The 115,343-nt window shown below is 71.7% G+C and carries 104 protein-coding genes and 1 pseudogene (2 of these 105 running past the window's edge); 47 read left to right on the top strand and 58 right to left on the bottom strand.

Translation table 11 applies throughout. From position 1 onward, the window contains the following. From ACQPZZ_RS06730 to purN, 4 genes are all read right to left on the bottom strand, one after another. Positions 1-11, bottom strand: the 5' portion of a protein-coding gene (locus ACQPZZ_RS06730) for a bifunctional methylenetetrahydrofolate dehydrogenase/methenyltetrahydrofolate cyclohydrolase (RefSeq protein ID WP_432929906.1). The gene continues 835 nt to the left of window position 1, outside the view; the window shows 11 of its 846 coding nt (coding positions 1-11); its start codon is at positions 9-11; the stop codon falls past the left edge of the window. 24 nt (positions 12-35) lie between these two features. After that, positions 36-203 (bottom strand): hypothetical protein, encoded by a 168-nt coding sequence (locus ACQPZZ_RS06725; protein ID WP_432929904.1) that lies wholly within the window; start codon positions 201-203, stop codon positions 36-38. 126 nt (positions 204-329) lie between these two features. After that, positions 330-1,871 (bottom strand): bifunctional phosphoribosylaminoimidazolecarboxamide formyltransferase/IMP cyclohydrolase, encoded by a 1,542-nt coding sequence (gene purH, locus ACQPZZ_RS06720; RefSeq protein WP_432929902.1) that lies wholly within the window; start codon positions 1,869-1,871, stop codon positions 330-332. Then, positions 1,868-2,524, bottom strand: a complete 657-nt coding sequence (gene purN / locus ACQPZZ_RS06715; protein WP_432934300.1) for a phosphoribosylglycinamide formyltransferase — start codon at positions 2,522-2,524, stop codon at positions 1,868-1,870. The genes purH and purN overlap by 4 nt, the downstream gene beginning before the upstream one ends. 233 nt (positions 2,525-2,757) lie before the next feature. On the opposite strand from purN, the gene ACQPZZ_RS06710 reads away from it, so the two are divergent. The 3 genes from ACQPZZ_RS06710 to ACQPZZ_RS06700 all read left to right on the top strand — a co-directional run bounded on the left by ACQPZZ_RS06710 (position 2,758) and on the right by ACQPZZ_RS06700 (position 4,709). Further along, positions 2,758-3,096: a hypothetical protein gene (locus ACQPZZ_RS06710; protein WP_432929900.1), complete on the top strand. Its 339-nt coding sequence runs from the start codon at positions 2,758-2,760 to the stop codon at positions 3,094-3,096. A 167-nt stretch (positions 3,097-3,263) separates the two neighbouring features. Then, complete coding sequence (locus ACQPZZ_RS06705) at positions 3,264-4,295, top strand: MDR family NADP-dependent oxidoreductase (RefSeq protein WP_432929898.1); 1,032 nt, start codon at positions 3,264-3,266, stop codon at positions 4,293-4,295. A gap of 18 nt (positions 4,296-4,313) precedes the next feature. Continuing rightward, complete coding sequence (locus tag ACQPZZ_RS06700; protein WP_432929896.1) at positions 4,314-4,709, top strand: MerR family transcriptional regulator; 396 nt, start codon at positions 4,314-4,316, stop codon at positions 4,707-4,709. On the opposite strand, the gene ACQPZZ_RS06695 is transcribed toward ACQPZZ_RS06700, so the two are convergent. The 4 genes from ACQPZZ_RS06695 to ACQPZZ_RS06680 form a co-directional block, all read right to left on the bottom strand. After that, on the bottom strand, positions 4,688-6,349 hold the full coding sequence (locus ACQPZZ_RS06695; protein ID WP_432929894.1) for a cell division protein PerM: 1,662 nt from the start codon (positions 6,347-6,349) through the stop codon (positions 4,688-4,690). The two genes, ACQPZZ_RS06700 and ACQPZZ_RS06695, sit on opposite strands and share 22 nt — an antisense overlap. Positions 6,350-6,648: 299 nt before the next feature. Then, a complete protein-coding gene (gene sucD, locus ACQPZZ_RS06690; RefSeq protein ID WP_169985337.1) occupies positions 6,649-7,521 on the bottom strand; it encodes a succinate--CoA ligase subunit alpha in 873 nt (290 codons plus the stop codon). Beyond that, the gene (gene sucC / locus ACQPZZ_RS06685) at positions 7,521-8,702 is read right to left on the bottom strand and encodes an ADP-forming succinate--CoA ligase subunit beta (RefSeq protein WP_432929892.1); all 1,182 of its coding nucleotides are present in this window, start codon (positions 8,700-8,702) and stop codon (positions 7,521-7,523) included. Before sucC ends, sucD begins: the two co-directional genes overlap by 1 nt. Positions 8,703-8,859: 157 nt before the next feature. Then, positions 8,860-9,261, bottom strand: a complete 402-nt coding sequence (locus ACQPZZ_RS06680; RefSeq protein WP_432929890.1) for a cobalamin B12-binding domain-containing protein — start codon at positions 9,259-9,261, stop codon at positions 8,860-8,862. 356 nt (positions 9,262-9,617) lie between these two features. Between ACQPZZ_RS06680 and ACQPZZ_RS06675 the strand changes: the two genes are divergently transcribed. Beyond that, complete coding sequence (locus tag ACQPZZ_RS06675; RefSeq protein ID WP_432929888.1) at positions 9,618-10,505, top strand: hypothetical protein; 888 nt, start codon at positions 9,618-9,620, stop codon at positions 10,503-10,505. 208 nt (positions 10,506-10,713) lie between these two features. Further along, entirely contained in the window at positions 10,714-11,613 is a 900-nt protein-coding gene (locus tag ACQPZZ_RS06670; protein WP_432929886.1) for a hypothetical protein, read from the top strand. 160 nt (positions 11,614-11,773) lie between these two features. Here the strand turns inward: ACQPZZ_RS06670 and ACQPZZ_RS06665 are convergent, their stop codons facing one another. Then, a complete protein-coding gene (locus ACQPZZ_RS06665; RefSeq protein ID WP_432929885.1) occupies positions 11,774-12,001 on the bottom strand; it encodes a hypothetical protein in 228 nt (75 codons plus the stop codon). 58 nt (positions 12,002-12,059) lie between these two features. Beyond that, entirely contained in the window at positions 12,060-14,333 is a 2,274-nt protein-coding gene (gene pcrA / locus ACQPZZ_RS06660) for a DNA helicase PcrA (protein ID WP_363639387.1), read from the bottom strand. Between the two features lie 64 nt (positions 14,334-14,397). On the opposite strand from pcrA, the gene ACQPZZ_RS06655 reads away from it, so the two are divergent. The 4 genes from ACQPZZ_RS06655 (at position 14,398) to ACQPZZ_RS06640 (ending at position 17,915) form a co-directional block, all read left to right on the top strand. Then, complete coding sequence (locus tag ACQPZZ_RS06655; protein ID WP_432929882.1) at positions 14,398-15,117, top strand: PIG-L deacetylase family protein; 720 nt, start codon at positions 14,398-14,400, stop codon at positions 15,115-15,117. A gap of 270 nt (positions 15,118-15,387) precedes the next feature. Next, entirely contained in the window at positions 15,388-15,882 is a 495-nt protein-coding gene (locus tag ACQPZZ_RS06650) for a hypothetical protein (protein ID WP_432929880.1), read from the top strand. A 9-nt stretch (positions 15,883-15,891) separates the two neighbouring features. After that, positions 15,892-17,058, top strand: coding sequence for a sensor histidine kinase (locus ACQPZZ_RS06645; protein WP_432929878.1), 1,167 nt, complete (start codon positions 15,892-15,894; stop codon positions 17,056-17,058). Then, positions 17,055-17,915 (top strand): response regulator, encoded by an 861-nt coding sequence (locus tag ACQPZZ_RS06640; protein ID WP_432929876.1) that lies wholly within the window; start codon positions 17,055-17,057, stop codon positions 17,913-17,915. Before ACQPZZ_RS06645 ends, ACQPZZ_RS06640 begins: the two co-directional genes overlap by 4 nt. Here ACQPZZ_RS06640 and ACQPZZ_RS06635 read toward each other — a convergent pair. Genes ACQPZZ_RS06635 through ACQPZZ_RS06620 form a run of 4 tightly spaced genes read right to left on the bottom strand, consistent with a single transcriptional unit; the run spans position 17,879 to position 21,643 of the window. Next, positions 17,879-18,700: a CPBP family glutamic-type intramembrane protease gene (locus tag ACQPZZ_RS06635; RefSeq protein ID WP_432929874.1), complete on the bottom strand. Its 822-nt coding sequence runs from the start codon at positions 18,698-18,700 to the stop codon at positions 17,879-17,881. The two genes, ACQPZZ_RS06640 and ACQPZZ_RS06635, sit on opposite strands and share 37 nt — an antisense overlap. Positions 18,701-18,754: 54 nt before the next feature. Further along, positions 18,755-19,441, bottom strand: coding sequence for a neutral zinc metallopeptidase (locus ACQPZZ_RS06630; RefSeq protein ID WP_432929872.1), 687 nt, complete (start codon positions 19,439-19,441; stop codon positions 18,755-18,757). A 59-nt stretch (positions 19,442-19,500) separates the two neighbouring features. Continuing rightward, positions 19,501-20,961, bottom strand: a complete 1,461-nt coding sequence (locus tag ACQPZZ_RS06625) for a glutamate--cysteine ligase (RefSeq protein ID WP_432929870.1) — start codon at positions 20,959-20,961, stop codon at positions 19,501-19,503. Positions 20,962-21,004: 43 nt separating this feature from the next. Further along, on the bottom strand, positions 21,005-21,643 hold the full coding sequence (locus ACQPZZ_RS06620) for a response regulator (RefSeq protein WP_432929868.1): 639 nt from the start codon (positions 21,641-21,643) through the stop codon (positions 21,005-21,007). Between the two features lie 143 nt (positions 21,644-21,786). Here ACQPZZ_RS06620 and ACQPZZ_RS06615 point away from each other — a divergent pair. After that, a pseudogene (locus ACQPZZ_RS06615) lies at positions 21,787-22,761 on the top strand (RNA-guided endonuclease TnpB family protein). Here ACQPZZ_RS06615 and ACQPZZ_RS06610 read toward each other — a convergent pair. After that, the gene (locus tag ACQPZZ_RS06610; RefSeq protein WP_432934298.1) at positions 22,733-23,908 is read right to left on the bottom strand and encodes an ATP-binding protein; all 1,176 of its coding nucleotides are present in this window, start codon (positions 23,906-23,908) and stop codon (positions 22,733-22,735) included. The pseudogene ACQPZZ_RS06615 and the gene ACQPZZ_RS06610 overlap by 29 nt on opposite strands. A gap of 184 nt (positions 23,909-24,092) precedes the next feature. Here ACQPZZ_RS06610 and ACQPZZ_RS06605 point away from each other — a divergent pair, with 184 nt between their 5' ends. The 9 genes from ACQPZZ_RS06605 to ACQPZZ_RS06565 all read left to right on the top strand — a co-directional run bounded on the left by ACQPZZ_RS06605 (position 24,093) and on the right by ACQPZZ_RS06565 (position 34,385). Further along, on the top strand, positions 24,093-25,343 hold the full coding sequence (locus tag ACQPZZ_RS06605; RefSeq protein WP_432929866.1) for a DUF262 domain-containing protein: 1,251 nt from the start codon (positions 24,093-24,095) through the stop codon (positions 25,341-25,343). Then, entirely contained in the window at positions 25,336-26,451 is a 1,116-nt protein-coding gene (locus ACQPZZ_RS06600) for a DUF3696 domain-containing protein (protein ID WP_432929864.1), read from the top strand. The genes ACQPZZ_RS06605 and ACQPZZ_RS06600 overlap by 8 nt, the downstream gene beginning before the upstream one ends. A 22-nt stretch (positions 26,452-26,473) precedes the next feature. After that, positions 26,474-27,397 (top strand): hypothetical protein, encoded by a 924-nt coding sequence (locus tag ACQPZZ_RS06595; protein ID WP_432929862.1) that lies wholly within the window; start codon positions 26,474-26,476, stop codon positions 27,395-27,397. A gap of 88 nt (positions 27,398-27,485) precedes the next feature. Next, complete coding sequence (locus tag ACQPZZ_RS06590; RefSeq protein ID WP_432929860.1) at positions 27,486-29,450, top strand: PspC domain-containing protein; 1,965 nt, start codon at positions 27,486-27,488, stop codon at positions 29,448-29,450. Continuing rightward, on the top strand, positions 29,440-29,646 hold the full coding sequence (locus tag ACQPZZ_RS06585; RefSeq protein ID WP_432929858.1) for a hypothetical protein: 207 nt from the start codon (positions 29,440-29,442) through the stop codon (positions 29,644-29,646). Before ACQPZZ_RS06590 ends, ACQPZZ_RS06585 begins: the two co-directional genes overlap by 11 nt. A gap of 23 nt (positions 29,647-29,669) precedes the next feature. Beyond that, entirely contained in the window at positions 29,670-30,164 is a 495-nt protein-coding gene (locus ACQPZZ_RS06580) for a DUF998 domain-containing protein (protein WP_432929856.1), read from the top strand. Between the two features lie 248 nt (positions 30,165-30,412). Beyond that, positions 30,413-30,940, top strand: a complete 528-nt coding sequence (locus ACQPZZ_RS06575; RefSeq protein ID WP_432929854.1) for a PadR family transcriptional regulator — start codon at positions 30,413-30,415, stop codon at positions 30,938-30,940. A 47-nt stretch (positions 30,941-30,987) separates the two neighbouring features. Beyond that, positions 30,988-31,761 (top strand): ABC transporter ATP-binding protein, encoded by a 774-nt coding sequence (locus ACQPZZ_RS06570; RefSeq protein WP_432934296.1) that lies wholly within the window; start codon positions 30,988-30,990, stop codon positions 31,759-31,761. Further along, positions 31,758-34,385: an FtsX-like permease family protein gene (locus ACQPZZ_RS06565; protein ID WP_432929852.1), complete on the top strand. Its 2,628-nt coding sequence runs from the start codon at positions 31,758-31,760 to the stop codon at positions 34,383-34,385. Before ACQPZZ_RS06570 ends, ACQPZZ_RS06565 begins: the two co-directional genes overlap by 4 nt. A gap of 120 nt (positions 34,386-34,505) precedes the next feature. On the opposite strand, the gene ACQPZZ_RS06560 is transcribed toward ACQPZZ_RS06565, so the two are convergent. From ACQPZZ_RS06560 to ACQPZZ_RS06545, 4 genes are read right to left on the bottom strand one after another with little or no spacing between them, the layout of a single operon-like run. Then, positions 34,506-35,342, bottom strand: a complete 837-nt coding sequence (locus ACQPZZ_RS06560) for a sugar phosphate isomerase/epimerase family protein (RefSeq protein WP_432929850.1) — start codon at positions 35,340-35,342, stop codon at positions 34,506-34,508. Positions 35,343-35,400: 58 nt separating this feature from the next. Continuing rightward, positions 35,401-36,234 carry a carbohydrate ABC transporter permease gene (locus ACQPZZ_RS06555; protein WP_432929848.1) on the bottom strand — a complete coding sequence of 278 codons (834 nt, stop codon included), beginning with the start codon at positions 36,232-36,234 and terminating at the stop codon, positions 35,401-35,403. Then, positions 36,231-37,109 (bottom strand): carbohydrate ABC transporter permease, encoded by an 879-nt coding sequence (locus tag ACQPZZ_RS06550; protein WP_363639351.1) that lies wholly within the window; start codon positions 37,107-37,109, stop codon positions 36,231-36,233. The genes ACQPZZ_RS06555 and ACQPZZ_RS06550 overlap by 4 nt, the downstream gene beginning before the upstream one ends. Positions 37,110-37,135: 26 nt before the next feature. Next, positions 37,136-38,461, bottom strand: coding sequence for an ABC transporter substrate-binding protein (locus tag ACQPZZ_RS06545; protein ID WP_432929845.1), 1,326 nt, complete (start codon positions 38,459-38,461; stop codon positions 37,136-37,138). 334 nt (positions 38,462-38,795) lie between these two features. Between ACQPZZ_RS06545 and ACQPZZ_RS06540 the strand changes: the two genes are divergently transcribed. The 3 genes from ACQPZZ_RS06540 (at position 38,796) to ACQPZZ_RS06530 (ending at position 41,920) form a co-directional block, all read left to right on the top strand. After that, a complete protein-coding gene (locus tag ACQPZZ_RS06540) occupies positions 38,796-39,797 on the top strand; it encodes an SIS domain-containing protein (RefSeq protein WP_432929843.1) in 1,002 nt (333 codons plus the stop codon). A gap of 104 nt (positions 39,798-39,901) precedes the next feature. Continuing rightward, the gene (locus ACQPZZ_RS06535; protein ID WP_432929841.1) at positions 39,902-40,801 is read left to right on the top strand and encodes a PfkB family carbohydrate kinase; all 900 of its coding nucleotides are present in this window, start codon (positions 39,902-39,904) and stop codon (positions 40,799-40,801) included. 12 nt (positions 40,802-40,813) lie between these two features. Beyond that, the gene (locus tag ACQPZZ_RS06530) at positions 40,814-41,920 is read left to right on the top strand and encodes a LacI family DNA-binding transcriptional regulator (protein ID WP_363639343.1); all 1,107 of its coding nucleotides are present in this window, start codon (positions 40,814-40,816) and stop codon (positions 41,918-41,920) included. Between the two features lie 100 nt (positions 41,921-42,020). Here the strand turns inward: ACQPZZ_RS06530 and ACQPZZ_RS06525 are convergent, their stop codons facing one another. Together ACQPZZ_RS06525 and ACQPZZ_RS06520 are read right to left on the bottom strand one after the other, a co-directional pair. Next, a complete protein-coding gene (locus ACQPZZ_RS06525) occupies positions 42,021-43,061 on the bottom strand; it encodes a sulfotransferase family protein (RefSeq protein ID WP_432929839.1) in 1,041 nt (346 codons plus the stop codon). Between the two features lie 124 nt (positions 43,062-43,185). Beyond that, a complete protein-coding gene (locus tag ACQPZZ_RS06520; protein ID WP_432929837.1) occupies positions 43,186-44,076 on the bottom strand; it encodes a CDP-alcohol phosphatidyltransferase family protein in 891 nt (296 codons plus the stop codon). A gap of 155 nt (positions 44,077-44,231) precedes the next feature. On the opposite strand from ACQPZZ_RS06520, the gene ACQPZZ_RS06515 reads away from it, so the two are divergent. Further along, on the top strand, positions 44,232-45,812 hold the full coding sequence (locus ACQPZZ_RS06515) for a stealth family protein (RefSeq protein ID WP_432929835.1): 1,581 nt from the start codon (positions 44,232-44,234) through the stop codon (positions 45,810-45,812). On the opposite strand, the gene ACQPZZ_RS06510 is transcribed toward ACQPZZ_RS06515, so the two are convergent. Then, positions 45,779-47,377, bottom strand: coding sequence for a glycosyltransferase family 39 protein (locus ACQPZZ_RS06510; protein ID WP_432929833.1), 1,599 nt, complete (start codon positions 47,375-47,377; stop codon positions 45,779-45,781). The two genes, ACQPZZ_RS06515 and ACQPZZ_RS06510, sit on opposite strands and share 34 nt — an antisense overlap. 47 nt (positions 47,378-47,424) lie before the next feature. After that, the gene (locus tag ACQPZZ_RS06505; protein WP_432929831.1) at positions 47,425-50,373 is read right to left on the bottom strand and encodes a CDP-glycerol glycerophosphotransferase family protein; all 2,949 of its coding nucleotides are present in this window, start codon (positions 50,371-50,373) and stop codon (positions 47,425-47,427) included. A gap of 188 nt (positions 50,374-50,561) precedes the next feature. Between ACQPZZ_RS06505 and ACQPZZ_RS06500 the strand changes: the two genes are divergently transcribed. Further along, positions 50,562-51,104, top strand: a complete 543-nt coding sequence (locus ACQPZZ_RS06500) for an RICIN domain-containing protein (RefSeq protein ID WP_432929829.1) — start codon at positions 50,562-50,564, stop codon at positions 51,102-51,104. Between the two features lie 179 nt (positions 51,105-51,283). On the opposite strand, the gene ACQPZZ_RS06495 is transcribed toward ACQPZZ_RS06500, so the two are convergent. Genes ACQPZZ_RS06495 through ACQPZZ_RS06485 form a run of 3 tightly spaced genes read right to left on the bottom strand, consistent with a single transcriptional unit; the run spans position 51,284 to position 58,417 of the window. After that, entirely contained in the window at positions 51,284-54,823 is a 3,540-nt protein-coding gene (locus tag ACQPZZ_RS06495) for a glycosyltransferase (RefSeq protein ID WP_432929827.1), read from the bottom strand. A 10-nt stretch (positions 54,824-54,833) separates the two neighbouring features. After that, entirely contained in the window at positions 54,834-56,426 is a 1,593-nt protein-coding gene (locus tag ACQPZZ_RS06490; RefSeq protein ID WP_432929825.1) for a glycosyltransferase, read from the bottom strand. After that, entirely contained in the window at positions 56,423-58,417 is a 1,995-nt protein-coding gene (locus ACQPZZ_RS06485) for a glycosyltransferase (protein WP_432929823.1), read from the bottom strand. Before ACQPZZ_RS06485 ends, ACQPZZ_RS06490 begins: the two co-directional genes overlap by 4 nt. Positions 58,418-58,636: 219 nt before the next feature. Between ACQPZZ_RS06485 and ACQPZZ_RS06480 the strand changes: the two genes are divergently transcribed. Next, the gene (locus ACQPZZ_RS06480; RefSeq protein WP_432929820.1) at positions 58,637-59,377 is read left to right on the top strand and encodes a polysaccharide deacetylase family protein; all 741 of its coding nucleotides are present in this window, start codon (positions 58,637-58,639) and stop codon (positions 59,375-59,377) included. On the opposite strand, the gene ACQPZZ_RS06475 is transcribed toward ACQPZZ_RS06480, so the two are convergent. The 4 genes from ACQPZZ_RS06475 to ACQPZZ_RS06460 form a co-directional block, all read right to left on the bottom strand. Continuing rightward, positions 59,313-60,533 carry an acyltransferase family protein gene (locus ACQPZZ_RS06475; RefSeq protein WP_432929818.1) on the bottom strand — a complete coding sequence of 407 codons (1,221 nt, stop codon included), beginning with the start codon at positions 60,531-60,533 and terminating at the stop codon, positions 59,313-59,315. The two genes, ACQPZZ_RS06480 and ACQPZZ_RS06475, sit on opposite strands and share 65 nt — an antisense overlap. A 48-nt stretch (positions 60,534-60,581) precedes the next feature. Continuing rightward, entirely contained in the window at positions 60,582-62,153 is a 1,572-nt protein-coding gene (gene guaA / locus ACQPZZ_RS06470; protein WP_432934294.1) for a glutamine-hydrolyzing GMP synthase, read from the bottom strand. 144 nt (positions 62,154-62,297) lie between these two features. Then, positions 62,298-63,167, bottom strand: coding sequence for a class I SAM-dependent methyltransferase (locus tag ACQPZZ_RS06465; RefSeq protein WP_432929816.1), 870 nt, complete (start codon positions 63,165-63,167; stop codon positions 62,298-62,300). 39 nt (positions 63,168-63,206) lie between these two features. Beyond that, entirely contained in the window at positions 63,207-63,872 is a 666-nt protein-coding gene (locus tag ACQPZZ_RS06460) for a TetR/AcrR family transcriptional regulator (RefSeq protein ID WP_432929814.1), read from the bottom strand. 101 nt (positions 63,873-63,973) lie between these two features. On the opposite strand from ACQPZZ_RS06460, the gene ACQPZZ_RS06455 reads away from it, so the two are divergent. Further along, the gene (locus ACQPZZ_RS06455) at positions 63,974-65,983 is read left to right on the top strand and encodes a HelD family protein (protein WP_432929812.1); all 2,010 of its coding nucleotides are present in this window, start codon (positions 63,974-63,976) and stop codon (positions 65,981-65,983) included. On the opposite strand, the gene ACQPZZ_RS06450 is transcribed toward ACQPZZ_RS06455, so the two are convergent. The 5 genes from ACQPZZ_RS06450 to ACQPZZ_RS06430 all read right to left on the bottom strand — a co-directional run bounded on the left by ACQPZZ_RS06450 (position 65,919) and on the right by ACQPZZ_RS06430 (position 71,725). After that, the gene (locus ACQPZZ_RS06450; protein WP_432929810.1) at positions 65,919-67,646 is read right to left on the bottom strand and encodes an FAD-dependent oxidoreductase; all 1,728 of its coding nucleotides are present in this window, start codon (positions 67,644-67,646) and stop codon (positions 65,919-65,921) included. The genes ACQPZZ_RS06455 and ACQPZZ_RS06450 overlap by 65 nt on opposite strands. A 14-nt stretch (positions 67,647-67,660) precedes the next feature. Then, complete coding sequence (locus tag ACQPZZ_RS06445; protein WP_432929808.1) at positions 67,661-69,217, bottom strand: succinic semialdehyde dehydrogenase; 1,557 nt, start codon at positions 69,215-69,217, stop codon at positions 67,661-67,663. A 72-nt stretch (positions 69,218-69,289) separates the two neighbouring features. After that, positions 69,290-70,126 (bottom strand): alpha/beta fold hydrolase, encoded by an 837-nt coding sequence (locus tag ACQPZZ_RS06440; protein ID WP_432929806.1) that lies wholly within the window; start codon positions 70,124-70,126, stop codon positions 69,290-69,292. Further along, a complete protein-coding gene (locus tag ACQPZZ_RS06435) occupies positions 70,123-70,716 on the bottom strand; it encodes a TetR/AcrR family transcriptional regulator (protein ID WP_432929804.1) in 594 nt (197 codons plus the stop codon). The genes ACQPZZ_RS06440 and ACQPZZ_RS06435 overlap by 4 nt, the downstream gene beginning before the upstream one ends. Before the next feature lie 67 nt (positions 70,717-70,783). Beyond that, entirely contained in the window at positions 70,784-71,725 is a 942-nt protein-coding gene (locus ACQPZZ_RS06430; RefSeq protein WP_432929802.1) for a DMT family transporter, read from the bottom strand. 300 nt (positions 71,726-72,025) lie between these two features. Between ACQPZZ_RS06430 and ACQPZZ_RS06425 the strand changes: the two genes are divergently transcribed. The 4 genes from ACQPZZ_RS06425 (at position 72,026) to ACQPZZ_RS06410 (ending at position 76,815) form a co-directional block, all read left to right on the top strand. After that, complete coding sequence (locus ACQPZZ_RS06425) at positions 72,026-72,409, top strand: YbaK/EbsC family protein (protein ID WP_432929800.1); 384 nt, start codon at positions 72,026-72,028, stop codon at positions 72,407-72,409. Positions 72,410-72,978: 569 nt separating this feature from the next. Next, positions 72,979-73,548 (top strand): helix-turn-helix domain-containing protein, encoded by a 570-nt coding sequence (locus ACQPZZ_RS06420; RefSeq protein WP_432929798.1) that lies wholly within the window; start codon positions 72,979-72,981, stop codon positions 73,546-73,548. A 265-nt stretch (positions 73,549-73,813) separates the two neighbouring features. Next, complete coding sequence (locus ACQPZZ_RS06415; protein WP_432929796.1) at positions 73,814-75,754, top strand: beta-propeller domain-containing protein; 1,941 nt, start codon at positions 73,814-73,816, stop codon at positions 75,752-75,754. 62 nt (positions 75,755-75,816) lie between these two features. Continuing rightward, entirely contained in the window at positions 75,817-76,815 is a 999-nt protein-coding gene (locus ACQPZZ_RS06410; protein ID WP_432929794.1) for an AAA family ATPase, read from the top strand. A 19-nt stretch (positions 76,816-76,834) separates the two neighbouring features. Here ACQPZZ_RS06410 and ACQPZZ_RS06405 read toward each other — a convergent pair whose 3' ends face one another. Further along, positions 76,835-78,583, bottom strand: a complete 1,749-nt coding sequence (locus ACQPZZ_RS06405) for a glycerol-3-phosphate dehydrogenase/oxidase (protein ID WP_432929792.1) — start codon at positions 78,581-78,583, stop codon at positions 76,835-76,837. Between the two features lie 211 nt (positions 78,584-78,794). After that, positions 78,795-79,148 carry a DUF6223 family protein gene (locus ACQPZZ_RS06400; protein WP_432929790.1) on the bottom strand — a complete coding sequence of 118 codons (354 nt, stop codon included), beginning with the start codon at positions 79,146-79,148 and terminating at the stop codon, positions 78,795-78,797. A gap of 223 nt (positions 79,149-79,371) precedes the next feature. On the opposite strand from ACQPZZ_RS06400, the gene ACQPZZ_RS06395 reads away from it, so the two are divergent. From ACQPZZ_RS06395 to nagA, 3 genes are all read left to right on the top strand, one after another. After that, complete coding sequence (locus ACQPZZ_RS06395) at positions 79,372-80,487, top strand: sensor histidine kinase (protein ID WP_432929788.1); 1,116 nt, start codon at positions 79,372-79,374, stop codon at positions 80,485-80,487. Then, positions 80,484-81,146 carry a response regulator gene (locus ACQPZZ_RS06390; RefSeq protein WP_432929786.1) on the top strand — a complete coding sequence of 221 codons (663 nt, stop codon included), beginning with the start codon at positions 80,484-80,486 and terminating at the stop codon, positions 81,144-81,146. Before ACQPZZ_RS06395 ends, ACQPZZ_RS06390 begins: the two co-directional genes overlap by 4 nt. Positions 81,147-81,219: 73 nt before the next feature. Further along, positions 81,220-82,365 carry an N-acetylglucosamine-6-phosphate deacetylase gene (nagA, locus tag ACQPZZ_RS06385; protein ID WP_432929784.1) on the top strand — a complete coding sequence of 382 codons (1,146 nt, stop codon included), beginning with the start codon at positions 81,220-81,222 and terminating at the stop codon, positions 82,363-82,365. 52 nt (positions 82,366-82,417) lie between these two features. Here the strand turns inward: nagA and ACQPZZ_RS06380 are convergent, their stop codons facing one another. Then, the gene (locus ACQPZZ_RS06380; RefSeq protein WP_179155270.1) at positions 82,418-83,536 is read right to left on the bottom strand and encodes a GuaB3 family IMP dehydrogenase-related protein; all 1,119 of its coding nucleotides are present in this window, start codon (positions 83,534-83,536) and stop codon (positions 82,418-82,420) included. 32 nt (positions 83,537-83,568) lie between these two features. Further along, a complete protein-coding gene (gene guaB, locus ACQPZZ_RS06375) occupies positions 83,569-85,050 on the bottom strand; it encodes an IMP dehydrogenase (protein ID WP_363639286.1) in 1,482 nt (493 codons plus the stop codon). 654 nt (positions 85,051-85,704) lie between these two features. Between guaB and ACQPZZ_RS06370 the strand changes: the two genes are divergently transcribed. Continuing rightward, positions 85,705-86,709, top strand: a complete 1,005-nt coding sequence (locus ACQPZZ_RS06370) for a helix-turn-helix transcriptional regulator (protein WP_432929781.1) — start codon at positions 85,705-85,707, stop codon at positions 86,707-86,709. An 83-nt stretch (positions 86,710-86,792) separates the two neighbouring features. Further along, positions 86,793-87,170: a DUF5319 family protein gene (locus ACQPZZ_RS06365; protein WP_363639282.1), complete on the top strand. Its 378-nt coding sequence runs from the start codon at positions 86,793-86,795 to the stop codon at positions 87,168-87,170. Here the strand turns inward: ACQPZZ_RS06365 and ACQPZZ_RS06360 are convergent. From ACQPZZ_RS06360 to ACQPZZ_RS06340, 5 genes are all read right to left on the bottom strand, one after another. Next, positions 87,131-87,346 (bottom strand): anti-sigma-D factor RsdA, encoded by a 216-nt coding sequence (locus tag ACQPZZ_RS06360; protein ID WP_346225596.1) that lies wholly within the window; start codon positions 87,344-87,346, stop codon positions 87,131-87,133. The two genes, ACQPZZ_RS06365 and ACQPZZ_RS06360, sit on opposite strands and share 40 nt — an antisense overlap. Next, positions 87,343-87,969, bottom strand: coding sequence for a sigma-70 family RNA polymerase sigma factor (locus tag ACQPZZ_RS06355; protein ID WP_363639280.1), 627 nt, complete (start codon positions 87,967-87,969; stop codon positions 87,343-87,345). The genes ACQPZZ_RS06360 and ACQPZZ_RS06355 overlap by 4 nt, the downstream gene beginning before the upstream one ends. A gap of 321 nt (positions 87,970-88,290) precedes the next feature. Beyond that, positions 88,291-89,916, bottom strand: coding sequence for a chaperonin GroEL (gene groL / locus ACQPZZ_RS06350; protein WP_432929778.1), 1,626 nt, complete (start codon positions 89,914-89,916; stop codon positions 88,291-88,293). A gap of 66 nt (positions 89,917-89,982) precedes the next feature. After that, positions 89,983-90,294: a co-chaperone GroES gene (gene groES, locus ACQPZZ_RS06345; RefSeq protein WP_030508383.1), complete on the bottom strand. Its 312-nt coding sequence runs from the start codon at positions 90,292-90,294 to the stop codon at positions 89,983-89,985. A gap of 170 nt (positions 90,295-90,464) precedes the next feature. After that, positions 90,465-91,307: an NAD-dependent epimerase/dehydratase family protein gene (locus tag ACQPZZ_RS06340; protein WP_432929776.1), complete on the bottom strand. Its 843-nt coding sequence runs from the start codon at positions 91,305-91,307 to the stop codon at positions 90,465-90,467. Positions 91,308-91,445: 138 nt separating this feature from the next. Between ACQPZZ_RS06340 and ACQPZZ_RS06335 the strand changes: the two genes are divergently transcribed. The 3 genes from ACQPZZ_RS06335 (at position 91,446) to ACQPZZ_RS06325 (ending at position 94,596) form a co-directional block, all read left to right on the top strand. After that, positions 91,446-92,051, top strand: coding sequence for a MarR family winged helix-turn-helix transcriptional regulator (locus tag ACQPZZ_RS06335; RefSeq protein ID WP_432929774.1), 606 nt, complete (start codon positions 91,446-91,448; stop codon positions 92,049-92,051). Positions 92,052-92,157: 106 nt separating this feature from the next. Further along, positions 92,158-93,417, top strand: coding sequence for a class I SAM-dependent methyltransferase (locus ACQPZZ_RS06330; RefSeq protein ID WP_432929772.1), 1,260 nt, complete (start codon positions 92,158-92,160; stop codon positions 93,415-93,417). Between the two features lie 156 nt (positions 93,418-93,573). Beyond that, on the top strand, positions 93,574-94,596 hold the full coding sequence (locus tag ACQPZZ_RS06325; protein ID WP_432929770.1) for a hypothetical protein: 1,023 nt from the start codon (positions 93,574-93,576) through the stop codon (positions 94,594-94,596). A gap of 36 nt (positions 94,597-94,632) precedes the next feature. Here the strand turns inward: ACQPZZ_RS06325 and tsaD are convergent, their stop codons facing one another. The 10 genes from tsaD to ACQPZZ_RS06275 all read right to left on the bottom strand — a co-directional run bounded on the left by tsaD (position 94,633) and on the right by ACQPZZ_RS06275 (position 103,181). Continuing rightward, positions 94,633-95,661, bottom strand: coding sequence for a tRNA (adenosine(37)-N6)-threonylcarbamoyltransferase complex transferase subunit TsaD (tsaD, locus tag ACQPZZ_RS06320; protein ID WP_363639268.1), 1,029 nt, complete (start codon positions 95,659-95,661; stop codon positions 94,633-94,635). Next, entirely contained in the window at positions 95,658-96,146 is a 489-nt protein-coding gene (rimI, locus tag ACQPZZ_RS06315; protein ID WP_432929767.1) for a ribosomal protein S18-alanine N-acetyltransferase, read from the bottom strand. Before rimI ends, tsaD begins: the two co-directional genes overlap by 4 nt. Before the next feature lie 19 nt (positions 96,147-96,165). After that, a complete protein-coding gene (gene tsaB, locus ACQPZZ_RS06310) occupies positions 96,166-96,888 on the bottom strand; it encodes a tRNA (adenosine(37)-N6)-threonylcarbamoyltransferase complex dimerization subunit type 1 TsaB (RefSeq protein ID WP_432929765.1) in 723 nt (240 codons plus the stop codon). Between the two features lie 209 nt (positions 96,889-97,097). Then, on the bottom strand, positions 97,098-97,652 hold the full coding sequence (locus ACQPZZ_RS06305) for a class F sortase (RefSeq protein WP_363639262.1): 555 nt from the start codon (positions 97,650-97,652) through the stop codon (positions 97,098-97,100). A 2-nt stretch (positions 97,653-97,654) separates the two neighbouring features. Continuing rightward, a complete protein-coding gene (locus ACQPZZ_RS06300; RefSeq protein ID WP_432929763.1) occupies positions 97,655-98,293 on the bottom strand; it encodes a hypothetical protein in 639 nt (212 codons plus the stop codon). 214 nt (positions 98,294-98,507) lie between these two features. Further along, positions 98,508-98,969: a tRNA (adenosine(37)-N6)-threonylcarbamoyltransferase complex ATPase subunit type 1 TsaE gene (gene tsaE, locus ACQPZZ_RS06295; RefSeq protein WP_363639258.1), complete on the bottom strand. Its 462-nt coding sequence runs from the start codon at positions 98,967-98,969 to the stop codon at positions 98,508-98,510. Next, entirely contained in the window at positions 98,966-100,018 is a 1,053-nt protein-coding gene (locus tag ACQPZZ_RS06290; protein WP_363639256.1) for an alpha/beta fold hydrolase, read from the bottom strand. The genes tsaE and ACQPZZ_RS06290 overlap by 4 nt, the downstream gene beginning before the upstream one ends. Before the next feature lie 24 nt (positions 100,019-100,042). Continuing rightward, on the bottom strand, positions 100,043-101,188 hold the full coding sequence (alr, locus tag ACQPZZ_RS06285) for an alanine racemase (protein WP_432929760.1): 1,146 nt from the start codon (positions 101,186-101,188) through the stop codon (positions 100,043-100,045). A 54-nt stretch (positions 101,189-101,242) separates the two neighbouring features. Next, positions 101,243-102,748 carry an NAD(P)H-hydrate dehydratase gene (locus ACQPZZ_RS06280; protein ID WP_432929758.1) on the bottom strand — a complete coding sequence of 502 codons (1,506 nt, stop codon included), beginning with the start codon at positions 102,746-102,748 and terminating at the stop codon, positions 101,243-101,245. Positions 102,749-102,830: 82 nt separating this feature from the next. After that, complete coding sequence (locus tag ACQPZZ_RS06275; RefSeq protein WP_432929756.1) at positions 102,831-103,181, bottom strand: holo-ACP synthase; 351 nt, start codon at positions 103,179-103,181, stop codon at positions 102,831-102,833. Positions 103,182-103,314: 133 nt separating this feature from the next. On the opposite strand from ACQPZZ_RS06275, the gene coaA reads away from it, so the two are divergent. The 8 genes from coaA to ACQPZZ_RS06235 all read left to right on the top strand — a co-directional run bounded on the left by coaA (position 103,315) and on the right by ACQPZZ_RS06235 (position 109,490). Next, a complete protein-coding gene (gene coaA, locus ACQPZZ_RS06270; protein WP_432929754.1) occupies positions 103,315-104,256 on the top strand; it encodes a type I pantothenate kinase in 942 nt (313 codons plus the stop codon). Between the two features lie 105 nt (positions 104,257-104,361). Then, a complete protein-coding gene (locus ACQPZZ_RS06265) occupies positions 104,362-105,297 on the top strand; it encodes a DUF389 domain-containing protein (protein ID WP_432929752.1) in 936 nt (311 codons plus the stop codon). Between the two features lie 77 nt (positions 105,298-105,374). Further along, entirely contained in the window at positions 105,375-106,301 is a 927-nt protein-coding gene (locus ACQPZZ_RS06260) for an ABC transporter ATP-binding protein (RefSeq protein WP_432929750.1), read from the top strand. Continuing rightward, positions 106,298-107,161 carry an ABC transporter permease gene (locus tag ACQPZZ_RS06255; RefSeq protein WP_432929748.1) on the top strand — a complete coding sequence of 288 codons (864 nt, stop codon included), beginning with the start codon at positions 106,298-106,300 and terminating at the stop codon, positions 107,159-107,161. Before ACQPZZ_RS06260 ends, ACQPZZ_RS06255 begins: the two co-directional genes overlap by 4 nt. Beyond that, positions 107,158-108,111 carry an ABC transporter ATP-binding protein gene (locus ACQPZZ_RS06250; protein ID WP_363639240.1) on the top strand — a complete coding sequence of 318 codons (954 nt, stop codon included), beginning with the start codon at positions 107,158-107,160 and terminating at the stop codon, positions 108,109-108,111. Before ACQPZZ_RS06255 ends, ACQPZZ_RS06250 begins: the two co-directional genes overlap by 4 nt. Next, positions 108,108-108,824, top strand: a complete 717-nt coding sequence (locus ACQPZZ_RS06245; RefSeq protein WP_363639238.1) for an ABC transporter permease — start codon at positions 108,108-108,110, stop codon at positions 108,822-108,824. The genes ACQPZZ_RS06250 and ACQPZZ_RS06245 overlap by 4 nt, the downstream gene beginning before the upstream one ends. A 46-nt stretch (positions 108,825-108,870) precedes the next feature. Beyond that, a complete protein-coding gene (locus ACQPZZ_RS06240; RefSeq protein WP_432929745.1) occupies positions 108,871-109,101 on the top strand; it encodes a FitA-like ribbon-helix-helix domain-containing protein in 231 nt (76 codons plus the stop codon). Positions 109,102-109,103: 2 nt separating this feature from the next. Beyond that, entirely contained in the window at positions 109,104-109,490 is a 387-nt protein-coding gene (locus ACQPZZ_RS06235) for a type II toxin-antitoxin system VapC family toxin (RefSeq protein ID WP_432934292.1), read from the top strand. A 98-nt stretch (positions 109,491-109,588) separates the two neighbouring features. Here ACQPZZ_RS06235 and ACQPZZ_RS06230 read toward each other — a convergent pair whose 3' ends face one another. From ACQPZZ_RS06230 to rplM, 4 genes are all read right to left on the bottom strand, one after another. Then, entirely contained in the window at positions 109,589-112,411 is a 2,823-nt protein-coding gene (locus tag ACQPZZ_RS06230; protein WP_432929743.1) for a LuxR C-terminal-related transcriptional regulator, read from the bottom strand. Between the two features lie 122 nt (positions 112,412-112,533). Continuing rightward, a complete protein-coding gene (gene glmM, locus ACQPZZ_RS06225) occupies positions 112,534-113,919 on the bottom strand; it encodes a phosphoglucosamine mutase (protein WP_432929741.1) in 1,386 nt (461 codons plus the stop codon). Beyond that, a complete protein-coding gene (gene rpsI / locus ACQPZZ_RS06220) occupies positions 113,919-114,440 on the bottom strand; it encodes a 30S ribosomal protein S9 (protein ID WP_432929739.1) in 522 nt (173 codons plus the stop codon). The genes glmM and rpsI overlap by 1 nt, the downstream gene beginning before the upstream one ends. A gap of 30 nt (positions 114,441-114,470) precedes the next feature. After that, complete coding sequence (rplM, locus tag ACQPZZ_RS06215; RefSeq protein WP_363639227.1) at positions 114,471-114,914, bottom strand: 50S ribosomal protein L13; 444 nt, start codon at positions 114,912-114,914, stop codon at positions 114,471-114,473. Between the two features lie 337 nt (positions 114,915-115,251). Between rplM and ACQPZZ_RS06210 the strand changes: the two genes are divergently transcribed. Continuing rightward, positions 115,252-115,343 carry the 5' portion of a CAP domain-containing protein gene (locus ACQPZZ_RS06210; protein ID WP_363639225.1) on the top strand. It continues 634 nt past the right edge of the window, so the window shows 92 of its 726 coding nt (coding positions 1-92); it begins with the start codon at positions 115,252-115,254; the stop codon falls past the right edge of the window.

Raw genomic sequence — 115,343 nt, 5'->3', positions numbered from 1 at the left:
TGCGCGGTCATGGCACTTCCCGTCCTTCCGAGTGCTTACTGTCCCCCCTCGCGGCGCTCGATGATCCGGCGGGTGAAGGGGATGAACTCCACGATCCGCCAGCCGAAGTAGGCGGCCAGTGCGGCGATGGGCAGCAACGCGATGGGGCTTTCCCACACGCCGTTCATCGTCGCGAAGGAGCTCATGATCGTATCAAGGGGCATGGAGGGGCTCCGTGGGGAGGATGGGGTGGGCGTTTCAGGCTAACCGCCCCTTCTGGGTGATCGTGCCGTTTTCGCCCCATCCATCTCAGCAGCCGCCCCTCCTGGCGGTACGTCCGGCCTTCCTGATCAGTGGAAGAAGTGCCGCGTCCCGGTGAAGTAGAGCGTGATGCCCGCCTCCTTGGCGGCCTCGATGACCAGCTCGTCGCGGATCGACCCGCCCGGCTCGACGATCGCCTTCACCCCGGCCTCCGTCAGCACCTGCAGGCCGTCGGGGAACGGGAAGTACGCGTCGGAGGCGCCGACCGACCCGGTCGCGCGCTCGCCGGCCCGGGAGACCGCCAGCCGGGCCGAGTCGACCCGGTTGACCTGGCCCATGCCGACGCCGACGGTGGCGCCGTCGGAGGCGAGCAGGATCGCGTTGGACTTCACCGAACGACAGGCCCGCCAGGCGAAGGCCAGGTCGGCCAGCACCTCGGGCGAGGCCGCCTCGCCGGCCTTGAGCTCCCAGGTGGAGGGGTCGTCGCCGGGCGCGTCCGCCCGGTCGACCGTCTGCACGAGCAGGCCGCCGTCGATGCGGCGGAACTCCGCGGCGTTCGACGGCCCCTCCGGGCAGGCGAGCAGGCGGATGTTCTTCTTCTCCCGCAGCACCTCCAGCGCGTCCGCCGCGAACGACGGCGCGACCACGACCTCCGTGAAGATCGGTGCGATCTGCTCGGCCAGCTCACGGGTCACCTCGCGGTTGACCGCGATCACCCCGCCGTACGCGGAGACCGGGTCGCACTCGTGCGCCTTGCGGTGTGCCTCGACCACGTCGGCGCCCACGGCGATCCCGCAGGGGTTGGCGTGCTTGATGATGGCCACGCACGGCTCGGCGAAGTCCCAGGCGGCCCGCCAGGCGGCGTCGGCGTCCACGTAGTTGTTGTAGGACATCTCCTTGCCGTGGAGCTGCTCGGCGTTGGCCAGGCCGCCCTTCTCGCCGGTGTAGAGAGTCGCCCCCTGGTGCGGGTTCTCGCCGTACCGCAGGGCCGCCTTGCGCTTCCAGGCCGCGCCCATGAAGGACGGCCAGTCGCCCTCGGGGGCGTACACGTTGGCGAACCAGGACGCGACGGCGACGTCGTACGCGGCGGTGTGCGCGTAGGCGGTGGCGGCGAGCCTCCTGCGCTCGGTCAGTGTGAAGCCGCCCTCGGCGGCCGCGGCCAGGACCTCGCCGTACGCCGCGGGGTCGACGACCACGGCCACCGTGCCGTGGTTCTTGGCGGCGGCGCGGATCATCGCGGGGCCGCCGATGTCGATCTGCTCCACGCACTCGGCGTCGGATGCGCCGGAGGCGACCGTGGCGGCGAACGGGTAGAGGTTCACCACCGCGAGCTGGAACTGCTCGATCTCCAGCTCCTCCAGCTGCTTGACGTGGGAGGGGTTGGCGCCGTCGGCGAGCAGTCCGGCGTGGACCCGCGGGTGGAGGGTCTTGACCCGTCCGTCCAGGCACTCGGGGAATCCGGTGAGCGACTCCACCTTGGTGACCGGCACGCCGTAGGAGGCGATCGCGGCGGCGGTGCCGCCGGTCGACACGATCTCCACGCCCGCGGCCTCGAGCCCCCGCGCCAGGTCTTCGAGACCTGTCTTGTCGTAAACGGTGATCAGCGCACGGCGGATGGCGATGCGGGTCACTTCGTGGTCCTTCCTGATGTTGGGCCTTGAGCGGTATGTCCTGCGACGTGCCCCGACCCGAGGCGGACCGCCCGCCCGGTCAGGGTCCAGCCCTCGCGGGCCATGCGTCCGACCGTCTCGACGAGCAGCCCGCGCTCGACGGTCTTGATGCGCTCGTGCAGCGACTCCTCGTCGTCCCCCTCCCGCACGGACACCGCCTCCTGGGCGATCACCGGGCCCGTGTCCACGCCCGCGTCGACGAGATGGACCGTGCAGCCGGTGACGCGGACGCCGTACGCGAGGGCGTCGCGGACCGCGTGCGCGCCGGGGAAGGCGGGCAGCAGCGCCGGGTGGGTGTTGACGACCGGAAACGCGCCCAGCACGCGAGGGCCGAGGATTTTCATGAACCCGGCGGAGACCACCAGGTCGGGCTTGTGGTCGGCGATGCGCTCGGTCAGCCTCTCGTCCCACTCCTCACGGGTGGGGTGGTCGCCCACCCGCACCACGAACGTGGGAACGCCGGCGCGCTCGGCCCGGGCCAGGCCCTCGATGCCGGTACGGTCGGCACCGACGGCCACGACGGTCGCGCCGAAGGCGTCGTCTGCCGCCGCGTCCAGCAGCGCTTGCAGGTTGGTCCCCGATCCCGAGACGAGGACGACGAGCCGGAAGGACAGAGCGGAACTCCTTCGTGAGCTGCCTTCGTTTTGCAGGTGATTACCGGGAGATGGTTCCTTAGAGAATGGTCGAGCGTGGAGGGACGTCCCTCGACGCAGCTAAAGCGTATCGGGCGCCGGCCATCACGACTTACGACGGGCTATGCGGAACGCGAGGCGAGGAGACCGTGACAACACCCCTACAGACGCCGGCCCCTACCACCGGGGGGCGCAGGGCTCTCATGCTCGCCATCATGGCGCTGGTCTTCACGCTGATGCTGCCGGCCGCCGGGCTGGCGTTGTCGATTTTCGCGATCGTCATCGCGATCCGCGACCTGCGCCTGCTCAACCGCGAACGGCGCGGGATCGGGATGGCGACCGGGGCCGTCGTGCTCTCGTCGCTCGCGTTCGTCCTGGGCATCGTCACCGCGGGATTCCAGCTCTACTTCTCCGACGAGCTCAACGCGTACAACGAGTGCCGCAAGGGCGCGGGCACGGTGTCGGCCCAGCAGGAATGCTCCGACCAGCTCATGCGCGCGTTCGAGCGGAAGATGGGCGTGGCCTGGCCCACCGGCGTCCCGGCTCCCGCCTGACCACACGATCGCACGGGAGCTGACCACACGACCGCACGGGAGCCGGCCGCGCCAGTCGCGGACGGCTCCCGGGTCTTGCCTTTGACGCGCGGGTCAGGGGTTAGCGTCGCGGGGCCGTGCGGGTGTGCCGCACGAGCGGTTCCCCTCCGACACTGTGGGAGTCCCCCATGCCCCTGACCCTGCCCCGCGCCGCACGGGAGATCCGGCTCGCCGAGGTTCCGTCCGGCCTTCCCGGCCCGGAGCACCTGACCGTGGCCGAGGTTCCGCTGCCCGTACCGGAAGCCGGTGAGGTCCTGGTGCGCAACCGCTGGTTCCAGGTCTTCCCCTCGCTGCGCACGCTGATCGCCGGAGGCGTGCCGGGCACGCCCTTCCCTCCGCTTCGTCCCGGGGACACGCTGTTCGGCCCGGCCGTCGGCGAGGTCGTCGCGGTCCCCTTCGCCGAAGGCACGGAGGACGGCGGGCTGCGGCCGGGCGACCTGGTCGCGCACTTCCGGGGGTGGCGTGAGTACGCCGCGGTCCCCGTGGCCGCGCCGCTGGGCGACGCCCTGCCCGACCCGGCCGCGCACCTGGCGCCCGGCGCCACCGCGTACGCCGCCCTGACCCGGGTCGCCCGCCTGCGCGCGGGCGAGACGGTGCTCGTCACCGGGGGCGCCGGAGGCGTCGGGTCGCTCGCCGGTCAGATCGCCCGGCTGCTGGGCGCGGCCCGGGTGATCGGCACCACCGGCTCACCGGCGAAGGCCGAGCGCATGATCGCCGAGCTCGGCTACGACGCGGTGGTGCTCCGCGACGGAAGCGCGATCGACGGGCGGCTGGCCGAGGCGGCGCCCGACGGCGTGGACGTGGTCGTGGACACCGTCGGCGGCGAGCAGCTCCAGGCCGCGGTCGCCGCGGCGCGGCCCGGTGCCCGCCTCGTCGTGGTCGGCACCCTGGCCACGCAGCTGTCGGCCGCGTCCGGCGGCACGACGGCCCCGGTGGAGCTGGACGCCTTCCAGCTCATCGCCAGGAACATCACCCTGCGCGGTCTCACCGGAATCGACGACGAGACCCACGTGGAGTGGACGGAGCGCTTCGGCGCCTGGCTCCGCTCGGGTGCCGTCGCCTTCCCGCACACGCGGATCGCGGGCATCGAAAGCGCGCCGCGGGCGTTGCGTGAGTTGTTCGAGGGACGGCACATGGGAACGGTCGTCATAGAAGTCTGACCACAGCCAGGAGACCTCATGCGGATCGGCGACGCCGCGGCGGCGGCCGGGACCACCCCACGCGCGTTACGCCTGTACGAGCAGCGCGGACTGCTCCTGCCGCCCCCGCGCACGTCGTCGGGCCAGCGGGAGTACGGCCCGCGGGACGTCGCCCGCATCCGCCTGGTGCGCCGGTTGCTCGCCCTCGGCCTGACCATCGAGGACGTCGCCCGCTGCGCCGACCGCCTGCACCTGCTGGAGGACGACACGCTGCCGCCGTACGGCAGCCCCGGCTGCTCCGGCGGCAGCGGTGTCGTGCAACGGCGGATCGCCACCCTGGACGCCGAGATCGCCCGTCTGACGGACCTGCGGGACCGCCTCGCCTCGGCCGTCGCCGAGCGGCCCGGGACGGATCAGTCGCGGTCCCAGGCGTAGGGATCGACGTAGATGACATGACCCCCGCGGTCGTCGGTCTCGTCGACGATGTCCTTGCGCGGCTTCGGCGGGGGGCTCGGGGCACGACGCTTCACGGCCGGTTTGCGCGGGATTTCGGAGATCCGCGGGGTGGCCCCGGGCCGTCGTGCGCTCATGTCGTCGAAGGTCTCCGCGGCCGCGGCGGCATGCTCGTCGGTCCAGTCGTCCCTGATGACCGGGATCGGCTGGGTGTCCGCCTCGGTGGCGTCGAGCCAGTGGCCCGGCAGGTGGGCGCCGCGGGCGGGCCGCACCTTTCCGGCCGCCTTGGCGATCACGGCGCCGGCCTTCCGCACCGGCTCGGGCGCGGTGGCCGGCCGCCGGGAGATCAGCCACCAGTTGGCGATGCCCGCCGAGATGCCGGCGGCCACGCCGACCTCCAAGGTGACCGACAGCGCCACCTCCCAGGGCGACGGCCCCACCGCGGCCAGGCCCGCCCCGCCGAGAGGGCCGCCCGACAGCGCGGCGAGCGTACCGGCGACGAGTCCGCAGGTGATCCCGCAGACGAACCCCCACAGCGGCGCGGCCTCGATCGAGGGGGTCGGCGCGACCCTGGCCGTCACCACGCCGGCGACCGCCCCGGCCGCGAACGGCACCGCGATCACGCCCATGACCCAGGTGGGCGCCGCGCCGGACGACGGCAGGGCGCCCAGGAGCGGCAGCATGGGCACCGCGCTCAGCTTGATCCCGGTGGGCGCGACCAGCGTCCCGGCGCCCACCGCGAAACCCGGTCCCGAGATGTACGCCATGCCCCAGATCACGGCGTTGAAGAAGTAGAGCACCTCCAGGAGCAGGAGCAGCACGCCGCCCACCACTCCGGGACTGAGGACCTCCGACATCTGCTGGATCCGGGGGAAGTTGACCACCACGGCCCCGAGGACCAGCACGGCCCCGGCCACGAGCATCAGCGCGACCGCGACGGCCGTACCGGCCACGAGCGACCGCGGCCGCTCGGGCAGCAGGCGCAGCATCGACCGCCACGGCCCGATCGTGCGTGCGGTGGCCACCGACCCGGTGACGAAGGCCAGCAGCAGGTGGCTGGCCAGCGCCTCCCCCAGGGACGGCTGCATGATCTCGTTGCCGGAGACGAGGGCGATCACGCCCGCGAGCAGCGCGTACGGCGCGGCCAGCGAGATGCCGGCCTGGGCGATGAGCGCGAGCTGGGCGCGACGCCGGGCGTTCTCGACGTCGCGCGGCGTGCCCTTGGGCAGCCGTGCGGGCATCCGCACCCGCAGGTCGGCATCGCGCGCCATCCACAGGCCCGCCCGGTAGAGCAGTGCCGCCGGCAGGAGCATCAGCCCGATGGGCAGCAGGCCCACCCGGCCGCCGGGGATCGCGAAACCGGCGTGGTGTGCGGCGAGCCAGAGCTGACAGGCCGTACGGAAGACGCCGGGAAGGCCCTCTCCGAACGGCCCGCGGGGTGCGGCCATCCAGCCGATGAGGGTGAGCGTGGTGAGCACGGCGAGACCGACGCCGAGTGTCGACACCGCGGCCAGCATGCCGGAGACGGGGAGCGGACGGCGGGTCTCCTCGTCGTCGCCGGCGCCCATACGGCCGAGCACGGCACGGGGAGCGGTCCTGAATTGATCGAGAAGGCCCGTCACGCTACCGCATCATCCCAGCCCCACGGTCTTTCTCCACGTCGCCACGCCGCCCACCCACCCAGATTCGCCGCGATCTTGCGGTTTGCCGCACATCCGCCGCCCCAGCCGGGCATGCGTCTTTCGTGATCGTGCAGAGCGACTGCGAACCGGCCTCATACGCATCGTGACCTTGCACTTCATCGGGAAGTGCAAGGTCACGGATGACGGAACCGCCGGCAGGAGCGCCGATCGCGCGGCGACATCGAGATCACCGACGGTGGTGGCGCAGGCCAGGGACCCTCCTGCGACGAACTACATGATCACGACGACATGATCTCGCGCATCAGGCGAGCGGTCTCGCTGGGCGTGCGGCCGACGCGGACGCCGACCTTCTCCAGGGCCTCCTTCTTCGCCTGGGCGGTGCCGGCGGAGCCGGACACGATCGCGCCGGCGTGGCCCATGGTCTTGCCCTCGGGCGCGGTGAACCCGGCCACGTAGGCGACGACCGGCTTGGTCACGTGCTCGTCGATGTAGGCCGCGGCGCGCTCCTCGGCGTCGCCGCCGATCTCACCGATCATCACGATCGCGTCGGTCTCCGGGTCCTCCTGGAACGCCTGGAGGGCGTCGATGTGCGTCGTGCCGATGACCGGGTCGCCGCCGATGCCGACGCAGGTGGAGAAGCCGATGTCACGCAGCTCGTACATGAGCTGGTAGGTCAGCGTGCCGGACTTCGACACCAGGCCGACGCGGCCCTTGGTGGTGATGTCGGCCGGGATGATGCCCGCGTTGGAGGCGCCGGGCGAGGCGATGCCGGGGCAGTTCGGGCCGATGATGCGGGTCTTGTTGCCCTTGGAGACGGCGTACGCCCAGAACTCGGTGGTGTCGTGGACCGGCACGCCCTCGGTGATGACCACGCACAACGGGATCTCGGCGTCGATGGCCTCGCGGACGGCGGCCTTGGTGGCGGCCGGGGGCACGAAGACGACGGACACGTCGGCGCCCGTCTGCTCCATGGCCTCCTTGACCGTGCCGAAGACCGGCAGGCCCTCGTGCGTGATGCCGGCCTTGCGGGCGTTCACGCCGCCCACGACCTTGACGCCGGCGGCGAGCATGCGGCGGGTGTGCTTGGTGCCCTCACCACCGGTCATGCCCTGAACGATGATCTTGCTGTTCTCGGTGAGCCAGATAGCCATTACGCACCTACCGCGGCGAGCTCGGCGGCGCGCTTGGCCGCTTCGTCCATGGTGTCGACCAGCTCGACCCGCGGCAGCGCGGCGTCGGCCAGGATCTGCCGCCCGAGGGCGGCGTTGTTGCCGTCCAAGCGGACGACCAGCGGGTGGGTCACTTCCTCGCCCCGGCTCTGCAGGAGCTGGAAGGCCGAGACGATGCCGTTGGCGACCGCGTCGCAGGCGGTGATGCCGCCGAAGACGTTCACGAAGACCGACTTCACCGACGGGTCGGACAGGATGATCTCCAGGCCGTTCGCCATGACCTCGGCCGAGGCGCCGCCGCCGATGTCGAGGAAGTTGGCCGGCTTGGGCTGGCCGGGGAACTCCTCGCCCGCGTACGCCACGACGTCGAGCGTGGACATGACCAGGCCCGCGCCGTTGCCGATGATGCCGACGTTGCCGTCGAGCTTCACGTAGTTGAGGTGCTTCTCCTTGGCCCGGGCCTCCAGCGGGTCCTCCGCGGCCTTGTCGACGTACGCGGAGTGCTCCGGCTGGCGGAAGCTCGCGTTCTCGTCGAGGGTGACCTTGCCGTCGAGCGCCTTCACCTGGCCGTCGGCCGACAGGATCATCGGGTTGACCTCGACGAGCGAGGCGTCCTCGTCGACGAAGACGGCCCAGAGCTTCTCGATGAGCTCGGCGGCGCCGTCCAGCGCCTGCTGCGGCAGGCCGCCGGCCACCGCGATCTCGCGGGCCTTGGCGCGGTCGACGCCCGTCAGCGGGCTGACCGGCACCTTCGCCACCTTCTCCGGCGCGGTGTGCGCGACCTCCTCGATGTCCATGCCGCCCGAGGCCGAGCAGATGGCGAGGAAGGTGCGGTTGGCGCGGTCGAGGAGGAAGGAGAAGTAATACTCCTCCGCGATCTGGCTGGCCTCCTCGATCAGGACCTTGTGGACCGTGTGGCCCTTGATGTCCATGCCGAGGATCTGCGTCGCCTTCGCGTGCGCGTCGGCGGCGTCGTCGGCCACCTTCACGCCGCCGGCCTTGCCGCGCCCACCGGTCTTGACCTGGGCCTTGACGACAACGCGTCCGGCGAGCTGCTCGGCAGCCGCCCGCGCCTCCTCCACGGTGTGCGCGACGATTCCGCGCGGCACCGGGATGCCGTACTCCGCGAAGAGCTCCTTCGCCTGATGTTCGAACAGGTCCACGAGGGTCCGTCCCTTTTGATGTCCGAGGCCGGGCGCCGTCGTCCCGCCCGGCGTTTCCGCGCATGAAGCCTAGTCCCCGTACGAGCGTGACCGCGTCGTCGGGTCCCACCGGAGCCTTGCCAACAACCCTCAAGTACGGCAAGGTTGGGCAAAATGCCTAAACGGTGGATGGAACCGCCGAACGGACCCATTCCACGATCTCCTGCGTTGTGGATCCGGGGGTGAAAATCCGCGCGACGCCCATTTTGGCCAGTTCGGGGATGTCGGCGTCCGGGATGATGCCGCCGCCGAACACGACGATGTCCTCGGCGCCCTCCTCGCGCAGGACCTCGAAGAGCCGGGCGAACAGCGTCATGTGGGCGCCGGACAGGATCGACAGGCCGATCGCCGCGGCGTCCTCCTGGACGGCTGTACGGACGATCTGCTCCGGCGTCTGGTGCAATCCCGTGTAGATGACCTCCATGCCCGCGTCGCGCAGCGCCCGCGCCACCACCTTGACTCCGCGGTCGTGCCCGTCGAGCCCCGGCTTCGCGACGACGACCCGAATCCTGCCTGCCATGAAGACCTCCCGCAGATGGTGCTCGCTGCCCGAAGCGTAACCGCCGCCCGGAGCCCGGCACCGGAACGGCCCCTCGTCAGCCGCCCATCGGGCGTTCCCGCACGCCGTCGAGGAATCCCCGCCTCTCCCGCGTGACCATCGTGCGCATGGCCACCGTGAGCGGATCGTCGCGCCCGAAATCGCCGCATCCTTCCATATTTGCGCTTTCACGGCGAAATATAATCAATCCGCGTATCGCGCCACTAGCTCGAGACTTACCCATAAATCCGGATTATCGTAACTTTTCCGTGATCATGATCCGCAAGAATTCCCGGGCTGCCCTCCTGATCTTGAGGGCACCTACGGGAGGAATCACTTTGAAGCGAGCATTCATGGCGCTGGCGTGCGCCGCGACGGCCGCGCTCGTGGCGCCCGCCGTCGCCGCCCCCGCGCAGGCTCACACCACGGGCAGCCAGGCCCGGCCCCTCGACCCCGTGGCCGCTCTCAGGAAGCAGTTCGTCCCCGGGCACGGCGTCCGTTTCACGTCCTCGGCAACGATCGACTTCGGCGGCATGACGACGGTCAGGTCCACCGCGAAGGGCGCCCTCGCGTTCGGCCGCTCCGGCATCGCGGCGTCCGACGTCAGCCAGAAGATCGACTACGGCGCGCTGCTCGAAGACAAGGACCTGAAGGGCGCCGACAAGCCCACCCGGACCATCACCATCGGCCGCACGGCCTACACCAACGGCGGCGTCTTCTCCAGCCTGTTCCCCGAAGGCAAGAAGTGGCTGCGCTCAAGCGGTGACGCCCGGGTCGGCGCGCTGCGGGGCACCGGCGAGTTCGTCGACCCCCTCGACTGGCGCACCCTGAAGACGGTGCTCGCGACCACCAAGGCCAAGAGCGCGGGCGGCGTCGTCAACGGCGCGAAGACCACGCTCTACCGGGGCACGATCACGCTGAAGCGGCTCGCCGAGATCGAGCCGAGACTGAAGGACGGATTCAGCGCCTCCGAAGCCAAGAGCGTGGTCGGCTGGAAGATGTGGATCGGCGCCGACCAGCTCGTGCGCAAGGTGCAGACGTCCTTGACGATGAAGCTCCGGTTCAAGAAGACGACCATCGAGGTCGACGCGACTAACGTCACCTCGCTCGTCGGCTGGGGTTCGAGGGTCACGGTCAAGGCGCCGCCGAAGAGCCAGGTGGCACGCCTGTCCGACCTCCTCGGCGACGTGCCCGACATGCCGGACACCATCAATCTGGGCGACTGAGCCGCGCCCGGACACGGATGACACCGCGCGGCCGAGCCCTCCGCGCGGTCCGTGACAGCGGCGACCGGCCCCCGGGTGCCCGCCACCCGGGGGCCGGTCGCCCCCCACTAGAAAATGTGAATTTTCGTGACTTGCGTGAGATCACGAGCCACGGAAATTCCTGGGCTGCCCTTCTCAACCGTGAGGGCAGGTACTGGAGGAATCACTCGTGAAGCGAGCACTGATGGCGCTGGCGTGCGCCGCGACGGCCGCCCTCGTGGCGCCCGCAGTCGCCGCCCCCGCCCATGCTCAGATTTCCACTCGGACCCAGGCCCCGGCCGACCCGGTGGCCGCGCTGCGCGCGCAGTACGCCACCGGCCACGGCGTGCGATACGTCGCCTCGGGCACGATGAGCGTCGCCGGCATCGCGGCCATCACGTTCACCGGGAACGGCGGACTCGCCTTCGGCCGGTCCGGCCTCGTCGCCTCCGACAGCAGGCAGACGATCAAGTACAGCAAGCTGCTGAAGGAGGAGAACGACAACCTGAAGGACGCGGAGAAGCCCCTCCGCGCGATCGTCATCGGCAAGACGGGCTATCTCTCGGGCGGGGTCTACGCGAGCCTGCTGCCCGCGGGCAAGACCTGGGTGCGTTTCCCCGGCCAGCGGCCGGGCTCCTCGACGAGCCTGGGCGAGTACGTGAACCCCGCCGACCTGCGCAACCTCAAGGCGGTCCTCGCGACCACCAAGGCCAAGGGTCCGGGCGGCAGCGTCAACGGCGCGAAGACCACGCTCTACCGCGGCACCATCACGCTGGCGCAGCTCATGAGGGTCAGTCCGGGCATCAAGGACAGCTTCGGCAATGTGGGATCCAACCCCGCCAAGACCGTGGTGTCCTGGAAGCTGTGGATCGGCGCCGACCAGCTCGTACGCCGCGCCTCGGCCACCGCCGACCTGAGGATGAAGGTCGAGGGCGACTCTTTCACCGTCACCTTGAGCGACGTCACCACGTACGCCGGCTGGGGCAGGAAGGTCACGGTCACGGCGCCGCCGAAGAGCAAGGTGGCCAACCTGGCCGACCTCGACGGCGACGTGCCGGACACGCAGGGCACCGTCGTCCTGCCCAACTGAACAACCGGACGACCCGTCAGGCAGGGCCGGACACCGCGCGGCCGAGCCCCCCGCGCGGCGTGAAACAGAGGCCGGTCCCCGGGTGGTCACCACCGGGGGGCCGGCCTCTCCGTTCGTTCCGGCCGGGCGCGCGACTCCGTACGCCCGGCCGTCGCCGCGACTAACTGCGGACGGGCGTGGGCGATCCGGCCCCTCGTGACAGCGGGAGGACGGGGATGCGGAGCGTGATCGTGCCCGCGGTGGGGAAGCGGAACGTGACGTCGACGGGAGTGGCACCGAGCGGGCGGTGGATGTCGACGAGCTCCAGGTGCGGGCGGTCGTGGCCTTGCTGGAGGGAGACGGTCCCATGAGCGGGGATCGTCACGTTGACGTTTCCCGCCACCTCCACCCCCCGGAGCATGGCACCGGGGGGCGGGACTCAGAGCCCGTCGATCAGAGCCTGTCGATCAAAGCTTGTCGATGGGGGCGTAGGCGAGCAGCAGGGTCTTCTCGCCCTCGCTGCCGAAGTCGATCTTCACACGGGTCTTCTCGGCCTGGCCGTCCACCGACACCACCGTGCCGAGCCCGAACGTGTCGTGGGTGACCCGGTCGCCCGGCGACAGGTTCGGGATCTGCCGGCCGCCGGTCTTCTGCGCGGGAGCCGTACGGGGGGCCGGGCGCGAGGTGGCGGCGGACCAGGCGGTCTTGCCGGGGTCGCCGCGCCAGTCGACCAGGTCGCCCGGCACCTCCGACAGGAAGCGCGAGGCGGGGTTGAACGACGGCGCACCCCAGGCCGAGCGAACCGCCGACCTGGACAGGTAGAGCCGTTGCTTGGCCCGGGTGATGCCGACGTACGCCAGCCTGCGCTCCTCCTCCAGCTCCTTCGGGTCGCTCAGCGAGCGCATGTGCGGGAAGACGCCGTCCTCCATGCCCGTGAGGAACACCACGGGAAACTCCAGGCCCTTGGCGGTGTGCAGGGTCATCAGCGTGACGACACCGCCGTGGTCGTCCCCCTCCGGGATCTGGTCGGCGTCGGCGACCAGCGAGACCTGCTCCAGGAAGTCGACGAGCGTGCCCTCCGGATTGGCCTCCTCGAACTCGGCGGCCACCGAGATCAGCTCGTTGAGGTTCTCCAGCCGGCTCTCGTCCTGCGGGTCGCCCGAGGTCTCCAGCTCCGTCCGATAGCCGGTGGCGCTCAGCACCTCCTCCGCCAGGTCGGACAGCGGTAGCTCCTTGCCGCGCAGCTCGTCCAGCATCGTGACGAAGTCGCGGATCGCGTTGAGCGAGCGGGTGGCCACGCCCGGCGCCTCGTCGGCCCGGCGCAGCGCCTCCCAGAAGGCGATCCGCTCCCGGTTGGCGAACGCCTCGATCATCGCCTCGGCGCGGTCGCCGATGCCGCGCTTGGGCACGTTGAGGATGCGCCGCAGCGACACCGTGTCGTTCGGGTTGGCCAGGACCCGCAGGTAGGCGAGCAGGTCCTTGATCTCCTTGCGCTCGTAGAACCGCACCCCGCCCACGACCTTGTACGGCAGGCCGGTGCGGATGAAGATCTCCTCGAACACCCGGGAGGCGGCGTTGGTGCGGTAGAAGACCGCCACGTCGCCGGGGGTGACGCCGTGGTCGTCGCTCAGCCGGTCGACCTCCTGCGCGACGAACATGGCCTCGTCGTGCTCGTTGTCGGCGACGTACCCGATGATCTTCGATCCCGCGCCCTGGTCGGACCACAGGTTCTTCGGCTTGCGGCCCTCGTTGCGGGAGATGACGGAGTTGGCGGCGTTCAGGATCGTCTGCGTGGAGCGGTAGTTCTGCTCCAGCAGGATCGTCCGCGCGTCCGGGTAGTCGCGCTCGAACTCCAGGATGTTGCGGATCGTCGCGCCGCGGAAGGCGTAGATCGACTGGTCGGCGTCGCCGACGACCACCAGCTCGGAGGGCTCGACGCCCTCGCGCACCACGTCGCCGTCGGCGGTGCGCACCTCGGGCCGCCCGACCAGCTCGCGGATCAGTGTGTACTGCGCGTGGTTGGTGTCCTGGTATTCGTCGACCATCACGTGCCGGAACCGCCGCCGGTAGTGCTCGGCCACCTCGGGGAAGAGCTGGAACAGCGTGACCGTCAGCATGATCAGGTCGTCGAAGTCCATCGCACCGGCCTCGGTGAGCCGCCGCTGGTAGGTGCGGTACGCCTCGGCGAGCGTGCGCTCCAGGTGGGTCGAGGCCCGGTCGGCCGCCGTCTCGTAGTCGATCAGCTCGTTCTTGAAGTTGCTGACCTGGGCCGAGAATGACCGCGGCGGGTAGCGCTTGGGGTCGAGGTCGAGCTCGCGGCACACCATCGCCATGAGCCGCTGGGAGTCGGCCTGGTCGTAGATGGAGAAGCTGGAGGTGAAACCCAGCCGCTTCGCCTCGCGCCGCAGGATCCGTACGCAGGCGCTGTGGAACGTCATGACCCACATGGCCTTGGACCGCGGCCCGATGAGCTTGTCGACCCGCTCCTTCATCTCGCGGGCGGCCTTGTTGGTGAAGGTGATCGCGAGGATCTCCCCCGGCTGGACGTCGCGTTCGGCCAGCAGGTACGCGATGCGGTGCGTCAGCACCCTGGTCTTTCCGGAGCCGGCCCCGGCGACGATCAACAGCGGACTGCCCTGGTGGGTGACGGCGTCCCGCTGCTGCGGGTTGAGGCCGTCGAGCAATGGATGAGTGGCGGCTCGGGTGGACACCCTCCTTAGGTTATGACCGCACGCCGACATTCGGAGCCCACTCGCCTGGCAAGTCCCGTTTAAGGTGATGTGCCGGAACACGAGGAGGCTGCTGGTGCTGGACGAGGCGGAAATCAAAAAAGTGCTGGTGGTCGTCGCACACCCCGACGACATCGACTTCGGCGGCGCGGGAACGATCGCCAGACTGACGGACGCGGGCGCCGAGGTGACGTACTGCCTGGTCACGGATGGCGACGCGGGCGGATTCGACCGGGCGCTGGACAACGGCGGCATGGCCGCGCTGCGCCGGGCCGAGCAGACGGCCGCGGCCAAGTGCGTGGGCGTCGGCGACCTGCGCTTCCTGGGCTACCAGGACGGCATGGTGGAGCAGACGCTCGGCCTGCGACGGGACATCACGCGGGTGATCCGCCAGGTGCGGCCCGATCTCGTCATCACCTCGACCCCGGAGCGCAACTACGAGCGGCTCGGGCCCACCCACCCCGACCACCGGGCGGTCGGCGGCGCCACCCTCGACGCCGTCTACCCCGACGCGCGCAATCCGTACGCCTTCCCCGAACTGCTGGCCGACGAGGGCCTGGAGGCCTGGACCGTACGCGAGGTCTGGCTCACGGGCGGGATGACGGTCGACCACTACGTCGACGTCACCGCCACGGTGAACCGCAAGATCGCCGCTCTGCGGGCGCACGAGAGCCAGACCTCGCACGTCCCGGACCTGGACGGCATGATCAAGGGCTGGCTCTCCGGCCACGCCGCCGCCGCGGGCCTTCCCGAGGGCTCGTACGCCGAGGGGTTCCAGCGGGTGATCACCGCCTGACGACCAGCGGATCGCGTGATCACGCAGGACGTACGCGCGGGCAGGCGGCCTGCGGGAAAGAGTGCACGATCATGCGAGACGTGGGCGCGGGAAGCCGGGGTGCTGCGGGAAAAAAGCGCGCGCGGATAGGCGCAGGTCACGGGCCATTCCTGCGACAAACAGCGAGATCACGGAGGAAGAGGGGTGGCGCGTCCACCCGGGGGTGGAGATCGGCCGATTTCCACCCTCGCGCCGATCCGGGCAGAGGCCGATCTCCCTACGGTCATGGGCATGGACAAAGCACAGATCGTCGTCATCGCCCTGGCCGCCGTCGCCTTCGTGGTCTACCGGCAGATGACACCGCGGCCCGCCGCCAGGCCCGTCGGCCTGATCATCGCCGTGGCCATGGTCCTGGGCGGGCTCGCCTCCGACGGGGACAAGCTCGTCGACCCCCTCCACCCGGTGCTCGCCGTCACCCTGCTCGTGGCGGGCCTCCTCGTGGCCGCCGGTCTCGGCGCGCTGCGGGCGGCGACCACGCGGGTCTGGCGCGACCAGCACGGCGTGGCGTGGTCGCAGGGCACCCCCATGACCCTGCTCGCCTGGGCCGGCTCCATCGCCGTCCGGGTCGCGATGATCTTCTTGACCACCGTGCTCGGCATCACCTCACCCCAGGGCTCCATCCTCCTGTTCATCGGGGTGACCCTCGGCGTCCAGTTCCTGATGATCGCCCGCCGGGGGAACGCGCTGCCCCACGCCGCCGTACCCGCCGCTCGGACGGCCCGCTAACGTCGGGGCGTGCCCAGTCGTGACGGACATGTTCAGGCCGGCCCGGAATCCCGCCGCAGAAACGCGATCGCCGGCGCGTGCCTGTCGACGGCGGTCACCGCGATGGTGATAGGCGGGCAGGCGACGTCTCCACCGGGATTCGGCCTGGCGGGCGATCGGCTCGCCGTCACCGTGCTGACCGCCGTCATCGCCGTCGCCCTGGCCATGACGATCGCGCTCCGGCTGCTGCCGGTCGTTCTCCCGCGTCGCTGGGACGCGGGGCGCGCGCATGCCGTTCTCCTCGGCCTCGTCATCGTGCCGGCCCTCTCCCTCGACGCGCTCTCGAAGGGCGGCAGCCCGGCCATCGCCGTGGTCATGTTCGCCATGGGGACGGCGGCCGTGCGGCACCCCCTCAGCCGGTCGCTGCCGTTGCTGCTGCTCGCTCTGGCGGGCCTGGGGGTGGTCGCCACCGACGTGTTGTCACCCGTGGTTCCCGCCGGCGCGACCGACCGCGCCGTCAGCCTGGGCGTCTCGATCTGCGTGGTCTTCACGGTCGCCTACGCGATCAGGCAGCGCAGGGCCGCCACGGCCGCCCAGGCGGGAGAGGCCGTGCTGGCCGAACGGGCCAGGATCGCCAGGGAGATCCACGACATCCTCGCGCACTCCCTGTCGGCGCAGATCGTGCACCTGGAGGGCGCCCGGCTGCTGCTGCGCGCCGACCGCTCGCAGGAGGCCCTTGACCGGGTCGAACGCGCTCGTGAGCTGGCCAAGAAGGGTCTCGAGGAGGCGCGCAGGGCCGTGGCCGCGCTCCGCGACGACGCCCAGCCGCTGCCCGCCGCGCTGGACGCGCTCGCCGAGGAGTTCCGTGACGCGACCGGCGAGGAGTGCGCCGTCGTCGTCTCCGGGCACGAACGCCGCCTGTCCCCCGAGACCGAGCTGGCGATGGTCCGTACCGCCCAGGAGGCCATCACCAATGTGCGGCGGCACGCCCCAGGCTCCCCCGTCACCGTACGGCTGAGCTTCGGCGACCGGGAGTGCGAACTGGAGGTCGTCAACCCCCCGGGTGACGGGCGGGGGACACCGGGAGGAGGATACGGACTCGTGGGCATGCGCGAACGCGCCGAACTCCTGGGCGGCACCCTGGTGGCCGGCGATACCGAGGACGGCTTCCGGGTCCGGCTGCGGGTGCCGGCGTGACCGCCCGCGTGCTGGTGGTGGACGACCAGGCCGTCGTGCGCGACGGGCTCGTCCTGCTGCTCGGCCTGCTGCCGGACATCGAGGTGGTGGGGTCGGCGCCCGACGGCGAGGCCGCGCTCCGCCTGGTCGCGGACGAACGGCCCGACGTGGTGCTCATGGACCTGCGCATGCCCCGCATGGACGGGGTCGAGGCAACCCGGCGGATCCGCACCGGGTTTCCGGGCACGCAGGTCGTCGTGCTGACGACGTACACCGACGACGAGTCGGTCTTCGCCGCGCTGCGGGCCGGGGCGCGCGGCTTCCTCACCAAGAGCGCGGACGCCGAGGAGATCGCCCGCGCGGTGACCACGGTGATGAACGGCGACGCCCAGCTCGACCCCGGCGTGCAGCGCCGGCTCCTGAACACCGTCACCGGCGCGGGCGGTGACACCGGCACCTCGCCGCCCGGCGAAACGCCCGGCCCGGCCGCCGCACCGGATCACCGGTCCCGTTTCTCGCCGCGCCACGCCCGCGAGGCGCGGCGAGCGGGCCGCACGCCGGGAACCGGGACCTCGCCCGATGCCGGCACGTCGCCGAGCGCCGGAACATCGCCGAGCGCCGGAACATCGCCGAGCGCCGGGACACCGTCCGGTGCCGGGACGCCGCCGCCGGACGGGCTGACACCGCGCGAGGCGGAGGTGCTGCGGCTGATCGCCCACGGGCTGACCAACGCGGAGATCGCCGCTCACCTGTTCATCGGCGAGGCGACCGTGAAGACGCACATCAACAACCTCTTCGCCAAGATCCGGGTGCGCGACCGGGCGCAGGCGGTCGCGTACGCCTACCGGACCGGGCTGGCCGACCCCCGCGAGGGCTGATCCAGGCGGCGGGCCGCCCTGGCGGCGGCATAGCCGAGGGAGTTCGTCGCCAGGTGGAGCAGCGCGGGTGCGAGCAGCCCGGCGCGGTGGCGCAGCGCGTGGAACACGAGCCCGGCGAGCGCGGTGGACGCCACCGTCCCCGCCACCAGCCGTCCCGTCTCCACCAGCCGTCCCGTCTCCACCAGCCGTCTCGTCTCCACCAGCCGTCTCGTCTCCACTGGGCCGCCCCGCCCTGTGCCCTCGTTCGGGGTCTCCCCGGCGGCGAGACGGCCGAGTGCGGCGTTGGCACTGGCCATGTCCATCGCGGGCAGCACGTGCCACAGCCCGAACAACGCGGCCGAGGCGGCGACGGCCGCACGCGGCGCGAGCGAGCGGCCGAGCAGGGCGGGCAGCGCGCCGCGGAAACCCACCTCCTCCAGCAGCACGGTCCCGAAGGGCACCTGCACCAGAGCCTCCTCCAGCACCCGGCGGCGCGACAGCGCCAGCGCGCGCTCGTCGTGGAACAGCGCGCGGGTGCGCGGGTGGGCGAGGCCCGCCGCGTAGACGGCCGCGACTCCGGCGGCGAGCGCGCCCCCGGTCACGGCCCCTGTGCGGGCACCGTGGAAGCCGAGATCGTGCCAGGTCAGCCCTTCCCCGCGGGCGATCAGCACCAGTGTGCCGGTCGCGACCGCCGAGGTCAGCGGCGCCCACCGCCGGGCGACCCGGTTGTTGAGCAGGTTCGCCGCCATGAGCACGCCGAGAGCGCCGCCCAGCGCACCCGCCCGCCTCGCCCGGTTCGTCGTCACGTCGCCATGCTCCCATCGCCGCAGGGGCGTACGACGCTCCCGGCGACCGCCGCCTCAGCAGGTGCCCGCCCCCTCGGTATAGCCGTCGGCGAAGTACTGCTGGCGCTGCCGCGGGGTGCCGTGGGCGTCCGGCGCCCACCAGATGTCGGTGGGATCGCCCGCCGCGTGGAGGTTGGCGAGCAACTCCTCGTCGTCGCCCTGATCGGCGCTCAGCGCCCCCACGCGGATCAGCCCGCTCAGCGCGGCGCCCGCGTAGCAGTCGGCCTGAAGCTCCCGCTGCACGTTGAACCGGAAGTCCTCGACGAGCTGGGCCTGCACGGCGTGCCCCAGCTCGTGCGGGATGACGACGTAGACCGCACCGTCGCCCAACTGGTCGTACATCGCCTTCAGCCAGGCCTCGTCATAGGCGATGAAATGGCCGTACGGGCAGTAGAAGGCGTTTTCGGGCACGGCCGGCCGCCCGCCGCAGTCGGGGCCGTCGTCGCCCCGGTAGGCCACGAACCGGGAGATCGGGCGGTAGGTTCCCCCGCTCTGCCGGAAGCGCTGTGCCCAGAACCATTCGGTGAGGCACCGGGCGAGCTTGACGTCGCCGGGGAAGTCGTCCCCGGTTCCCTCACACGGCGTGCCCCGCGACGCCGCGTCCCCCGGCCGCGCCCGGTCCGGCGGCGAGCCGGTGAGCGTGCCACAGGACGCGACGAGGACCGCAAGGAGCAGGAGCACGGCCAGTGTTCGGCGGGTCATTTTCAGGTGAATACCCATTTAGGCGGCAAAAATTTGCGCCGTCGCCGAACGCGAGAGTTTTACATGCCCCAGGTGTGCACGGGCTCGTTGGTGTGCATGTGCTGCAGGTAGCGAAGCGTCATGCGGCGCAGCGCCTCGTGGTCTCCGCCGAACGCGCGGGCCGTCCTGACCTGCCAGTCCGCCCCCGTACGGCCGGTCACGCAGCGCCGCTCGATGATGCCGAGCAGCCGGTCGCGCTGGACCGGGTCGACCTCCCACAGGTCGAGCCCGTGATAGGCCATGGGCAGCAGCCTGCGCAGGATCAGCTCGGCGGCGGGCACCTCCCCCAGGCCCGGCCAGTAGAGGCGGGCGTCGAGGCCGTACCGCGCCGCGTTGCGGAGGTTGTCCTCGGCGGCGGCGAAGGACATGCGCGTCCACACGGGCCGCTCGGCCGATGGGAGCACGCGCATGAGCCCGTAGTAGAACGCGGCGTTGGCCGCGATGTCGGCCACCGTCGGCCCGGCGGGCAACACGCGGTTCTCCACCCGCAGGTGGGGCACGCCGTCCGAGACGTCGTAGACGGGCCGGTTCCAGCGGTAGACAGTGCCGTTGTGCAGCCGCAGCTCGTGCAGCTCGGGCACCCCGCCCTCGTCGATGACCCGCCTCGGGTCCTCCTCGTCACACAGGGGCAGCAGCGGGGGAAAGTAGCGGACGTTCTCCTCGAACAGGTCGAAGACCGACGTGATCCACCGCTCCCCGAACCACACGCGCGGCCGCACGCCCTGGGCCTTCAACTCCTCGGGCCGGGTGTCGGTGGCCTGCTCGAACAGGCTGATCCTGGTCTCGCGCCACAGCTCCTTGCCGAACAGGAACGGCGAGTTGGCCGCGACCGCGACCTGCGGGCCGGCGATGACCTGGGCCGCGTTCCAGTGGTCCGCGAACGTCTCGGGGCTGACCTGCAGGTGGAGCTGCACGCTCGTGCACGCCGCCTCGGGGGTGATGCTGTCGGCGTAGGTGTCGAGCCGGTCCACCCCGTCGATCACGAGGTGCAGGTCCTCGCCGCGGGCGGCGAAGATCTGCTCGTTCAGCAGCTTGTAGCGGGGATTGGCCGACAGCGTCCCCTCGCTGACGTCGGTCTCACGCAGCGTCGGCAGAATGCCGACCAGCATGAGCTGCCCGCCGACGCGCGCCGCCCGCTCCTGCGCCCGGTTGAGGCGCAGCCGTACGGACTCCTCCAGCAGGCGGCTGCCCTCACCGGACAGCACCTGCGGCGGAATGTTGATCTCGACGTTGAACTGGCCCAGCTCCGTCGCCCAGTCGGGCTCCGCGATGGCGGCCAGGACCTCCGCGTTCTTCATCGCCGGCTCGCCCCCGGAGTCGACCAGGTTCAGCTCGATCTCCAGGCCCATCTGAGGCCGGTCGAACCCGAACCGCGACTCCCGCAGCATCTCGGCCAGGATGTCCAGCGACAGCTTCACCTTGTCCCGGTAGCGGCGGCGGTCCTCCCTGCTGAAGGAGACGGAGGGTACGTCACGGCCCATTCAACGAGCGTCGCACGCCGAGGGCCGGTAGCACCAGACGGGGTCAGACCAGACGTCGTGCGGTGGCCCAGCGCGACAGCTCGTGGCGGTTGGACAGCTGCAGCTTGCGCAGCACGCTCGACACGTGCGTCTCGACGGTCTTCACCGAGATGAACAGCTCCTTGGCGATCTCCTTGTAGGCGTAGCCCCGGGCGATCAGCCGCAGCACCTCGCGCTCCCGCTGCGTGAGCGAGTCGAGCTCCGGGTCGATGGGCGGGGCCTCCGTCGAGGCGAACGCGTCGAGGACGAACCCGGCCAGCCGCGGCGAGAACACCGCGTCGCCCTCGGACACGCGGTTGATCGCGTCGGTCAGCTCCGTGCCGCTGATCGTCTTGGTCACATAGCCCCGGGCGCCGCCCCGGATGACCCCGATCACGTCCTCGGCCGCGTCCGACACCGACAGCGCGAGGAAGCGCACCTGGGAGCCCGAGCCGAGCACGCGCCGCAGCACCTCCTGGCCGCCGCCGCCCGGCATGTGCACGTCGAGCAGCACCACGTCGGGCTGCAGCTCGCCGATCGCCTTCACGGCCGACTCCACGTCCTCGGCCTCGCCGATCACCTGGATCGAGGGCCCCAGCTCGGCCCGTACGCCGGAACGGAACAGCCGGTGGTCGTCAACGATCAGCACGCGTACGGTCTTCATCAAAATCCTCCGAGGAAACCCCCGCCTCCAGGCGGGAGAGGAATCGGACTTGCTACGGAGCAGGGTAGAGGCAGGCGTTTCGCCGCCAGGGGAAACCGCCGTAGGAACACATGCGCGAGAACCGATCGTGCATGATGTGGGGCATGCGCCGGACCGTGAAGCGGGCCTACAGGTACCGCTTCTACCCGACCCCCGAGCAGGCCTGCGAGCTTGCCCGGACGTTCGGGTGCGTACGCCTGGTCTACAACAAGGCCTTGGAGGAACGGACCCGCGCCTACACCGTGGAAGGCCGCCGTATCTCCTACGTTGAGTCCTCGGCCTCGCTCACGGCATGGAAGCGCAGCGAGGAGCTGGCGTTTCTCAACGAGGTGTCCAGTGTGCCGTTGCAGCAGGCGCTGCGGCACCTGCAGGCGGCGTTCGCGAACTTCTTCGCGCGCCGGGCCAGGTATCCCACCTTCAAGTCGCGCAAGAGGTCCCGAGCGTCGGCGCGGGACAGCCGCAGGCGCCTGACCAAGGCCCAGCGCTCGCTGGCCCGCAAAGCCAAGGGCAGCGCGAACCGGGCCAAGGCCCGGCTCAAGGTCGCCCGCATCCACGCGCGGATCAGCGACCGCCGCCGAGACTTCCTGCACAAGCTTTCGACTCGGCTCGTCCGCGAGAATCAAGTGGTCGTGATCGAGGACCTGACGGTGCGGAACATGGTGAAGAACCACGCCCTCGCCCGCTCGATCTCGGATGCGAGTTGGAGGGAACTGCGGTCCATGCTGGAGCACAAGGCCAACTGGTATGGGCGGGAGTTGCTGGTTGTAAACCGGTGGTTTCCCTCTTCCAAGTTGTGCTCGGCCTGCGGGGCACTGGCTGAGTCGATGCAGCTGCATGTCCGGACCTGGCAATGCGCCTGCGGGGCGGTCCACGACCGGGACGTCAACGCCGCCAAGAACATCCTCGCCGCCGGGCTGGCGGAGAGGTGAAACGCCTGTGGAGCTGGTGTAAGACCTCAACGAGAATCCTCTCGGACGAGGCGACCGGCGGTGAAGCAGGAAGCCCGACCGGCGACGGTCGGAATCCCCTCCCTTCGGGCGGGGAAGGATGTCAATTTTCCCTCTTCATGGTCAGCATGACCTCGGTTCCGTCGCCGGGCTCGGTCCTGACCCGGGCGCTTCCCCCGTTGCGCTCCATCCTGCCGATGATCGACTGGCGGATGCCCATCCGGTCTCCGGGGACGTCGTCGAGCACGAAGCCCTTGCCCCGGTCCCGGACGAACACCGTCACCTCGTCGGGCTCGACCTCGGCGTAGACGGAGACGGTCGGAGCACCACTGTATTTGCACGCGTTGACCATCGCCTGCCGGGCGGCGTGCAGCAGGGCCACCAGGCCCTCGTCCAGCTCGCAGTCGCCCACGCAGACGACCTCGATCTGCACGCCGTGGGCGTCCTCCTCCTCGGCCGCGACCCGCCGTACGGCGGCGGCGAGAGAGGCGTCGGCGTCCTGCTTGGGCTGGTAGAGCCAGTTGCGCAGCTCCCGCTCCTGCGACCGGGCGAGCCTGGCGACCTCCCGCGCGTCGTGCGCGTTGCGCTGGATCAGGGTGAGCGTGTGCAGCACCGAGTCGTGGACGTGAGCGGCCACCTCGGCCCGCTCCTCCTGCCTGATGCGCTCGGTGCGCTCACGCTGCAGCTCCTTCACGAGCGAGGCCAGCCAGGGCGCGGCGATCATCAGCATGCCGCCGACGACCACCGCCGTGAACACCAGCCCGGTCTTCGCCTTGGCCAGCTCGCCGCTCGCGGCCAGGAAGCCGATCGCGCCCACGACAACGAGCAGCGCCCCGATGCCGGTGCGCACCCAGGTCGTGCTGACCTGCTTGACCGCGCCGGACATCCACCGCTGCCGCCGCCCCGGGTCGGCCTGCTGCCACAGGATCAGCGCGCCGATGCCGCCGACCGCGATCGGCCAGGTGCCGAACCCGCCGCTGGAGGCGCCCGTCAGCCAGGCGAAGCCCGCCAGAGCCAGCCACAGCACGCCGTACGAGGCGAGCTGGCCCCACTCGCGGGCCGGCTCGGGTCCCTTCACCTCTTCCTTGGGGGTGAACATCCACAGCGCGGCGTACGCCACGAGGCCCAGCCCGTCGACGACGGTGAGCAGCACGAAGGCGAGGCGCAGCACGACGGGGTCGAGCCGCAGCTGGGCGGCGGCGCCCTGCGCGACGCCCGCGACCACCCGGCCCGAGAGGGGCCGGACCATCCGGGGGTACGCCGCTGGGGCGTTAGGCATCTCAGACATCTCGGGAAGCATCGTCACACGTCACGGAGCATGAGCGCATCAGGGCATGCCCTGACGCCGTCCCTGAGGGGTCGGGGACGAGTCAGGGTCCGTGCGGCGGTTTCTCTTCGTGTTTCCGCTACCTGAAGGATCGGTCCTGCGGAACCGCTCTGCGCTCGTGTGATTACGGATACTGTTGGATCACGCCATCGGCGTGCGCGCCGCCCAATTGCGGATGGCGCATCGGGCGCTGGAGGATACGGCGAGGCAGATGTTCGAGGAACGACTGGATCGCGAAATCGAACCGGAGTTCGCGGTCGAACTGGACTCGGTCGGCCGCAGCACCGGCGTCGAGCGGGAGATCTCCGACGAGGAGACGATCAGGGAACCGTTCGACCCTGAGAAAATTGACGTGGCGACTCGAACTCCCACTGTTGACCTACTGCTGGCCAGGATACGACGGGGTGCGCTTGACCTTCAGCCGGACTTCCAGCGGCTCGCCGGAATCTGGACGCAGCAGGCACAGAGCAGGTTGATCGAGTCCATGCTGCTCCGCCTTCCGTTGCCGACCTTCTACGCGGCCGAGGCTGACGACGCACGGTGGGTGATGGTCGACGGCGTCCAGCGACTGACGGCCATGGCACGCTTCATCGATCCCGAGAGCATCGGGGCGGCCCCTCTCACTCTGAAACATCTTGAGTATCTGGGACCGGATTACGAGGGCAAGCGGTTCGCCGACCTGCCGGGGCGACTACAGACGCGCCTGCTGGAAACCGAACTGGTGGTGCACCTCATCCGGCAGGGCACGCCGGAGCCGGTGATGTTCAGCATCTTCGCCCGGATCAACACCGGGGGACGACCGCTCACCCGGCAGGAGTTGAGACATGCCCTGATTCCCGGGCCGGCACGGAGCCTTCTGCACGAACTGGCCGAGTCGGAGCCGTACCAGAAAGCGACACTCGGCTCGGTCTCTCCGGAACGTATGGACGATCGCGAGATGGTGCTGCGCTTCATCGCGTTCCGGCTCACTGAACCCGACCACTACAACCGCCGGGACTTCGATGACTTCCTCCGCGATGCGATGCACGAGATCAACAGGCTCAGCGGGACGCAGGTGTCACGGCTTCGCGAGGAGTTCTCCAGGGCCATGGAGGCGGCACGGGAAATCTTCGGACAGTGGGCCTTCCGTAAATTCGTCGGCGGCCATCGTCGATCGCCGATCAACAAGGCACTGTTCGAAGCGGTGGCGGTCGGCCTCGCCCGGCGTTCCGACCGGGAGCTGGCCCTGCTGCGGGAGCGGCGCGAAGAGGTGCTGGCACGGCTGTTCACTCTGATCCGTGAACACGACTTCGAACGGGCGATCTCCTACAGCACCGGTGACATCGTCAAGGTCCACCGGCGCTTCAAGGCCGTCGATATGACCCTGCGGGAGGTCGCCGGTGATTGACCGGCTCAGTGTCACCAATTTCAAGGCGTTCGCCTCCGCCGACATCCCGCTCGCCCCCTACACCCTGCTCTCCGGGCTGAACTCCAGCGGCAAAAGCACGATCTTGCAGGCGTTTGCGCTGCTACGCCAGTCCTACGATGCTCTGCACGAGGATGACGGTGGCTTCCTGCTCAATGGAGACCTGGTTGAGCTTGGGGTGGGGCAGGACGTTCTCCATGAGGACTACGTCCGCCTGGACGACGCGGAGCCGCGCATTCAGCTCGCCCTGCGATACCGAGACGTCGACTACTCCTGGTCGGTGCGTTATGAGCGCGAGGCGGATCTTCTACGGGTGGACGACGGCCACGATCACCCCGATCCTGTCCTGCCGCCGCCACTGTCCGGAACCGGTTTCCAATACCTTCGCGCCGATCGCATCTCCCCTTCGGTCAGTTACCCACGCTCACATGAGATTGCAGTCAGGCGTGGATTTCTCGGCTCGCGTGGTGAGCACGCGGTCAACTTCCTGCGGCACTTCCAGGACGAGCCGGTGCGCGATGAGCACCTCCGGCATCCGCAGGCTCGTTCAAGCCGCCTCCTCGACCAGGCCGAGGCATGGATGCAGGAGATATGCCCTGGCGTCAACCTACAGGCGGAGGCGATTGAAGGTACCGACTCCGTCCGGCTGAGCTTCCGGTTCGGCACCGCCGGGCTGTCCGCGAGCAATCGGTACCGGCCGACGAATGTCGGGTTCGGTCTGACCTACGTCTTGCCGGTGGTGGTGGCGTGCCTGACCGCCAGGCCGGGCGGCCTCCTGCTGATCGAGAACCCGGAGGCCCACCTGCATCCTCGCGGACAGACCGGGATGGCGACCCTCACGTGCGCGGCAGCCGCCGCCGGCGCGCAGGTCGTGGTGGAGACACACAGTGACCACGTGCTCAATGGTGTCCGGCTCGCGGTGAAGGAGCGCAAAATCCCTGCGGGAGACGTCTTGTTGCATTACTTCCGCAGAAACATCGGCGGAATAGAGATAGCCAGCCCTACTGTGGGACCGGACGGAATGATCTCCCATTGGCCCGAGGGCTTCTTCGATGAGTGGGAGCGTTCGCTGGATCGCCTTCTGGACTGAACCAGGCGCGTAAGGACCCCCCATGACTGTCCTGCTGTTCTTCAACGAGCTCTCTGCAACGGTGGAGGCGCCACAGCATCGGACCGACCACGTTATGGCCGAGTTCGTGGATCTGCTGAGAGCGATCCGTGGCTGGCGTGGCGACATCGCCCTCGTCACCGCCGTGGAGTTGAAGTCCATGGAGCTCGCGCCCGGTTACTCCGTACAACAGTGGATCGCTGCCAGCGGCGCCAATCGCGATCGCTGGCGATTGATCCGTGCCCTACAAAATCGCGCCCCCTACCGGTCCGTGCTGGCCGAGGAGGCAGACGCGAATGTCGAGTATCGGTACGGCGATCGACTCGCCGAGGGCATCGGAGCGGCACATCTGTCAGACGGACTCGCCGTGAGCCTCACCTATGACACGGTCTGGGACCGTACCTCGCTCGATGTCCGGCGGAAGATGCTCGTCGAGGACGATTCGGGAGAGGTGTCGTTACGCGAGGACACCGTGGAGGTACGTCACGCCGCCGCTCCTGGGCATGCCGTGGTGCACAAGGAGTGGGTGCAGGAGACGGGACGCGACGGTCTTGTATCGGGCGACGCAATATGGGAGAGCAGGACCTATTTCTTCCCCCACCTCTGCTTCCTTCCCCGCGTCGAGAGGGATCTGCGGGAGTTGCGGCAGGACTGGGTACGGCCGGTAGCCAGTGCACTCCTGAAATTGGAGCGATCCATCTCAGAGTGGAGCGCGAATTCCGCCGCCCTACCTCAGTGGCAGACCTATGTGAGCCAGGAGTTCGAGGGACGCGAGCGGCTGTGCCGCTTCGTAGATTTAGACGGCCTCACACGTGTCTTTGAGTGGCATGCCAGGTTTACCCCGGGAGCAGGGCGGCTTCACTTCCGTCTGGTAGCCGAGGATCGTACGGCCAGGATCGCCTACATAGGGCTCAAACTCGGTATCTGAGAGCCCTGACGCCGTCCCTGAGGGGTCGGGGACGAGTCAGGGGTTCCCCCGATGGCAGGGGTATGACCGGCGAGGCCAGGATGGGACCATGACCGAGGCACCACCGACCCCCGCTCCCGACTCCGCCGGCACGCCCGAGCCCGAGAAGGTGCTGAGCCGTTCCCGCGACGGGCGCGTGATCACGGGCGTCTGTGCGGGTCTCGGCAGGTTCACGGGCATGGACCCCGTGCTCTTCCGGGTCGGTTTCGCGGTGCTGGTCCTCGCCTCCGGCACCGGCGTCATGCTGTACGTCGCGGCGTTCCTGCTGATGCGCCGGCCGGGCGGCGGCCCCGGGCACCTGGAGCAGTGGACCCGGCGGCTGTTCGACGCCGAGACCGTGCTCGCGCTGCTCGCCGCGGTCTTCGCGTTCGGCCTGATCATCAACGTCGCCTCCGGGGGGATCAACCGCGGCACGATCGTGGTCGGCACGCTGCTCGCCATCGTGCTGATGGCCGCCCACGCGCGCGGCGTCGACCTGCTGACGATGGCCAAGTCGATGCCCGACCGGGCGACCGGACGCCGCGGCATGACCCGGACCCCCTCGAACTTCGCGCCGTTCGCGCCCTTCACCCCGCCTCCCGACCGGGAGCCGTACGGGCCGGGAGCGCCGGCGCAGGAGACACCGCTGCGCGAGACGCCGGCGTCACAGGCGCACGCGTCACAGGACCCGCCGAAGGACGTCGCGGGCCAAAGCCCGGCGGCCCCCGGCGCGGCAGCGGACGACACCGCGATCCAGGACGCGATGGTCCAGGAGACCGCGATTCAGGACCCGGCCGGAAAGGACCCCGCGGGGAAGGACACGGCCGGGAAGGACACGGCCGCGGACGACACCGCGATCCAGGACGCGATGGTCCAGGACCCGGTCTCGGCGGACAGAGCCGCCGACGACACGATCGTCCAGGACGCCGTCGCCGAGGACGCGCCTGCGTCGGCCGGGCGGGCCGACGCCGACCCGCCGACCCGGCCCTTCGAACCCGTCGCCCGCCTGGCCGCGGAGCCCGCCCCCGACGCGTACACCCCGGACCCCAACACTCCCGGGGGCCCGAACACTCCCGGGCCGGGCGTTTCCGGGGCGCCGGGCGGCTGGGCGTCCGGAGCACCGGGGCCCTCCGTCTCCGAGGCTCCGGCCGGCGACGGGTACCGGCGGCTGTCGGACCTGGCCCGTGAGGCGCGAGCGGGCGCGTACGGTCATGGCGCCCGGGAGCCCCGGCAGCACCGCACGGGCGGACTCGGATCTGGAGGACACGGGGCCGGAGGGCACGGATACGGAGCCGGGGAGCCCTTCGCCCCGCACGGCCCCTACAGCAGGCCGGAGGCGTACCAGCCCTACGCTTCGCCCTACCCGCCGAGCCCGTACGGACCGCCTGTGCCCCCGCCTCCGCGGCCGGCGAAGCCCAAGCGCCCCAGGTCGTTCGTCGGCGGCCTCACCATCTGCCTCGCCCTGATCGTTGGAGGGATCATGGTCACCATGCAGCGGACCGGCTCCGGCTCGGTCGGCCTGCCGGTCGTCGGCGGGGCGGTCCTGGTCACGATCGGGGCGGGCCTGCTCGTCGCGGCGTGGTTCGGCCGGGGCGCGGGTCTGATCGCCACCGGAACGATCGTGGCCCTCGTGCTGGTCGGCAGCTCGACGGTGAACGGCATCCCCCGCAAGGTCGGCAACTTCGTCTGGCATCCTGTCGGCTCCGTCCAGTCGCCCGGCACTTATGAACTGGGCCTCGGCGAGGGCAAGCTCGACTTGAGCGACGTGACGCTCAGGCCCGGCGTCCGGCTCAGGTTCGACGCGTCGGTGTCGCTGGGACAGCTCACGGTGATCGTTCCAACGTCTGCCCGCGTGGAGGTGCACGGCTCCGCCAAGCTGGGCGAGGTGAAGATCGATCACAGGGTCGAGGACGGCACGGACGTACGGTTCGACCGCGTCCTGGAGCCGGAGACGCCCGTCGAGGGCGACGCCCCGACGATCGAGTTGCACGTCAAGGCCGGACTCGGCGACGTGGAGGTGCGCCGTGCTGCCTGAGTCCCAGCCCGAGCGCCCGCGCCGGGTGCACCGGACGAACTGGATGTCCCTACTGTGCGGCCTGCTGTTCATCGGCATGGGCATCCGCTACCTGACCGGGCCGGATCCCGACGCGGTCGTCATGGCGCCCATCCTCGTCGGAGGTCTCGGGTTCGCGGCCTTCGTCGCCATCCTCGCCAAGGCCATCCGCCGCTGACCCGCCATGGCGGGTCGGCGGGGGTGACGGCCCCGCTGAAAAAATCTTGGAAAGCCACCGGGCTGCGCCGGGCCCAGAGCCGGGCCCAGAGCCGGGCCCAGAGCGGGGTCCGGAGGGGCGCCCAGAGCAGGGCCACCTGGGCGCCCCTCCTGGTCACCGCCTACGGCGCCAGCCTGATCGCCGCGGGCGCCTTCCGCGCCGACCCCGCTTCGGGCTTCCCCCGTGGTGTGCCCACGGGTCAGGTCACCTGGCACGGCATCGCCCACCTGGCCGCGGGCGGCATCGGCTTCACCTGCCTGGCCGCCGCCTGCTTCGTCCTCGCCCGCCGCTTCGCCCGGGACGGCCGCACCGCCTGGGCCCGCATCTCCGCGGCGACCGGCACCCTGACCGCCGCCGGGTTCCTCACCGTCGCCGCCGGCGCCGGCGCCGTCTGGGCCAACCTCGCCTTCACGGGCGCCGTCATCCTCGCCTGGGCCTACATCGGCGCCCTGGCCCTCCACGCCTACCGCAACGCCTGATCACCCCGGGCCGTACGTTCGCGAAACGCGGCCCCGCGCCGCAGGAACCCGTTCAACGGCCGTACCCGGCGAGAACCGGGTGATCGAACCGAGTCCGGCGGACCGAATCCGCCGGACTCGCTTCGTTGGCGTCCCTTGCGACCCGCCCCGGCCGCGACGCCGCGGCACGTGCGCGGCTCAGCGCGGGCGTCGCGGTGGTTCCGGTTCCAAGTGGCGCCAAGCATACTCAGTATGCATACTAAGTATTCATGTCGGTGCGACACGGCCTGCTCGCCCTGCTCAGCCAGGGCCCGCGTTACGGCTACCAGCTCAAAACCGAGTTCGAGGCGTCCACGGCGACGACCTGGCCACTGAACATCGGGCAGGTCTACACGACGCTGTCCCGCCTCGAACGCGACGGCCTGGTGTCCCGCGACGACCAGGACGAGCAGGGCCGGGTCCGGTACGCCATCACCCAGGACGGCCGCGACGAGCTCGGCCAGTGGTTCGCCAAACCCGTCTCCCGGACCGACCGGCCCCGTGACGAGCTCGTCATCAAGCTCGCGATGGCGGTCACCACTCCCGGTGTGGACGCGGCGTCGGTCATCGCGGTCCAGCGATCCGCGACGATGCGCGGCCTGCAGGAGCTCACCCGCGCCAAGCGCGGCCTCGACGCGTCCGCGGAGGCCGCACAGCGCCTCGTCCTCGACTCGATGATCTTCCACGCCGAAGCGGAGCAGCGCTGGCTCGACCACTGCGAGGCCCTGCTCATCCGCCCTACCAAGGAGCATCCGTGACTGAACACCACCCCCCGGGCCGGTTACCCGTTCCGGACGGCGAGCCGATCGTCCGTCTCGTCGGCGTCGTCCGGATCCACGGCGAGGGGCCGCACGCTGTACCCGCCCTCGCGGGCGTCAGCCTAGACGTGCGGGCCGGCGAGCTGGTCGCCGTCATGGGACCGTCCGGGTCCGGCAAGTCGACCCTGCTGAACCTGGCGGGCGGGCTCGACCGGCCGACGGAGGGGTCCGTGCTCCTCGAAGGCCGCGAGTTGAGCGCACTGTCGCCCAAGCGGCTGGCGGAGCTGCGCCGCCGGAGCGCCGGCTACGTCTTCCAGGACCTCAACCTCATCCCGTCGCTGACGGTGATCGAGAACGTCGCGCTGCCGCGCGAGCTGGACGGCGTCCGTGCCGGAACGGCCAGGCGGGAAGCCCTGGAGGTGCTGGAGGAGGTCGGCCTCGCGGACCTGGGCGACCGGTTCCCCGACGACCTGTCGGGCGGGCAGCGGCAGCGGGCCGCCATCGCCCGGGCGCTCGTCGGCGAGCGCCGCCTGCTCCTCGCGGACGAGCCGACCGGCGCCCTCGACACCCGGACCGGTGACGAGATCATCCAGGTGCTCCGGCAGCGCGCCGACGCCGGGGCGGCGGTGCTGCTGGTCACCCACGAACCGCGGTACGCCGCCTGGGCCGACCGCGTCGTCTTCCTCAGGGACGGACGGATCACCGACTCGTCCGGCACGGACGACGCGGACGGCTTGGGCGGTACGGGCGGTACGGGCGGCGCGGACGGCACGGACGGCACGGACGGCGCGAGCGGCTTGGGCGCGGTGAGCGCGCGATGAGGGGCCTGCGCGCGGCGCTGCGGATCTCGCGCCGCACCGCCTGGCGCTCCAAGGGACGCAGCGCGCTGATCCTCGCGATGCTCGCGCTACCCGTCGCCGTGGCCACCTTCGCGCTGACCGCCCTGTCCACCATGTTCGCCGAGGAGCACGGGAACTACGCACTCGGCCAGGCCGACGCGCTGGTGCAGGGCGCCCACGGGGTGGAGATCAGCCATGACGTGTGGGGAGGGGAGGTCCACGCGGAGCGGCGCACGAACGTGACGCCGTACACGCGGGCGGAGATCGCCGGGCTCCTCCCCGGCAGCCGTCTGATTCCGATGTCGCAGCAGTTCGTCCGTTATCTCGCCCCCGGCGGCTACGAGATGGGCACCGTCCGGCAGGTGGATCTGCGCGACCCGATGTCCCAGGGCACCTTCCGGCTCACGGAGGGCAGGCTCCCCGCCGCTCCCGGCGAGGCCGTCATCTCCGCCCCCAGGCTCGACGCGCAGGTGAGGCCGGGCGCGACACTCCTCGCCGGGGAGGACCGGCGTCCGCTGCGGATCGTCGGCGTCGCCCTGTTCTCGCCGACGGGGATGTGGCCCGACGTCGTCGCCTTCCCCGGCAGCCTGCCCGAACCCGCTTTCGAACTCGCCAATCCGAGTCACATGACGTACAGCTGGCTCGTGGACGCACCGCGCCCGCTGTCGTGGGCCGACGTCCGGCGGCTCAACGCGCGCGGCCTCCTGGTCGTCAGCCGGGCAGAGGTCGAGCGCGCTTCGGCGGCCGAGCCGCGCTACGACCTGAGATTCGACTCCTCCACCCTGCCCGTGCTCCCGTGGACCGGGATCGCGCTGTTACAGGTCGTCCTCGCGGCCGGGCCCGCCTTCGCCGTCGGCCGGCGACGCAGGGCCCGCGAGTTCGCGCTGGTCGCCGCGCAGGGCGGCTCCCCCGCGCAGCTCCGCATGATCGCTCTGGCCGACGGCCTGCTCTTCGGCGTCGCCGGCGCCGTGGCCGGGGCCGCGATCGGCATCGCCGCGGTGCCGCTCGCGATGCCCGGTCTCGAACTGTGGGCGCAGACGCTGGCGGGCCCGGTCACCGTCCTGTGGACTCCGGTGGCGCTGATCGCGCTGCTGGGCGTCGTCGCCGGGCTGCTGGCCGCCCTCGCCCCGGCCATCGGCGCGGGCCGTACGGACGCGGTGGCGGTGCTGTCCGGCAGGCGTGAGCGGCGCCGCGACCGGGCGGGCCGTCCGCTGCTGGGGGCCGTGCTCGTCGTCGCGGGCGTCCCGGCGACGGCGGTGAGCGCCAGGCACGGCGTCCACTGGATCGCCGCCTCGGCGCTGCTCACCCAGCTGGGGCTGGTGGCCCTGGTGCCGGCCCTCGTCGCGATGGTCGGCCGGGTCGCCGCCCGGTTCCCCCTGCCGCTCCGCTTCGCCGCCAGGGACGCCGTACGCAACAGGGGCCGTACGGCGCCCGCCGTCGCCGCGGTGATGACCACGGTCGTGGTGCTCACCGCGGCGGGCATCACCTGGGCGACCGCGCTCGCGCAGAGGCCTGCGCTCGAGCGTGACCAGCCGCAGGGCCCGACAGGCGCGTTGCAGGTCACCGGATCCGACCTGACCCCGCAGCTGTGGGACCGCGTCCGCGCCGCCGTACGGCGGGAACTCCCGGCGGACGTGCCGCTCGTGGAAGGGCGGGCTCTCGCGACGAAGGCCGGCCTGCCGCTCGGGGTGAGCCTGCCGGCGCCGGTTACGCGGAGCGATCTGCCGCACCACACCCTGGACGGGGAGAGCGGAGGGCTCCTGGCCGGAGACGAGAGCCTGCTGCGCTACGTGCTGGGACGCGAGGACCCGCGGGCGGTGGCGGCGCTGCGCGCGGGAAAGGCCGTCGTGCTCAATCCCGCGACCGTCCACGGGGACAGAATCGACGTACAGCTGATGAGACGGGACGTGACGGACTTGATCGAGCCCGTGCACCTCTCCCTGCCGGCCGTCGGAGTGCCGCCCGCCGGTCAGGGCTGGGCGCGTGCGGTGGTCGCGCCGGAAGTCATCGAGAAGGCGGGATATGGCACCGTCGCCTCCGTGCTCGCGGTGAACCCGGCGGACTATCGGACGCCGCGGGCTACGGCGGACCGGATCGCCGCGGCGGTGAAGGCCGTCACGTCCCACGCGGCGGTGCGGCTGGAGTCGCCGCGCGGGCCCGCCGAAGACTCGGTGGTTCTGCTCGTGCTCGCCATCGCGGCCGCCGTGCTCGTTTTGGGGATGACGTTCGTCGCGACCGCGCTGGCCGCCGTCGAGGCCCGGCCCGACCTGGAGGTCATGGCCGCGGTGGGGGCGGACCCGCGGGTGGGGCGGGCCGTCGTCGCGGGCCAGGCCCTGGTGATCGCGCTGCTCGGCACCACCGCGGGAGTGCTGGCCGGTCTGCCGCCCGGCATCGCCGCGACGCGGATCCCCTCCCGGCGGGACGCCTGGATGTTGGTGCGGCCCGACGGGGTGCCCGTGCTGATGCACGAGGGGAAGGCTCCCGAGCTCGTCGTCCCGTGGCCGCTCATCGGCCTGCTCGTCGTGGCGCTTCCCCTGCTGGCCGCGCTCGGCGGCGCCGCGTTCACGCGGTCGCGTCTGCCGCTCCCCCGGCGGAGGGCGACGTGACGGTGACCGCGAGAAGCAGCGACCTCTGGGCGGGGATCCTGCTGCCCGCCCAGGCGGCGGGAACGGCGTCGGGCGAGCGGGAGTGGCCGGTCCGCTCGCGAGACTGACCGTGCCGACCGGCTACGGAGCCGCCGTGAGGGCGGCCTTCACGGCGGACAGGCAGCGTTCGACGACGGGCCGGGAGGCGAAGGCGTAGGTGCCGTCGCCGAACAGCTCGAACGTCATGAACCCGTCATAGCCCCGGCGGGAGAAGGCGGCGAGGTAGTCGGCGAGCGGCAACTCGCCGTCGCCCCACGCCAGGTGCCCGGCCGGGCTGCCGTCGATGAGGTGCACGTGGCGGACCCGGTCGCCGAGCGCGTCGAAGTAGTCGTCCACGCTCTCGCCCGCGACCGCCATGCCCACGGTGTCGAGCACGGCGGCGAGGTTCGGCGCGCCGACCTCGTCCAGCATGCGGGCGAGCGCCCGCGAGTCGTTGAGGAGGTTCGACTCCACGCGCTGGAGCGCTTCGAGCACGACCGTCACCCCGAACCCGGCGGCGTACCCGGCGATCTCGCCGATCGCGTCGGCGGACCTGCGCCACGCCGCCTCCACCGGCTCGTCCTCGTATCCCCGGCCCGGCGTGACGAGCAGCAGCTCGGCGCCGAGCTCCGCGCACAGCTCCGCCGCCCGGCGGAACATCGCGACGCTGGAGGCGCGCAGCCGGGTGTCGGCCGAGGCGATGTTCACCGGGTACATCACCTGCTCAGGGGTCAGGCAGCGCACCCGCAGGCCACGGGAGGCGGCCCGGCGGCGTACGGCGCGGGCCTCGGCGTCGCTCACCTGCGGCACGTGGAAGTGGGGGGCGATGCCCCACAGCTCCACCTCCTCGCGGCCGAGGCCGGCCGCGTCGTCGAGGAACCGGTCGAACGGCAGGTGCTGATAGGAGAAGTTCGATCCGGTGATCCTGGGCAAGGACATCGGCACTCCTGTCGTACGCGAGGATTCCACGATCATTTTCCGACTCCGTCGGAGGAGCTCATTTGCCGACTCCGTCGGCGAGGCCCTTCACGATGTAGCGCTGGCCGGCGAAGAACAGCAGCACCACCGGGACGGCGGCGATCGTCATGCCGGCGAACACGACGGGAAACTCCGTGCCGTGCTTGCTCATCAGGCTCATCAGGCCGACGGGAAGGGTCTGCACGCCGGCGCCACTGGTGAACACCATGGCGAACAGGTACTCGTTCCAGGCGAACAGGATGTGCAGCAGGACCGTCGAGACGATGATCGGCTTGCACATCGGGAGCGTGATCCGCCAGAACGCGGTCCAGCGCCCGCAGCCGTCCATCTCCGCCGCCTCGTCCACCTCGCGCGGCAGGTCCAGCATGTACGCCCGGATGAGGAAGGTGGTGAACGGCACCCGGAAGGCCGTGTAGAGGATGAGCAGCGCCCAGAAGCTGTTGTACAGCCCCATGGCCTGGAACATCTTCACCAGCGGCACCAGCGCCACGCTCGGGGCGAGCATCAGCCCGCCCAGGATCACGCCGGTGACCAGCTTGCCGAACGGGATGTTCACCCGGGTGAGTCCGTACGCCGCCCACGCGCTGACGAACACGGTCGCGACGGTCGACGTCACGGTGACCAGGACGCTGGTGGTGAGGTAGTTGCTCACCCCGCGGTTCCACGCCTTCTGATAGCTGTCGAAGCTCCAGTGGGAGGGCAGCGCGAAGGGGTTGCCGAAGATCTCCGAGTTGGTCTTGAACCCGTTGACCAGCATCCACAGCAGCGGATAGATCACCACCACGGCGAGACAGATCAGGAACGCCCACAGGAACAGGCGGGCGATCACCCCGAGGAAACCGAGACGGCTCACCACTCCACCCTTCTCCTGCGCGCGACCCACAGTTGCGCGACGGCGATGACGAGCGTGATCACGAAGATGACCGTCGCGATCGCGGCCGCGTAGCCGAAGTCGTTGCGGACGAAGCCGCTGCGGTACAACCAGGTGCCCAGCACCTGTGTCGAGTTGTCGGGCCCGCCGCTGGTCATGACCATGACCTCGTTGAAGACCTGGAACGCCCCCGAGATCGTGATCATGATCATCACGCCGGTCATCTCACGTACCAGGGGCAGGGTCACGTGCCAGAAGCGGCGGACCGGGCCGGTGCCGTCGAGCGCCGCGGCCTGGTAGATCTCACGCGGGATGCGCTGGATGGCGACGGCGAACAGCAGGGTCGAGTAGCCGAAGCCCTGCCACTGGCTCATCGCGATGATCGCCGGCATGGCCGTGCCCTCCTCGCCGAGCCAGGAGTGGCGCAGCCCGTCGAGGCCGATCGCCTGCAGCAGGTGGTTCAGCAGCCCGAGGTTGGGCTCGTAGATGAAGTAGAAGAGCAGGCCGGCGACGGTCAGCGAGATCGCGCTGGGGATGAAGTAGACCGCCCGCAGAGCCCGCTGCCATCGTTCGCTGCGCACGCCCTCGATGAGGGCGGCCAGCACGATCGCGCCGAACACCTGGAACACGATCGACACCACCGCGTAGAGCACGTTGTTGCCGAGCGACTTCCAGAAGACCGGGTCGTCCACGAGCTTTGCGTAGTTGCCGAGCCCGACGTACTTCTGGCTCCCGCTGAAGATGTCCCACTTGAGCGTGCTGAACCCGAAGTTCTCCACCAGCGGGAAGTACACGAACACTCCGACCAGCGCGAGGGCGGGGACCACCCACGCGAGCCCGGCGGCCCGTCTGCTCATGGCGCGCACCGGCCTGCCCTCCCCGGCTACTTCGCCGCAGCCGAGGCCTGGCGGACGCTCTCGACCACCTGCTCGGGGGTCTTGCTGCCGGTGATCAGCGCCTCGCCGCCGGACAGCCACGCGTCGGCGACCTCGGGGACGGTGACCGTGTCGAGCCAGACGGCCAGCTTCGGCGCCTTGTTGACGAGTTCGATGCCCTCGTACACCGCCTTGCTCGAGGTGTCGGGCGTGACGGCGCCGACGACCGTGCTCGGCTGGCCGTACGGCGGCGACGAGAGCGTCTGAGCGTTCTTCGTGCTCGTGACGAACTTCATGAAGTCGACGGCGAGCGGGATGCGCGGCGAGGCGGCGTTGACGAGATACCCCTCGGGAGAGCCCTCGACGATCGCCGGGTCGCCTGCCGCGCCCTGCGGCGCCGGAAGCTGGAAGATGCCGAAGTCGCCGGTGGGGAGCTTGCCCTTGGCGGTCTCGTTGTCGAACTCCAGGATCTCCTGGTAGTACATCGCGGACTTGCCGTCGGCGAACGCCTCCTGCGCCGAGGTGTACAGCACGCCGTTGGTGCCGGTCTTGGTGTCGGTGCAGGTGTCGACCAGGGTCTTGAACTGGCCGAGGGCCTTCACGTAGCCGGGGTCGTCGAGCTTGGCCGTCGCGGGCTTGAGATCGGCGTCGAAGGCGGCCGTCGGGACGTTGTACGCGAAGAGCTGCTGCAGGTAGTGCAGAGCCGGCCAGCCGTCCTTGTTGCCGAAGGAGATCGGCTCGTACCCGGCCTTGCGCAGCGGGCCGCAGGCGGCGATCAGCTCCTCGAACGTCTTGGGCACCTCGACCCCGGCCTTGGCGAAGGCGGCCTTGTTGTAGCCCATGAACTTGCCGTTGCCGTACAGCGGGATCCCGTAGTACTTGCCGTCGTAGGCGAAGGCCGACAGCGCCCCCTCGCTGAAGGTCTTGCCCCACTCCGTGCCGGGCCCGATCACCTTGCTCAGGTCCGCCGCGCGGCCGCCGCGGACGAAGTTCTCCGCCCAGGTGCCGGTCCAGGTGAAGTAGACGTCCGGGAGGGCGTTCGACGCCGTCAGCGTCTTGGTCTTGTCCTTGATGCTCTGGTCGGTCTCCTGGATGAGCTGGATCTTCACGCCGGGATGGAGCTTCTCGTACTCCGCGGCCAGGTCCACGAAGTAGGGCTCGAGAGGGTCGCCGGCGAACTTGGTGAGGATGCTCAACGTGCCCGAATAGTCGGGGCTGGCGGCGACGTCGACCGCGGGAGCCTTGTCCGCCTGCCCGCCGCCGGTGCAGCCGGCCAGGGCGAGCACCGACGTCCCGGCGAGTGCCGCGAACGTCGTCAGAGCGCGAGGGCGCATGGGCTTCCTTTCTCTCTCAGGGGGGAGGAGGGACCGCCGGTGCGGGAGCACCTCAGATCCGCCGGGACGCGCCGCCGGCACGACCCGCTCGATGACGGGTGACTGTACAGAGCATGTGATACCGGTACCAGACCTGTTCACAAGAATTTTTCCTTCGTCGGCCTTCCGGAACGGCTCGCCTCAGAGAAACAGCAGGTCACATGGGTAACATCGATGAAAATTCGTCCCCCTGTTGACGCCCGCCCGTCCCGTGTGCCAGCGTGACCTTCGCGTGATACCGGTATCAGGCAGCAGGGCGCCCCGGTCCGCAGGCAATCCCCGAAAGGACGCGATGATGCTCGGATTCAACGAGCCGGAATTCCTCTCCCAGATGGCGAGCGCGGTGGCGTTGCGGCCCCAGATCGAGGAACTGGTCGATCGGCTCGTGGACGAGGGATTCGACAACCTCTACCTGGTCGGCGCCGGCGGCACCTACGCCCAGATGTGGCCGTACGAGCGGATGGCCCGGCAGCGCTCCACGTTCGACGTCCGCGCGGTCATCGCGGCCGAGCTGATCGCGGCGGGCGAGGCGGCGCTGGGCGACCGCTCGGTCGCGGTCTTCACCTCCGCCTCCGGCACCACCGACGACACCGTGCGGGCCATCGAGTACTGCAAGGCCAGGGGCGTCTACACCATCGGCATGACGGGCCACCCCGACTCGCCCGTGGCCCAGAAGGTGGACGTCGCGCTGATCACCGAGCCCAAGACGTGGCCCTTCGACCCCCAGATGCTGGTCTTCATGGGCCGGCTGCTGTCCCGGCGGGGCGAGTTCGACGGCTACGAGAAGTTCGCCGCCGAACTCGACGGCCTGCCCCGGATCCTGGTGGACGTGGCCAGGCAGACCGAGCCGGTCGCCGAGAGGTTCGCCGACGACCACAAGGACACCGGCTACTACTTCCTCATCGGCGGCGGCAACCTGTGGGCGTACGCCTACCTGTACTCCATGTGCGTCCTTGAGGAGATGCAGTGGCTGCGCACCACCCGGGTGCACAGCGCGGAGTTCTTCCACGGCTCGCTCGAACTGCTGGAGGAGGACACCAGCGTCATCGTCTTCCAGGGCGAGGACGAGGCGAGGCCGCTCACCGACCGCGCGGTGGCCTTCGCCAAGCGCGTCTCCAAGGACGTCACGGTCTTCGACACCAAGGACTACCCGCTCGAGGGGATCAGCCCCGAGTTCCGCGGCCTGCTCGGGCCGCTGGTCATGGACGTGGCCACGGGCCGCGTCAGCAAGCACCTGGAGCGGGTGCGCGACCACTCGCTCGAACTGCGCCGCTACTACCGCGTCATGGACTACTGACGGGCGACCGTCGCCGATCCCCCGATCACGGCGCCGCGCCCGGCCGCGCGCCCCCAGGGCCCCCGCGTCGCTCACGCGGGGGCCCGCCTTGAAGGAGAGAGTCCATGAGAGTCCTCGGCTTCGGCGACAACGTCGTCGACCGGTTCCTCGATCGCGGCGTCGAGTATCCCGGCGGCAACAGCGTGAACGTGGCCGTCTACGCGCGGCGCCTCGGCGCCGACGCCGCCTACTTGGGGGTCTTCGGCGACGACGACCTCGGCGGCTTCATCCGGGAGTCGATCGCCGCGCAGGGGGTCGCCGTCGACCGCTGCGCCGTACGGGCCGGCGAGAGCGGCCTCTCCACCCTGCGCGTGGACGACGGCGACCGGGTCTTCCTCGGCTGGAACGGCGGCGGCGTCACGACCAGGGAGCCGATCGTCCTCGGCGACGACCTCCTCGGGTACGCCGCGTCGTTCGACCTGGTGCACTCCAGCGTGTACTCGGGCAGCGAGGGCGAGCTGCCGAAGCTGGCCCGGCTGGACACGCTGGTGAGCTACGACCTGTCCAGCGAGGACGAGTACCGCACGCCGGAGTATCTCGACCGGATCTGCCCCCACACCGATCTCGTCCTGCTGTCGTGCTCCCACCTCGGCGAGGACGCCACACGGGCCCTCCTGGCCGACGTCGTACGGCGGGGCGCGTCGCTCGCGCTGGCCACCCGGGGCGAGGAGGGGGCCATCGCGTACGACGGCCGCGTCACCCTCACCACCACGGCCGTCCGGGTGGAGGACCCGGCGCTGATGGCCGACACGATGGGCTGCGGCGACGCGTTCCTCGCGGGGTTCGCGGTGTCCCTGCTGCGGTCCGGCTGGCGAGCGGGCGCCGCGCCGGACGGCGACGTGATCGCGACCGCCCTGCGCGACGGCGCGCGGGCGGCGCACGACCAGTGCCTGGTCGAAGGCGCGTTCGGTCACGGGCGGCCGGTGGTCGCTAGCATGTCGCCATCCCGTGATCGCGAGAAGTGAGGGACCCCAGCCATGCCGACTGACCGGGGCCAGGCCGCCGGTCGGCCGACCATCTCCGAGGTGGCGGCCGAGGCGGGCGTCGGCCGGGCGACCGCGGCCCGCACCCTCGGGGGGTACGGGCACGTCAGCCCGGAGCTGCGCAAGCGCGTGCTGGAGGCGGCCGAGAAGCTCGGTTACCGCGCCAACGCGCTCGCCCGCAGCATGTCGACCGGAGTGAGCCACACCATCGGGGTGATCGTCGCCGACATCGGCAACCCCTTCTTCGCCGGCGTCGTACGCGGGATCTGCGACACCTCCCGCGCCCGCGGCTTCGACACGATCGTGCTGAGCACCTACGAGGAGCTCGACGAGGAGATCGCCGCGATGAACGTGCTGATCGACAAGCGCGTCGACGGCATCGTCGTCGCCTCGGCCGCGCTGAGCGGCCGGGACGTCGGGCACGTCAAGGAGGCGCTGAACCGCGGCATCCCGGTCGTCCTCGTCGACCGGGCGGTCCCCTCGCTCGATCTCGACGCGGTCGTCATCGACAACCGCGACGCCGCCCGCGAGGGGGTCGAGCGGCTCATCGAGGCCGGGCACCGGCGGATCGGGTTCGTGTGGGGGCCGCCCGTGGCGGAGCCGCCGGCGACCCGGCGCGAGCTGCTGGCCGCGGCGTCCCGCAACCTGTGGACCGACGGCGAGCGCCTGCGCGGCTACCTCGACGCGCTCGACGACGCCCGGATCCCGTTCGATCCCGCGCTGGTGATGGTCGGACGCAAGGTCGAGGAGCGGGCGACCGAGGAGGTCGCGCGCATGCTCGCCCTGCCGGACCGCATCACCGCGCTGTTCTGCACGGAGGCCGAGGCGGTGACGGGAGCGCTGCGCGCCCTGCGGGCCGCCGGGCTCTCCTATCCGCGCGACGTCGCGCTCATCGGGTTCGACGACAGCGCCTGGGCGGCGGTCATGGACCCGCCGCTGACGATGATCGCGCAGCCGGTGCACGAGCTCGGCGCGAAGGCGGCCGAGGTGCTCCTCGACATCGTGCGCGGGGCCGAGCCCGGCCGGGAGACGCACACGCTGCGCTCACGCCTCATCGAACGCTCCTCCGTCGCTCCCCCGCCCGCGAACATCCCTTTGTGATCATGTAGTTTGCCGCCGCCGCATAAAGCGCATGATCACGACGGCCCGGGCAGGCGCGTTCTCAGCGGCAAACCACACGATCACGGCGCGGGGGTGGAGGTCAGCGGGGGAGCAGTTCCGGGGTGCGCTGCTGGGGCAGGCCGGCGAGCCGCCGCTGGCCCTCGGTCAGCAGCGCGGCGATCGGGCCGGGCTCGCGCAGCCGGGTGAGCCGGTCACGGTTGTACTTGCGCAGCCGCGCCGCGCGGCGCTTGGCCACCGCCGCCTTGAACGCCGCGACGTGCTCGCGGTCGGGCTTGCGCGCGCCGCTCAGCTCGTAGCCGTACGCGGTGAGCCGCTCGCCGAGCACCTCCTCGCACAGCGAGATCTCCCAGGGCTCCAGCCGGGAGGCCCACTTGCCCGAGTGGGCGGTGGTCACCTCCTCGTGCGTGTTGCTGTGCCACACCTTGTGCTTGGGCACGGCCAGCTCCGCCATGTGGCGGGGCTCGCACATCCCGGGGTCGTACTCCTCGCCGAGGAACACGCACAGCTTCTTCAGCTCGGTCTGCGGGTCGGCGGTGAGGTCCTCGTAGCGCAGCTCGTAGAAGCTGTCGGCCGGCAGCTTGCGGGCGTGCCGGCGGCCGAAGTCGACGGCCTCGGCCCAGTTGGCCATGGCGTGCACGGCGTCCGCCTTGTACCAGGGCATCTGCTTGAGCGAGGCGACGCAGTCGCGGCCGTCCCTGACGAGGTGGACGAACTGCGCGTCGGGGAACATCCGCATCAGCATCTCGACGTGCCGGTAGTAGCTGGGCCGCTTGTCGCCCCAGCGCGGCTTGCCGAAGCGCTCGGCGTAGCACTTGAAGACCATGCCGATGACCGAGCCGAAGCTGCCCGGGCCGAGCATGGCCGCCTGGACGAAGTCGGGACGGCTCAGCCCGAGCTCGTGGAACTTGGTGGTCCGGCCCTCGGCGATCCAGGTCGCCAGCCTGCGCCGGTTGTCGGCCAGCCGCATGTCGCCGTACGACCGCCGGGAGAAGTAGGCCGGGACGAGGAACCGCGTCTCGGGCGGGACCGCGATGCGCGGGTGCGAGTGCAGCATGAGCTGCAGCATGGTGGTGCCGGAGCGTGGGCAGCCGACGACGAAGACAGGTCTGTCCGAATGCATGAGTTCTATCCCCCGTGGTGAAATTGCCGGACGCCCGGCCGCCGCCCTCCCCCGGGCGCGGCTCGTGACGCGGGTCCTACGGCGTCACGCCGTACGAGCGTGTGGGTGCGGCCGAGACGGCCGGTCAGATAAGGATCTTCTCTCTTTCGTCGGCGGTGCGGGGCACCTGGCGCGACGCCAGCCAGACGCGGTAGACCAGGCTCATCTCGAACGTCAGCAGCAGCGCGCCGGCCACGGCCGAGACCGGCACCAGGGCCTTGGGACCGAACAGCGGGCCCACGACGAAGACCGCGGCGTGGAACTCGATCCCGCTCACCACGTGGGTGCGCACCCGGTGCCGCACCAGGAAGACGCGGAACCGGTCGTACCAGGGGAAGCGGGCGTGGAACGCCTTCTGCAGGTCGACCACCGTCGCGCCGTCGTCAGCGGCGACCCCGCCGAACTCCGCGGCGGCCTGCCCCAGCTCGGTCCGCGGCCGGGCGCGCAGGACGCTCTCGGCGAGGACGCACTGCCCCTCGAGCCGCGCCTCGACCAGCGCACGCGTGGCGTCCTTGACCCGTTTCAGCTGCGGGCCGTTGATGTAGCGGAACAGATCGAGCACGACGACGCCGACGGCGGCGAGCACCACGTCCGTGTCGCCCGTCCGGGTGTACTCCCCGAATCCCCAGCCGAAGGCGCAGCAGACGACCCGCACCCGGTCGCCGACGTAGTCGAGCCACAAACCGAAGGGCGTCCCCGTGCCCTTGAGCCTGGCGATCTTCCCGTCCATGCAGTCGACCGTGAAACTCAGGTAGAACAGCACCGCGCCGGCGACGAGCGTGCCCTCCGCGAACGCGGCCGCCGAGGCGAAGCCGATCAGTATGGACAGTCTGGTCAGTCCGTTGGGCGTGATCGAAGTGTGGTTAGCCACGAGCAGCGCGAGCCGGCAGGCGAGCGGATCGACCATGAAGACGGTCCACCACGAGTCCCTCGGTTTGCGCGTCGCGAGTATGTCGTCCAGCGTGAAGCCCCCCATGCAGGCAAGAATGACTACAACCGGTAGCCGTTGGCCTGCTCTTCGGTAACAGGCGGGGCATCTCATTGCCGGTTCTTGACCGTCTCCCTCATCTACGTAAACCATCCGCCAATCCGGTCGCGGATCGGTTACAGTGCGTGGTCGAGGGGGAGACCATGCCCGTTGTCACGTTGTACCGGCGGTTGCAGGGGCGGCTGCCGTCGTGGGAGCCCGCACCGCGGGCCGCACTCATCCGGGCGGACGCGGGTCCGCTCCAGGCCCAGCGCGAGACGCTGGATGTGGTGTGCGCCCTGCTGACCGAGTCGGGTGTGCCGTACTTCTGTGTGCGCCCGTTGCCCAACCGGCCGCCGGTGGTGGCCGTGCCGGAGGACGAGCGCACACGCGCGCTCGCCGCGCTCGCCGCGGGCCGTCATCCGCTGTTCGCGGCGCGACAGCCGTACGGCAGGCAGGGGGCACGGGCGCGCCGGGCGGACGCCGGCCGGATGCGCCCGGTGCGGCGGGCGGCGGCGCTGCTCGGCGACGCCAGGGTCGTGCGGCTGGCCATGTATTTCTCCAGTCCCTCGCGCACACTGACGCTCGGCCCGGAGAACGGCTGTGACCTGGAGTTCTGGGCCCGGGAGGGCGACGAACTCGTCGCCCCGCGGCCGAACCCGGCCTGCGACCGCGTTCCCGCCGACGGTCCCTCCGTGGACGGCGGCGAGGAGCTGTTCACGCCACTGGCGTGCGCCGCCCGCCGGGCCCGCGCCTACCGCACCCGGCCCGAGTTCCTCCGGCGGCTGCTTGACGACATCGACTTCCCGATCGACGCCGTCTACACGTGGGTGGACGGCGCCGACCCGGCCTGGCGGGCGCGCCGCGACCAGGCCGAGCGCGGCGAGGCGCTGCGCTCCGGCGGCCCGCTGAGCGAGATGGCGACCACGGAGGCGCGGTTCACCAGCAGGGACGAGCTGCGCTACTCGCTGCGCTCGCTGCTGATGTACGCCCCGTGGATAAACCGGGTGTGGATCGTCACCGACGGCCAGACGCCGTCGTGGCTCGACACCACTCACCCCATGGTCACGGTGGTCGACCACAAGGAGATTTTCACCGACCCGTCGGTGCTGCCGGTGTTCAACTCCCACGCCATCGAGACGCAGCTGCACCACATCGACGGGCTCAGCGAGCACTTCCTGTATTTCAACGACGACTTCTTCCTGGGACGGCCGCTGCCTCCCCGGACGTTCTTCGAGGGCAACGGCATCACCCGCTTCTTCCCCAGCACCGTCCATGTGCCCTTCGGCCTGCCGGAGACCGAGGAGTCCCCGGTGCACGCCGCCGGTATGAACAACCGGCGCATCCTGGAGGACCTGACCGGCCGCACGATCACGCAGAAGCTCAAGCACGTGCCGTACGCGCTGCGCCGGTCGTTGATGTACGAGCTGGAGGGGCGTTTCGCGGCGGAGTTCACGGCGACCGCCCGCAGCAGGTTCCGCACGTCGCGGGACATCTCCGTGGTGTCCTCGCTGGCGCACTACTACGGCTACCTGAGCGGGCGTGCGGTCCCCGGCACGGTCGACTACACCTACGTCGACCTGTCGCTGCCGAAGACGCCCGCCAAGCTCCGCCGCATGCTGGCCCGGCGCAGGCACGACGTGTTCTGCCTCAACGACACCGCCCCCACCACCCCCGAGCAGGACGCGCTGCTGGCGCGGTTCCTCGAGGCCTACTTCCCCACCCCGGCGCCGTTCGAGCGGTGAGCGTGCCGCGGGACGTACCTGTCCACGAACAGGCCGCGGAAGGTCCAGCGGCCCGCCGGGGCGAACGAACGGGCGACGAGGGCGCGCCGCCGGGCGGGCATCGCGTCCTTGCCCGTGTGGCCGACGACCCAGAGCGTACGCAGCCCGGCGAGCCGGGCGGCGAGCACCCGGGGGCCCACTTCGCGGCCCGGGAAGCTGCCGTCGCGCTCGGGTGACAAGGCCAGCGCCACGTCGCGGAGCCTGCCGAAAACCGCCGGATAGACCACGGCGTATTTCCTGACCTTGGCGGGGACGAACAGCACCCCGTCTCCCGGCCTCGCCTCGGACGCGAGCAGCGTCATGACGGGCCGGGGATCGTCCTGCCTGCCGTCCGGCCCGCGCGTGGCGATCTGCCCGGGAACAGACAGGCCGAGCCAGGCGGCCAGCATCGCGGCGGCGAGGCCGGGGGGCAGCGCGGCCAGGCCCGCCCCGGCGAGCAGCGCCGCCGCCGGAACGCAGCAGAAGACATACCGGAACACGTAGACGGGATGGACGGCCCAGGAGACCGTGAGCAGCACCAGCGCGGGCGCCAGCAGCCACGGCACCGTCAGCCGCACGAGCGCCCCCGCTGCGGCGGGAGGCGTTTCCCCGGTGGCGCCGACGGCCGGGGGATGCCCGGCGCGGCAGGCGGCGGCCTCCCCGTCCCGCCCGGCGGCGGGCTCTTCACCGCGGCGGGCGACGGGCTCTTCACCGCGGCGGGCGACGCGGGCCCGGCGGACGCCCACGACCGCGGCACACGCGAGGCCGAAGAGCACGAGCGCCCAGGTCAACGGGGCCACGCCGGGCCCCGTCGCGCCTCCCAGATCGCCGGACAGCTGAACGGCCAGCCTGCCCACGTCCGCCGCCTCCGGCCGGGGTATCCACCCCACTTGCGCGCTCTGCCCGGAGCCGAGCCAGGCCAGCGGCGCCACGGCCGCCAGTGCCGGCGTCGTCGCGCACGCCCACCGGAGCAGCGGTCCCCTGGACAGGATCAGGGTGACGCCGTGCGCCCCCGCGATCAGGAACGCGAACAGGTTGAGGTAGGCCAGCACGGTCAACGCCGCCGCGTACGCCGCCAGGACCGCCGATGTGGGCGACCGCTGCAGGCGCAGGAACAGCAGGGTCACGCCGACGGCCGCCGCCGCCGTCATCGCATACGGCCGGGCCTCTTGGACATACCTGGAGAAGATGGGCATGAGGGCCAGCAGCACACCGCCGTACAGGCCCGCCCGGGGGACGCCGAGCGCCCGGCCGAGCGCGCCGGTCCCGGCCGCGGCCAGCGCCCCCGCGACGACCGACGGAATCCGCAACGTCACCTCGGCGGTGCCGTACAGGCCCGCGACGATGTGCATCAGCGCGTAGTAAAGGCCGTGCACCGCGTCGACCGACTGCAGCAGGTGCGCCAACTGGGGCAGGGTGCGGCCGGCCGCGCTGACGGTGGCCGCCTCGTCCCGCCACGGCGGCGGCCCGCCGAGATCCCACAGCCCGGCGGCCAGGGCGAAGACGGCCGGTACGACGATCACGACACCCGGCCGGTCCGGTCGCACGCTCCGCCCGGGCTCCTCGCCCGGGCACGGCGGGAGCGGCGCGGTGGTCATGGCCGCATGCGCGCGACCACGCGCGCCGAGGCGTGCCCGTCGTCCCAGGGGCAGTATCTGCGGGCGAATCGCTCGTAGCGCGCCGCGAAGGGCCCGAGGTCGCCGTGCCGCAGCACGTCGAGCACGTCGTCGCCGGTCCTGAGCACGGGCCCGGGAGCCTCGTCCTCGAAGTCGAAGTAGAAGCCGCGCACCTCGTCCCGGTAGCGCTCCAGGTCGGGCGCGAAGAACACCATGGGCCGGCCGGTGCACGCGAAGTCGAACATCGCCGACGAGTAGTCGGTGACCAGCACATCCGCCGCGGCCAATAGATCCGCCATGTCAGGAAATTTCGAGACATCGTGGATGCGGTCGCCGTTCGGGATCGCCATGTCCCTGGCCACCAGGTAATGCGCCCGCACAAGCAGCACGTCGTCGTCGCCCAGCGCCCCGGCGGCCCGGACCGGGTCGAGCGCGAGCACCCCGGCGGCATCGTCGTCCCGCCACGTCGGCGCGTACAGGATGACCCGCCGGTCACCGGTCAGGCCCAGCCGCCTGCGCGCCGCACGGGCGCGCGCGGGGTCGAAGAGCACGTCGTTGCGCGGGTAGCCCGACTCCAGGATCTCCCCCTCATAGCCGAAGGCCCCGCGCAACGCGGAGGTGGCGAACGGGCTCGGCGACAGCAGCAGGTCCCACGTCGCCACCTGCCGCGCCAGTTCGTCGCGCGGCACCCGCTGTGCGTACGGCATGCCCTCCAGGTCGAGGCCCAGCCGCTTGAGCGGCGTGCCGTGCCAGGTCTGCACGACCGTCTGCCCGCGCGGTTTGCGATACCACCCCGGCTGCGTGCGCCGGTTGGCCACCACGAAGCGGCTGGTGCGCAGCGCCTCCTCGTGCTCGCGCGAGCCGTACAGGACCAGGCGCACGCCCGGCGGAACGGCGAACTGCCCGTCCCTGGTGACCCAGACGATCTCCGTGTCCGGATGGCGGCGCGCCAGCTCCTCCGAGACGGCCCGGGGATTGCACGAGTACTGTCCGCCGCCGTAACTGTCGAACACGGCCGCGTTCCGCAGGGCGGTGCGGCGCGGCGCCGCCGCCCGCCGCCTGCGCGTCGCGTACGGCCCGCGCTCGTGCGGGCCGAGCGCGGGGCGCACCGCGAGGCTCAGGTCGCCGTCGCGTGAGGTGCGGACGGAGACCTCGTGGAACCCGGTGACACGCGGCCGCGGCGGGTCGGCGATCACGGCCGGGCTCAGGCGCACACGCTCGTCCCCGCCCGCCGGTGACAGGGCGAGCACGCGCCAGGTCCCGCTGCGGAGCGGAAGTCCCTCGGCCGTCCTGCCGATGGCGGCCGTCCATGTCTCCTCGTCCCGGCGGACCGGCCAGGAGTGCCGCTCCGCGCCGCGTTCCAGGACGATCCGGCCGCCCGGACACGGGCCCGTCCCCTCCAGGACCAGCTCGCCGGACTCCGACCACCGGACCGCGCTCACCTGGCCGCCGGACTCCGTCCGCCGCGCCGTGCTCACCTGGCCGGCGGAATCGAGATGCGGGCCGTCGTCGGCGCGGGGACCGAGCGTGAGCCCCCGGTCGCGGGTGAGGCTGACGCGCACGTTCCCGGCGTCGAAGACGCGCTCGCCCGAGGCTCCGAGCGCCCGGCCCGCCCGGGTGACGCCCCGCGCCCGGACCCGCGCGTGCAATGCCCACCGGCCGGACGGCAGGGCGTCGATGGCGACCACGGTCTCGAAGCCGGAGTCGTCGTGGCAGGCGACGGACTGCCGGGAGTCCGCGGTCACGTCGGGCCTGCTGGTCCGCCGCACCTGCAGGGTGATCCGCTCCTCTCCCCGCTGGAGCCACAGCTCGATCCGGCTGCGCCCGCTGTCCAGATGCGCGATGTACGCGTGGCCCGCCAGGACGAGCCTGCCGTCCGTGTGACGTACGTCGTCCACGCAGGCGACGAGCCGCAGGTCGCGGGAGGCGTCGAACAACGAGCGCGGCAGCCGGGGGTCCCTGCGGAAGGGGTAGTCGAGATACCAGCGGCGGCGCCTCAGCCCCCGCCGCAGCACGCCCCGGTGCCTGATCTCCGACGCGGCGAACATCCGCAGCTCCGCCAGTTCGCCGGTCATGTCGTGCGCGGCGAGGTGGATCCGGAGCCGCCTGAGGACCGGCAGCCGTTCCAGCGCGCCGGGGTCGAGACGACCCAGGGCCTCGGCGAGCCCGTCCGGGACCCGGTCGCGTACGGCGTCCAGCACCGCTTCGAGGTCGGGCCCCTCGGCGAGGCGCAGGTCGTAGGCCGTGCGCAGCTCGGGCGCGTGCCGCCGGAGCAGGTCCGACACCTCCAGCATCGCCCGCAGGCGGCGCAGCGGGTCGGTGGGCGGCCGGGACCCACGGGTGAGGCAGACCACCTCGCCGAGCACGTCGGCCGAGGTGGACAGCACGTGCGCGGGAATCGTCACCGGGAAGTCCTCGCCCAGCCCCGCGGGGAAGGCGAACCCGTGCCGGTTCCAGAACTCCCGGCGGAACACGGTGCCGCCCGCCCGAGGGTCGTCCAGCAGCTTCGGATGCCGGGTGATGTGCGTGCGCAGGAACTCCCTGGCCTTCACTGCCGCGCCCGTCGCGTGCGGCGTCCAGGTGCGGATCCGGCCGCAGGCGAGGTCGGAGCCGGTGTGGTCGAGGGCGCCGACCAGCGCGCGGTAGGCGTCCGCGGGGACCACCGAGCCGGGGTCGGCGAAGGCGAGGTAGCGCCCGGTGGCGAAGGCCGCTCCCGCGTTACGTGCCGTTCCGGGGTCGTCGCCGCCGTCGCCGAGCGTGAGGAGCGTGAACCTGTGGTCGGGTGGGCGAACACCCCGCGGGCGACCGGCGAGGATCACTTCCAGGTCGTCGAGGGTCTGGTCGCGTAGGGATTCGAGGCACTCCTCGGCGTGTTCCTCCCCGCCGTGCAGGGGGACGACCACCGAGAGCCTGGGAGGCACGGTCACGCCGCCAGGATGCCGACGCACGGCGGACGACACCGGGCCGATCCCCATTGCCTTACGGTCCCTTGGCCACCTCTTGACCGTCCTGACCCCGGCAGAATGGTCACAGTCAGTGAAGGGTATCGTTACAGTCAGTAATACTCGATGGTAGATAAGGGCTTGCTGGATCTCCCACAAATTCAGGAGGCTCGATGGCACTCACGCTGACCGGTCGGACACTGGCGATGGCCGCCTGTCTGCTCACCGGCTCCCTCACCCTGGCACCGCCGGCCACCGCCGCCGGCGGCGACGGGGCCGGTCGGCTGAAGGCGAAGTTCGTCGCCAACCTGGTCGCCCGCCACAGTGACAAGTGCCTGGACGTCTACGGCCGGGACACCTCCGACGGAGCCAGGGTCGTGCAGTGGACCTGCGGCAACGAGTGGCCCAACCAGGAGTTCAGATTCGTGGCGACCAGCGACGGTTACTACACGATCCGCGCCGAGCACAGCGGCAAGTGCCTGGACGTCTACGGCCGGGACACCTCCGACGGAGTCAGGGTCGTGCAATGGACCTGCAACGGCGCCGCCAACCAGGAATGGCGGCTCGACCAGAAGGACAACGGCTACTTCACCGTCGTCGCCCGGCACAGCGGCAAGTGCCTGGACGTCTACGGCCGGGACACCGCCAACGAGGCGAGGATCGTGCAGTGGTCCTGCGGCAAGGGATGGCCCAACCAGGAATGGCGGCTCGCCTGACCGCCACCCATGTGACGGCGCGCTGAAGCTCGGCCGGCGTTCCACCGGTGACGTCGGCGACGATCGAGAAGGCCCGGCAGTCGTACGGCTGCCGGGCCTTCCCCCGATCCCAGAGTTCCCGCTCGTGCGGCGTAGGCCCTCGATTTCGGCCGCCCACCTGTCGTGACGGCCCGGGCGGGTCAGGCGAACAGGGCGTCCACCGCCCGGTGGGCGGCGTGGCCGTCGGCCATGGGGCGGTACCTCGCCAGGAACGCGCCGAGCGCGTCCGCGTGCTTGTCCTCGATCTCGTCGAGGTGCGCGACCGCGTCGAGCACCTCGGCCTCTGCCCCGGCGCCACGGCGCAGCACGGGCCCCGGCGCCTCGGGGTGCGGCCACGGGTCCTGCGGCCCGCCCGCGTGCAGGAGCACGGGGCGTCCCGTGACCGCGAAGTCGAACACCGCCGCCACGTCCCCGGCGATCAGGACGTCGGCGGCGAGATACAGCTCATGCGGATCCGGGTGGCCGGTGACGTCGCGCAGGCGGGCGTCGCCCGGCCCGGCTCCGTGCCGCACCGCACCGCGATGCCGGACGACTCCCTCGGAACCGGCGGCGCCGTCCGGTCGCCGGGCCGGCGTCCGCCCGGCGGCGGCCTCGGGCGAACGGACCAGCAGCACATGGTCGCGCGGCAGGCCCGCCGCCACGCGTGCGGGGTCGAGCGTGTCGTGCCTCCCGGCGACGTACAGCAGGACTCTGGCGTCCTCCGGCAGGCCGAGGCGGCGCCGCACCTCTGCGGCGCGCTCCCCAGCGCCCGGCCCGGTCAGCAGGTCGTCGCACGGCAGGCCGGTCTCCAGCACCTCCCCCTCATAGCCGAACGCCCGCCGCAGCAGGGGCGTCCACCATGGGCCCGCGCCGACGAGATGGGTCCACTGGTCCGCCCCGAAACCGGCACGGAAGCCCGCCCCGGGACCGCCCTCGTGACCCCAGGCCGGCTCACGCTCCGTGAAGGACTGCCGGTCGTACACCGGCTCCTGCCAGGTCTGCACGACCACCTGGCCGGGCCTGCGGTCGAACCAGGGCGGCAGCGGCGCGTCGGTGACGACGTAGCGGCATCGGGCCAGCGCCTCGTAATACTCACGTCCCAGCGTGCGCACCGGCTCGACGTCGCCGGGCAGGGCGACCTGCCCGTCCCGCACGTTCCACAGCAGCGGCAGGTCGCTCCCCCGGCGGCGCAGTTCCTCGCAGACCGCCCTCGGGCTGCCGCCGAAGCGGGTGCCCGCGCCGCCGTCGAACAGGACCGCGTCCCGCAGCGGCCTGTCCCTCATCTGGGGGTAGGTCCTCGTGCGCAGCACCCGCTGGGCCTTCTTGCCACGCTCGTCGGCGGTCAGGTCGCCGCTCACGGTCAGCACCGCCCGCCCCGGACCCGACGTGACGATCCCGAACGTACGGCGGGCCGTCTGGTGGGCCGCCGGCACGTCCGTGTCGAACTCGAGCGGCAGGTCCGCCCATCCTCCCCCGGCGGCGCGCGCCCTGATCGACAGGGCGTACCGGCCGCGCGGCAGCGGCAGCGGCCCCACGGGCGAGCCGGCCTGCTCGGGCGTCAGGCGGGCCCGGAACCGGGTCCCGGCACCCTCGATCGGCAGCAGCCACTCCCCCGGGCCCGGGATGACGGGGGCGAGGGCGGTCACCACCAGCGCCGACACCTCGTGCGGCACCGCGAGGCCGCCCTCGATGAGCAGCTCTCCCCCTCCCCCTCGGCGCGCGGGCAGCCACTCGGCGAGGTCGGCGTACGCGGCGACGGGCTGGTCCCGCAGGACCAGGCCGCCGGTGCGGTCGCGGGCCACGACGATCTCCCGGCCGGCCAGGCCGTACCGGCCGGTGGGCACGTCCTCGGCGAGCGTCACGGGCGTCACCGTGCCGTCGGCGGCCCGCACCTCGACCTCCCACCACACCTCGGGGTCGGCCACCTCCGCCGGCAGGGTCACCTCACGGAACACGGGGGACCGTGAGGCGGGCTGCAGATCGCGCAGGTCGACGGCGGCCTCGAACGTGCGCCGGTCGACGTTCACGGGGTAGGTGCGGGGAACACCTCCCGGACGCCGGGTGACCTGGAGCACCGGGCTCGGGCCGAGGTCGTTGACGATGTGGCCCACCAGGCGCAGACGGCCGTCGCGCACCTCCCGGGTGACGACCCGGGCGGTCTCCCGCCCGGCCCGGAGCACGAGGTCACCGGTCTCCCCGAGCAGCGGCGCGACGTAGTGATCGGAGCCCACGGCGCGGTAGCCCGCGTGCTCGACGACCGAGGTGCCGGCGCGCGGATCGGACAGCCGTCCGCGCCGCAGGACGCCCCGGTGCAGCACGCGCAACTCCACGTGCCACCGCCCGAGACGGCCCGGCCTGGCCAGCGCGGCCGGGTCGATCGCGAGCCGGAACCCGCCCCAGTCGCGTTCCTTCGACTTCGTGGACACCCGGGCCCTGGTGACCGACGCCGGCACGCGGACGCGCCGGCCGGTCCGTTCGTGGACGAGGGCGGCGAAGACCTGCTGGTGAACCCGCCGGGTGGGCCGCAGGTACGGCGAGGCCGCCCGGCCCTCCACCACGAGCACGCCGTCCTCCCACCGGACCGCGTCGATGCGGTGCCTCGGCACGAGTTCGTCCCTGGCCCTGGTCACGGTGGCGGGGATCTCCCGGTCGGAGGATCGGGTGAGGGGCGGGTTCAGGTGGTGGCCGCCCACCCTGCGCACGAGCCGCCGGTCGGGCCTCACCTCCCGGTCCCATGCGAGGACCTCCAGCAGGTCGGGCAGGCGGCGCAGGCGCACGAGATGCCACTGCAGACGGCGCAGCGCGGGCAGCCCGTCGAGCACGGGGACCGCCACGTCCTCCAGGTACAGGCCGGCGAGGTCGAGGAACCGCTCCCGGAACGCCGGGGAGGCCTGGTCGAGCACGTCGAGGAAGTTCGTGAGGTCGCCGTCGAGAACGGCGTGATCCCAGGCGTGGATGTGCGCGGTGAAGTGGTGCTCGCTCAGGAAGCGGCGGACCTCGGTGACGGCGGCGAACCGGTCCTCCAGGTGCACGGCCCGTGCCTTGTCCTGGGTGATCGAGCGGCCGCCGCCCTCGCGCCGCCGCCACAGGTAGACCGGTGCGGGCAGCACGTCCACGGCCCGCGCCAGGAAGTGGGCGCGCAGGGCCACGGCGATGTCCTCGTACAGCACGCCCTCCGGGAAGGCGAACCCGTGGGCGTCCCAGAACGAGCGGCGCCACAGCTTGTTGGTGACCAGGCGGTCGCGCAGGAGCGTGTGCGTTCGGGTGATGTGGGTGCCCGCGGCGGCGGCGGCGAAGACGGCCCGGTGCATGGCCGACTGGCGGGCGCCGCGTCCGTCGAGGCGCAGCACGTTGCCCGTGGCGAGGTCCGACCCTGTCCGCTCGAGGGACGCCAGGAGGTATTCGAGGGCGTGCGCCGGCAGCAGGTCGTCGCTGTCGAGGAACATGAGGTAGTCCCCGGTCGCGTGCCGCACTCCCGTGTTGCGCGCCGCCCCGAGGCCGGTGTTGGCCTGGTGGACCAGCCGGAACCGGCCGTCCCGCGCCGCGAATCCACCGGCGATCCCGGCGCTGCCGTCCGGCGAGCCGTCGTCGACCATGACGACCTCGATGTCCTCCCACGTCTGCGCGGCGACCGAGGCCAGGCAGCCGGCGAGGTACGGTTCCACGTCGTAGATCGGGATGATCACACTGAGGCGGGGCACGGGCGCTCCTTCAGGTCGGCGAAGCGGCGGACGGAGACACGAGCGCGCGCAGGCGCCGGCGGATCAGACGTGCGGTACGGCGCAGCGGCCTGGTCAGGGGGCGGCGGGAGCCTCCGCCGGCCACGCCGGGGGCGCCGGCCCGGACGCGGCCGGGCACCGGCGAGGCGGTGGTCGCGGCGATCGCGGCAGGCAGGAATCCCCACGTGGAGCCCGCCTCCCACACCGTGCCGTACATCTCGTGGACCAGGTCGTCGAGGTCGTCGCCCGGTCCCGCGCAGCGGCGGGCGCGGCTCATCGCGGCGGTGCGCTCCAGCCGGGCGCGCACGACGCGGCCGTCCTTCCGCTCGTCGAGCGCGAGCGAGACGATCCCCAGCCGCTGCCGGTCGGCGTGCTTCACGATCGATCCGAGGGTGCCGCGCGACGGCACCCAGCCCGGCGGGCAGTGGAAGCGGAACGGCACGGGGAAGCAGTCGTCCGGCACGGCCTCGTGGAACCGCACGCGCGGCTCGCCCTGGTAGCAGGCGAGCACCAGCCGCAGGTCGAGCGAGGGGTCGCCGAGCGGGTCGCGCCGCCCGCCGCCGAGCCGCCCCCAGGGGCCGACGACCGTCACCCGCACGTCGGGCAGCCGCCCGGCGAGCACGGCGTCGACGGTCGCCCTGACCTCCTCGAACGACGCGTCCCCCACCTCGACCACGACCTCGACGTACGGCACGAGGTAGGTGCGGCCGGGGTGCCTGCGCAGCCAGCGGAAGCTCGGGACGCGCTCGGCGAGGTGGGGCCAGTTGTGCCGCTTCACGTCGGGTTCGCGGCGCATGACGGTGGACCGGCCGAGGTGCCAGCACCGGCTGCGGCGATCGGGCACGAACACGGCGCCCGCCTGGGCCAGCCGGTAGCCGAGCTCGGTGTCCTCGCCGAGGACCAGCGAGGCGTCGAGCCCGCCGGCGGCGCGCAGCAGGCGGGCCGGCAGCGACGCGGTGGCCCCGACCATGACCGAGAACGCGCCGAAGCCGGCCGCGCGCAGGTCGTCGGTCTGGTCCCAGCGCCGCTCGGTCCACTGCGGCGTGGCCTCGTCCTCGGCGAAGAGCTTGGGCACCGCGCCCGCCTCGACGGCCGCGAGCACCTCGCTCGCCGGGACCTCGTCGAGGCCGGGCACGAACCTCAGGTGCCCGAGCACGACCAGGTAGTCGGCCAGGTGGTGCCAGCGCATCTGGGCCTCCACGTGCTCGGGGAACAACACGAGGTCGGCGTCCAGGAAGAGGATCACCTCACCCTCGGCCGCCTCGGCCCCCGCCGCGCAGGCGCTCGCCCTTCCCCACGCCCCGTCACGCGGGCGGACCACCCGCAGCCGCTCCGGCAGCGGCCCGGCCGACGACATGGGCGGCGGCTCCATGGGCCGCTCGCCGTCGTCCACCACTACGACCTCCATGAGGTGGGCCGGGTAGGTCTGCCGGGCCAGACCGGCCAGCGTCAGCGGCAGCGTACGCTCCGCGCGGTAGGCGGGGATCACCACGCTCACCGTGCGCGTGGGACTCCATTCCCCCGGCTCGGGCGGCTCCCCGAGCACCCCGTAGTCGTTGAGCGGGATGCGCACAGGCCCCGTCACGTCCTCACCTCCGCTCGGCATCGGGCACCGTCCTCCATCAGTTCGTTGAAGACCAGCCCGCGCCACTGCTCCTGGTAGGACGCGAGGAACGACTGAACGGGCCGGCGCCAGGTGTGGCCGTACGCACTGCGGCGGCGCAGCACGTAACCGAGGCCGTGGGTGCGGTAGATCCGGCCGCCGGCGGCCTCCACGGCCTGCAGCAGCTGACCGTCCACGGTCCTCGCCAGGGGCCGGAAGCCGCCGGCCGCCTCGAACGCCGCCCGGGCGATCAGCATGGTGCCCCCGGCCACCAGCGGCGCGAACCGCTCGGTGCCGATGCACCTCCTGATCGTCACGTCGAGCGACTCCAGGTAGACGAACTCCGCCGCCGACCCGACGAGGTCGGCGCCGCTGTAGTGGCGGGCGAGCAGGAGGTCGGCGAGGTGGTCGGGCCCGTACCAGTCGTCGTCGTCCACCTTGGCGAGGTACGACCCGGAGGCCACGGCCGCCATCCGGTTCAGGACCTCCCCGAACGGCGTCACGGCGGGGGCCTCGATCACGGTGAGCGGCAGCCGCGTGCGGGGGATCGGCGCCTCCCGCGCGGTGAAGCCGTGGAGCCCCACGATCAGCTCGGCGGTCACGCCGCGCTGGCGCTCCATCTGCCCGACCGCGAACGGCACCATCTCCGGGCGGCGCGTGCACAGCAGGATCGAAACCCTCGGCTCCGGCGGCACCGGCAGGCCGGCGCCCAGCGCGAGACGCCGCCAGCGGGCGGCGGCCCCGTGCTCGCGCAGCGCGGCCCTGCGCAGCCGGATGCTCAGCTCCTCGCGGCGCAGGTCGGACGCGAGCGCCTCGCCGGTCACGGCGGCGAGCGCGGCGGCGAGGCCGGGGCCCAGCGCCCGGTCGCGGGCCGGATCGGGCGCGGCGAGCACCGGGATCCCGGCGGCCGCGAGGGCCGCGACGACACGCGCGGCCGTCTGCGACCGTCCGGCGAGCGCGGGCACCTCGACCCCCCGCACGTCGCGCAGGCGGGCGACGTCCACGTCGGTGACCCGCCCCGAGGCCGGAAGCCGGACGAGTCTGCCCCCGCCCCGGATGACGACGAACCCGTCCCGGTGCGCGGCGAGCGCCGCCACCCCGTCCGAGGGATGCCGCCGGAACCCGATGGGGTTCACCACGGCCTCGTCCAGCGGCGGCACCATGTTGTCCGCGAGACCGCCGGCGCCGTCCGGAAGATCACCGGCGCGCAGCAGCAGATCGCAGCCGGGGGCGTCGCGGCGGTCCGGCACGGGCCCGCCGGGCGGCGACAGCGTCACGTTGGGGTCGCCGGGCCGCCAGTCGGCCGTACCGCCGCCCTCCAGCCCCGCGACGGGACCGGTCGCCTCACACGCGCCGAACAGGCCGAGCGCGACGTGGGCCACGACGTCGCCGGCCCGCACGGGCTCGGTGAAGGCGGCGTCCAGGTGCCAGCCGCGCCCCCGGCGTACGACCCGCATCTCGGTCAGGTGCCGCCAGCAGGCGCCCGGTGCGGCGGCCGGCAGCGGCTGGGCCGCCCAGGGCGGCACGTCGGCGACGGCGATCCGAATCCGCGTCGCCGCGGGCAGCAGGCCGCGCAGCGGCACCGCTCTGCGGAGATCGGCCGGGGACCGCGCCGCGAGCACGACGCATTCGAGGCCGGTGGCCGGGCGTGACCCGACCGCTCGCCGCCCGCGCACGCTCATGGCGCTGATCGTCGAACGAAGCAGGCGGCTCTTCCACAAGGAAGCACCGGGTTCGCCCGGCGCCCGGCCGGCGCGGTCCGCGCTTGCCGGAAGGGTGCCTCCGGCGTCGGCGCCGTGACTCGTGTCCCGGCTCGCGTCCACGTCGCCCGCCGGAACCGGAGGCGGGACGGGGACGTCCTCCAGCGGGGTCCACGGACCGGCGAAGCCCTCGACGAGGCGGCCGGGCAGCGTGGGACAGGATTCGAACCCGATCCACGTCCCCCACGCCGACCGGGAGGCGGCTCGCGTCACCCGCCCTCCTCACGCTGCCCGGTTCCTCATCCGACCGGCCCAGCATCGCGAACGCCGCTCGCGCCGGGGCAGCCTTGGCCCCTTCCTTGGCCGAAGGTTTAATCGCCTCCACCCCAGGTGGACGCGGGTTTCCGGCCGACACCAAACCGGACTGACGAGGAGGAAGTGCCGCGAAGCACGTTACGATGCCGCGTTATAGATCCCCCCGAGGAGTACCCCATGGCTGTACGCCGTCTGATCCCCGTGGCCGTCGTGTTCGCCCTCGCCGCGGCCACCGCCACCCCTGCGCAGGCTCGCGGGACCGATGAACCGTACTGCGCGACCCACAAATGCATCGCCCTGACCTTCGACGACGGTCCGGGGCCGTACACCCAGACGTTGCTGAAGACGCTCGCCGAATACAAGGCCAAGGCGACGTTCTTCGTCATCGGGACGGAGGTGAAGAAGCATCCGAAGCTCACCGCCCAGATCGCGAAGGCGGGCCACGAGATCGGCAACCACTCGTGGGACGCCAGCTATCTGACCCAGCTGACGTACGCACAGATCAACAAGAAGATCGGCGACACCCAGCGGCTCATCAAGAAGACGACAGGGAAGGCGCCGGTGCTCTTCCGCGCGCCCGGCGGGCTGCGCAACGGCGGAGTGGAGGAGATCACCGCCAAGTTCGGTCTCATCCAGGTGCCCGGCACGAGTGCCACGAAGGACTACATCAAGAGCTACCGGCACGTGGATCTCCTTACCGACCGGGCCCTGGATGTGGCCGGCGAGGGCGAGGTCGTGCTGATGCACGAGACCGTCAAGGAGACCGTGCAGTCGATGCCCGAGGTGCTGCAGGTGCTGACCTCGGAGGGCTACCACTTCGTGACGGTGTCCACCCTGCTGGAGGGCCAGGAGCTCACCCCGGGACAGGCGTATCCCGACGGGCCGGGGACGGCGGAGATGACGACCTACGTCGACTGACCCTGCGGCCCAGCGCCTGGGCCGGCGCCTCCACGAAGCGGTAGGTGAGCCAGCTCAGCGCGAGCAGCGCCACGAGGTAACCGAGCGCGACGGCCGCCCGCCAGGTCGGCGTGAGCGACCGCAGGTCACCGGCGAGCACGTTCAGGTATTTGAGCAGCGGGTGGTGGACGAGGTAGACCGAGTAGCTGATCAGGCCCAGCCAGGTCAGCACGCCGGGGACGCGCCGCCCGCGCAGCGCCATGCCGAGCGCGAACGTCCCGCCGGCGAGGACGATCGTGGTGATCCACACGTCGGGCTGCACCCACCACCAGCCCGCCTGGATCGACCACACCGGCGCGGCGGCCACCAGGGCCGCCGCGGCCACGACCGGGCCGGGCCCGCCCGTGCCCCGCTCCCACCGGTACAGCGCGGTCCCCGTGAACATCACCGCGAGGATGGCCGCGCCGAACCACGGCACGAAGCTGCCGAACATGAGCAGCACGAGCGCCATCAGGCCCAGCGCGTACGCCGCGACGGTGCGGAACCGGCCGGTGATCAGACAGGCCAGGCCCGCGACGAACAGCACGCCGGTGACGACGGCCGGCCACGGCCCCGGCAGCAGCGGCGCCGACAGCACCAGCCCGGCGGCGACCGCCACGACGCCGAAGACGATCGCCAGCGCTCCGCTGCGCCGGTGCACCCCGCCCATGAACAGCGCGGTCACCAGCAGGTAGAACACCATCTCGTATGACAGCGTCCACATCGGGTCCGCGAGGGCGCCCGTGTGAACGACGTCGAGCAGCATGCTCACGTGCGCGGCCACGGCCGACGGGTGCCGGGGCACCTCCTGGCGCACCGGAACCCAGAACGCCATGACGAGCACGGCCGCGATCACCAGCAGATAGAGCGGATAAAGCCGGAACACCCGGCTGATCCAGAACCCTCCGACGTCGCCCCGCTTCTCCAGGGACGCGGGGATGATGTATCCGCTGACCAGGAAGAAGACCAGCACGCCGTACATGCCGAGGCTGAACCAGTAGGGGCGGAGCGACGGCATGAGCCAGGGCAGCGCGTGCTCGGCGACCACCGCCATCGCGCCGATCCCCCGGAGGGCGTCCAGCCAGGCCAGGCGGGTCACCTGTTGCGACGCGGCGGTGACGGGCTGAGTGGCAATCACCGCGCCACACTATCCAGAGCGGCCGGATCTATGCCCGTTGATCCCGGATCACTCCCACTCGATGGTGCCCGGCGGCTTGCTCGTCACGTCGAGGACCACCCGGTTCACCTCGCGGACCTCGTTGGTGATCCGGGTGGAGATGCGCGACAGCACGTCGTACGGCACCCGCGCCCAGTCGGCGGTCATGGCGTCCTCGGAGGTCACCGGCCGCAGGACGACCGGGTGGCCGTAGGTGCGGCCGTCGCCCTGCACGCCGACCGAGCGGACGTCGGCGAGCAGCACGACCGGGCACTGCCAGATGTCGCGGTCGAGACCGGCGCGGGTCAGCTCCTCGCGGGCGATGGCGTCGGCCTCGCGCAGCAGTTCGAGGCGCTCGCGGGTGACCTCGCCGATGATCCGGATGCCGAGGCCAGGTCCCGGGAACGGCTGGCGCCAGACCATCGCCGCAGGCAGGCCCAGCTCCTCGCCGGCCCGCCGCACCTCGTCCTTGAACAGCGTGCGCAGCGGCTCGACCAGCTGGAACCTGAGGTCCTCGGGCAGCCCGCCCACATTGTGGTGGGACTTGATGTTCGCGGTGCCGGTGCCGCCGCCGGACTCGACGACGTCCGGGTAGAGCGTGCCCTGCACGAGGAAGTCCACCGGCCCGTCGGCGAGGATCGCGCGCTGCTCGTCCTCGAAGACCCGGATGAACTCCCGGCCGATGATCTTGCGCTTCTCCTCCGGGTCGGTGACGCCCGACAGCGCCTTGAGGAAGCGCTCCGAGGCGTCCACGACGCGCAGCTTCACGCCGGTCACCTCGACGAAGTCACGCTCGACCTGCTCGGCCTCGCCCTTGCGCAGCAGGCCGTGGTCGACGAAGACGCAGGTCAGCCGGTCGCCGATGGCCCGCTGGACGATCGCGGCGGCGACGGCGGAGTCGACGCCGCCCGACAGCGCGCAGATCGCCCGGCCGTCGCCCACCTGGGCGCGCACGGCCTCCACGGCGTCCTCGACGATGTTGAGCATCGTCCACGAGGGGCGGCAGCCGGCCGCCTCCAGGAAGTGCTTGAGCACCTGCTGCCCGTGCTCGGAGTGGAGCACCTCGGGGTGGAACTGCACGCCGTACAGGCCGCGTGAGGGGTCCTCCATCGCGGCGACCGGCGTGGCGTCGGTGGCGGCCGTGACGGCGAACCCTGCGGGGGCGCCGACGACCGAGTCGCCGTGGGACATCCAGACGGTCTGCCCCACCGGCAGTCCGGCGAACAGCAGGCCCTCCTGAAGGACCTTGAGCGCGGTCCCGCCGAACTCGGCGGCGCCGGTCCTGGCGACCTCGCCGCCGAGCGCCTGGGCCATGGCCTGGAAGCCGTAGCAGATGCCGAAGGTCGGCACCCCGGTCTCGAACAGGCCCTGCGGGACCGGCGGCGCGCCCTCGGCGTACACCGACGAGGGACCGCCGGACAAGATGATCGCCTTGGGCTTCTTCTCCAGCATCTCGGAGACCGGCATGGTCGACGGGACGATCTCGGAATAGACGTGGCACTCACGCACCCGTCGCGCGATCAGCTGCGCGTACTGCGCGCCGAAGTCCACGACGAGGACCGTGTCGAACTCGGACACTGGAAAGGACCCCCATGAAGGCAGCGAGGCGGTTGAAGGGAGCGGCGGTAACGCCAGTCTATCGGCGCGGTGATGCGTCCCGCCCGCCCGCGCCTGTGGCCCTCCGGGCGGCGGTCGCCTCCCGGTGAGGCCCCGGCGGCGGGGCCCGGGCCACCGGCCGGGGAGCGCTCAGCCGGCCCGCCGCCCGGCTCTTCTCCGCGCGTGGGTGATCACCGAGATCTCGCTGCTGGCCAGGGCGTCCGTACGCTCCCGGAGGGCGGGGCCCGCGGCGTCGCGCTCCGGCACCTGCTCGATCACCTCGAAGCCGTGCTCCTCCAGCAGGTCCGCCGCCTCTCGCGGGCTCAGGAACGTCAGCCAGGGCTCGCCGCCCCCCGCCACCAGCGGCATCAGGGTCTCGGCGTACGCCCGGGCGCGCGGACCGCGCAGGGCCTCGGGCAGCACGTGGTCCACGACGATCTCGCTGCCGGGGGCGAGGCGGCCGAGCCCGGTCAGCGTACGCGCGACGGCCTCGCCGGTGAGATAGGCGGTCACGCCGAGCCAGCTCACGAACGCGGGCCTGGCGAGGTCGAACCCGTGCGCGACGAGCCGGTCCACGGGGCACTGCCCGGATTCCATGTCCGCGGGGACGTAGGTGAGGCGGGGCGGCGCCGGAAGGCCCGCGCGGGCCAGCGCCTCCCGCTTCCAGCTCTGGGTGCCCGGATGGTCCACCTCGACGACCTCCACCGGCCCGGACGACCGGCAGGCGTAGGTGTCCAGCCCCGCACCCAGGATCACGTACTGGCGGACGCCCCGCCGTACGGCGCGGGCCAGGCGGTCCTCGGTGTAGCGGCTGCGGCTGACGACGGCCGCACGCAGCCCGGCGAGGACGGGGTGGTCCGCCATCTCGCGGTGCAGGCGCACGTAGTCCTCGGCGCACTCGCCCAGCAGGGCGTACGCGAACGGATCATGGAAGACGACCGGCTCCCCGTCGACGATCAGGTGGGCGGCGCGCGCCGCCGCCGTGTGGAGCGCGGTCCCGCTGGGTCCCTCGGTCTGCACCCGTCGAGCGTAGACCGCCTCAGCGATCTTGACGATAGGTCACAGGCCGTGTGCCCGCGCGCCGTGCCGCAGCAGTTCGAAGGCGGTGCCGGCGGCGGCGACGGCCTCGCCGTACACCTCGCCGGCCGTCCGGCCGGACGCCAGCGCCGCGTAGTTGTCCCTGGCCAGGATCTGCCGGACGGTGACGTACTGCGCGGCCACCAGTCGCGGCGTCAGGTGCGGCACCGGACGGGACGCGCGTGCGGGAGCGCGGGGCGCGAATCCCGCCGCCTCGCCCATCGCCTCCGCCAGCGCCTCCGTCTCCGTCGCGGCGTACTCGGCCACGCGGGACGCCAGGCTGGGAGTGTCGAAGACGAGGCGGTGGTAGGCCAGCACCGCCGGGTGGTCGCACAGGCCGGTGGTCGGCTCGCGGGCGTCCAGCCCGGCCATGAAGGCGTCGTGCAGCGCGTCCAGCGGGGCCCGCCCGGCCGGGCGGGCGCGCACCACGGCGGCCGCCTCTCCCCTGTGGTCGGCGATCCGCTGCAGGACCAGATCCTCCTTGGAGGGGAAATACCGGAACAGGGTGGGTTTGGAGACCTCCGCCGCGGCCGCGATCTCGGCCACGCCCACCCGGTCGAAGCCGTGTTCCAGGAACATCGCGATCGCGACCTCGGATATGGCCCGGCGGGTCCGCTCCTTCTTCCGCGTCCGCAGCCCCTCGACCATGCGCACAGGCTAGCAGCACCGCAAGGAAAGTTAACTCGGTTGCATTTGTAACCGAGTTGCTGTTCCATGCCTCTACGGAACCCGGGGGAAGGAGACGGCGGATGACCCCGCTGGAGGAGGAGCAGGCGTACGCCGAACGCTGCGAGGAGGGCCTGCGCCGGATGCTGGACGGCGCCCGGCACAACGTGATCACCGGCGAGACCGTGGCGGGTGACCGCTACAGCGCCGAGCGGCTGGGCCGCCATCTCAAGAGCCTGGCGAAGGAGCTGAGCGAGGACGACGGAGGGCCGCCGTTCTTCGGGCGCCTCGACTTCGGCCCGGGCGTGGGCGAGCACGCCGGGCGTCGCTACCACATCGGCCGCCGCCACGTCTCCGCCGACAGCGGCCGGCAGCCTCTGGTGATCGACTGGAGGGCGCCGGTCTCGCGGACGTTCTACCAGGCGTCGGCCCGGGATCCGCGAGGCGTGGCCGTACGGCGGCGCTTCGGCTGGGCCGGCGGCGAGCTGACCGGCTTCGAGGACGAACACCTCGATCGCGGGCCGGATCGCGGGCCGGATCGCGGGATGGACACCGGTGGCGCGGGCCGCATCCTGACGGCCGAGATCGAGCGCCCCCGGGTCGGGCCGATGCGCGACATCGTCGCCACCATCCAGCCGGAGCAGGACGACCTGGTCCGCGCCGACCTGGACACGTCCCTGTGCGTGCAGGGCGGGCCGGGCACCGGCAAGACCGCCGTCGGCCTGCACCGGGCCGCCTACCTGCTCTACGCCCACCGCAAGCGGCTGTCGCGCGGCGGTGTGCTCGTGCTCGGCCCCAACCGGGCCTTCCTCGGCTACATCTCCGCGGTGCTGCCGGCCCTGGGCGAGGTCGACGTCGAGCAGACCACGCTGGACGCGCTCCTCGCCCGGGTCCCGGTCAGGGGGACCGACGGCACGGACGCCGCCGTGGTCAAGCACGACGTGCGCATGGCCCGGGTGCTGCGCAGGGCGCTCTACCTGCGTGTCCGCGAGCCCGCGGAACCGCTCGTGGTGGCCCACGACTCCGTGCGCTGGCGGGTCGGGCAGGACGAGCTGCGCCGCGTGGTCGAGGAGACCCTGCGCGAGGCGATGCCGTACGGCGTGGGCCGCGAGCGCGTCATCGCCCGCGCGGCGTCACTCGTGCGCAGCCGGGCCGAGTCGCGCGGCCGGACGATCGACACGGCGTGGACGCGCCGGACGACCCGGGCCGTCGTCGCCGCCGTGGACGCCTTCTGGCCGGCCGTACGCCCCGAGGAGGTGCTGTCCGAGGTGCTCGGTGACTGCTCGGAGGCCGCCGAGGGCGTGCTCACCGCGGCCGAACAGGCGGCGATCACCTGGGCGAGACCGCCGCGCACCCACCGGAGCGCCAAGTGGACGACCGCCGACCTGATCCTGCTCGACGAGCTGGCCGGCCTGATCGAGCGTCCGCGGGGACACGGCCACGTGATCGTCGACGAGGCGCAGGACCTGTCGCCGATGCAGTGCAGGGCCGTCGCCCGGCGCAGCGAGCACGGCTCGCTCACCGTGCTCGGCGACCTGGCGCAGGGCACGACCCCGTGGGCCGCCCGCGACTGGGGCGAGCAGATGGCGCATCTGGGCAAGCCGGACGCCACGGTCATGGCGCTCACCATCGGCTTCCGCACGCCCGCCGCCGTCGTCGAGCTCGCCAACCGCCTGCTGCCGGAGCTCGCGGTGGACGTGCCGCCCTCCCGGTCCTTCCGGCGCGACGGCCGGCTGCGCGTGCTGCGCGGGGACGACTGCGCGGTGGTGACGGCGGTGCGCGAGGCGCTCGGCCACGAGGGCTCGATCGGCGTCATCGCCGCCGACGCGTCGGCCGGCCGCGTGCGCGCCGCGCTCACCGACGCCGGTCTGGCCGTCGCCGAAAGCCTCACACCCGGCCGGTCCGTACGGGTCTCCGTGGTGCCCGCCACGCTGTGCAAGGGTCTGGAGTACGACCACGTCGTGCTGGCCGAGCCGGCCGAGATCGTGGAGGCCGAGGAACGCGGGCTGGGCAGGCTCTACGTGGCGCTCACCCGCGCGGTGTCCCGTCTCGACGTGGTGCACTCCCGTCCGCTGCCGTCCCCCCTGACGTGACGCCCACGATCGGCAGGCGCAGCGCGCCCGGCGCCGACGCGGGGACGACCGGCCGCGCGGGCGCGACCGGCGTGAGCCGCACGTACGCCGAGCCGAGGGCGGGACGCGGGTCCGGCTCGCCCTTGTTGGGCCACAGCGCCATCGCGCGCTCGGCCTGGGCCGTGATCGTGAGCGAGGGGTTCACGCCGAGGTTGGCCGACACGGCCGAGCCGTCCACGACGTGCAGGCCCTCATAGCCGTAGACGCGGTGGTAGGCATCGATCACACCGTTGTCCGCCGAGTCTCCGATCGCGCAGCCGCCGAGGAAGTGCGCGGTCGCCGGCTTGTCGAACAGGTCGAGCCAGGAGCCGCCGGGCAGTCCGCCGATCTCCTCGGCCGCCATGCGGACGGCCTCGTGCCCGGCGGGGATCCAGGTGGGATTCGGCTCGCCGTGGCCCGGGCCCGCTCTGAGCTTGCCGCCCCGCAGCGAGAGCGTGATCGAGTTGTCCTTGGCCTGCATTACCAGGGCGATGATCGTGCGCTCGGACCATCTGCGCTGGTTGAACAGCCGGGGCAGCAGGTGCGGCCGCCGCAGCGCCGCCCCGAGGAACTTGAGCCAGCGCGGCGCCCGCCCGCCGCCGTCCACGAGCAGCGTGCGCAGCAGGCCCATGGCGTTGGAGCCGTCGCCGTACCGGACCGGCTCGATGTGCGTCTCGGCGTCCGGATGGATCGAGGAGGTGATCGCCACGCCGTGGTTGAGCTTGCCGCCCTTCGCCGTCAGCCGCTCGAAGCCGAGCAGAGCCTCGGAGTTCGTCCGGGTCAGCGCGCCGAGCCGCGGCGAGATCCGGGGCAGCGTGGTCGCCCTGAGCCGGTGGAGCAGGTGCTGCGTGCCGTACGTCCCGGCGGCGAAGACCACCTGGGCGGCGGTCAGCGTGCGGGTGGGCCCGAACGGCCCGGTGCGCTTCACGGTGATCTCGTAGCCGCCGTCGACCGGCCGTACGCCGGTCACGGTGGTCTCCGGGTGGACCTTCGCCCCGGCCTTCTCCGCGAGGTAGAGGTAGTTCTTGATCAGCATGTTCTTGGCGCCGTGGCGGCAGCCGGTCATGCACTCGCCGCACTCGACGCAACCGCGGCGGCGCGGGCCCACGCCGCCGAAGTAGGGGTCGTCGACCTCGACGCCGGGCTCGCCGAAGAACACCCCGACCGGGGCGAGGTGGAAGGTGTGGCCGACGCCCATCCGCTCGGCGACCTTCTTCATCACCTCGTCGGCGACCGTCACCGTCGGGTTCTCCCGCACGCCCAGCATCCGTCGTGCCTGGTCGTAGTAGGGCGCGAGCTCGGCCTTCCAGTCGGTGATGTGGCTCCACTGCGGGTCGTCGAAGAACGGGTCGAGCGGCTCGTAGAGGGTGTTGGCGTAGACGAGCGATCCGCCGCCGACCCCGGCGCCGGCCAGCACCATGACGCCGGCGGAGCCGCGCAGGACGTGGATGCGCTGGATGCCCTTCAGGCCGAGCGCGGGCGCCCACAGGAAGTCCCTGGCCCGCCAGGAGGTCTTCGGCAGGGTCTTCTCGTCGAACCTGCGGCCGGCCTCCAGGACGCCGACCCGGTATCCCTTCTCGGTGAGCCGCAGCGCGGTCACGCTGCCGCCGAACCCCGATCCGACGACCACGACGTCGTAGTGCAACGCCCCGCCCTTTCTCACTTGAGGTGGAGCCGTTTCATCGTCTTGAGCAGACCCGCGAGCGTGTCGGCGTATTTGTCGTAGGTCATGCCGAGGATCGGCTCGAAGCCCAGCCAGGTGGCCTGGCTGGCCACCGTCTGGACCTCCGTGTACTTCAGCAGGCCCTCGGCCCCGTGGCGGCGGCCGAGCCCGGACGTCTTCATCCCGCCCATCGGGGCGTCGTAGGAGGCGTACGCCGAGCCGTACCCCTCGTTGATGTTGACCGTGCCCGCCTTGATCCGGGCGGCGAGGCGGCGGCCCCGCGCGACGTCCTTCGTCCAGATCGAGGCGTTCAGCCCGTACGCGGTGTCGTTGGCCAGGTGCACCGCCTCGTCCTCGTCCCTGAAGCGGTAGAGCGACACGACCGGCCCGAACGTCTCGTCGCGGCAGACGGCCATGTCCTCGTCCACGCCGTCGAGGATGGTCGGCTCGTAGAAGAACGGGCCGAGGTCGGGGCGCGGCCGGCCGCCCGTCAGCACCGTGGCGCCCTTGGCGACCGCGTCCTCGACGTGCGCCGCGACCCCGTCGAGCTGCCTTCGGGACGTGAGCGACCCCATGTGCACGTCCCAGTCGAGACCGGGGCCGATCTTCATGTTCCGCACCGCCCGCACGAACCTGTCGCGGAACGCGTCGGCGACCGCCTCGTGCACGTAAAGGCGCTCGATGGAGATGCACAGCTGCCCGGCGTTGGCGAAGCAGGCCCGGATCGCGCCCTGGGCGGCCACGTCGAGGTCGGCGTCGTCGAGCACGATCATGGGGTTCTTGCCGCCGAGCTCGAGGGAGCAGCCGAGGAGCCGCTTGGCCGCCTCCTCGGCGATCCCGCGCCCGCCGCGCGTGGAGCCGGTGAACGCGACGTAGTCGGCGCCGTCGATCAGCGGCTCGCCGATGTCCTCCGGATCGCCGAGCACGACCTGCCAGATGTCGCGCGGCATGCCCAGCTCGGCGAGCAGTTCGATGGTCCACAGCGTGGACAGCGGGGTCTGGATGTCGGGCTTGTGCACCACCGCGTTGCCCGCGAGCAGCGCGGGAACCACGTCGGTCACGCCGAGGGCCAGCGGGTAGTTCCAGGGGCTGATCACCGCGACCGCGCCCTTGGGGTGGCGCAACTCGGCCGTGCGGGTGGCGATCGGGAAGATGCCCTGCCTGCGCTGCGGCTCCAGCAGCCCGGGCGCCCGCCGCGCGTAGTACAACGTGCAGCCCGCCACGTCGAGGAGTTCCTCGTACGCGTGACGCCGCGCCTTGCCGGTCTCCCACTGCACGATGTCGAGCAGCTCCTGGCGGCGGTCGAGCATCGCGTCGTGCAGCCGCAGGAACGGCCTGATCCGCTCACTGACCGGCAGCGCCGCCCAGGCCTCCTGCGCCGCCCTCGCCCTGGCGTACGCCGCGCGGACGTCCTCGAGGGTGGAGATCGGGACCTCGGCCAGGACCTGGCCGGTGAACGGCGCGAGGATCTCCCGTGTCTTGCCTTCGGAGGAGACGTGCGTGAGGATCCGGTCGACCATGGCCGCGTCGAGCGTCCGATTCATGGCACCCATGGCGGAAGAATATTCCGGCCCTCCGCTCGTGACTACCGGCAAGTAATGATTCGGGCGCCGACGTCCCTCCGGTCAGGTGGTCAGCACCGTGCGGAGGAGCTCACCGAACTCGGCGGGGTGTGTGGTGAGCCCCGTGTGCCCGCCTGGGAAGTGGACGAGCTCCGTGCCGAACCGCTCGGCGAGGAAGGCCGCGGGACGGTAGGGCAGTTCGCCGCGCGAGTCCGCTCCGGCCGCGAGCACGAGCCGGTCCGACAGGGCCTCCAGACGGTCCACGTCCGGCCTGTACGCCATGAAGCTCGGCACGATGCGCCCGAGGAAGTAGGGCATGTCCGCCATCGTCCGCTCGGCTCGGGCCGCCGCCTGCGGCGGTAGCTCCACGGCCGCCGGGAGCTCGACGGGGTCGCCGGGCCGTCTGAGGCCGGCCGCGAACACCGCGGCCGCCGGCATCGGCCCCTCCCTGCGGAAGGTGTCCCGGACGCGGGCGAGCAGCGCCCGATGCTCCGCGGCGTCCGGCAGCACCTCCACCACCGGCGGCTCGTGCGCCACGAGGCGTTCGATCCGCTCGGGACGAGTGGTGAGCAGATGCAGCCCGGCGATCGCGCCCGAACTGCAGCCGACGACGCGGGCGGGCGCGTCCGGGGACAGCAGGTCCAGCAGCCGAGACGCGTCGGCGGCGTGCCGCTCGACCCGCTGCTCGGCCTCCGGGTCGTCGAGGGGGCTGCGGGACAGGCCGCGCGGGTCGTAGGACGCGACCGTGTAATCGGCGGCCAGGGTGTCGGCGACGCCGTCGAAGGCGGCCGCACCGCCCGTGCCGCCGGGGATCAGCAGCAGGAGCGGGCCCTCGCCGCGCACCTCGTAATGCAGAGTGGCGCCGTCCACGCGCAGACGGCCGATGGTCGGGCCGGTCATGCCGGGTCTCCTTCGTCGTGTGCGGGCCAGTGCCGCAGGAGGGTGTGCAGGGCGTCGAGGCAGCGGATCCAGGTGTCCTCCGCCGGGCGCGCGTACGCGAACCCGCCCGCGGCCTCGAGGCTGGTGAAGCCGTGCAGGGTGCTGCGCATCAGCCGGACCGCGTCGGTCAGGTCGGGTTCCGCCAGCGTGTAGGCGCGCAGCATGCCGTAGGTCAGCTCGACGGCGCGTCGCGGCCCGGGCGCCCGGGCCGCGAGTTCGGGATCGATCTGTATCGGGATCTGCGTCGCCATGTATCGGCCCGGGTGGTCGTGGGCGTACTGCCGCCAGGCGTTCGCGTACGCCACCAGCGCGTCCTTGCCGGCCCGCCCGGCGATCGCCTCCGCGATGCGGAGGGTCTTCTCGTCCGCCGCCAGCAGCGCGATCCGCCCGCGCAGGTCCTCGAGGTTGCGCACGTGCGCATAGAGACTGGCGTCTTTCACCCCGAGCCGCCGCGCCACCGCCGACATGGTCACGTGGTCGAGCCCGACCTCGTCCGCCAGCTCCGCACCGGCGAGCGTCACCCGATCCGCCGTCAACCCCGCCCGCGCCATACTCGCGCCACCCCTCTCCCTAGGGCAATTCGCCCTTGCCTAATGTTCCTAGATAATGTCTAGGAACTCAAGCCGCCTCGGGCGTCGGCGCCGCACGTCCCTCGAAGCGCCGTCCCACGATCGCCGCGGTAACGATCATCGCGCCACCCAGCCCCCGGAGGGCGCCGATGCTCTCCCCCGCGGCCATGAGGGCGAAGGCGGTGGCGAACAGCGGCTCGGTCGCCAGGATGAGGCCCACCCGAGTCGAACTGGACCGGCGGGCCGCCCAGAGTTGCACGAAGAACGCGTACGACGTGCCCAGAACGCCCAGGTAGGCGATGAGGAGCCAGTTGCCTGCACTGACGGACCCCGCCGCCCGCCAGACCGGTGTGCCGGTGAACCCGGAGGTCAACGCGGCGAGGGCGAACACGACCACGAACTCCACCAGCGTGAGGTTCGGCAGCGACTGAGGGGTGGTCCTCTTGGTCTTGCGGCCGAACAGAGTGATCTGGGTGGCCCGCACGAACGCCGCCGCCAGGATGATCAGGTCACCGGGGCGGGGATGCAGGCCGTCCGAGAGGAGGAGCAGACCACAGCCGGCGAGTGCCGTGGCCGTCGCCGCGTACACCATGAGCGGCTGCCTGCGACGGCTGATGATCCGCTCGAAGACGGGGACGAGGATGACCGAGACCGTGATGAGAAAGCCCGAATTGGCCGCCGAGGTGTGCTGGACGCCGACCGTCTCCAGGATGAGGATCCCGTACAAGAGTGAGCCGAACGCGACTCCCGAGAACACCTCGGAACGAGACAACCTCGACAGGGTGGGCGCCGCCATGAGCACCATGGCCGGGATGGCCGTCAGGAAGCGCAGCGCCAGGAAGCTCGCCGCGGACACGGATTTGCCGACGTCCTGCATGACGACGTAGCTCGACCCCCAGATCACCGCCACCAGCAGAACGGACAAGTCGGTCGCCAAGAGCCCCCGCCCGCCTGCGCGGGAGGGCTTGCCGATCGTCTGCGCCATCGACATCCGTCTCTCCTGGCTTTGTCGGGGCGACCCACGATGCCAGTTAACTGACAGACTTGTAGAGTATATTAGACACCGTGGGCAGCCTGACTCCACCCAACGGGCATCCTGACGCGAAGGGGGAGGAGCGGGCGCAACGAGTCCCACTGGACTCACCTTCCTCCCTTCTGTATCTGTGATTGAGAGGTGTTCATGGAATCCGAAGAAACGTACGACAAGCTCATCAAGTTTCTGAATCAGCACGGGGCGACCTATAGGCTGATCGATCATCCGCCGGAAGGGCGGACCGAAATCGTCAGCCCGATGCGCGGAAACGACGTTGCGGATGCCGCGAAGTGCATCGTTGTCATGGTGAAACTCGGCAAGAAGGTCACCAAGTACGTCCTCGCCGTCGTGCCGGGCGACATGCGCGTCGACCTGAACAGCCTCAAGGGGCTGCTGGGCGGAACGTACGCCGCGTTCGCCTCCACCGACATCGCCGAGCGTCTCGCGGGGAGCATGGCCGGCACGATCCTCCCCTTCTCCTTCCATCCGGACCTGGAGCTCATCGTGGATCCCTCGATCCAGGAGAAGGAGGAGATCTTCTTCAACGCGGCACGGCTCGACCGGTCGATGGCGCTGCGTACGAAGGACTACATGGCCATCTGCTCGCCGCGACTGGCTCCGATCGCGGCTCCGGCGAGCTGACCGCGTTCACGGGCCGACGGTCGGCCCAACCCATAAATCGGAGTGCCCAGATTTCACTGCGGGTGTCGGGCCATCGCACCGGTTCATCCTGATACAGGAATGCGAAACGGGATAAACGTGCGGATAAACATCTCACACCGGCAATCCGGCAGGCCGGGAACAGCGAGACCATCGCCGAACGGTGCACCGGCAATGCGGCTTCGGCTGTATGCGGCGTAGCCCAGGGGAATCCGTTGGGGAAGGCGAGCGCGGGCCGTTTCCGCCAGCGGCCGGGTTTCGCCCGCTTTCCGCCTCAGGGCTCGCCGGTGCCGCCGGATCACTGACGGGGGAGCACCGACTGAGGCTCCCGAACATGGAGGATTCGGTCCGGTACGGCACAATCGCGGGCTGGTCCTCCGGGGACTCGACTACGAGGAGTGCCTCGGCTCCATCGAGCGCTCGAGCGGCGAGGTCGGACGCCGCTGACCACGCCCACTCCCGGCTCCTGCGGGCGGGCACGTGATCGCGGGCGGGCACCGTACTCTCGGCAGGGAACGTGTGAACCCCGCTGGACGTGCAGGAGCCGGGACATGGACAGACAGGCAACAGGGGCGGCGAACGGCGTCGGGGCGACCGTCGGAAGTCAGGTGCGCCGGCTGCGGGAGTTTCGTGGTCTGTCGGTGGCCGAGCTGGCACGGTTGTCGGGAGTGAGCAGGGCGACCCTTTCCGGGATCGAGGCCGGGCGGGGCAACCCCACCATCGAGACCATCTCGGCCATCGCCGTCGCGCTCCGCCTGCCCTTGGGCGACCTGCTGGTCGACCCGGCACCGCAGGCGCCGGTGCTCCGCCGGGGCACCCCCCGGCCGGAGGACAGCAGGCAGGAACTGCTCGACCGTATGGGGGCCGGCGGGCTCAGCGAGATCTGGCGGCTTCGCCTCACCGGGACCGGAAGGCGGATCGACAGCCCGCCGCACAGCCAGGGCACGATCGAGCGGATCCTCGTGCTCCGCGGTGCCGTACGGCTGGGCCCGGCCGAGCGCCCCGTGGTCCTGCACAGCGGCGACTTCGTGACGTTCGCCGCGGACGTCACGCACTTCTACGAGGCCACCGAGGACGAGGTGGACGCCGTCGTGGTGATGACGTATCCGGCGGTGCCGTAGTCCCCCGGCCCCGGTCCCCGGCCGCCGGGGGCCTTCCCCCGGCGGCGCGCCCGCTCACATCGCCGCCGCGGCGACCCGCGCGCGGGGCGTCCAGACGCGGTCCTCCGTCACCACCGCGTCGACGAGCGACAGGACCGTGCCGAGCCGCAGCATCCGAGCCATATCAGACAGCGAATTGTCCGTTTCCGGCCATCGGCGTTCCGGTCGTGCGCCCTCATGCGGCACATGCCGTGAACCGCCCCCGGCGACGGTCCGTCTTGGGGGCATGAGGACATCGATGCGTACGGCGGGCGTTCTCGCCGCGCTGCTGGCCACGGGAGCCACGGGCTGCGCGGGTGGCCGTACGGCACAGGACTTCCCGCCCTCTCCGGCCGACCTCACCGGCAACGTGCGGCTCGTCGCGTACACCGGCTGCGACGAGATGACGGAGGGGCTGCGGCAGGCGGCCGCGCGGAACGTGACGCCCTGGGGCTTCGGGGAGAACATGCTCTACGCGGCCCGCTCCGACGTCGCCTCCGCCAAGCGGGCGACGCCCGAGCAGGCGTTCTCGACCACGAACACGCACGAGGCGGGCGTGGACGAGCCCGACCTGGTCAAGACCGACGGCACCCGGGTCGTCACCGTCACCAGGGGCGTGCTGCGCGTCGTGGACGCGAGGACCCGGAAGGTCACCGGGACGCTGCGGCTCGTGGCCGAGGACCAGTCGTGGGCCCAGGCCGACCTGCTGGTCCACGGCGACCGCGCGCTCGTGCTGTTCCAGGGCGGCGGGATCATCCCGTTCGGCGCGACGGCCAAGACCCGGGCCGGCTTCGGCGGCCCGAGATACGTGCTCGTGGACCTGTCCGGCGAACCGCGCGTCCTCGGCTCGATGACCGTGCGGGGGCAGCACGTCGACGCCCGGCAGTCCGGCTCCACCGTGCGGCTCGTCGTCCGGTCCCAGCCGGAGATCGCCTTCCCCGCGCCGAAGGAGAACGAGCCGGAGAAGGAACTGCTCGAAGGCAACCGTCAGGCCGTGCTGTCCGCCCCCGCCGACGCGTGGCTGCCGGCGTACGACGTCGAGTCCGGCGGCGCGAGCCGCACCGAGCGGGTCGGCTGCGACCGGGTCAGCCACCCCGGTCAGTTCACCGGCACCTCGATGCTGACCGTCCACACGATCGACCTGGCCGCCGCCACGCCCTTCGGCTCGCTCACGCCGATCGCGGTCGCGGCCGACGGCGACACCGTGTACGGAACGGCATCCAGCCTCTACGTCACCAGCAACCCCCGCTGGTGGGACGCTCGCCCGGTCGACGTGGTGCCCGTCTCCGGCCCGTCGGCCACACCCACGCCCGCGGCGGCGCCCGAGCGCACGGAGGTGCACCGCTTCGACGTCTCCGCCCCCGGCGCCCCGCGCTACGTCACCTCGGGCTCGGTGCCGGGACGGCTGCTGAACCAGTACTCCCTGTCGGAGTACGACGGCCATCTGCGGGTGGCGACGACCAGCGGCGCGGAGGTGTTCGGCGCGAGCCCGGGCACGAGCGAGAGCGGCGTGTACGTGCTCGACGCCGGCACGCTCGCTCAGACGGGCTCGGTCACGGGCCTCGGCAGGGGCGAGCGGATCTACTCGGTCCGGTTCATGGACGGCCTCGGCTACGTCGTGACGTTCCGCCAGACCGACCCCCTGTACGCGCTGGATCTGCGTGACCCGGCCGCGCCCAGGGTCACCGGCGAGCTGAAGATCACCGGCTTCTCGGCCTATCTGCACCCCGCGGGCGAGGGACGGCTCATCGGCATCGGCCAGGAGGCGAGCGGGGAGGGCCGCATGCTCGGCACGCAGATCTCGCTGTTCGACGTCGCCGACCCGGCCGCGCCCGCCGTGCTGTCGCGGTTCCACCAGGGGCAGTCCGGCTCCGAGGCCGAGTGGGACCCCCACGCCTTCCTCTACTGGCCCGCCACCGGGCTGGCCGTGCTCCCGCTCGCGAACTGGGCCGACGGCGGGATCGCGGGGAGCGCCGCCCTCGCCCTGCGGGTGGGCGACCGCGAGATCACCAAGCTGGGCGTCGTCAGCCACCCGCGGCAGCCCGCCAGGAGCGACTTCGCCCCCGCCGACCAGGGCATCCGCCGTTCCCTCGTCATCGGCGACGACCTGTGGACCCTGTCCTACGCCGGCCTCAAGGTCAGCGACGCGGGCACGCTGACCGACCGGGCGTGGATCCCCTTCGCCTGACGACGGCGTCGCCACTGAATTACGGTCATGCGGACCGTAATTCAGTGACGGGGTGATCGCTCATGGTGGCCAAACCGGGACATATCTTCGATCGCGACTGGGAGTGGGAGGCGCTGACCTCCTTCGTGACCGGCGCCCAGGCGGAGGTGGCCTTCGGCGTCGTCAGCGGCCGTCGCAGGCAGGGAAAGACCTTTCTGCTCAAGAACCTGGCCGAGGCTCTCGGTGGATTTCACTTCGAGGCGACGGAGGGCACGGAGATCGAGCTGCTCCGCCTGTTCGGGATGGCCTTGGCCAGGCACACCGGCTCCCCTGTCGGCTATCCGTTCGCGGACTGGCGGGACGCGCTCACCTTCTTCTTCTCGCTGGCCGGGGATCGTCGGACACCGCTGATCATCGACGAGTTCCCGTACCTGATGAAGGCGAACCCGGCGCTGCCGTCCATCCTCAAACAGGAGATCGACCTGCGCGGACGCACGCACGGAGGCGCGAGCAACGCGCGGGTGCTCATCTGCGGCTCCGCGTTGTCGGTGATGGGCAGGATCCTGTCCGGGCAGGCGCCGCTACGGGGACGGGCACGCCTGGAGCTCGTGGTCCAGTCGCTGTCCTACCGGGACGCCGCCCGCGTTCTGGGGTGTGCAGGACGACCCGCGTCTGGCGGCGATGCTCCACGCGGTCGTCGGCGGCACCCCGGCCTACCGGGACGAGTTCGTGCTGGGCGACCGGCCGGGGTCGGTCGAGGACTTCGACCGATGGGTGGTCCGTACGGTCCTCGACCGGAGGACGTCACTGTTCCGGGAGGGGCGCTACCTGCTGGCGGAGGAGCCCGACATCCGCGACCCCGCCCTCTACCATTCGGTTCTCTCCGCGGTCGCGGCGGGCAACAACACCTGGGGAGGCATCGCCGGTCACATCGGGTACAAGTCCTCCGACATCGCCCATCCGCTCAACGTCCTGGAGGACTGCGGGCTGCTGGTCAGTTCGACGACGATCTCCGGGCCGAGGCCGGACGAGACCCCGCCGTGCTCCTCGTGGACCTGCCGGCGCTGTACGGCCGCGGCTGAGTCCCGTCCCCCCGGCGGGTCAGCCCGCGTCCCCGCGCGCCTTCGCGAGATCACGCGGAGGCGCGACGGGCACGATCTCCGGAGCGCCGAGGCGGATCGCGTCGGCCTCCTGGTCGGTGTCCTGCTCCTGGGAGGCACGCTCCGCCTCGACCCGCTTGGTGTAGTACTCGACCTCGCGCTTGACCTGATCGGCGTCCCAGCCGAGCGGGCCGGCCATGAGCTCGGCGGCCTCCTGGGCGACCGCGGTCCCCCGGTGGAAGGTCTCGATCGAGATGCGGGTGCGCCGGGTCAGCGCGTCGTTGAGGTGCCCTGCGCCCTCGTGCGTCGCCGCGTACACGATCTCCGCGCGCAGGTAGTCGTCCGCGCCGTCGAGGGGCCGGCCGAGCGACGGGTCCTCCTCGACGAGCGCGAGCACCTCGTCGATCAGCGAGCCGTACCGCTCCAGCAGGTGCTCGATCCTCGCCACGTGCAGCCCGGAGGAGCGCGCCAGGCGGTGGCGGGAGTTCCACAGGGCCTGGTAGCCCTCCGCGCCGGCGAGCGGCACCTGGTCGGTGCAGGACGGCGGCACGCGCTGGTCGAGGCCGAGCGCGACCGCGTCCACGGCGTCGGCCGCCATGACCCGGTACGTCGTGAACTTCCCGCCGGCCACCATGACCAGTCCCGGCACCGGGTGGGTGACGACGTGCTCGCGCGAGAGCTTGGAGGTCTCCTCGGACTCCCCGGCCAGCAGCGGCCGCAGCCCGGCGTACACGCCTTCGACGTCGTCCCTGGTCAGCGGCACCGAGAGCACCGAGTTGACCCGCTCGAGCAGATAGTCGATGTCCGCGCGGGAGGCCGCGGGGTGGGCCTTGTCCAGGCTCCAGCGGGTGTCGGTGGTCCCGATGATCCAGTGCCGGCCCCAGGGGATGACGAACAGCACCGACTTCTCGGTGCGCATGATGAGCCCGCTGAGCGCGTGGATGCGGTCGCGCGGCACCACGAGATGGATGCCCTTGGACGCCCGCACGTGGATCTGTCCCCGCCCGCCGACGAGCTGCTGGATGTCGTCGGTCCACACGCCGGTCGCGTTGACGACCTGGCGGGCCCGCACGTCCAGCTCCGCGCCGGTCTCCAGGTCGCACACGCGCACCCCGGTGACCCGCTCCCCCTCGCGCAGGAAGCCGACCGCCTGCACCCGCGAGGCGACGTGCGCGCCGTACGTCGCGGCGGTGCGCAGCATGGTCGTCACGAAGCGGGCGTCGTCCACCTGGGCGTCCCAGTACTGCACGGCGCCGCTGAACGCCGACCTGCGCAGCGAGGGGACGACGCGGAGGGCCTGGCGGCGGGTCAGGTGGCGGTGCCCCGGCACGCCGCGGGTGAGGCCGAACGACAACCCGAGCGTGTCGTAGAGCACGAGCCCCGCCCCGATGTACGGCCGCTCCCAGCCCGCGTGGGTGAGCGGGAACAGGAAGGGCACCGGCCTGACCAGGTGCGGCGCGATCCGCTTGAGCAGCAGCGACCGCTCCCGCAGTGCCTCCCTGACCAGGTCGAAGTTGAGCTGCTCCAGATAGCGCAGCCCGCCGTGGATCAGCTTCGACGAGCGGGACGACGTGCCGGAGGCGAAGTCGCGCGCCTCGACCAGGCCCACCGAGAGCCCGCGGGTCGTGGCGTCGAGCGCGACGCCGGCGCCGACCACGCCGCCGCCGATCACGACCACGTCGAGCTCCTGCGCCTCCATCCGCGCCAGGGCGGCGGTACGTTCTGCCGGACCGAGTCGCGCCGTCCCCATCCTCGCCGTCATAAGGCTCCCTCTGTACCGCTTTCGCCTCTGCTGAGTAAATCTACCCGCGAGTAGTCACCCGGGAATCCGTCTTTTCTGCCCCCTTTCCCAACGATCTCCGTAAATGTCTGCCAACGTGCGCCGAGGCCGGTGCGCGCCTCGACGACGGTCTCCGCGATCGGGGCGCCCGTACCGCGCTCCGAGCGCTCCCGCCGGCCGGTCAGCCGGTACGGCGGGAGCGGGCCAGAGCCAGCCCGCCGAGGACGACGGCGCCCAGCCCGACCACCAGGGCGATGTAGCCCCCGACGATCCCGTAGCCGGTGCCGGGACCGCCTTCGGCGGCGGCGACGACCACCCCGCCGATGACCGCGCCGGCCGCCCCGGCCACCAGGGTCACGAGGGCTCCGCTTCTCGCGTCGCCGATGCCGATGCGACCGGCGGAGCGGGCCAGAGCCAGCCCGCCGACGACCACGCCGGCCACTCCCAGCAGCATGGCCGCCAAGGCCCAGAGACGTCCGGCGGTCATGGTGTAGGCGCCGACGCCGGCGTCGGCGAGCAGGTGATGGACGGACATGAGGTGACCTCTCTTCTGCTGAACGGGAACGGGACTTCGCCTGATCATGTCCACCGGACCCGCCGCCGGTCGTCCGGCGTGAGCGGGTGATTCGCGCTGCCGCCGATGCCGCAGGCGGCTGCCGCGAACGCCGCAGGAGCCGCCGAAGTACCGCATTTGCGGTAGACGGCCCATCGTCCGTGCGGAGGAGCCGACCCCGCGGGCATCTCGCTAGGGTGCGCGCATGGGGACAGGCCGATCCGGCGTCAGAGACTGGATGATCGCCGTCGGCGTGGCGGCGGTGTTGCTGGTGACCGGGCTTTCCAAACAGAGTTCCGCCACGAAATCCGACCTGCTCGGCTACGCGCTGCTGGTGGCCGGAGGTCTGGCGCTGGCCGCGCGCCGCCGGGCGCCGGTCCCCGTCCTGGCCGTCACCGGGCTGTGCGCGGTGGGTTACCAGGCGGCCGGTTTCGACGTGCCCGCCGTCGCGTACCTCTTCGCGGTGTACACCGCGGTGCGGGCGGGGCACCGCGCCGTCACGGTGGCGGCGAGCGTGACGATGCTGGCCGCTCTCCCGCTCGCGGCCCTGGCCGCGGGCCTGCACGACACGGGCGCGGCGCTCGCGCAGGCCCGGGGCGCCCTCGAACTGGCCTGGCTGATCGCGGCCGGCGCCGCGGGGGAGGCGCTGCGGCAGGCCGAGCGCCGGGCGGACGAGGCCGAGCGCACCCGTGAGGAGACCGCGCGGCGCCGCGCCGACGAGGAGCGGCTGCACATCGCACGGGAGCTGCACGATTCGCTGACCCATCAGATCTCGGTCATCAAGGTGCAGGCGGAGGTCGCCGTCCACGTGGCCCGCAAGCGGGGGGAACAGGTGCCGGAGGCCCTGCTGGCGATCCGGGAGGCCGGGCGTGAGGCGGCCCGGGAACTGCGTGCGACGCTGGAGGTGCTGCGCGACGACGCCACGACTCCGCCGCACGGGCTCGACCACGTCCCCGAACTGGTGCGGCGGGCCCGGACGACGGGCCTGGACGCGACGCTGACGATCGAGGGGCACCGGAACGACGTGCCGGCCAGGGTGGACCGGACCGCGTACCGGATCGTGCAGGAGTCGCTGACCAACATCGCCAGGCATGCCTCCGCCACCACGGCGTCGGTCCTGATCGGCTACCGTCCCGGCACGCTGGTCATACGGGTCGACGACGACGGAAAGGCCACGGCCGACACCCCGCCCGTGCCCGGCGTCGGGCTGCTCGGTATGCGCGAACGCGTCACCGCACTGGGCGGTCGCCTGCGTGCGGAGCCGCGCGGCGAGGGCGGCTTCACCGTCCATGCCGAGCTCCCGGTGGGACGGACGTCGTGATCCGGGTCCTGCTGGTCGACGACCAGCCGCTCCTGCGCAGCGGATTCCGCGCGATCCTCGACCTCGAAGACGACATCGAGGTGGTCGCCGAGGCCGGCGACGGACTGGAGTGCCTGGCCCTGGTCAGGCGGCACCTGCCCGACATCGCTCTCATCGACGTCCAGATGCCGGTCGTCGACGGCATCGAGGCGACCCGGCGCATCTCCGCGGATCCGGCCCTGGCCGGAGTGCACGTCGTCATCCTGACCAACTACGGTCTGGACGAGTACGTCTTCGACGCGCTGCGCGCCGGCGCCGCCGGGTTCCTCGTCAAGGACATCGTGCCGGAAGACTTCCTGCACGCCGTACGCGTCGCCGCGCGCGGCGACGCCCTGCTCGCCCCGTCGATCACCCGCAAGCTGATCGACCGGTACGTCGCCCAGCCCCTCCGCGTCGGCACCGAGAAGGGGCTGGAGGAACTGACCAACCGCGAACGCGAGGCCGTCGCCCTGGTCGCCCAGGGCCTGTCCAACGACCAGATCGCCGAGCACATGCTGATCAGCCCGATGACGGCCAAAACCCATGTCAACCGGGCCATGGCCAAGCTGCACGCCCGTGACCGCGCCCAGCTGGTGATCTACGCCTACGAGTCCGGCCTGGTGACCCCGCGCACCCGCTGACGTCCGGGCTCCGCCTCCCCCGCCGGACGGCCCCGGAGCGGCGGGCACACACCGCACCCGGAAGGATGGCGGCATGAGCGTGACTCTCTCCGATGCCCGCATCGTCACTCCCGACGACGTCCACGACGGCTGGCTCACCATCGAGGACGGCAGGATCACCCACATCGGACGCGGGCGGGCCCCGCGCGACGGGCTCGGGCTCGGCGGGCGCACCGTCGTCCCCGGTTTCGTCGACATCCACACGCACGGCGGCGCCGGCGGGAGCTTCCCCGACGGGGACCCGGAGACCGCCGCCGCGGTCGCCGCCTTCCACCGCGGGCTCGGCTCGACCACCGTCGTGGCCAGCCTGGTCACCGCCGCGCCCGGCACGCTCGCACGGGCCGCCGCCGTGCTCGCCGATCTGTGCGAGCAGGGCCTGCTCGCCGGCATCCACTTCGAGGGGCCGTACATCGCCGAATCGCGCTGCGGCGCGCACGAGCCCACGCTGCTGCGCGAGCCCGACGTGGCGGAGTTCCGCGCGCTGGTCAAGGCCGGGCGGGGCCACGTCCGGATGCTGACGATCGCGCCCGAGCTGCCGAACGCGCTCGACGTGATCAGGGACGCCGTCTCCGAGGGCGTCGTCGCCGCGCTGGGCCACAGCGACGCCACCTACGAGCGGACGATCGAGGGGATCGACGCCGGGGCGACCGTGGCCACCCACCTCTACAACGCGATGCCCCCGCTCGGCCACCGCGCGCCCGGGCCGATCGCCGCCCTGCTGCAGGACGAGCGGGTGACCGTCGAACTGATCAACGACGGCGTCCACGTCCACCCGGCGATGCTGCGCCTGGCCATGGACGCCGCGGGCGCGGGCCGTACGGCGCTGATCACGGACGCGATGGCGGCGGCGGGCATGGGCGACGGGCGCTACCCGCTCGGCCCGATGACCGTCGACGTGGTGGACGGGGTGGCCCGGCTCGTCTCAGGCACCGCCGGCGGCGGCTCGATCGCCGGCAGCACGCTCACGATGGACGTGGCCTTCCGCCGCACCGTGCGGGAGGTCGGGCGCTCGCTGGTGGACGCGGCGCTGATGGCCTCGCTCACCCCCGCCCGCGTCCTCGGCCTGGACGGCGAGATCGGCTCGATCGCGGTCGGCAAGTACGCCGACCTCGTGGTGCTGGACGACGACCTGAGCGTCGACGGCGTGATGAAGCGCGGCGCCTGGGTCCGCCACCCCTGACTCCGGGAAAGCCGAAGGCCGGGCCCGGCGGCCCGGCCTTCCTGGCGGCGGATCAGCGCTGCGGCGGGGCGACGACCACCTCGACGCGCTGGAACTCCTTGAGGTCGGAGTAGCCGGCGGTGGCCATCGTGCGGCGCAGCGCGCCGAGCAGGTTCATCGAGCCGTCGGCCAGCGACGACGGGCCGTGCAGGATCTCCCGCAGCGTGCCGATCGTGCCGAACTCGACCCGCTTGCCACGCGGCAGCTCGGGGTGGTGGGCCTCCGACCCCCAGTGGAATCCGCGCCCGGGGGCTTCGCTGGCCCGCGCGAGCGGCGAGCCCACCATGACGGCGTCGGCACCGCAGGCGATCGCCTTGGCGATGTCGCCGGAGCCGCCCATGCCGCCGTCGGCGATGACGTGGACGTAACGGCCGCCCGACTCGTCCATGTAGTCGCGGCGGGCCGCGGCCACGTCGGAGATCGCGGTGGCCATCGGCACGACCACGCCCAGCACGTTGCGGGTGGTGTGCGAGGCGCCGCCGCCGAAGCCGACCAGCACGCCGGCCGCTCCGGTCCGCATGAGGTGCAGCGCCGCCGTGTACGTCGCGCAGCCGCCCACGATCACCGGGACGTCGAGCTCGTAGATGAACTGCTTGAGGTTGAGCGGCTCGGCCCGGCCCGACACGTGCTCGGCGGAGACCGTCGTGCCGCGGATCACGAAGATGTCCACGCCCGCGTCGATCACGGCCTTGTGGTGCTGCACGGTGCGCTGCGGCGACAGCCGTACGGCGGTCGTGACGCCGGCGGCGCGGATCTCCTCGATGCGCCGGCCGATCAGCTCGTCCTTGATGGGCGCGGTGTAGATCTCCTGCAGCCGCCGGGTGGCGGCCTCCCGGTCGAGGGTGGCGACCTCCTCGAGCAGCGGCGCCGGGTCCTCATACCGGGTCCACAGCCCTTCGAGATCGAGCACGCCGAGGCCGCCCAGCCGCCCGATCTCGATGGCCGTCTGCGGCGACACGACGCTGTCCATCGGGCTCGCCACGAGCGGAGAGTCGAAGCGGTAGGCGTCGATCTGCCAGGAGATCGACACCTCCTCCGGGTCGCGGGTGCGCCGGGAGGGCACGATGCCGATCTCGTCCAGCGCGTAGGCACGCCGCCCGCTCTTGCCGCGCCCGATCTCCACCTGTGTCATATCGCCTGTTCTTTCCGTTTCTTCCGGTACGGCTAGCGGCCGTGGTAGTTCGGAGCCTCGACCGTCATCTGGATGTCATGCGGGTGGCTCTCCTTGAGCCCGGCCGCGGTGATCGGCATGAGCTGCGCCTTCTCGTGCAGCTCCTCGACCGTCCGGGAGCCGGTGTACCACATGCCCTGCCGCAGGCCGCCGACCAGCTGGTGGGCCACCGCCGCGACCGGGCCGCGGTAGGGCACCTGGCCCTCGATGCCCTCGGGGATGTACTTGTCCTCCCCGGACACCTCGGCCTGCGCGTACCTGTCCTTGCTGAACGACGCACCGCCGCGCTCGCGGTTGCGCACCGCGCCCAGCGAGCCCATGCCCCGGTACGACTTGAACTGCTTGCCGTTGATGAAGATCAGCTCACCGGGCGACTCCTCGCAGCCGGCCAGCAGCGAACCGAGCATGACCGTGTCGGCCCCGGCGGCCAGCGCCTTGGCGATGTCGCCCGAGTACTGCAGGCCGCCGTCGCCGATGACCGGGACGCCAGCCGGGCCGCACGCCAGCGCGGCCTCGTAGATGGCGGTGAGCTGCGGGGCGCCCACGCCCGCGACGACCCGGGTGGTGCAGATCGAGCCGGGCCCGACACCCACCTTGACCGCGTCGGCGCCCGCGTCGACCAGCGCCTGCGCGCCCGCGCGGGTGGCGACGTTGCCGCCGATGACGTCCACCCGGCCGTTCGCCTTGATCTTGGCGATCATGTCGCACACGCCCCGCGAGTGCCCGTGCGCGGTGTCGACGATGATGACGTCCGCGCCCGCCTCGATCAGCGTCATGGCGCGCTCCTCGGCGTCGCCCGCGACGCCCACCGCCGCGCCGACCATCAGACGGCCGTCGGCGTCCTTGGTCGCGATCGGGTACTGCTCGCTCTTGGTGAAGTCCTTGACCGTGATGAGGCCCTGCAGGCGACCGGCCTCGTCCACGAGCGGAAGCTTCTCGACCTTGTTCTGCCGCAGCAGCCGGAACGCCTCGTCGCGGTCGACGCCCACCGGCGCCGTCACCAGCGGCATCGGGGTCATGACGTCGCGTACGGCCCTGCTCTGGTCGCTCTCGAACCGCATGTCGCGGTTGGTGACGATGCCCACGAGCACGCCGTCCGCGTCGGTGACCGGGACACCGGAGATCCGGTAGGTCGCGCACAGCCGCTCGACGTCGGCGAGGGTGTCCTCGGGAGAGCAGGTCACCGGGTTGGTCACCATCCCCGCCTCCGACCGTTTGACCAGGTCGACCTGCTGCGCCTGCTCTTCTATGGAGAGGTTGCGGTGCAGTATGCCGATGCCGCCCTGCCGGGCCATGGCGACCGCCATGCGCGCCTCGGTGACCGTGTCCATCGCGGCCGACACCAGCGGAATACGCAGCGTGATGCTTCGCGACAGCCGGGTCGTCGTGTCGGCGTCACCCGGCTGCAGGTCCGAATACGCGGGGACGAGAAGCACGTCGTCGAACGTGAGCCCCGCCTCGGTGAACTTGGCCATCTGCTGCACCCCTCCTGCGCTGTGGGTCCTTACGCGTGGGTCCTCGCGCGTGGGTCCCTCGCCAGACCCGAGGTCAGTCTAGTGCTCGCCACAAACCGCAATCGGCAGACCTGTCAAGAGGGACGGCACAAAAAGTGGGGGGACCGGCTTCCGGTCCCCCCACTTACCCGCGTCGCGCCTGCCACGCCCGTCGAGCCCCCCTCCGCGCCCGGCAGACGCGGCGTTTCCCGGCTAACGCTGGGTCAAGGATGCGTCACGGTGGGTTCCCGCGCAATGGCGTAACGTGCAACTGCACAAAGATGCATTTCCTGCTCTTTCGAAACTTCGACCGAAACAAATGCGAACCTTCACGTCCATACAACAGCCGGCACGTTCGGCCGTGCCAAATGTGCGAACGGGACGGACAGCGCGGAAAAGCCGAGCTATTCTCGCGACGCGGAGCGAGGCGGAGATGAGACGGAAGTCGGCGGGCCGGACGACGGGAAACGTTTTCCCCAATGAAATGAGCCACCCGGCGAAGCAATGCGACCGGCGATCAAGGCGACCAGAGCGACCGGGGCGACCGATACGAACAGGGCGACCGGGGCGACCGATACGAACAGGGCGCAGTGAGATCGGCGCTGTGCGACCAGTGCGACCACCGACGGAGCGAGCATGAGTACGACGCGCAACGCCGCCCCTCAAGCCGACCCGTTCGAAAGCCTCGGCCTGTCCCCCGGCCAGGCGGCCCTCTACACGGCCGTGCTGCGACTGCATCGCGCCACGCTGACCGAGCTGGCCGAGGCGGTCGACCGGCCCGCCGAGGACGTGCTCGACGCCCTGAACGGGCTCGTACGGCTCGGCGCGGTGAACCGGCGGCGGGAGGAGTTCCTCGCCCGGCATCCGGCCGCGGCGATCGGGCGGCTGGTGGCCGAGAGGCTGGACCGCATGGCGCGGGAGACCCGCCAGATCGACGAGGTGCTCGCCGCCGCCGGACGCCTGTCCCATCACTACGACGCCGGCCGCGACTGGCGCAGCGGGCGGTTCTCCGTGGAGCCGGTGAGCGGCGCCGACGAGCTCTGCGAGAGCGTGATCGGCCTCGCGCTGCAGGCGCCCCCCGCCGAGTTGGTCATGGCCGTGCCGGACCCCCGGACGATGGCCCGGCTCGCGGACGGGTACGGCGGCCAGTGGATCCGGGCCGCCGCCGACGGCATCCTGCGCGTGCGGATGGTCGTCACGCTCGACGCCGTGTCCACCCCCGCCGTACGGGAGGTGTGCGCGCGGTTCTCCGGGGCGGGCGCGGGGCTGCGCACCCTCGACGCGCTGCCGAGCTGGTTCTTCGCGCTCGGCGACGGCACCGCCGGGCTGCCCGCCGAGTGGGGCGTGCCACTGCCCGAGCACTCCTACAACTGCTACCTGGTTCACGCGCCGGTGGCGGTGGGAGCGCTGCGCACGCTGTTCGAGGAGCTGTGGGCCCGGGCCGCGCCGATCTCCCCGCACAACACCGTGCTGCAGGTGCTGCGCCTGGCCGGGCGCGGCCTGTCCGACGACGCCATCGCCCGTCACCTCGGGGTGTCCGTACGCACGGTGCGGGCCAGGTTCGCCGAGGCGATGTCGGAGCTGAGGGCCCAGTCCCGTTTCCATGCCGGGGTGGAGGCCGCCCGCCGCGGCTGGCTGTGACACCCGTGGCGCGGATCACCCGGGCGAGCGGATGAGGCGCACTTTCGCTCGGCGGAGGGGGCCGTGGTCATAAGGTGGGATGCGTGCTGGAAGACGTCCCCCGCGACCCGTTCGCGGATGACCCCGACGACCCCGCGGCGGAGCTTGGAGAGCCCGACGACGTGGAGCCGCTGACGCTCGCCGAACGCGACGAGGCGCTGACCGATCTCGCCGACGTGGAGGTCTTCCGGTCCCTGCTCGAACCCCAGGGCGTGCTCGGGCTGGTCCTCGACTGCCCGGAGTGCGGCGAACAGCACTACTTCGACTGGGACCTGCTGCGCGGCAACCTGCGCCAGATGATCGACAACGGCCGGCCGCAGGTCCATGAGCCCGCCTACCAGCCCGACCCGGCCGACTACGTCAGCTGGGAGTACGCCCGGGGCTACGTGGACGGCGTGATCGACACGGAAGAGAGCCGCTGACTGTCCACGTCGGCCACGAGCGCACCGAGCAACCGGACGGCGGCGTCCGTGCCGCCGACCGGCTCACGGCGGGCGAGCGCGTCGAGGACGGCGTCCGTCCGCATTACGTCGCCCTCCACATCGGCATCGCCGTACGACCGCAGGTGGCGGGCCGTACGACGACGTTTCGTGGTCACGCAATCGACTCCAACTCGGCCAACTGCCGGAGCCTGGCGAGCGCGCGATGCTGCGCGACCCGGACAGCCCCCGGTGACATGCCGAGTACATTACCCGTCTCCTCGGCGGACAGACCCGAGATCACCCGCAGAATGAGGAGCTCGCGCTGCGTGTCGGGGAGCCGGGAGAGCAGGTCCCGGGCGTGCTGCGCCTCGATGTAGCGGACCACCGTCTCCTCCGGTCCCGGGCCCTCGTCAGGCCCGTCCGGCAGGTCCTGCGTCGGCACCGCCGAGCGGACCGAACTGCGCAGGGCGTCGGCCACCTTGTGCGAGGCGATGCCGAAGACGAACGAGGCGAACGGGCGGCCCATGTCGCGGTAGCGCGGCAGCGCCGACAGCACCGCGATGCACACCTCCTGGGCCACGTCGTCGGCGATGTGGTATTGACCGGACACCCTGCCCAGTCGGGCCCTGCAGTACCGGACCACCATCGGGCGCAGATGTCCCAGCAGTGATTCGATCGCGGTGCGGTCTCCCTGTACGGCAAGGCTGGTCAGTTCCCTGAGGTCGGACTCATCCGATCTCGTCGCAAGCCTTACCCCAGTTGCGGCGTCGGCGACGCATCCCTCGGTCACGTTAGGCATGATGCCCGCCGCGATCGTTCATGTCGTCATGGTTGACGGCTACGGATTGGTCACATTGATGCGCTGATAACGCTCCGTAATCATCAGATCACTCGCTCGTTGGAACATTCCAACCAGAATGCCCAAAAACGAGAGATATACGCCTGATGGCTTGACAGGGAAAAAGAAGTATGCCAATCAGATGCCCTTTGCCCGCGGCCCCGCTTCGCGTGCCGGCGTCCTCTCCCGGAAAGCGGAGCGCCCCGCGGTCCACCCTTGCGGGCGGGCGCGGGGCGCGGGGTACTGCGGGACGAGCGGCCGGCGGCCGCCACCCGGTCTCGATCAGTGGCCGTGACCGTGTCCGTGACCGTGACCGCCGCCGGCGGCCGGAGCCTCCTCCTCGGGCTTGTCCACGACGAGGGCCTCGGTGGTGAGCAGCATGCCGGCGATGGACGCGGCGTTCTGCACGGCCGAGCGGGTCACCTTGACGGGGTCGATGACGCCCTGGCCCACCAGGTCGCCGTACTCACCGGTGGCGGCGTTGAGGCCCTCACCGGCGTTCATCGCGGCGATCTTGGTGGTGACGACGTAGCCCTCCATGCCCGCGTTCTCGGCGATCCAGCGGGCGGGCTCGATCAGCGCCTTGCGGACGATCGAGACGCCGGTGGCCTCGTCGCCGGTCAGGCCCAGGTCGTCGAGCTCCTTGGACACGTGCACGAGCGCGGAGCCACCGCCGGAGACGATGCCCTCCTCGATCGCGGCGCGGGTCGCGGAGATCGCGTCCTCGAGGCGGTGCTTCTTCTCCTTCAGCTCCACCTCGGTCGCGGCGCCGACGCGCAGCACGCACACACCGCCGGACAGCTTCGCGAGACGCTCCTGGAGCTTCTCACGGTCCCAGTCGGAGTCGGACTGCTCGATGGCCACCTTGATCTCGCGGACGCGGTCCTCGATCGCCTGGGCGTCGCCGGCGCCGTCCACGATGGTGGTGGTGTCCTTGTTGACCACGATGCGGCGGGCCGTGCCGAGCACCTCGAGGCCGACGTGCTCCAGCTTGAGGCCGATCTCCTCGCTGACGACCTGGCCGCCGGTGAGGATGGCGATGTCCTGCAGCATCGCCTTACGGCGGTCACCGAAGCCGGGCGCCTTGACGGCGACGGAGGTGAACGTGCCGCGGATCTTGTTGGTCACCAGGACGGCCAGGGCCTCGCCCTCGACGTCCTCCGCGATGACCAGCAGCTGGCGCTTGCTCTGGGCGACCTTCTCCAGCAGCGGCAGGAAGTCCGCGATGGAGGCGATCTTGCCCTGGGTGATGAGGATGTAGGGGTCCTCGAGGACCGCCTCCATGCGCTCGGAGTCGGTCACCATGTAGTGCGACAGGTAGCCCTTGTCGAACTGGAGGCCCTCGGTGAACTCCAGCTCCAGGCCCATCGCGTTGGACTCCTCGACGGTGATGACACCGTCCTTGCCCACCTTGTCGAACGCCTCGGCGATCAGGCCGCCGATCTTCGCGTCCTGCGCGGAGATCGTCGCGACGTTGGCGATCTCCTTCTTGTCCTCGACGTGGCGGGCGCTGCCGAGCAGCCGCTCGCTGACGGCCTGGGCCGCCTTGTCGATGCCGCGCTTGAGTCCCAGCGGCTGCGCGCCGGCCGCGACGTTGCGCAGGCCCTCGCGGACCATGGCCTGGGCCAGGACGGTCGCGGTGGTGGTGCCGTCACCCGCGATGTCGTTGGTCTTGGTCGCCACTTCCTTGGCGAGCTGGGCGCCCAGGTTCTCGTACGGCTTGTCCAGCTCGACCTCGCGAGCGATGGTGACACCGTCGTTCGTGATCGTCGGGGCACCGAACTTCTTGTCGATGACGACGTTGCGGCCACGCGGGCCGAGGGTCACCTTGACAGCGTCGGCGAGAGCGTTGACACCACGCTCGAGAGCGCGCCGCGCGTCCTCTTCGAACTCCAGGATCTTCGGCATTCAGGTCTCCTTGTGAGCGCGCGGAGCCCCGGGCGCGTGTCCCGGGGCTCCACTGGCCGACGCGGCCTACTTCTCGATGATGGCGAGCACGTCGCGGGCCGAGAGCACCAGGTACTCCTCGCCGCCGTACTTGACCTCGGTGCCGCCGTACTTGCTGTAGAGGACGACGTCGCCCTCCTTGACGTCGAGCGGAATGCGCTTCTCGCCGTCCTCGTCCCAGTTGCCCGGACCCACAGCGAGGACGCGGCCCTCCTGCGGCTTCTCCTTGGCGGTGTCCGGGATGACCAGGCCGGAGGCGGTGGTCTGCTCGGCCTCAAGCGGCTGGACCACGATGCGGTCGCCAAGCGGCTTAACGGGAACCTTGGTGGCGGTCGTCACGATCGGACCTCCCCTTCAGATTGCGATGAATGAGCTGAAGAGGCGACCAGCGGCCTGCCGTCGCGGGTGTCAGACCTGTCTCGTCGCTATTGGCACTCTCGATGGGAGAGTGCCAACACGAAACAGTATGCAAGTGGCGCGTGACAGTCAACACGAACCGGCATCGCAGGTCAGACGCGGGAGGCGTACGACCCGGAGCGGACGTCGTCGACGATGCCGGGGCGGCTCGGCTCCCAGCCGAGCACCTTCCTGGCGAGGTCGCCGCTCACCACCTGACTCAGGGCCAGACCCTCGGCGAACGGACGGCCGAGCACCTCGCCCGCCTCGTCGATCGGCCAGGGCACGGCCCTGCCCGTGCGGCCCGCCGCCGCGGCCGCGTCCGCGACGCTCACCGCCTCCTCGGCGACGGCGTGGAAGAGGCTCCCCGGACCGGCCTTCTCGATCGCGAGCACGAGCAGGTCCGCCAGGTCGTCGACGTGCACGGTCGCCCAGGTCGGCACCGGGCCGCCCGCGTGGACGTACCGGCCGTCCTCCCCCTCGGGGGAGGCGAGCAGCGTGGGGATTCCCGCGCCCCGGCCGTACACGATTCCGGGCCTGACGACGACGCCGCCGGCGTCCAGCACGAGCCTCTCAAGGCGCGGCCGGTAGCGGGAGGCGAGGATGGGGTCCAGCGGGGCGTCCTCGTCCGCCGCCTCGGTGGTGGTGCCGAGCACCCAGACGCCACTGGTGTAGACGAGCCGCGCTCCGCCGCCGGCCAGCGCATCGATCGCCGCGACGTCCACCGCCTCGTCCCCGACGGGGTTGGCGGCGTGCACGACGACGTCGATGTCCGGCGTCACCGCCGCGCGGAGCGTCCCGGGTTCGTGGATGTCGCCGTGGCGCACCTCTCCGGGTACCGCGGTCTCGCGGGCCTTCGGACGAACGAGCGCGACGACCTCGTGGCCGCGTTCGGTGAGGCGCTCCGCCAGCACCGAGCCGATGTACCCCGTCGCGCCGAGCACCAGCACCTTCATTTTTTCCACCTCGAACACTTCGACGTTTTACTGTTCGACGTAGACGGTAACGTATGCCGGGCCAAAACTTCAACGTCGAAGTGTCGGTTACGATGGCGGGTGGAGGAGGAGCGGCGGAGGACCCAGGCCGCACGCGCTATGAACGACACCCTCGCGAACGACACCGCCGGCGGGGACGCCGCCGGCCCGGACATCACCGGTACGAACCCCACCGGCACGGGCACCACGGGCACGGGCACCGCCGGCGACGACGCCGTCGACCAGATACTCGGCCAGTGGGCCCGGGCGCGTCCGGACGTGGACTGCTCGGCGATGGGGGTGGCGGGGCGGATCTCCCGTGCGTCCCGGCTGCTGGAAAAGGGCATCAAGAAGTATTTCTCCGGACACGACCTGGAACCGTGGGAGTTCGACGTGCTCGCGACTCTCTTCCGGTCCAATCCCGATCACCGGCTCTGTATGAGCGAACTCGCCACGGCCGCGATGGTCAGCTCGGCGGCGCTCACCAACCGGGTGGACCGCCTCGTCGCCAAGAGGCTGGTGCACCGGGAGGTCTCGCCCTCCAACCGCCGCATGGTCCTGATCACCCTCACCGACGAGGGGCGGGCGGTGGTCGACGCGCTGCTGGAGGGTCATGTGGCCAACGAGGAGCGGCTGCTGTCCGGCCTCACCGACGACGACCGGGCACAGTTGTCCGGACTGCTCTGCAAGCTGCTCACCTCGCTCGGCGACGTCCGCTCCCGCTGACCGGCGGACACGGCCCGCGTGACACCCTCGCGCGGCCTTCCCGCTCCCGTCGCGCTCCCCGGCCCACAGCCGGAGCACTACGGACGAATCCGATAGCGTCGCGGGCGTGGACCTGGACGCCTTCCGCACGCTGCTCACGCCCGCCGGGCACGGGGCCCTGGACGAGGCCGTGAAGATACTCGCCGACGGCGCGGATCCGGTGGCCGCCGCGAGCGCGCTGCGCCGGAGCCACCCGGCGGACCTGGCGGCGGCGGCGCTCACCCAGGCGTCGCTGCGGCGGCGGGCCGAGGCCAAGTTCGGCCCCGACGCCGCCGTCATGTACTTCACCCCGCACGGACTGGAGCAGGCCACGCGCCCCGAGGTCGCCGCACACCGCGCCGCCAGAATCCAGGCCGCCAGAAACCGGACCGCCGGAATCCGCGCCGCCGGAGAGGCCACCGCGCAGGCCCCCGGGGAGGCCGCCGGGGAGTCGGAGGGCGGCCCGGCCGTGCTGGACGTCTGTTGCGGAATCGGCGGCGATCTCCTCGCCCTCGCGAGGGCGGGCTGCTCCGTGAACGCCGTGGATCTCGACCCGCTGACCGTGGAGATCGCCCGCGCCAACGTGGCGGCGCTCGGCCTGTCGTCCACGGTCGAGGTCCGCACGGGCGACGCCGCGATGGCCGACCCGGGCGGGTACGACCTGCTGTTCGCCGACCCCGCCAGGAGAGGCGCGAGCGGACGGACCTTCGATCCGAAGGCCTACTCCCCCACGTGGCCGGTCGTGCTCGACCTGGTGGCCCGCGCCCCGGCGGCCTGTCTGAAGGTGGCCCCCGGCATCCCGTACGAGTTCATCCCGGAGGGCGCCGAGGCCGAGTGGGTGTCGTACCGCGGCGAGGTGAAGGAGGCGGCGATCTGGACCGGGATGGGATCGGGCGGCCGGCGTGCCACTCTGCTGCCGTCCGGAGCCACGCTCACGGAGTCCGGCGCGGAGGCGGAGACCGGGCCGGTGAGCCGTTACCTCTACGAACCCGACGGCGCCGCGGTGCGGGCCCATCTGGTCGCCGAGGTCGCCGCTCTCGTGTCGGGCCGCCTCGTCGACCCGCGGATCGCCTACATCACGAGCGACCGTCTCGTACGCACGGAATGGGCGTCCCGTTACGAGGTGACCGACGTCATGCCGTTCTCGCTCAAGCGGCTGAGAGCGGCACTACGCGAGCGGCGCGTCGGCACGGTGACCATCAAGAAGCGCGGGTCCGCCGTCGACGTCGAACGACTGCGCAAGGATCTGCGACTTTCCGGAGACAATTCCACGGTGATCGTGCTCACTCGCATCGCGGAACGACCGTTCGTCCTGCTTTGCCAGCCCGTGACCAGCACTGACGGGTGAAACCGGAGCAATTCAGCGGCAATTACCGCCTTTCTCATTCCACGCCTGATGGCCGCGGGCCAGGGCCTAAAGTTGGCCGTCGGGCATGCCGCCTGTTCGTTCATCTGCGCGAGACCGGGCCGAACCGACGTTTCGGCGAGTGAAGGAGCATTCTCGGTGGAGCATTCCAGCCACAACCTCCTCCAGGCGGGCAGCCAGACCGCGATCTCCGATCGGATGCGCGAACTGCTCGCCCGGGCGGCGCAGGACCACGTCTACGAGCAGCGAACGCAGGGCGCCGTGCTTGACGAGATCCGCCAGCGGCTGGAGGGCATGGAGTGGCTGCTGCGCGAGGTGCGCGAGCGCGAGCTGGGCGGCCTCGGCGCGGCACTCGAAGCGATCACTCAGCGGCTCGACGACATGGCGGTAAGGCCGCCCGCCTGGGCCGAGGGGCTGGCCCAGCATGTGGAACTACTGCGCGACCATGTCGATGAGGCCGGCGGCCGGACCCAGGGCCTCGCCGACCGCATGGCGGACTTCACCCACCGGCTCGGCAAGGTCCAGGGAAGCATGGAGGCCGCCGCCGGGCGTTTCACCCGGATCGACAAGACCCTCACCGCACTCACCGAGCGCACCGAGCGGCTGGAGGCCGTCGTCGTCGAACGGCTGGACGCCGTCGGAGGCCGGATCGAAGCGGTGGAGAGCGGCGTCGAGACGGTCGGCGAGCGCGTCGGGAGCCTGCCCGCCGATCTCGGCATCGGGGAACTGCGCGGCACCGTCGCCGGTCTCGGTCACGCCGTCGAGGGCATGGACGCCACGGTGACCGCGCTCGGCGCCACCGTGGACGGCGCCACCTCCACCATGGCGGGGCTCGGCGCCGCCGTGGACGGCATGAACACGACGGTGGCCGGGTTGAGCGCCGGCGTCGGGGACGTCGCCGCCGGCGTGGACGAGATGAGCACCACGATCGCGGGTATGAACGCCGACCTCACCCTGGCGGCGGGGGCCGTCGTGCCCCTCGCCGAGGCGGTGCGCAGCAGGCCCGACCGTGAGCAGATCGCCGAAACCGTCTCGGACGCGGTCACCCGCGCCATGGAACCGGCCCGGGGCGACGTCGCCAGGCGGCTCGCCGCACTGGAGGAGACCATGCTGGCGCTCGCCGAGGTCCTCCTGCGCCCCGCCCGCGGCCACACGGACTGACCGCCGCGCCGGACTCGTACGAGGCCGGGCGTGCGATCAGACGTTGACGACGCTAATCGGGAGCGACGAGTCGGCCGGGATCTCCAGCGTGGAGGGCCTGACGCCGGCCGCCACCAGATTCGCGCCGAGCGCCGCCACCATCGCGCCGTTGTCGGTGCACAGACCGGGCCGCGGCACCCGCAGGCGCACTCCGGCCGCGTCGCAGCGCTCCTGGGCCAGGGCCCGCAGCCGCGAGTTGGCGGCCACGCCGCCCCCGATCAGCAGGTCCTTCACGTCGTAGCGGGCGCACGCCTGCAGGGCCTTGCGGGTGAGCACGTCCACGACCGCCTCCTGGAACGACGCGGCGACGTCGGCCACCGGCACCGCCTCGCCCGCCGCCTCGCGGGCCTCCACCCAGCGCGCCACGGCCGTCTTCAGACCGGAGAAGGAGAAGTCGAGAGTCCCGTCGTCGTACTTGCCGCGGGGGAACGCCACCGCCGTGCCCGACCCCTCACGGGCGGCCCGGTCGATGTACGGGCCGCCCGGGAACGGCAGGCCGAGCACCCGGGCCACCTTGTCGAACGCCTCCCCCGCCGCGTCGTCCACCGTGGACCCGAGCGAGATCACGTCCTGCGCCACGTCGGGCACCAGGAGCAGCGAGGAGTGCCCGCCCGACACCAGCAGCGCGATCGACGGCTTGGGCAGCGGGCCGTGCTCCAGCTGGTCCACGGCGACGTGCGCGGCGAGGTGGTTGACCCCGTAAAGCGGGACGCCGAGCCCCAGCGCGTACGCCTTGGCGGCCGCCACACCGACGAGCAGCGCCCCCGCGAGACCCGGGCCCGCGGTGACGGCGACCGCGTCGATGTCGGAGAAGCGCAGCCCGGCGGCGGCCAGCGCGCCTTCGACCGTGGGCGTCATCGCCTCCAGATGGGCCCGCGAGGCCACCTCCGGCACCACGCCGCCGAAACGGGCGTGCTCGTCCATGCTGGAGGCGATGGTGTTGGCCAGCAACGTGTGGCCGCGGACGATGCCCACGCCCGTCTCGTCGCAGGACGTCTCGATCCCCAGCACGATCGGCTCGCTCATGCCCCGCCCCCCACTTCTTCGTGTCCTGGCCCGAGGTCCTTCACCATCGTGATGGCGTCGGTTCCGTCGTCGTAGTAGCGCCGCCGCAGGCCCAGCCGGCGGAAGCCGAACCGCTCGTACATCGCCTGCGCGGGCGGATTGTCGGCGCGCACCTCCAGGAACACCGAGACCGCGCCGCGTCGTACGGCCTCGGTGAGCAGCGCGTTCATCAAGGCGGTCCCGACGCCGGCGCGCCGGTGATCGGCGAGGACGGCGATCGTCTGGACGTCGGCCTGGTCACCCGCCGCCGCCAGGCCCGCGTACCCCACGACGCGGTCGCCCAGCTCGGCGACCACGTAGTGCCGGGTGCGCGGCTGGTCGGCCAGCTCTCCGCGCATCATGGCCTCGCTCCACGCGTCCGTGGGAAACGTCGTCCGCTCGATCTCCATCACGGCGGGCAGATCCTCGTGGGTCATCTGGCGCAGCACAGCCTCAACCTGCCTCACGACGTGCCCCCGCGGCCGATCACGCCGTCACCCTCTTCGGCGCCCCGGGCACCTGTGCGTCCGGACGCCGCAGGTAGATGGGCCGCGGCGGACCGAGCACGGCCAGCTCCCGCGCCTTCTCGACCGAATCCACGCGTCCCTCGGGCACGCGGGCGATCTCGGCCGCCTCCTCCTGGCTCAGCGTCGCGAGATGCTCGGCCGCCAGGGCCGCGAGCGCTCCGGCAGAAGGGTGCTCGGGACCGCGCACCCGGTCGGCGCCGATGACATCGGCGTACATGGCGCCGCCCGCGCCGATCACGGGCAGTTCGCCGGGCAGGTCGTGCGGCCGGTCCACGCGCGGCCCGTCGAGCCGCGTGCGCGGGTCGCCGTACCGGGCCCAGAAGACCTCCTTGCGGCGCGCGTCGGTCGCGACGAGGAACGGCCCGCTCTCCCGCGCGGCGTACGCGAGGGCGTCGAGCGTGCACACCCCGAACGCCGGGAGACCGGCGGTCAGGGCCAGCGCCGTCGCGGTCATCAGGCCGACGCGCAGGCCGGTGTACGGCCCGGGCCCGGTCCCCGCGACGACGGCGGTGACGTCCTTGAGCGTCACACCGGCCTCACGCAGGACATGCTCGACGGCGGGCGCGAGGAGCTCCCCGTGCCGCCGCGCGTCGATCGTCGTCGACTCCGCCACCACACGCTCGCCGTCGTACAGCGCGGCGGTGACGGCGGGAGTGGCGGTGTCGAAGGCCAAGACAAGCACGAAGGTCAAGCGTAGTCGCTGTGCGGAGGCGGACGACCACACCCGCGTCCGGTGGTGACCGTCCGGCGGGCACGGGCGGCGGCCGTCCGGCACGGTGGTCGCCCGGCACCGTGGTCACCCGGCACCGTGGTTACCCGGCACCGTGGTCACCCGGCACCGTGGTCGCCCGCGGGCCTGCGCGGAGCCGGACCCGGCGGGCGGCATCCCTGTCAGGCGTCGCGGATCAGGGAGGCGTAGACGATGACGTTGTCGCGGTACTCGTGCCGCGACCAGTCGAAGTCGCCGCCGCAGGTGATCAGACGCAGCCCGTCCTCGGTGTAGACGCGCTCGGCCGGGAAGTCGTCCTTCGGCACGTGCTCCACCGAGTCGACCCGGTAGGAGGCGGTCCTGCCGTCGCTGCGCACCACCTTCACGACCGCTCCCTCGCGCAGGTCCCGCAGCCGGAAGAAGACGGCGGGAGCGGTCTTGGTGTCCACGTGGCCGATGATCACGGAGGCGCCGGGGTCGCCGGGCACGGCACTTCCCGTGTACCAGCCGGCGGTGGACGGCTTGTCGAACGGCGGCAGCTCGACGTCGCCCTCGTCGGACAGGCCGAGCTTCATCAAAGGGGCCTTCAGATGCAGCGCCGGGATGTCGATCCGTTTGGGGACGACGGAGGATCTCGCGGCGGGCTGGTCCGTGTCGTCCTTGCCGCCGGTGACCGCGGCGAACACGAGTCCGGTGACCACCCCGGCGATGATCACCCCCCGGGTGGACAGCGCCAAGGTCAGGCTCCGGAGCGCCTGCGGGCCACGCCGACGCCGACGCCGAGCGCGGCCAGCAGCACGACGACGGTGACGCCGGTCGGCAGGCCGGACTCGTCGGAGGGACCCCCGGCCGCCGTTCCGCCGCCGCCCGCGTGCGGCGCCCGGGTGGGGATCCTCGTGTGGTGCTCGGTGCGGTCAGGCTCCGGCGCGACGATCCTGAACGACGCGCTGCCGACGTCGTTGGTGGCCTCGCAGCGCACCTGCACGCGGTAGCCGCCCGGCTTGGCCCCGGCCCTGATGGCCGCGCCGCCGCGCACCATCGGCGTGGTCGCGCCCGGGGAGGCGGACGGCGGCGCCGGGGCCACCAGGGTGACGAGCCCCGTGAAGGCGTCGGAGCGGGCGGTCGCGCGGTATTCGGTGCCGCCCCGGGGCAGCGGGCACCTGGCGGTGATGTGGATGGTCTTGACCGACCCGCCGACGATCCGCTTGGGATCGACCTCCACCCGGACGACCTGCCGCGACAACGAGACGACAGGCGTCGGCAGGGCCGGCGTCAGCGTGATCGTGGGGTCGGCGGAGACCGTCTCGGCCGACGCGGTGCAGCCCAGCGCGCCGAACAATAAAGCTCCCCCGACGGCGACCTGCGTGATCCTGCTCAACGGCACACCTCTTCCACGCCGGTCCCTTACCCAGAAAATCCTTACCGACTCATGGCCGGGGATCTTCCTTTCCCCGATGATCCACAGGATCGCGGACAGGCGTCAAGGACTATGCGGCGGACCGGTCTGGAACGTGCACGAACGGCGTCCGGCTTGTCCTCGCAGGTCCTCATCCACACGTCAGAGCCCGGATTGCCGCACTCGCGGGGGATGTTCAGACGAGGGACAGTTCCCGCCAGCGCGGGCCCACGCCCGTGACCCGTACGCGGCGCTCCTCGCCCTCGGCGCCCCGCTCGAGGTGGATCTCCAAGCGGTCCTCCGACAGGCCGTCGACCAGGCCCTCACCCCACTCGACCACGGTGACCGACTCCTCCAGCGAGGCGTCGAGGTCGAGGTCGTCCACCTCCAGCGTGCCCCCCAGCCGGTAGGCGTCCACGTGCACGAGCGCGGGCCCGCCGGACAGGGACGGATGGACCCGGGCGATCACGAACGTCGGGGACGTGATGGGCCCGCGCACCTTCAGGCCCTCGGCGATGCCCTGCACCAAGGTCGTCTTCCCCGCACCCAGCGGCCCGCTCAGCACGACCAGGTCTCCGGGGCCGAGCAGCGCGGCCAGCCTCGCGCCCAGCGCGCGCGTCTCCTCGGCGGTCGCGGCCCCGAACTCGGCCGTGGTCACGTGTTCCCCCTCTCGGCCCGCTTCAGCAGCTCACGCAGCGCCTCGTTCACGACGTCGGGCCGTTCGAGCTGCACGAGATGCGACGTCTCGGGCACGGTGGTGAGCTGCGCCGTCGGCGCCGCCGCCGCCATCGCCCTGCTGTGATCGAGCGGCGTCAGCCAGTCGCGCTCCCCCACGATGATCGCGGTGGGCACCTTGTTGAGCACGTCGAGCGCGGTGAGCTTGTCGTGCGACATCAACGCCGGGTAGAAGTCGGCGATCACCTCGGAGGGGGTCGCCCTGATCATCGACTCGACGAAGTCCACGACGGTCGGGCTGACGTTCCTGGAATCGCCGAAGCCGAGGTGGCGCAGCGCCAGGAACGACAGGTCGGTGCCGGCCTCGCGGCCCCGGTCGACCAGCGCTCCGCTCCTGCGCATGATCGAGACGGCGGACGGCACCGCGAGGTTGACGAGCTTGGAGACCAGGGCGGGCAGGCCGAGGGTGAGCTCGGCGAGCTTGCCCGCCGAGGTCGCGACCAGAGACACGCCGCGGATCTTGTCACCGAACAGTTCCGGCCGCCGCTCCGCCAGCGCCATGATCGTCATCCCGCCCATGGAGTGGCCCACCACCACGCACGGCCCGGGGACGAGCTCGTCGAGCACCAGCGCGAGGTCCTCCCCGAGGCGCTCGATGGTGCAGTCGCTGGCCAGGGCGCGGGCCGACAGGCCGTGGCAGCGCTGGTCCCACAGCACGAGGCGGTAGGAGTCACGCAGGTCGCGCCGCTGGTAGTGCCAGGAGTCCGAGGACAGGCAGTAGCCGTGACACAGCACCACGGTCAACGGCGCGTCCTCCACCCCGTCGATCTCGGCGTGGATCTTCACGCCGTCCGAGGTCGTGAGCGTCACCGAACGTCCGTGCAACTCGCCGAAGGGCTCACTCGCCTCCAGGTCCGGCCGCAGGCGGATGCGGCCGACGGCGTACCTCTTCGCGAGCGTGGCCGCCGCCACTCCCGCCGACGCCGCACCGAAGACCGCTCCGGCGATCCCGACCTTGCGACGTGTGCTCATGCCTGCCCTCCTCGCAGCCGCGGCTCAGCGTCCGTCCGTATGGACACGAGGCACGCGGGATCCGATCCTCGTCACGATCTCATGAGTAATCGTGCCCAGGGAATCCGCCCACTCCTGACAAGTCGGCTCGCCATCGTCCCCGGGTCCGAAAAGGATCACCTCGTCCCCCGCTTCCGCCGGATCGTCACCGAGATCGATCACGAACTGGTCCATGCACACCCGACCGGCGATCCGCCGCCGCCGGCCCGCCGCGAGCACCTCCGCCCGGTTGGTCCCGTTTCGCAGGATGCCGTCCGCATACCCGAGGGGGACCAGGCCAAGCGTGGTCTCACGATCGGTGACGTAGAGGTGACCGTACGACACGCCCGAGCCCGGGGCGACCCGTTTGGCCTGCGCGAGCCTGGCCGTCAGCGTCATGGCGGGGCGGAGCCCGAAGCCGCCCAGCTCGGGGATCGGGCTGAGGCCGTAGACCGCGATGCCCGTGCGGACCATGTCGTACCTCGCCCGCGGCAGCGTGACGGTCGCGGCCGAGTTGGCGATGTGGCGGATCGCGTCGCTCGGCACACCCGCCTTGTCGGCGAAGGCGAGCGCCTCGTCGAACGCCGCGAGCTGGCTGTCGATGGAGGGGTGGCCCGGGATGTCGGCACAGGCGAAGTGCGACCACACGCCCGCGATCTCGACGGCCCCGCTCGCCCGCGCGGCGAGAGCGTGCTCGACCAGCGACGGCCAGTCCGCCATGGTCGCGCCGCCGCGGGAGTTGCCGGTGTCGGCCTTCAGGTGCACGCGGGCGATGCGCCCGGTGCGGCGGGCGGCCTCGACGATGTCGTCGACGACCCAGGTCGCGCCGGCCGACAGTTCGACGTCGGCCAGCAGCGCGTCGTCCAGCGGCTCGCCCGGGGTGATGAGCCACGACATGACCGGCGCGGTGACCCCGGCCTCGCGCAGCGCCAGCGCCTCGCGGACGAAGGCCGTGCCGAGCCGGCTCACGCCCGCCTCCAGGCACGCCCGCGCGACGGACGCCGCTCCGTGACCGTACGCGTCGGCCTTGACGACGGCCATCATCTCGGCGCCGGCGGCCGACTCGGCGAGCAGCCGTACGTTGTGCCGGATGGCGGACAGGTCCACGCGTGCCTCGGCCGGGGTGGCGGAGCGCACCGTTGAGAAGCTCATCTTTCCAGTGTGTCAGGTGGACCCGGGTGGCTGCGCCCATACTGACGTCGCATGTCAGAGCGTACGCAGGGCCTCGGGGAGCGCCTCGGCGACGTCGAGTGCGGCGATCGGCGCCTGTCCCGGTCCCGCCGCGACGCCGCCTCCCGCGGCGACCCGCGCCGCCATCCCGTGGACGTACGCCGCGCACGAGGCCGCGTCGTAGCCCGTCAGCCCGGCGGCGAGCAGGGCGCCCGCGATGCCCGACAGCACGTCGCCGGTGCCGCCCGTGGCCAGCCAGGGCGTGCCCGTCGTGTTGACCCGCACCGGCCTGTGCTCCTCGGCGACGAGCGTGGTCGAGCCCTTGAGCAGCACCGTCGCCCCGAGCTCGGCGGCGGCGCGCCGTACGTGTTCGAGCCGCCCGGCCTCGACGCGCTCGCGCGGCACGCCGAGCAGCCGCGACAGCTCCCCCGCGTGCGGCGTGAGCACGGTTGGCGCGGTCCTGCGCAGCAGCGTGCGATCCTTGGCGACCAGCGTGAGCCCGTCGGCGTCCACCAGCACGGGCACGCCGGTGGACAGCACGGCGCGGGCCACCGCGTGCGCCTCCGGGCCGGTCCCGAGCCCGGGGCCGAGCACCCACGCCTGCACCCGCCCGACCTCGTCGAGCGAGCTCTTCAGCACCAGCGCCGGGTCGAGCACGGTCGTGACGGCCTCCGGCCAGCGGGCCCTGACCAGCCGCACCGGCTCTGCCGTGCTCGCGAAGCGGACCATTCCCGCGCCGGCGCGCACCGCGCCGCCCACCGAGAGCACGGCGGCTCCGGTGTATCTGTCGCTTCCGGCGGCGATCCCGACGACGCCACGCCGGTACTTGTCGCTCTCCGCACCCGGGCGGGGCAGCAGGTCGGCCACGTCGTCGGCGGTCAGCGCGGTCACCTCGGGGTCCGGCAGGAAGGAACCCAGGCCGATGTCCACCAGCTCGACCGCACCCACGTGGGCGGCGCCGGGATCGACCAGCAGACCGGCCTTGAACGCCCCGAACGTGACCGTCAGGTGCGCGCGGACCGCCGGTCCCTCGACCCGCCCGCTGCTCGCGTCCACCCCGCTCGGCACGTCGACCGCGACGATCAGGCCGCCGGTCTCGGCGGTCAGCTTTGCGAGGGTCCCGTACGGCTCCCGCAGCGCGCCGCCGCCGCCGATGCCGACCAGGCCGTCCACGACGAGATCGGCGCCGGCCAGCAGGTCGCGGGCCCTCGCGATGTCGTACGGGTGTGCCCGGCCGCCCGCCGCCCGCAGTGCGGCCAGCCCGCCCTCGTGGGTACGCGATCCGGCGAGGACGGCCTCCACCCGCGCTCCCCTGCGGGCCAGGCGGGCACCGGCGTACAGGGCGTCTCCACCGTTGTCGCCGCTGCCGATGAGCAACGCCACGCGGGAGCCGTACACCCGGCCGCGGGAGCCGGCGAGCAGGTGCGCGCACACCACGGCGAGCCCGGCGGCGGCCCTGTCCATCAGCGCGCCCTCGGGGAGCCGCGCCATCAGCGCGAGCTCGGCGGCGCGTATCTGGTCGGAGGTGTAGGCGGTCCGCATGCGTCCGACGGTAGCCTGCCGCGACGGCGAAGGCGATCACCGTGCGCCCGCGACGGCGGGCGCGGACGACGGGCTCCCGCGTTCAGGACTCGGCGACCACGTAGGCGACCGCCATGCCGCCGTCGTGGGACAGGGAGACGTGCCATCTGCGCACGCCGAGGTCGCGGGCCACCTCCGCCGCACGGCCCGTGATCCTCAGCTCGGGGCGGCCGCGCTCGCCGCGCACCACCTCCGCGTCGAGGTGGCGCAGGCCCGGCGGGGCCCCGAGTGCCTTGGCCACGGCCTCCTTGGCGGCGAACCGCACGGACAGCGACTCCAGCGGCAGCGCGCCCTCGGCATCGGTGAACAGGCGTCCGCGCAGGGCGGGCGTGCGCTCCAGAGCCGCGCCCAGGCGCGCCACCTCGACCACGTCCACCCCGATGCCCACGATCACACCGCCAGCGTACGGGGGAGCGGTGAGCGACCGGTGACGCGGGACATACGTTCTTCCCCGTTCCGCGCCGAAGTAATCCATCGATTTTTGTCCACAGGCTGTGCACGGCCCCGGGTGAGGGCACGGACACGCCATGGCTACGCTTGCCGTCGTGGCAGATGGGGACGCGTATGTCGAGCTGAGCCGCGAGCAGTGGCGTGACCTGCGCAAGAACACACCGCTCACGCTCACCGAGGCGGAGCTCGAGGAGCTTCGCGGCGTCCACGACCCGATCGACCTGTCCGAGGTGACCGACATCTACCTGCCGCTCACCCGGCTGCTGAACCTGCACTTCACCGGTTCGCGGCAGCGCGGCGCGGCCGTCGGCGCGTTCCTCGGCGAGCAGGACGCGCCCCCGCCGTACGTCCTGGGCATCGCGGGCAGCGTCGCGGTCGGCAAGTCGACCACGGCGCGGCTGTTGCACACGCTGCTCGCGCGCTGGCCCGAGCACCCCCGGGTCGACCTGATCACCACCGACAGCTTCCTTTACCCCAACAAGGTCCTGGAAGAGCGCGGGATCATGCATCGCAAGGGCTTTCCCGAGAGCTACGACCGGCGGGCGCTGGTGAGCTTCGTGGCCGACGTGAAGGCGGGCCGGCCCTCGGTGGAGGCGCCCGTCTACAGCCACCTGGAGTACGACATCGTGCCGGGCGCGACGCATACGGTGGACCGGCCGGACATCCTCATCGTCGAGGGGCTCAACGTTCTGCAGCCCGCGCCTCCGGACGCCCTGGCGGTCTACGACTACTTCGACTACTCCATCTACGTGGACGCCCGGATGGAGGACATCCGCACCTGGTATGTGGAGCGCTTCCACAAGCTGCGCCGCACGGCCTTCTCCGACCCGAAGTCCTACTTCCGGCACATCGCGGAGCTCTCGTACGAGGAGGCGACCGCGTTCGCGGAGGCCGTCTGGCGGGACGTCAACGAGCGCAACCTGGTGGAGAACATCGCCCCCACCCGCCGCCGGGCCGGCCTGATCCTGCACAAGGGCTCCGACCACTCCGTCAGAGCGGTACGCCTGCGCAGAACCTGAGTCGTCGCCGGCGAATCAAGCCCTGCTGCGCGGCCCAGCCGATGCATCCACCTGGATGCACGCCCGCGACGGGCGGCGTTTGCCGGACGCTCCTAGGATGCAGCCGTGCTGCATCTGCGGGTCATCGCCCCGTTCCAGCGGACCGGCCAGGTCATCGAGGTGCTCGACCGTACGCCGGGAGTCACGAACGTCGTCCTTCTGGCCAGGGCGGCCCGGCGGCCGGAGGGTGACGTGGTGCTCGCCGACGTCGCGAGGGAGGCCGCCAACACGGTCATCGGCGAGCTCAAGGCACTCGGCCTGGAGCGCGACGGCTCGATCACGGCCGAGGACATCGAGCTGTCCATCTCCCGGGGCGCCGCCGAGGCGGAGGAGCGGGCGCCCGGCGAGGGTGACGACGCCGTGGTGTGGGACCAGTTCGAGCAGCGTGTGGCCCTCGACAGCCGCATCACGTGGGCGTTCCTGGCCTTCCTCGCCATCGCCACGCAGATCGCGGCCATCGGCGTGCTCATCCCGTCGCAGATCCTGATCGTCGGCGCGATGGTCCTCGGGCCGGAGTTCGGCGCGGTGGCGGCCGTCTCCTTCGGCCTGCTGCGCCGCCGGTGGCGGCTCGTCGGGACGGCCTCCCGCACCCTGTCGGTGGGCTTCGCGTCCGCGATCGCCGTCACCCTCGCCTGCGCCCTCCTCGTCCGCGGCCTCGGCTGGATCTCCCCGGACACCCTGCGGCACCACGACGAGGTGCGCTTCATCGTCACACCGGACCGGTGGTCGTTCATCGTGGCGCTGCTCGCCGGCGCCGCCGGGGTCCTGTCGATCACGGCGGGCAAGTCCTCCGCGCTGGTGGGCGTGTTCATCTCCGTCACCACCGTCCCCGCGGCCGGCTACATGGCCGTGGCCCTGGCGCTGTGGCGCTGGGACGAGGTCGGCGGCTCGGCGTTGCAACTCCTCGTCAACATCGCGGGAATGGTCGTCGCCGGCACACTGACCCTGTTCCTGCAGCGCTTCCTGTGGACCCGGCACGGCGGAGGCAGGGCCCGGGCCTGACAAGGCATACCTGAGACGTAGACGGGCTCCTCCATCAGACGGAGGACCGGGGATCGCGCGCCGAGTAGGGTCGGATCATGAATGCGAGCGCGACCCCATGCTTCGCGACCGAGGGGCTGACCAAGCGCTTTCCCCGCGTCACGGCGCTCGACGACCTCACGGTCGCGGCCGGAACCGGTGTGACCGGCCTGGTGGGCGCCAACGGCGCGGGCAAGTCGACGCTGATCAAGATCCTGCTCGGCCTGCTCTCCCCGACCTCGGGGCGTGCCTCGGTGCTCGGCCTCGACACCGCCACGCAGGGCCTGGAGATCCGGCGGGCCGTCGGCTACATGCCCGAACACGACTGCCTGCCCCCGGACATGTCCGCGACCGAGTTCGTGGTGCACATGGCCCAGATGTCCGGACTGCCGCGTACGGCCGCCCGTGAGCGCGCCGCCGACACCCTGCGCCACGTCGGGCTGGACGAGGAGCGCTACCGCCCGATGGGCGGCTACTCCACGGGCATGCGGCAGCGGGTCAAGCTCGCCCAGGCCCTCGTCCACGACCCGAAGCTGATCTTCCTCGACGAACCCACCAACGGGCTCGACCCGCAGGGCCGCGACGACATGCTCGCGCTGATCCGGCGCATCGGCACCGAGTTCGGCATCGACGTGCTGGTCACCTCCCACCTGCTCGGCGAGCTCGAGCGGGTGTGCGACCACGTCATCGTCATCGACGGCGGGCGACTGCTGCGTTCCTCGGCGATCCGGGAGTTCACCCGGGCCGAGCAGACCATCGCCGTGGAGGTCGAGGAGGGGCAGCAGCGGCTGGCCGAACGGCTCACCGCCGGCGGCGAGACGGTCGCGTCGCAGGGCAGGCTGCTGACGGTCCAGGTGGCCGCGGACGACCCCGGCCGCACCTACGACGCCGTACGCGACGCCGTCAGCGACCTCGGCCTCAGCCTCCTGCGGCTGGAACAGCGCCGGGGCCGCATCGAAGACGTCTTCAAGGAGCCGGTGGCATGACAGAGCCGACCGCGGTCATCCACGACATCGGATACCGCCACTACGACGGCGTACGGCTGGGACGCGGCCGGGCGGCGCTCGCCCTCGGCGTGCAGAGCCTGCGCGGCGTGTTCGGGCTCGGCCGCACGGTCCGCGCCAAGATCATGCCGCTGCTGCTGGCCGCGATCATGCTGATGCCGACGGTCGTGTCGATCGGCGTGATGGCACTGGCCAAGCAGTACGTCATGCCCTATCCCGGATACGCCGTCTTCATGCAGGCGGTGATCGCGGTCTTCCTGGCCGCGCAGTCGCCGTACCTGGTCGCGCCGGACCTGCGCTTCCGGGTGCTGCCGCTGTACCTGTCCCGCCCGCTGACCGTCACCGACTACGTCCTGGCGAAGCTGACCGCGCTGGCGGTCGCGCTGTTCGGCCTGCTGGCCGTGCCGCTCACGATCCAGTTCGTCGGCGAACTGCTGGTGGACCTGCCCGGACCGGCGCACACCGCCGACTACTTCGGCGCGCTGGGCGGCGCGGTGCTCTACGCGGTGCTGCTGTCGACCGTGAGCATCGCCCTGGCCTCGTTCACCCCGCGCCGCGGACTCGGCGTCGCGGTGGTGATCGCGTTCTTCATGTTCACCGCGGCCGTCTCCACCACCTTCTTCGCCGTGCTGTCGGTGTCCGGCCGCGACTCCGTCGCGCCGTGGGCGCTGCTCCTCAACCCGTTCTTCCTCGTCGACAGCGTCCAGTCGGCACTGTTCGGCACCGCTCCGACCACCGGCGAGGGCTACCCGTCGGGCGTCGCGTCGTGCGTGATCCTGCTGGCCGTGATCGCCGTGGCCGTGACCGGCGTACTCCTGCGCTACCGGAAGGCGGCGTCGTGACCACCACAAGCTCCCCCGTGACCACCCGCCAGGGCGTGCTCGAACTCGGCCAGGTGTCCCGCTGGTACGGCAACGTCGTCGCGGTCAACGACGTCACGATGACGATCGGGCCCGGCGTCACCGGCCTGCTCGGGCCCAACGGCGCGGGCAAGTCGACGCTGCTGCACATGATGGCCGGGTTCCTCGCGCCGTCCAGCGGCGCCGTGACCCTCGACGGCCGGCAGATCTGGCACAACCACGAGATCTACCGGCAGATCGGCCTGGTCCCCGAGAAGGAGGCCGTGTACGGCTTCCTCACCGGATGGCAGTTCGTGCTGTCGTCCGCCCGGCTGCACGGCCTGCCCTCGCCCGCCGACGCGGCCCGCAGGGCCCTCGACCTGGTGGAGATGACGGACGCCTCCGGCCGCCGCATCGAGACGTACTCGAAGGGCATGCGGCAGCGCGTGAAGGTCGCCGCCGCCCTCGTCCACGACCCCCAGGTGCTGCTCCTGGACGAGCCGTTCAACGGCATGGACCCCCGGCAGCGGCTCCACCTCATGGACCTCGTCCGCCGCATGGGCGAGGAGGGCCGGACCATCCTGTTCAGCTCGCACATCCTCGAAGAGGTCGAGCGGGTGGCCCACCACATCGAGGTCCTGGTCGCCGGGCGGCACGCGGCGTCCGGCGACTACCGCGAGATCCGGCGGCGCATGGCCGACCGGCCGCACCTGTTCCGGGTCAGGTCGAGCGACGACCGGCGCCTGGCCGCCGCCCTCATCTCCGACCCCGCCTCCAGTGCGGTCACGCTGACCGAGCAGGGCGTCGAGGTGCAGGTGACCGACTACGCGCGCTTCACCACACTCCTGCCCCGGATGGCGCGCGACCTCGGCGTGCGCCTGTGGCAGGTCTCCCCCACCGACGAGGACCTGGAAAGCGTCTTCTCCTACCTGATCTCCGGAGGCGCGCGATGAACACGGTGGTGGCGGACATCACCTACCGGGCCATGCTCGGGCGCAAGCGGATCTGGCTGCTGATTCTGCTGCCGGTGGCGCTGGTCGCGCTCGCCGCGGTGCTGCGACTGATCAACGGACACGACGAGCAGACCGCCGTGACCCTGATGAAGAGCTTCGCGATCGGCACGATGCTGCCGCTGCTCGGGCTGATCGCCGGGACGGGCGTCATCGCTCCGGAGATCGAGGACGGCACGATCCTCCACCTGCTGTCCAAGCCGATCTCCCGGCCGGTGATCGCGGTGACGAAGTTCGTGGTCGCGGCCTCCCTCGTCGCGGTGTTCGCGGCCGTCTCGACCTTCGCCGCCGCCTATCTCCTGACCGGCGCGGAGTCGGGCGTCGCGACCGGCTTCACCCTCGGGGCGCTGTTCGGCGGCGTCGCGTACGCCGCGGTGTTCCTGCTGCTGGGCGTCCTCACCCGCCACGCGGTCGCGGTCGGCGTCATCTACGCCCTCCTGTGGGAGGGCGTGATCGGCGGCTACGTGCCCGGCGCACGCAAGTTCTCCATCCAGCAGTGGGCCCAGTCGCTCGCCGACCAGGTCTCCTCCTCGCCCTTCTTCTCCAGCGAGGTGACGCTCGGCTTCGCCGTGCCGGCGGTGGTCATCGTGACGATCGGCGCCGTCGTCTGGACCGGCCAGCGGCTGCGCTCCCTGTCCCTCACCGGCGACGACTAGTTGTGGCGATCGCGCCGATCAAGCGCCATAGCGCTAAAATAGCGCTATGGCGACGATCCAGATCCGGAACATCCCGGACGAGGTGTACCTCACCTATAAGGCTCGCTCCATGCGCGCTCACCAGTCGCTGCAGGAGTACCTCCTCGCCAAGCTGATCGCCGACGCACGACAGCCGACTCTGGACGAGATCCTGGACAAGGCGGAGGCCAACGCCGCCGAGGGCATCGACACGAACGACATCCTCGACGAACTCGGCAAGGGCCGGAGCAGCCGTTGATCGTGATCGACGCGAGCGCCCTGGTCAAGGTCCTCGTCGAGAAGGGATCATCCGGGGGCGCCCTCCGCAAGAGACTGCGAGGCGAGAGCCTGGCCGCACCGGCGCACATCGACGCCGAGGTGCTCTCAGTGCTCCGAGGGCTCACTCTGTCGGGAAAACTCGACGTCCGCCGTGCGGAGAAGGGCCTCGGTCTGCTGGAGGTCATACCGCTGACACGGGCACCCCTGACGATTCATCTTGGCAGGAGTTGGCAGCTCAAGAGCAATTACAGCGCCTATGACGCCCTGTATGTCGCTCTCGCGGAATCGCTCTCGTGCCCGCTGATCACCAGCGACGCGCGGATGGCGAAGGGGGGCGGCGTCCGGTGCGAGATCGAGGTCTTCTCCTGAGCCGCACCACGTCGCCCGGACAGTGACGAGCGGACGGCCCGGCCCGGGACCCCTGACCGCCACCGCCTCACCGCCGGTGACTCACCGGGCACCCGTCCTCACGACAGAAGGCGGGTCAGCTCGACCCGGGAGCGCACGCCGAGCTTGGCGAAGATGTTCCTCAGGTGGTGCTCCACGGTGCGCGGACTGATGAACAGGCGGGCCGCCACCTCACGGTTCGTCGCACCCTCCGCCACGAGGGTCGCGATCTGGAACTGCTGCGCCGTGAGCAGGCGGCCGGCCTCCGAACGGGAGCCCGAGGGCCGCACCGACTCTCCGGCCGCGCGCAACTCCGCACGGGCGTGCTCGCTCCACAGGCGGGCGCCGTACCGCTCGAACGTCTCCAGCGCGCCGTGCAGGTGCTCACGGGCGGCGCCGGGGCGGCGCGATCGCCGGAGCACGCCGCCGTACAGCAGCCGCGTGCGCGCGGTCTCGAACGCGCACGCCCCCTGACGGTGCAGTTCGAGCGCCTGCGCGAAGCGCTCCCCCGCCTCGGCCGGGGGCGCGAGCAGCGCGTGGCACCGGGCCGCCAGCGCCAGCCGGTCGGGGTCGCGCGTGCTGTCCGCCCAGCGTTCGAGCATGACCAGCGCGTGGCGCGCCTGCGCGATGTCCCCGGTGCGTACAGCGCTCTCGACGAGCAGCGGCGTCGCCATCACCCGTACGACGAGGGGGTCGCCGGTGCGGGCCACCGTGCGCAGGCGGTTCACGGCGTCGGCGTGGCGGTTCGCCGCGACGTCCAGATGGGCCAGGGCCAGCGTGCCGAGCGCCTCGGCCACGCTCACGCCGTGGGCGGCGGCCTGTTCGACGGCCCGCGCCGCCCGCAGGGCGCAGGTCTCCTCGTCGCCCGCGACGGCGGCGGTGAAGGCGAGCCAGGCGAGGTGCTGGGCGCCGCTGGTGGCCCGGCCCGTCTCCTGCGCCAGGCGCAGGCCGTCCATGGCGTTGGCCGCCACCGCGTCGTAACGGCCGCTCCACAGCTGTGCCTGGATCAGGATCTCCAGCATCTGCGGCATGCTGGCGACCGCGCCGTGGGCACGCGCGACCTCGACCGCACGGGACGCCAGCGTGAGCGCGTCGGCGCCGTTGCCGAGCAGGAGGTTCGCGACGCCGCCCCACACGAGCACCGAGAGACTGCCGGCCGAGGGGGCCACCTTCACGCCCTCGGTGGCGACGCGGCGCAGTGAGGCGGTCGCCTCACGGTGCCGGCCCCGGAACGTCGCGGCCATGCCCGCGAGATACTCCAGCGCCAGGCGCGTGACGTGGTCGTCGCCGGGCCGCCGCAGTGTCTCGGCCCGCCGCGCGACCGCCAGGAACCGCCGGTTGTCCCCCGCCAGGTAGCTCGCCTCTCCGGCCCGGACCAGCGCGCGTACGGCCTGCTCGCGATCGGTGCGCAGCAGGCGCTCCGCGGCGGCGAGCAACGTGTCGCAGGCGCTGTCGGTCTTGCCCGCCCGCAGTTCCAGGCTGCCTCGCACGAGCTCCGCCCGGCCACGCGTCTGCGCGCCGGCCGCGAGCGTGTCGATCCGGGACAGCAGCGACCTCGCCCGTTGCGGCTGTCCCGCCTGCAGAGCGTGCCGGGCGGCGGCGGTCAGCCGTGCGGCCCTGGCCTCGCCCTGCCCGGTGAGCTCGGCCGCGCGTTCGAGGACGCGGAACGGTTCGGGGAAGGCCGTCGCCGCCTTCGGCGCCGCCGCGAGCGCGTGTACGAGATCCTCGGCGAGCCTGTCGGGATGATCGTCGAGGGCGGCGGCGCGGTGCCACGCCCGCCGCAACCGCTGGTGCTCTCCATCGAGCAGGCCCGCCAGCAGGCGGTGCGCGGCCCGCCGCCGGGCGAGGGACGCCTCGGCGTACGCCACGTGCCGCAGGACCGGGTCGGCAAGGTCGAAGCCGCCGTCCGGCGATTCGACGACGAGGCCCGCGGCCTCGGCCGCCTCCAGTGCCGCCAGCCCGGACCGCGATTCGGCCGCGCGCACCAATGTGACCGCGTCGATGCCGGGATCGGCCGCGATCAGCAGGACGAGGGCGGCGGTGTCGGCGGGCAGGCCGCGAAGCCGGTCGGCGTACGCCCGCCACAGACGCCCGCCGCGCGGCGGCGTCTCGGGAGGCGGCGCCGCGCCCGTGCGGTGCTCACAGGTCAGCGAGCCGGCGAGTTCGGCGAGCGCGAGCGGGTTGCCCCGGGCCGTCCGGACCAGCGCCGCACGCAGGTCCGCGGGCATGCCTTCGGGGACGAGATCGTCGAGCACCTGCAGGGACGCCCTCGCGTCGAGCGGGGCGAGCGGCAGCGACGGCAGATCGCCGGGGGCCGCACCGGATTCCGCCGCGCCCAACCCCGCGCCGAAACCCGCCCCCAATCCCGCGCCGGGGCCCGTGCCGGCCAGCAGCACGGCGACGGGGGCCGTCCGCGCCCGGCGTGCCACGAAACAGATCGCCTCCCGGCTGGGGACGTCGAGCCGTTGGAGGTCGTCGGCGCACACCAGCACCGGGCGCCCGGCGGCTCGCAGGAGCCGCAGCAACGCGGCGAACAGTGCCAGGCCGCCCGCGCAGACACCCGTACGCAGCGCCTCGGCGAGCACCCGCGTATCGGCCGCCGGTGTCTCCAGCAGGCCCTCGATCGGGCCGAGCAGCGCGTGCAGCCCGGCGTACGGCAGGTGGGTCTCGCCACTGGCACCCTGCGTGCGGAGCACGAGAAACCCCTGCTCGTCCGGGGTGACGGTGGCGGCGTACGCGGCGGCGAGGTCGAGCAGCGCGGTCTTTCCCGTACCCGGTCCGCCGAGGAGGAGCAGGCACCCGCCCGCGCCGGCCCGGGCCCGGTCCACCAGCGCGCACAGCGCGTCCGCTTCTTTGTCACGACCCCTTAACAACCCCGACCGGACACCGGTCAAATAGAACATAAATCAGTGTTACGCGCATATTTCGCAACTGAGAAGGGCTTCTAATTGAGAAGGGCTTCTAATAAGGAACCCCGCCGGGCGCGCGCCCAGCGGGGTTCTCAGGAGTGGTGACGCCTGCGGCCTCAGACGCAGACCATGCGGACGACCTCCGCCAGGCGGTCCGCCACGGCCTTGGCCTGGTCGTGCGACTCGGCCTCGACCATGACCCGGATCATGGGCTCGGTGCCGCTCGGCCGGAGCAGCACGCGCCCGGTCTCCCCGAGCTCGGCCTCCGCCTCGGCCACCGCCGCCCGCAGTTCGGGCGCGGACGCCTTCGACTTCGCCACGTCCCGCACGTTGACGAGCACCTGCGGCAGCTTCGTCATCACGGACGCGAGCTCGGCGAGCGAGCGGCCCTGCCGGACCACCTCGGCCATGAGGTGGAGCGAGGTGAGCAGGCCGTCCCCGGTCGTGGCGTGATCCAGCATGATCACATGACCGGACTGCTCACCGCCGAGGGTGTAGCCGCCGTCCTGCATCGCCTCCAGGACGTACCGGTCGCCGACCGCGGTCTCCACCACGGACAGGCCGGCCTCGCGCAGCGCGATCTTGAACCCCAGGTTGGACATGACCGTCGCGACGACCGTGTCCTTGACGAGGCGGCCGTCGGCGTGCATCGCCAGGGCCAGGATCGCCATGATCTGGTCGCCGTCGATCTCCTCACCCTCGCCGGTGACGGCGAGGCAGCGGTCGGCGTCGCCGTCGTAGGCGATGCCCAGGTCGGCGCCGCCTTCGACGACGGCCTTACGCAGGGCGGCCAGGTGGGTCGAGCCCACACCGTCGTTGATGTTCAACCCGTCCGGAGCCGCGCCGATGGTCTCCACGGCGGCGCCGGCGCGCAGCAACGCCTCCGGGGCGACCATGTGCGCCGCGCCGTGCGCGCAGTCGACGACGACCCGCAGCCCGTCGAGACGGTGGGGCAGGGTGGTCAGCAGGTGCGAGACGTACCGGTCGGCCTCGCCGTACGCCTCGCGGACCCGGCCCACGGACGCGCCGACCGGGCGGTCCCACTTCTCCCCGAGCCGCTGCTCGATCTCGTTCTCCACCGCGTCGGGCAGCTTGTAGCCGCCGCGGGTGAAGAACTTGATGCCGTTGTCCGGCGCGGGGTTGTGCGACGCGGAGAGCATGACGCCGAGGTCGGCGCCCAGCGCGCTGGTCAGGTACGCGACCGCCGGGGTGGGCAGCACGCCGAGCCGCAGGACGTCCACGCCCGACGACGCGAGGCCGGCGACCACGGCGGCCTCCAGGAATTCTCCTGAAGCCCGCGGGTCCCGGCCTACGACGGCCATCGGGCGGCCGCGCCGCCCGACACTGGCGTGGAACGCCCCGGCATCGCCGAGCACGTGCGCGGCCGCCACGGACAGGTCCATGGCCAGCTCCGCGGTGAGGTCGCGCCCGGCGACCCCACGTACCCCGTCTGTGCCGAAGAGGCGCCTCCCGGAGGAGGCGCCTACGGGCTCCTGCGACATTAACGCTTGCTGTACTGCGGAGCCTTGCGGGCCTTCTTGAGGCCGTACTTCTTCCGCTCCGTGGCGCGGGCGTCACGGGTGAGGAAGCCGGCCTTCTTCAGCGGCGGACGGTTGACCTCGGCGTCCAGAGCGGCGAGCGCGCGGGACAGGCCCATGCGCAGCGCGCCGGCCTGGCCGGTCACGCCGCCGCCGTCGATGCGGGCGATGACGTCGAACGCGTCCTCGGCCCCGAGCACGACGAACGGCTCGTTGATCAGCTGCTGGTGGACCTTGTTCGGGAAGTAGTTGTCCAGCGAGCGGCCGTTGATCGTCCACTTGCCGGTGCCCGGCACGATGCGGACACGGGCGATGGCCTCCTTGCGGCGGCCGGTGCCGTACGAGTTGCCCGTGGTGATGGGCTTGCGCACGACGCCCTCGCCGGCGGGGGCCGACTCGGTGGTGTACTCGGAGGGGAACTCCTCCGCGGTGTAGTCTTCCGGCTCGCCCTCGACGAGCGTTTCGATACCGGTGGGCTCGGCCACGGTTCTCCTTCTAACTTTCCTGGCTCGCGATTACTGGGCGATCTGGGTGATCTGGAAGGGCACCGGCTGCTGGGCCTGATGCGGGTGCTCGGCGCCGGCGTAGACCTTGAGCTTCTTGGCCATCTTCCGGCCCAGGGCGTTCTTGGGAAGCATGCCGCGGACGGCCTTCTCCACCGCCCGGTCCGGACGCTTCTCCATGAGCTCGCCGTAGCTGACGGAGCGCAGACCGCCGGGGTATCCCGAGTGGCGGTACGCCTTCTTCTGCTCGAGCTTGTTGCCGGTCAAGGCGATCTTGTCGGCGTTGATGACGATGACGAAGTCACCCGTGTCGACATGCGGAGCGAAGATCGGCTTGTGCTTCCCGCGAAGCAGGGTCGCCACATGACTGGCCAGCCGGCCGAGCACGACGTCGGTCGCGTCGATGACGTACCACTGACGTTCGACGTCGTTGGGCTTCGGTGAGAACGTGCGCACGGCAGTGCCTTCTGTTGGAATGTGAACTCTCGGTAGGTTGCGCAGGCACGGCGACAACCTCCGTCTCCACATGTACGGGAGAAGACGCCGGACGCGCCGTGCACCGGTCTACGAGCAGACCGATCCACACACAACGAACTAGCAGACTACCGGCCCCCTGCCACCTGGTCAAAACGGCGAGAGAGCCGCGCCATTGGAACGACACATTTGAACGTTCATCAAATCCATACCCAATCGCCCCTTCTTCCCCATGACGCGGATCTCTATATTTGACTGCGGTATGTGGCAGACCCCTCACAAAAAACACACCTTCCGGGCCCCCTTACGGGGGACTCAGATGGGTCTGCTGGCGTGCGCCGCGGCCATCCTGCTCACCGGCGTCGTGATCGGCCGCATGAGCGCGAGGTCGGACGAGGGCGGCGACGTCTA

The sequence above is a fragment of the Microbispora sp. CA-135349 genome, from assembly GCF_050947365.1.
Taxonomy (GTDB): Bacteria; Actinomycetota; Actinomycetes; order Streptosporangiales; family Streptosporangiaceae; genus Microbispora.
Note: the sequence above shows the minus strand (reverse complement) of the source record. Positions and strands in the feature narration are given on the sequence as shown.

Coding starts and splice junctions, on each gene's coding strand:
- ACQPZZ_RS06370 (WP_432929781.1), top strand. CDS start 85,705: ATGAGTACGACGCGCAACGCCGCCCCTCAAGCCGACCCGTTCGAAAGC.
- glmM (WP_432929741.1), bottom strand. CDS start 113,919: ATGTCGCAGGAGCCCGTAGGCGCCTCCTCCGGGAGGCGCCTCTTCGGC.
- ACQPZZ_RS06565 (WP_432929852.1), top strand. CDS start 31,758: ATGAGGGGCCTGCGCGCGGCGCTGCGGATCTCGCGCCGCACCGCCTGG.
- ACQPZZ_RS06625 (WP_432929870.1), bottom strand. CDS start 20,961: ATGGGCCGTGACGTACCCTCCGTCTCCTTCAGCAGGGAGGACCGCCGC.
- ACQPZZ_RS06680 (WP_432929890.1), bottom strand. CDS start 9,261: ATGGCAGGCAGGATTCGGGTCGTCGTCGCGAAGCCGGGGCTCGACGGG.
- ACQPZZ_RS06340 (WP_432929776.1), bottom strand. CDS start 91,307: ATGAAGGTGCTGGTGCTCGGCGCGACGGGGTACATCGGCTCGGTGCTG.
- ACQPZZ_RS06705 (WP_432929898.1), top strand. CDS start 3,264: ATGCCCCTGACCCTGCCCCGCGCCGCACGGGAGATCCGGCTCGCCGAG.
- groL (WP_432929778.1), bottom strand. CDS start 89,916: ATGCCGAAGATCCTGGAGTTCGAAGAGGACGCGCGGCGCGCTCTCGAG.
- ACQPZZ_RS06400 (WP_432929790.1), bottom strand. CDS start 79,148: ATGTCCGTCCATCACCTGCTCGCCGACGCCGGCGTCGGCGCCTACACC.
- sucD (WP_169985337.1), bottom strand. CDS start 7,521: ATGGCTATCTGGCTCACCGAGAACAGCAAGATCATCGTTCAGGGCATG.
- ACQPZZ_RS06380 (WP_179155270.1), bottom strand. CDS start 83,536: ATGACACAGGTGGAGATCGGGCGCGGCAAGAGCGGGCGGCGTGCCTAC.
- ACQPZZ_RS06630 (WP_432929872.1), bottom strand. CDS start 19,441: ATGACCCGCCGAACACTGGCCGTGCTCCTGCTCCTTGCGGTCCTCGTC.
- ACQPZZ_RS06575 (WP_432929854.1), top strand. CDS start 30,413: ATGTCGGTGCGACACGGCCTGCTCGCCCTGCTCAGCCAGGGCCCGCGT.
- ACQPZZ_RS06425 (WP_432929800.1), top strand. CDS start 72,026: ATGCGCGGAAACGACGTTGCGGATGCCGCGAAGTGCATCGTTGTCATG.
- ACQPZZ_RS06595 (WP_432929862.1), top strand. CDS start 26,474: ATGACTGTCCTGCTGTTCTTCAACGAGCTCTCTGCAACGGTGGAGGCG.
- ACQPZZ_RS06230 (WP_432929743.1), bottom strand. CDS start 112,411: ATGTTCTATTTGACCGGTGTCCGGTCGGGGTTGTTAAGGGGTCGTGAC.
- ACQPZZ_RS06610 (WP_432934298.1), bottom strand. CDS start 23,908: ATGCCTAACGCCCCAGCGGCGTACCCCCGGATGGTCCGGCCCCTCTCG.
- ACQPZZ_RS06440 (WP_432929806.1), bottom strand. CDS start 70,126: ATGACCGGCCCGACCATCGGCCGTCTGCGCGTGGACGGCGCCACTCTG.
- ACQPZZ_RS06500 (WP_432929829.1), top strand. CDS start 50,562: ATGGCACTCACGCTGACCGGTCGGACACTGGCGATGGCCGCCTGTCTG.
- ACQPZZ_RS06335 (WP_432929774.1), top strand. CDS start 91,446: ATGAACGACACCCTCGCGAACGACACCGCCGGCGGGGACGCCGCCGGC.
- ACQPZZ_RS06245 (WP_363639238.1), top strand. CDS start 108,108: ATGAACACGGTGGTGGCGGACATCACCTACCGGGCCATGCTCGGGCGC.
- ACQPZZ_RS06550 (WP_363639351.1), bottom strand. CDS start 37,109: ATGAGCAGACGGGCCGCCGGGCTCGCGTGGGTGGTCCCCGCCCTCGCG.
- ACQPZZ_RS06290 (WP_363639256.1), bottom strand. CDS start 100,018: ATGAGCACACGTCGCAAGGTCGGGATCGCCGGAGCGGTCTTCGGTGCG.
- ACQPZZ_RS06710 (WP_432929900.1), top strand. CDS start 2,758: ATGGCGCTGGTCTTCACGCTGATGCTGCCGGCCGCCGGGCTGGCGTTG.
- ACQPZZ_RS06420 (WP_432929798.1), top strand. CDS start 72,979: ATGGACAGACAGGCAACAGGGGCGGCGAACGGCGTCGGGGCGACCGTC.
- ACQPZZ_RS06480 (WP_432929820.1), top strand. CDS start 58,637: ATGGCTGTACGCCGTCTGATCCCCGTGGCCGTCGTGTTCGCCCTCGCC.
- ACQPZZ_RS06455 (WP_432929812.1), top strand. CDS start 63,974: ATGACCCCGCTGGAGGAGGAGCAGGCGTACGCCGAACGCTGCGAGGAG.
- ACQPZZ_RS06540 (WP_432929843.1), top strand. CDS start 38,796: ATGCTCGGATTCAACGAGCCGGAATTCCTCTCCCAGATGGCGAGCGCG.
- ACQPZZ_RS06430 (WP_432929802.1), bottom strand. CDS start 71,725: ATGTCGATGGCGCAGACGATCGGCAAGCCCTCCCGCGCAGGCGGGCGG.
- ACQPZZ_RS06280 (WP_432929758.1), bottom strand. CDS start 102,748: ATGCGGACCGCCTACACCTCCGACCAGATACGCGCCGCCGAGCTCGCG.
- guaB (WP_363639286.1), bottom strand. CDS start 85,050: ATGGCCAAGTTCACCGAGGCGGGGCTCACGTTCGACGACGTGCTTCTC.
- ACQPZZ_RS06700 (WP_432929896.1), top strand. CDS start 4,314: ATGCGGATCGGCGACGCCGCGGCGGCGGCCGGGACCACCCCACGCGCG.
- ACQPZZ_RS06415 (WP_432929796.1), top strand. CDS start 73,814: ATGAGGACATCGATGCGTACGGCGGGCGTTCTCGCCGCGCTGCTGGCC.
- ACQPZZ_RS06620 (WP_432929868.1), bottom strand. CDS start 21,643: ATGAAGACCGTACGCGTGCTGATCGTTGACGACCACCGGCTGTTCCGT.
- ACQPZZ_RS06445 (WP_432929808.1), bottom strand. CDS start 69,217: ATGGGTGCCATGAATCGGACGCTCGACGCGGCCATGGTCGACCGGATC.
- ACQPZZ_RS06590 (WP_432929860.1), top strand. CDS start 27,486: ATGACCGAGGCACCACCGACCCCCGCTCCCGACTCCGCCGGCACGCCC.
- ACQPZZ_RS06525 (WP_432929839.1), bottom strand. CDS start 43,061: ATGCATTCGGACAGACCTGTCTTCGTCGTCGGCTGCCCACGCTCCGGC.
- ACQPZZ_RS06405 (WP_432929792.1), bottom strand. CDS start 78,583: ATGGGGACGGCGCGACTCGGTCCGGCAGAACGTACCGCCGCCCTGGCG.
- ACQPZZ_RS06355 (WP_363639280.1), bottom strand. CDS start 87,969: ATGCCTAACGTGACCGAGGGATGCGTCGCCGACGCCGCAACTGGGGTA.
- ACQPZZ_RS06725 (WP_432929904.1), bottom strand. CDS start 203: ATGCCCCTTGATACGATCATGAGCTCCTTCGCGACGATGAACGGCGTG.
- alr (WP_432929760.1), bottom strand. CDS start 101,188: ATGAGCTTCTCAACGGTGCGCTCCGCCACCCCGGCCGAGGCACGCGTG.
- ACQPZZ_RS06410 (WP_432929794.1), top strand. CDS start 75,817: ATGGTGGCCAAACCGGGACATATCTTCGATCGCGACTGGGAGTGGGAG.
- ACQPZZ_RS06535 (WP_432929841.1), top strand. CDS start 39,902: ATGAGAGTCCTCGGCTTCGGCGACAACGTCGTCGACCGGTTCCTCGAT.
- ACQPZZ_RS06560 (WP_432929850.1), bottom strand. CDS start 35,342: ATGTCCTTGCCCAGGATCACCGGATCGAACTTCTCCTATCAGCACCTG.
- nagA (WP_432929784.1), top strand. CDS start 81,220: ATGAGCGTGACTCTCTCCGATGCCCGCATCGTCACTCCCGACGACGTC.
- ACQPZZ_RS06395 (WP_432929788.1), top strand. CDS start 79,372: ATGGGGACAGGCCGATCCGGCGTCAGAGACTGGATGATCGCCGTCGGC.
- ACQPZZ_RS06545 (WP_432929845.1), bottom strand. CDS start 38,461: ATGCGCCCTCGCGCTCTGACGACGTTCGCGGCACTCGCCGGGACGTCG.
- ACQPZZ_RS06240 (WP_432929745.1), top strand. CDS start 108,871: ATGGCGACGATCCAGATCCGGAACATCCCGGACGAGGTGTACCTCACC.
- ACQPZZ_RS06255 (WP_432929748.1), top strand. CDS start 106,298: ATGACAGAGCCGACCGCGGTCATCCACGACATCGGATACCGCCACTAC.
- ACQPZZ_RS06260 (WP_432929750.1), top strand. CDS start 105,375: ATGAATGCGAGCGCGACCCCATGCTTCGCGACCGAGGGGCTGACCAAG.
- ACQPZZ_RS06530 (WP_363639343.1), top strand. CDS start 40,814: ATGCCGACTGACCGGGGCCAGGCCGCCGGTCGGCCGACCATCTCCGAG.
- ACQPZZ_RS06460 (WP_432929814.1), bottom strand. CDS start 63,872: ATGGTCGAGGGGCTGCGGACGCGGAAGAAGGAGCGGACCCGCCGGGCC.
- ACQPZZ_RS06650 (WP_432929880.1), top strand. CDS start 15,388: ATGGACAAAGCACAGATCGTCGTCATCGCCCTGGCCGCCGTCGCCTTC.
- ACQPZZ_RS06435 (WP_432929804.1), bottom strand. CDS start 70,716: ATGGCGCGGGCGGGGTTGACGGCGGATCGGGTGACGCTCGCCGGTGCG.
- coaA (WP_432929754.1), top strand. CDS start 103,315: ATGGCTACGCTTGCCGTCGTGGCAGATGGGGACGCGTATGTCGAGCTG.
- ACQPZZ_RS06520 (WP_432929837.1), bottom strand. CDS start 44,076: ATGGGGGGCTTCACGCTGGACGACATACTCGCGACGCGCAAACCGAGG.
- pcrA (WP_363639387.1), bottom strand. CDS start 14,333: ATGTCGGCGTGCGGTCATAACCTAAGGAGGGTGTCCACCCGAGCCGCC.
- tsaD (WP_363639268.1), bottom strand. CDS start 95,661: ATGAGCGAGCCGATCGTGCTGGGGATCGAGACGTCCTGCGACGAGACG.
- ACQPZZ_RS06515 (WP_432929835.1), top strand. CDS start 44,232: ATGCCCGTTGTCACGTTGTACCGGCGGTTGCAGGGGCGGCTGCCGTCG.